106 protein-coding genes and 2 tRNA genes (1 of these 108 cut by a window edge) are annotated in these 113261 nt (G+C 69.1%); 43 read left to right on the forward strand and 65 right to left on the reverse strand.

Annotated elements, in window-relative coordinates; genetic code table 11:
- Positions 1-124: the 5' end (the start) of a hypothetical protein gene (locus HRL51_RS07665; protein WP_172191102.1), read on the reverse strand. 644 nt of this gene lie to the left of the window's left edge; the window shows 124 of its 768 coding nt (coding positions 1-124); the start codon lies at positions 122-124; the stop codon falls past the left edge of the window.
- Positions 125-632: 508 nt separating this feature from the next.
- Between HRL51_RS07665 and HRL51_RS07670 the strand changes: the two genes are divergently transcribed.
- A complete protein-coding gene (locus HRL51_RS07670; protein WP_172191104.1) occupies positions 633-860 on the forward strand; it encodes a hypothetical protein in 228 nt (75 codons plus the stop codon).
- Positions 861-1086: 226 nt separating this feature from the next.
- Here HRL51_RS07670 and HRL51_RS07675 read toward each other — a convergent pair whose 3' ends face one another.
- The 13 genes from HRL51_RS07675 to rpsB form a co-directional block, all read right to left on the reverse strand.
- Positions 1087-2046: a GNAT family N-acetyltransferase gene (locus HRL51_RS07675; protein ID WP_172191106.1), complete on the reverse strand. Its 960-nt coding sequence runs from the start codon at positions 2044-2046 to the stop codon at positions 1087-1089.
- A gap of 51 nt (positions 2047-2097) precedes the next feature.
- The gene (ispG, locus tag HRL51_RS07680; RefSeq protein WP_172191108.1) at positions 2098-3276 is read right to left on the reverse strand and encodes a flavodoxin-dependent (E)-4-hydroxy-3-methylbut-2-enyl-diphosphate synthase; all 1179 of its coding nucleotides are present in this window, start codon (positions 3274-3276) and stop codon (positions 2098-2100) included.
- 105 nt (positions 3277-3381) lie between these two features.
- Positions 3382-5400 (reverse strand): HNH endonuclease signature motif containing protein, encoded by a 2019-nt coding sequence (locus HRL51_RS07685; RefSeq protein WP_244960135.1) that lies wholly within the window; start codon positions 5398-5400, stop codon positions 3382-3384.
- A 161-nt stretch (positions 5401-5561) separates the two neighbouring features.
- A complete protein-coding gene (locus tag HRL51_RS07690; RefSeq protein WP_172191110.1) occupies positions 5562-6890 on the reverse strand; it encodes a M50 family metallopeptidase in 1329 nt (442 codons plus the stop codon).
- A gap of 22 nt (positions 6891-6912) precedes the next feature.
- Positions 6913-8214, reverse strand: a complete 1302-nt coding sequence (dxr, locus tag HRL51_RS07695; RefSeq protein ID WP_172120929.1) for a 1-deoxy-D-xylulose-5-phosphate reductoisomerase — start codon at positions 8212-8214, stop codon at positions 6913-6915.
- Positions 8211-8756 carry a DivIVA domain-containing protein gene (locus HRL51_RS07700; RefSeq protein WP_172120930.1) on the reverse strand — a complete coding sequence of 182 codons (546 nt, stop codon included), beginning with the start codon at positions 8754-8756 and terminating at the stop codon, positions 8211-8213. The genes dxr and HRL51_RS07700 overlap by 4 nt, the downstream gene beginning before the upstream one ends.
- Positions 8753-9931 carry a dual-specificity RNA methyltransferase RlmN gene (gene rlmN, locus HRL51_RS07705; RefSeq protein WP_425321754.1) on the reverse strand — a complete coding sequence of 393 codons (1179 nt, stop codon included), beginning with the start codon at positions 9929-9931 and terminating at the stop codon, positions 8753-8755. The genes HRL51_RS07700 and rlmN overlap by 4 nt, the downstream gene beginning before the upstream one ends.
- 214 nt (positions 9932-10145) lie before the next feature.
- Positions 10146-11087, reverse strand: coding sequence for a phosphatidate cytidylyltransferase (locus HRL51_RS07710; RefSeq protein ID WP_172120932.1), 942 nt, complete (start codon positions 11085-11087; stop codon positions 10146-10148).
- A gap of 52 nt (positions 11088-11139) precedes the next feature.
- Positions 11140-11697, reverse strand: a complete 558-nt coding sequence (frr, locus tag HRL51_RS07715; protein WP_172120933.1) for a ribosome recycling factor — start codon at positions 11695-11697, stop codon at positions 11140-11142.
- A 59-nt stretch (positions 11698-11756) separates the two neighbouring features.
- Positions 11757-12503: a UMP kinase gene (pyrH, locus tag HRL51_RS07720; RefSeq protein WP_172120934.1), complete on the reverse strand. Its 747-nt coding sequence runs from the start codon at positions 12501-12503 to the stop codon at positions 11757-11759.
- 205 nt (positions 12504-12708) lie between these two features.
- A complete protein-coding gene (locus HRL51_RS07725; RefSeq protein WP_172191114.1) occupies positions 12709-15321 on the reverse strand; it encodes an exo-alpha-sialidase in 2613 nt (870 codons plus the stop codon).
- 249 nt (positions 15322-15570) lie between these two features.
- The gene (gene tsf, locus HRL51_RS07730) at positions 15571-16410 is read right to left on the reverse strand and encodes a translation elongation factor Ts (RefSeq protein ID WP_172120936.1); all 840 of its coding nucleotides are present in this window, start codon (positions 16408-16410) and stop codon (positions 15571-15573) included.
- Positions 16411-16455: 45 nt separating this feature from the next.
- Positions 16456-17304 carry a 30S ribosomal protein S2 gene (gene rpsB / locus HRL51_RS07735; protein WP_172120937.1) on the reverse strand — a complete coding sequence of 283 codons (849 nt, stop codon included), beginning with the start codon at positions 17302-17304 and terminating at the stop codon, positions 16456-16458.
- Positions 17305-17752: 448 nt separating this feature from the next.
- On the opposite strand from rpsB, the gene HRL51_RS07740 reads away from it, so the two are divergent.
- Positions 17753-18400, forward strand: a complete 648-nt coding sequence (locus HRL51_RS07740) for a M23 family metallopeptidase (RefSeq protein ID WP_172191116.1) — start codon at positions 17753-17755, stop codon at positions 18398-18400.
- Here the strand turns inward: HRL51_RS07740 and HRL51_RS07745 are convergent.
- The 12 genes from HRL51_RS07745 to rpsP form a co-directional block, all read right to left on the reverse strand.
- On the reverse strand, positions 18397-19374 hold the full coding sequence (locus HRL51_RS07745; protein ID WP_172191118.1) for a tyrosine recombinase XerC: 978 nt from the start codon (positions 19372-19374) through the stop codon (positions 18397-18399). The two genes, HRL51_RS07740 and HRL51_RS07745, sit on opposite strands and share 4 nt — an antisense overlap.
- 69 nt (positions 19375-19443) lie before the next feature.
- Positions 19444-20790: a DNA-processing protein DprA gene (dprA, locus tag HRL51_RS07750; protein WP_172191127.1), complete on the reverse strand. Its 1347-nt coding sequence runs from the start codon at positions 20788-20790 to the stop codon at positions 19444-19446.
- The gene (locus HRL51_RS07755; protein WP_172191129.1) at positions 20787-22355 is read right to left on the reverse strand and encodes a YifB family Mg chelatase-like AAA ATPase; all 1569 of its coding nucleotides are present in this window, start codon (positions 22353-22355) and stop codon (positions 20787-20789) included. The genes dprA and HRL51_RS07755 overlap by 4 nt, the downstream gene beginning before the upstream one ends.
- The gene (locus tag HRL51_RS07760) at positions 22352-22792 is read right to left on the reverse strand and encodes a YraN family protein (protein ID WP_172191131.1); all 441 of its coding nucleotides are present in this window, start codon (positions 22790-22792) and stop codon (positions 22352-22354) included. The genes HRL51_RS07755 and HRL51_RS07760 overlap by 4 nt, the downstream gene beginning before the upstream one ends.
- A gap of 147 nt (positions 22793-22939) precedes the next feature.
- The gene (locus tag HRL51_RS07765) at positions 22940-23242 is read right to left on the reverse strand and encodes a DUF2469 domain-containing protein (RefSeq protein WP_172120943.1); all 303 of its coding nucleotides are present in this window, start codon (positions 23240-23242) and stop codon (positions 22940-22942) included.
- Between the two features lie 61 nt (positions 23243-23303).
- Positions 23304-24059: a ribonuclease HII gene (locus tag HRL51_RS07770; RefSeq protein WP_244960136.1), complete on the reverse strand. Its 756-nt coding sequence runs from the start codon at positions 24057-24059 to the stop codon at positions 23304-23306.
- A complete protein-coding gene (lepB, locus tag HRL51_RS07775) occupies positions 24056-24883 on the reverse strand; it encodes a signal peptidase I (RefSeq protein ID WP_172120944.1) in 828 nt (275 codons plus the stop codon). Before lepB ends, HRL51_RS07770 begins: the two co-directional genes overlap by 4 nt.
- A gap of 130 nt (positions 24884-25013) precedes the next feature.
- Positions 25014-25364, reverse strand: coding sequence for a 50S ribosomal protein L19 (gene rplS, locus HRL51_RS07780; protein WP_172120945.1), 351 nt, complete (start codon positions 25362-25364; stop codon positions 25014-25016).
- Positions 25365-25585: 221 nt separating this feature from the next.
- Positions 25586-27010 (reverse strand): tRNA (guanosine(37)-N1)-methyltransferase TrmD, encoded by a 1425-nt coding sequence (gene trmD / locus HRL51_RS07785; protein ID WP_172121004.1) that lies wholly within the window; start codon positions 27008-27010, stop codon positions 25586-25588.
- Positions 27011-27021: 11 nt separating this feature from the next.
- The gene (rimM, locus tag HRL51_RS07790) at positions 27022-27615 is read right to left on the reverse strand and encodes a ribosome maturation factor RimM (protein ID WP_172120946.1); all 594 of its coding nucleotides are present in this window, start codon (positions 27613-27615) and stop codon (positions 27022-27024) included.
- A 107-nt stretch (positions 27616-27722) separates the two neighbouring features.
- Complete coding sequence (locus tag HRL51_RS07795) at positions 27723-27959, reverse strand: RNA-binding protein (protein WP_003786440.1); 237 nt, start codon at positions 27957-27959, stop codon at positions 27723-27725.
- A gap of 1 nt (position 27960) precedes the next feature.
- Positions 27961-28440 (reverse strand): 30S ribosomal protein S16, encoded by a 480-nt coding sequence (rpsP, locus tag HRL51_RS07800; protein WP_172191133.1) that lies wholly within the window; start codon positions 28438-28440, stop codon positions 27961-27963.
- 282 nt (positions 28441-28722) lie between these two features.
- On the opposite strand from rpsP, the gene HRL51_RS07805 reads away from it, so the two are divergent.
- Genes HRL51_RS07805 through HRL51_RS07815 form a run of 3 tightly spaced genes read left to right on the forward strand, consistent with a single transcriptional unit; the run spans position 28723 to position 30730 of the window.
- Positions 28723-29145: a GntR family transcriptional regulator gene (locus HRL51_RS07805; RefSeq protein ID WP_172191135.1), complete on the forward strand. Its 423-nt coding sequence runs from the start codon at positions 28723-28725 to the stop codon at positions 29143-29145.
- Positions 29142-29969, forward strand: coding sequence for an ATP-binding cassette domain-containing protein (locus HRL51_RS07810; RefSeq protein ID WP_244960137.1), 828 nt, complete (start codon positions 29142-29144; stop codon positions 29967-29969). The genes HRL51_RS07805 and HRL51_RS07810 overlap by 4 nt, the downstream gene beginning before the upstream one ends.
- Complete coding sequence (locus tag HRL51_RS07815) at positions 29966-30730, forward strand: hypothetical protein (RefSeq protein WP_172191137.1); 765 nt, start codon at positions 29966-29968, stop codon at positions 30728-30730. Before HRL51_RS07810 ends, HRL51_RS07815 begins: the two co-directional genes overlap by 4 nt.
- Positions 30731-30740: 10 nt before the next feature.
- On the opposite strand, the gene HRL51_RS07820 is transcribed toward HRL51_RS07815, so the two are convergent.
- Positions 30741-32279: an alanine/glycine:cation symporter family protein gene (locus HRL51_RS07820; protein WP_172191139.1), complete on the reverse strand. Its 1539-nt coding sequence runs from the start codon at positions 32277-32279 to the stop codon at positions 30741-30743.
- A gap of 201 nt (positions 32280-32480) precedes the next feature.
- On the opposite strand from HRL51_RS07820, the gene HRL51_RS07825 reads away from it, so the two are divergent.
- Genes HRL51_RS07825 through HRL51_RS07840 form a run of 4 tightly spaced genes read left to right on the forward strand, consistent with a single transcriptional unit; the run spans position 32481 to position 36041 of the window.
- Positions 32481-33398: an ABC transporter ATP-binding protein gene (locus HRL51_RS07825; protein ID WP_172191141.1), complete on the forward strand. Its 918-nt coding sequence runs from the start codon at positions 32481-32483 to the stop codon at positions 33396-33398.
- Between the two features lie 14 nt (positions 33399-33412).
- Positions 33413-34243, forward strand: a complete 831-nt coding sequence (locus HRL51_RS07830; RefSeq protein ID WP_172191143.1) for an ABC transporter — start codon at positions 33413-33415, stop codon at positions 34241-34243.
- A complete protein-coding gene (locus tag HRL51_RS07835) occupies positions 34240-35379 on the forward strand; it encodes a sensor histidine kinase (protein WP_172191145.1) in 1140 nt (379 codons plus the stop codon). Before HRL51_RS07830 ends, HRL51_RS07835 begins: the two co-directional genes overlap by 4 nt.
- Positions 35376-36041, forward strand: a complete 666-nt coding sequence (locus tag HRL51_RS07840) for a response regulator transcription factor (protein WP_172191147.1) — start codon at positions 35376-35378, stop codon at positions 36039-36041. Before HRL51_RS07835 ends, HRL51_RS07840 begins: the two co-directional genes overlap by 4 nt.
- 66 nt (positions 36042-36107) lie before the next feature.
- On the opposite strand, the gene HRL51_RS07845 is transcribed toward HRL51_RS07840, so the two are convergent.
- The 7 genes from HRL51_RS07845 to HRL51_RS07875 form a co-directional block, all read right to left on the reverse strand.
- Positions 36108-36437, reverse strand: coding sequence for a HepT-like ribonuclease domain-containing protein (locus HRL51_RS07845; RefSeq protein ID WP_172191149.1), 330 nt, complete (start codon positions 36435-36437; stop codon positions 36108-36110).
- On the reverse strand, positions 36434-36907 hold the full coding sequence (locus tag HRL51_RS07850) for a nucleotidyltransferase family protein (protein ID WP_172120956.1): 474 nt from the start codon (positions 36905-36907) through the stop codon (positions 36434-36436). The genes HRL51_RS07845 and HRL51_RS07850 overlap by 4 nt, the downstream gene beginning before the upstream one ends.
- A gap of 66 nt (positions 36908-36973) precedes the next feature.
- Positions 36974-38608 (reverse strand): signal recognition particle protein, encoded by a 1635-nt coding sequence (gene ffh / locus HRL51_RS07855; protein WP_172191151.1) that lies wholly within the window; start codon positions 38606-38608, stop codon positions 36974-36976.
- 220 nt (positions 38609-38828) lie between these two features.
- A complete protein-coding gene (ftsY, locus tag HRL51_RS07860; protein ID WP_172191153.1) occupies positions 38829-40007 on the reverse strand; it encodes a signal recognition particle-docking protein FtsY in 1179 nt (392 codons plus the stop codon).
- 86 nt (positions 40008-40093) lie between these two features.
- Complete coding sequence (locus HRL51_RS07865) at positions 40094-40399, reverse strand: hypothetical protein (RefSeq protein WP_172120959.1); 306 nt, start codon at positions 40397-40399, stop codon at positions 40094-40096.
- Between the two features lie 109 nt (positions 40400-40508).
- The gene (smc, locus tag HRL51_RS07870) at positions 40509-44204 is read right to left on the reverse strand and encodes a chromosome segregation protein SMC (protein ID WP_172191155.1); all 3696 of its coding nucleotides are present in this window, start codon (positions 44202-44204) and stop codon (positions 40509-40511) included.
- Between the two features lie 51 nt (positions 44205-44255).
- The gene (locus HRL51_RS07875) at positions 44256-45539 is read right to left on the reverse strand and encodes an alpha/beta hydrolase fold domain-containing protein (protein WP_172191157.1); all 1284 of its coding nucleotides are present in this window, start codon (positions 45537-45539) and stop codon (positions 44256-44258) included.
- 169 nt (positions 45540-45708) lie between these two features.
- Between HRL51_RS07875 and HRL51_RS07880 the strand changes: the two genes are divergently transcribed.
- Together HRL51_RS07880 and HRL51_RS07885 are read left to right on the forward strand one after the other, a co-directional pair.
- Positions 45709-46683 carry an ABC transporter ATP-binding protein gene (locus HRL51_RS07880; protein WP_172120962.1) on the forward strand — a complete coding sequence of 325 codons (975 nt, stop codon included), beginning with the start codon at positions 45709-45711 and terminating at the stop codon, positions 46681-46683.
- Entirely contained in the window at positions 46680-47984 is a 1305-nt protein-coding gene (locus tag HRL51_RS07885; protein WP_172191159.1) for an ABC transporter permease, read from the forward strand. Before HRL51_RS07880 ends, HRL51_RS07885 begins: the two co-directional genes overlap by 4 nt.
- Positions 47985-48044: 60 nt before the next feature.
- On the opposite strand, the gene ndk is transcribed toward HRL51_RS07885, so the two are convergent.
- From ndk to HRL51_RS07900, 3 genes are all read right to left on the reverse strand, one after another.
- On the reverse strand, positions 48045-48479 hold the full coding sequence (ndk, locus tag HRL51_RS07890; protein ID WP_172120964.1) for a nucleoside-diphosphate kinase: 435 nt from the start codon (positions 48477-48479) through the stop codon (positions 48045-48047).
- 131 nt (positions 48480-48610) lie between these two features.
- Positions 48611-49273, reverse strand: a complete 663-nt coding sequence (gene dhaL / locus HRL51_RS07895; RefSeq protein WP_172191161.1) for a dihydroxyacetone kinase subunit DhaL — start codon at positions 49271-49273, stop codon at positions 48611-48613.
- A gap of 117 nt (positions 49274-49390) precedes the next feature.
- Positions 49391-51361, reverse strand: coding sequence for a bifunctional folylpolyglutamate synthase/dihydrofolate synthase (locus tag HRL51_RS07900; RefSeq protein ID WP_172191163.1), 1971 nt, complete (start codon positions 51359-51361; stop codon positions 49391-49393).
- 260 nt (positions 51362-51621) lie between these two features.
- Here HRL51_RS07900 and HRL51_RS07905 point away from each other — a divergent pair, with 260 nt between their 5' ends.
- Positions 51622-52446, forward strand: a complete 825-nt coding sequence (locus tag HRL51_RS07905; RefSeq protein ID WP_172120966.1) for an HAD-IIA family hydrolase — start codon at positions 51622-51624, stop codon at positions 52444-52446.
- 78 nt (positions 52447-52524) lie between these two features.
- Here the strand turns inward: HRL51_RS07905 and ileS are convergent, their stop codons facing one another.
- Together ileS and HRL51_RS07915 are read right to left on the reverse strand one after the other, a co-directional pair.
- The gene (gene ileS / locus HRL51_RS07910; protein WP_172120967.1) at positions 52525-55887 is read right to left on the reverse strand and encodes an isoleucine--tRNA ligase; all 3363 of its coding nucleotides are present in this window, start codon (positions 55885-55887) and stop codon (positions 52525-52527) included.
- 397 nt (positions 55888-56284) lie between these two features.
- Entirely contained in the window at positions 56285-57082 is a 798-nt protein-coding gene (locus HRL51_RS07915; protein WP_172120968.1) for an SDR family NAD(P)-dependent oxidoreductase, read from the reverse strand.
- Between the two features lie 47 nt (positions 57083-57129).
- Between HRL51_RS07915 and HRL51_RS07920 the strand changes: the two genes are divergently transcribed.
- Positions 57130-58614: an alpha-amylase family glycosyl hydrolase gene (locus tag HRL51_RS07920; protein ID WP_172120969.1), complete on the forward strand. Its 1485-nt coding sequence runs from the start codon at positions 57130-57132 to the stop codon at positions 58612-58614.
- A 124-nt stretch (positions 58615-58738) separates the two neighbouring features.
- Here HRL51_RS07920 and HRL51_RS07925 read toward each other — a convergent pair whose 3' ends face one another.
- Complete coding sequence (locus tag HRL51_RS07925; RefSeq protein WP_172191165.1) at positions 58739-59755, reverse strand: ornithine cyclodeaminase; 1017 nt, start codon at positions 59753-59755, stop codon at positions 58739-58741.
- A gap of 139 nt (positions 59756-59894) precedes the next feature.
- On the opposite strand from HRL51_RS07925, the gene proC reads away from it, so the two are divergent.
- From proC to HRL51_RS07965, 8 genes are all read left to right on the forward strand, one after another.
- Complete coding sequence (gene proC / locus HRL51_RS07930) at positions 59895-60740, forward strand: pyrroline-5-carboxylate reductase (RefSeq protein WP_172191167.1); 846 nt, start codon at positions 59895-59897, stop codon at positions 60738-60740.
- Between the two features lie 234 nt (positions 60741-60974).
- Positions 60975-63314: an ROK family protein gene (locus HRL51_RS11945; protein WP_172120972.1), complete on the forward strand. Its 2340-nt coding sequence runs from the start codon at positions 60975-60977 to the stop codon at positions 63312-63314.
- A gap of 42 nt (positions 63315-63356) precedes the next feature.
- The gene (locus tag HRL51_RS07940) at positions 63357-64661 is read left to right on the forward strand and encodes an extracellular solute-binding protein (RefSeq protein ID WP_172120973.1); all 1305 of its coding nucleotides are present in this window, start codon (positions 63357-63359) and stop codon (positions 64659-64661) included.
- Positions 64661-65632: a carbohydrate ABC transporter permease gene (locus HRL51_RS07945; protein ID WP_216666372.1), complete on the forward strand. Its 972-nt coding sequence runs from the start codon at positions 64661-64663 to the stop codon at positions 65630-65632. Before HRL51_RS07940 ends, HRL51_RS07945 begins: the two co-directional genes overlap by 1 nt.
- Positions 65625-66530 carry a carbohydrate ABC transporter permease gene (locus HRL51_RS07950; RefSeq protein WP_172120974.1) on the forward strand — a complete coding sequence of 302 codons (906 nt, stop codon included), beginning with the start codon at positions 65625-65627 and terminating at the stop codon, positions 66528-66530. The genes HRL51_RS07945 and HRL51_RS07950 overlap by 8 nt, the downstream gene beginning before the upstream one ends.
- 269 nt (positions 66531-66799) lie before the next feature.
- Complete coding sequence (locus HRL51_RS07955) at positions 66800-67522, forward strand: EamA/DMT transporter family protein (RefSeq protein WP_172191169.1); 723 nt, start codon at positions 66800-66802, stop codon at positions 67520-67522.
- Positions 67523-67555: 33 nt separating this feature from the next.
- The gene (locus HRL51_RS07960; RefSeq protein WP_172191171.1) at positions 67556-68770 is read left to right on the forward strand and encodes a Gfo/Idh/MocA family protein; all 1215 of its coding nucleotides are present in this window, start codon (positions 67556-67558) and stop codon (positions 68768-68770) included.
- A 210-nt stretch (positions 68771-68980) separates the two neighbouring features.
- Complete coding sequence (locus tag HRL51_RS07965; RefSeq protein ID WP_172191173.1) at positions 68981-70009, forward strand: hypothetical protein; 1029 nt, start codon at positions 68981-68983, stop codon at positions 70007-70009.
- Between the two features lie 126 nt (positions 70010-70135).
- Here the strand turns inward: HRL51_RS07965 and valS are convergent, their stop codons facing one another.
- Positions 70136-72955 (reverse strand): valine--tRNA ligase, encoded by a 2820-nt coding sequence (gene valS / locus HRL51_RS07970; protein WP_172191176.1) that lies wholly within the window; start codon positions 72953-72955, stop codon positions 70136-70138.
- A gap of 120 nt (positions 72956-73075) precedes the next feature.
- On the opposite strand from valS, the gene HRL51_RS07975 reads away from it, so the two are divergent.
- A complete protein-coding gene (locus tag HRL51_RS07975) occupies positions 73076-73774 on the forward strand; it encodes a DNA alkylation repair protein (RefSeq protein ID WP_172120979.1) in 699 nt (232 codons plus the stop codon).
- Positions 73775-73802: 28 nt separating this feature from the next.
- Here HRL51_RS07975 and HRL51_RS07980 read toward each other — a convergent pair whose 3' ends face one another.
- Together HRL51_RS07980 and HRL51_RS07985 are read right to left on the reverse strand one after the other, a co-directional pair.
- A complete protein-coding gene (locus tag HRL51_RS07980) occupies positions 73803-74108 on the reverse strand; it encodes a YhbY family RNA-binding protein (protein WP_172191178.1) in 306 nt (101 codons plus the stop codon).
- Between the two features lie 120 nt (positions 74109-74228).
- Complete coding sequence (locus HRL51_RS07985; RefSeq protein WP_172191180.1) at positions 74229-75377, reverse strand: hypothetical protein; 1149 nt, start codon at positions 75375-75377, stop codon at positions 74229-74231.
- Between the two features lie 203 nt (positions 75378-75580).
- Between HRL51_RS07985 and HRL51_RS07990 the strand changes: the two genes are divergently transcribed.
- Complete coding sequence (locus HRL51_RS07990; RefSeq protein ID WP_172120982.1) at positions 75581-77491, forward strand: AMP-dependent synthetase/ligase; 1911 nt, start codon at positions 75581-75583, stop codon at positions 77489-77491.
- Positions 77492-77646: 155 nt separating this feature from the next.
- Positions 77647-79560, forward strand: coding sequence for an AMP-dependent synthetase/ligase (locus HRL51_RS07995; RefSeq protein WP_172191182.1), 1914 nt, complete (start codon positions 77647-77649; stop codon positions 79558-79560).
- 28 nt (positions 79561-79588) lie between these two features.
- Here the strand turns inward: HRL51_RS07995 and HRL51_RS08000 are convergent, their stop codons facing one another.
- The 4 genes from HRL51_RS08000 to HRL51_RS08015 form a co-directional block, all read right to left on the reverse strand.
- Positions 79589-79933 (reverse strand): chorismate mutase, encoded by a 345-nt coding sequence (locus HRL51_RS08000; RefSeq protein WP_172120984.1) that lies wholly within the window; start codon positions 79931-79933, stop codon positions 79589-79591.
- Positions 79930-81222 carry an ATP-dependent Clp protease ATP-binding subunit ClpX gene (gene clpX, locus HRL51_RS08005; protein WP_172191184.1) on the reverse strand — a complete coding sequence of 431 codons (1293 nt, stop codon included), beginning with the start codon at positions 81220-81222 and terminating at the stop codon, positions 79930-79932. The genes HRL51_RS08000 and clpX overlap by 4 nt, the downstream gene beginning before the upstream one ends.
- Positions 81223-81373: 151 nt before the next feature.
- A complete protein-coding gene (locus HRL51_RS08010) occupies positions 81374-82069 on the reverse strand; it encodes an ATP-dependent Clp protease proteolytic subunit (RefSeq protein WP_280528693.1) in 696 nt (231 codons plus the stop codon).
- A 1-nt stretch (position 82070) separates the two neighbouring features.
- Positions 82071-82667, reverse strand: coding sequence for an ATP-dependent Clp protease proteolytic subunit (locus HRL51_RS08015; RefSeq protein WP_172121009.1), 597 nt, complete (start codon positions 82665-82667; stop codon positions 82071-82073).
- Positions 82668-83070: 403 nt separating this feature from the next.
- On the opposite strand from HRL51_RS08015, the gene HRL51_RS11765 reads away from it, so the two are divergent.
- Both HRL51_RS11765 and HRL51_RS08025 read left to right on the forward strand, forming a co-directional pair.
- Positions 83071-83247, forward strand: a complete 177-nt coding sequence (locus tag HRL51_RS11765) for a hypothetical protein (RefSeq protein WP_244960138.1) — start codon at positions 83071-83073, stop codon at positions 83245-83247.
- 140 nt (positions 83248-83387) lie between these two features.
- Positions 83388-83738 (forward strand): cupin domain-containing protein, encoded by a 351-nt coding sequence (locus tag HRL51_RS08025; protein WP_172120986.1) that lies wholly within the window; start codon positions 83388-83390, stop codon positions 83736-83738.
- An 80-nt stretch (positions 83739-83818) separates the two neighbouring features.
- Here HRL51_RS08025 and tig read toward each other — a convergent pair whose 3' ends face one another.
- The gene (gene tig / locus HRL51_RS08030; RefSeq protein ID WP_172120987.1) at positions 83819-85198 is read right to left on the reverse strand and encodes a trigger factor; all 1380 of its coding nucleotides are present in this window, start codon (positions 85196-85198) and stop codon (positions 83819-83821) included.
- A 127-nt stretch (positions 85199-85325) separates the two neighbouring features.
- Positions 85326-85616 carry an FMN-dependent dehydrogenase gene (locus HRL51_RS08035; protein WP_172191186.1) on the reverse strand — a complete coding sequence of 97 codons (291 nt, stop codon included), beginning with the start codon at positions 85614-85616 and terminating at the stop codon, positions 85326-85328.
- 170 nt (positions 85617-85786) lie between these two features.
- On the opposite strand from HRL51_RS08035, the gene HRL51_RS08040 reads away from it, so the two are divergent.
- The 4 genes from HRL51_RS08040 to HRL51_RS08055 all read left to right on the forward strand — a co-directional run bounded on the left by HRL51_RS08040 (position 85787) and on the right by HRL51_RS08055 (position 87996).
- Positions 85787-85860 (forward strand) — tRNA-Pro (locus HRL51_RS08040).
- 999 nt (positions 85861-86859) lie between these two features.
- Positions 86860-87174, forward strand: a complete 315-nt coding sequence (locus tag HRL51_RS08045; protein ID WP_172191188.1) for a tyrosine-type recombinase/integrase — start codon at positions 86860-86862, stop codon at positions 87172-87174.
- A 137-nt stretch (positions 87175-87311) separates the two neighbouring features.
- Positions 87312-87785, forward strand: a complete 474-nt coding sequence (locus HRL51_RS08050; protein WP_218957621.1) for a Panacea domain-containing protein — start codon at positions 87312-87314, stop codon at positions 87783-87785.
- Positions 87786-87852: 67 nt separating this feature from the next.
- Positions 87853-87996, forward strand: coding sequence for a hypothetical protein (locus tag HRL51_RS08055; protein WP_172120990.1), 144 nt, complete (start codon positions 87853-87855; stop codon positions 87994-87996).
- Positions 87997-88054: 58 nt separating this feature from the next.
- Here HRL51_RS08055 and HRL51_RS08060 read toward each other — a convergent pair whose 3' ends face one another.
- From HRL51_RS08060 to HRL51_RS08075, 4 genes are read right to left on the reverse strand one after another with little or no spacing between them, the layout of a single operon-like run.
- Positions 88055-88429 (reverse strand): helix-turn-helix domain-containing protein, encoded by a 375-nt coding sequence (locus HRL51_RS08060; RefSeq protein ID WP_172191190.1) that lies wholly within the window; start codon positions 88427-88429, stop codon positions 88055-88057.
- A gap of 2 nt (positions 88430-88431) precedes the next feature.
- A complete protein-coding gene (locus HRL51_RS08065) occupies positions 88432-88683 on the reverse strand; it encodes a hypothetical protein (protein WP_244960139.1) in 252 nt (83 codons plus the stop codon).
- A 37-nt stretch (positions 88684-88720) separates the two neighbouring features.
- Positions 88721-88921: a hypothetical protein gene (locus HRL51_RS08070; protein ID WP_172191192.1), complete on the reverse strand. Its 201-nt coding sequence runs from the start codon at positions 88919-88921 to the stop codon at positions 88721-88723.
- A gap of 15 nt (positions 88922-88936) precedes the next feature.
- On the reverse strand, positions 88937-89164 hold the full coding sequence (locus HRL51_RS08075) for a hypothetical protein (RefSeq protein WP_172191194.1): 228 nt from the start codon (positions 89162-89164) through the stop codon (positions 88937-88939).
- 101 nt (positions 89165-89265) lie between these two features.
- Between HRL51_RS08075 and HRL51_RS08080 the strand changes: the two genes are divergently transcribed.
- The 4 genes from HRL51_RS08080 (at position 89266) to HRL51_RS08095 (ending at position 91240) form a co-directional block, all read left to right on the forward strand.
- Positions 89266-90012 (forward strand): RelA/SpoT domain-containing protein, encoded by a 747-nt coding sequence (locus HRL51_RS08080; RefSeq protein ID WP_172191196.1) that lies wholly within the window; start codon positions 89266-89268, stop codon positions 90010-90012.
- Positions 90009-90293 carry a hypothetical protein gene (locus HRL51_RS08085; protein WP_172120204.1) on the forward strand — a complete coding sequence of 95 codons (285 nt, stop codon included), beginning with the start codon at positions 90009-90011 and terminating at the stop codon, positions 90291-90293. Before HRL51_RS08080 ends, HRL51_RS08085 begins: the two co-directional genes overlap by 4 nt.
- Before the next feature lie 163 nt (positions 90294-90456).
- The gene (locus HRL51_RS08090; protein ID WP_172191198.1) at positions 90457-90771 is read left to right on the forward strand and encodes a hypothetical protein; all 315 of its coding nucleotides are present in this window, start codon (positions 90457-90459) and stop codon (positions 90769-90771) included.
- Positions 90772-91048: 277 nt separating this feature from the next.
- Complete coding sequence (locus tag HRL51_RS08095) at positions 91049-91240, forward strand: hypothetical protein (RefSeq protein WP_172191200.1); 192 nt, start codon at positions 91049-91051, stop codon at positions 91238-91240.
- Between the two features lie 273 nt (positions 91241-91513).
- Here the strand turns inward: HRL51_RS08095 and HRL51_RS08100 are convergent, their stop codons facing one another.
- On the reverse strand, positions 91514-91642 hold the full coding sequence (locus HRL51_RS08100) for an LPXTG cell wall anchor domain-containing protein (protein WP_172120207.1): 129 nt from the start codon (positions 91640-91642) through the stop codon (positions 91514-91516).
- 91 nt (positions 91643-91733) lie between these two features.
- On the opposite strand from HRL51_RS08100, the gene HRL51_RS08105 reads away from it, so the two are divergent.
- Complete coding sequence (locus HRL51_RS08105) at positions 91734-92132, forward strand: hypothetical protein (protein WP_172191202.1); 399 nt, start codon at positions 91734-91736, stop codon at positions 92130-92132.
- Here HRL51_RS08105 and HRL51_RS08110 read toward each other — a convergent pair.
- The 4 genes from HRL51_RS08110 to rpmF all read right to left on the reverse strand — a co-directional run bounded on the left by HRL51_RS08110 (position 92098) and on the right by rpmF (position 94959).
- Positions 92098-92880: an MBL fold metallo-hydrolase gene (locus tag HRL51_RS08110; RefSeq protein ID WP_172191204.1), complete on the reverse strand. Its 783-nt coding sequence runs from the start codon at positions 92878-92880 to the stop codon at positions 92098-92100. The genes HRL51_RS08105 and HRL51_RS08110 overlap by 35 nt on opposite strands.
- A gap of 23 nt (positions 92881-92903) precedes the next feature.
- On the reverse strand, positions 92904-93926 hold the full coding sequence (locus HRL51_RS08115) for a nitronate monooxygenase (RefSeq protein WP_218957622.1): 1023 nt from the start codon (positions 93924-93926) through the stop codon (positions 92904-92906).
- A gap of 749 nt (positions 93927-94675) precedes the next feature.
- Positions 94676-94749 (reverse strand) — tRNA-Gly (locus HRL51_RS08120).
- Positions 94750-94794: 45 nt separating this feature from the next.
- Positions 94795-94959 (reverse strand): 50S ribosomal protein L32, encoded by a 165-nt coding sequence (gene rpmF, locus HRL51_RS08125; protein WP_006548624.1) that lies wholly within the window; start codon positions 94957-94959, stop codon positions 94795-94797.
- A 201-nt stretch (positions 94960-95160) separates the two neighbouring features.
- On the opposite strand from rpmF, the gene HRL51_RS08130 reads away from it, so the two are divergent.
- From HRL51_RS08130 to epsC, 3 genes are all read left to right on the forward strand, one after another.
- Positions 95161-95835, forward strand: coding sequence for an IMPACT family protein (locus tag HRL51_RS08130; RefSeq protein WP_172191207.1), 675 nt, complete (start codon positions 95161-95163; stop codon positions 95833-95835).
- Between the two features lie 358 nt (positions 95836-96193).
- Positions 96194-97117, forward strand: coding sequence for a cysteine synthase A (gene cysK, locus HRL51_RS08135; protein WP_172120211.1), 924 nt, complete (start codon positions 96194-96196; stop codon positions 97115-97117).
- Between the two features lie 140 nt (positions 97118-97257).
- Positions 97258-97833 (forward strand): serine O-acetyltransferase EpsC, encoded by a 576-nt coding sequence (epsC, locus tag HRL51_RS08140; RefSeq protein ID WP_172191209.1) that lies wholly within the window; start codon positions 97258-97260, stop codon positions 97831-97833.
- 111 nt (positions 97834-97944) lie between these two features.
- Here epsC and HRL51_RS08145 read toward each other — a convergent pair whose 3' ends face one another.
- The 3 genes from HRL51_RS08145 to HRL51_RS08155 all read right to left on the reverse strand — a co-directional run bounded on the left by HRL51_RS08145 (position 97945) and on the right by HRL51_RS08155 (position 100973).
- Positions 97945-99249, reverse strand: a complete 1305-nt coding sequence (locus HRL51_RS08145; protein WP_172191211.1) for an alpha/beta hydrolase — start codon at positions 99247-99249, stop codon at positions 97945-97947.
- A 65-nt stretch (positions 99250-99314) separates the two neighbouring features.
- Positions 99315-100349, reverse strand: a complete 1035-nt coding sequence (locus tag HRL51_RS08150) for an Fpg/Nei family DNA glycosylase (RefSeq protein ID WP_172191213.1) — start codon at positions 100347-100349, stop codon at positions 99315-99317.
- 165 nt (positions 100350-100514) lie between these two features.
- A complete protein-coding gene (locus HRL51_RS08155; RefSeq protein ID WP_172120215.1) occupies positions 100515-100973 on the reverse strand; it encodes a ribose-5-phosphate isomerase in 459 nt (152 codons plus the stop codon).
- Positions 100974-101058: 85 nt separating this feature from the next.
- Here HRL51_RS08155 and HRL51_RS08160 point away from each other — a divergent pair, with 85 nt between their 5' ends.
- Positions 101059-103140, forward strand: a complete 2082-nt coding sequence (locus HRL51_RS08160; protein WP_244960140.1) for a M13 family metallopeptidase — start codon at positions 101059-101061, stop codon at positions 103138-103140.
- A gap of 16 nt (positions 103141-103156) precedes the next feature.
- Here HRL51_RS08160 and HRL51_RS08165 read toward each other — a convergent pair whose 3' ends face one another.
- Positions 103157-104275 (reverse strand): glycerate kinase family protein, encoded by a 1119-nt coding sequence (locus HRL51_RS08165; RefSeq protein WP_172191215.1) that lies wholly within the window; start codon positions 104273-104275, stop codon positions 103157-103159.
- 184 nt (positions 104276-104459) lie between these two features.
- Here HRL51_RS08165 and pepN point away from each other — a divergent pair, with 184 nt between their 5' ends.
- The gene (gene pepN / locus HRL51_RS08170; RefSeq protein WP_172191217.1) at positions 104460-107027 is read left to right on the forward strand and encodes an aminopeptidase N; all 2568 of its coding nucleotides are present in this window, start codon (positions 104460-104462) and stop codon (positions 107025-107027) included.
- Positions 107028-107145: 118 nt separating this feature from the next.
- On the opposite strand, the gene HRL51_RS08175 is transcribed toward pepN, so the two are convergent.
- Positions 107146-108492: a PTS transporter subunit EIIC gene (locus HRL51_RS08175; RefSeq protein ID WP_172191952.1), complete on the reverse strand. Its 1347-nt coding sequence runs from the start codon at positions 108490-108492 to the stop codon at positions 107146-107148.
- A gap of 262 nt (positions 108493-108754) precedes the next feature.
- Here HRL51_RS08175 and HRL51_RS08180 point away from each other — a divergent pair, with 262 nt between their 5' ends.
- The 3 genes from HRL51_RS08180 to HRL51_RS08190 all read left to right on the forward strand — a co-directional run bounded on the left by HRL51_RS08180 (position 108755) and on the right by HRL51_RS08190 (position 110391).
- The gene (locus HRL51_RS08180) at positions 108755-109516 is read left to right on the forward strand and encodes a GntR family transcriptional regulator (RefSeq protein WP_172191219.1); all 762 of its coding nucleotides are present in this window, start codon (positions 108755-108757) and stop codon (positions 109514-109516) included.
- Between the two features lie 192 nt (positions 109517-109708).
- Positions 109709-109939 (forward strand): PTS sugar transporter subunit IIB, encoded by a 231-nt coding sequence (locus HRL51_RS08185; RefSeq protein WP_172120220.1) that lies wholly within the window; start codon positions 109709-109711, stop codon positions 109937-109939.
- Complete coding sequence (locus tag HRL51_RS08190; protein ID WP_172120221.1) at positions 109936-110391, forward strand: PTS sugar transporter subunit IIA; 456 nt, start codon at positions 109936-109938, stop codon at positions 110389-110391. Before HRL51_RS08185 ends, HRL51_RS08190 begins: the two co-directional genes overlap by 4 nt.
- A 112-nt stretch (positions 110392-110503) precedes the next feature.
- Here the strand turns inward: HRL51_RS08190 and malQ are convergent, their stop codons facing one another.
- Both malQ and HRL51_RS08200 read right to left on the reverse strand, forming a co-directional pair.
- The gene (gene malQ, locus HRL51_RS08195) at positions 110504-112678 is read right to left on the reverse strand and encodes a 4-alpha-glucanotransferase (protein WP_172120222.1); all 2175 of its coding nucleotides are present in this window, start codon (positions 112676-112678) and stop codon (positions 110504-110506) included.
- Between the two features lie 254 nt (positions 112679-112932).
- Positions 112933-113163: a PTS sugar transporter subunit IIB gene (locus tag HRL51_RS08200; RefSeq protein ID WP_172120223.1), complete on the reverse strand. Its 231-nt coding sequence runs from the start codon at positions 113161-113163 to the stop codon at positions 112933-112935.
- Between the last annotated feature and the right edge of the window lie 98 nt (positions 113164-113261).

Raw genomic sequence — 113261 nt, forward strand, 5'->3', positions numbered from 1 at the left:
TGCCCGGCAGGAGGACACAGGCCAGGGTCACCTCCGGCCAGCCACCCAGCACCGGGACGGCAGAGCCGCCAGCGTACCGACCACCTGGGGCCACCGGCCAGGGACTGATGATCACGTCGCTCACGGCAGTCATCCCGACTGCCTCACGGCTCAGGCCCGTGGGAATCGTGAAGGGACACACGTTCATTCTTTGCTGCTCTTCCCGCACGAGAACGATGCGCATATGCTTCATATGCGCTACATGTTTCATCTACAGTAGCGCTCAGTCGCATTCAACCAAAGGAGATTGACATGCGCCCCCCAGAATCGCCGCACTGATTGTCACGCTCTGCCTCGCCTTCCTCGCACCGCCGAGCCACGCTGCGACAGCCTTCGATGAGCACGCACTGCGAGACTGGTTGACCTCCTACGGGGTTCCAGCCGAGCTACAGCAGCACACAGCTGACAAGGTCCAAGCCGGCGAGCAGCTCGAGGCCGATCAGGAGTACAAGGGCTCACCCGATGAGACCCATTCAGCAAACACTAGTTTTCGAAAAGTGTCTGGATGCACGTACAAGAGTGCGGGCAGCGCCTGGGTCGGATACTGGACAAACTGCCGAGCTGAGCACGCCAACACGTACGGAAGCTTATTCGTGACCGTCAACTACGAGAACATCGCGGGGTCTGGTTCACGCATCACGAGCTACTGGGGCGCTGGCGGTCACGCCACCTACGGTGGAGGCTCCTTCCGCGCCCAGCGGATCTCCGCCAACAAGATTCTGGTCCTCGGGGACTTCCACAGCTACGGAGGGCAAGACACCGACACCAAGGGAATGTACGTGACGTCCTCCGGGCCGGGCCTCACGACATCGACCTACTAGTCACCTGCCACACCAAAGTAGAAAAGGACAATCAATTCCATGGAAACCTGGTTTGACTACTGGATCTTCAGCCAGCACCTCGCCATTTTCATTGGCGTGATCGTCAGCAGTTGCGCGCTTGTGAGCATCGCTCGATCACTGCGTCAAGTCGTCAATATCTTACGACGCGACAAGAATTCGCAGGAATAACACGAATTCACCGAGGCTGATATCAGATTGCTGATCGTTAGAGCAGCACCGTGGAAAAGGTGCCGACCCGCTCGAAGCCGAGCCCACGGTAGAGGGCCAGCGCGGGCGCGTTGAAGTCGTTGGCATACAGGCTCACCGTCCCGTCTGACCCCACGTGGTCCCGACGCACCGCGTCCACGGTCGCCGCCAGCGCCGCGCTCGCCACCCCCCTGCCTCGCAGGTCGGGGCGGGTCCACACGCCCGTCAGCTGGGCGACGCCCGGCTGCCCCGGCGGGCTCCACACCGCTCCGACGTCGGCCTTGAAGGCCACGGACCTCGGGCCACCGGGCAACGGAAGCCGTCCCTCGCCGTCGTCAATGACGACGTAGCTGCGCCCCACGGCCACCAGCCAGTCCACGTGCCGGGCGTAGGAGCCACCGGCGCTCATCGGGTCGTAGCCGAGCTCGGAGGTGAACATCGCGACCGAGGCAGGCAGGACCAGGGGCTCCTCCCCCGGCTGCGCGGCACGTAGTGCCGTGGCGACCCACTCCAGGCCCGGGCGACGTGCCAGCGCACGGTCCGTCAGCCCGCCTGCGACCGGGGGCGCCACGAGGAGAGGCTGGTTCCAGCGCTCCTCACGCGATCGGGTCCCGCCCTCAGCCAGGGCCCGCCACACGGGCTCGACGTCGCAGGCAGGGCCGAACACCGACCCTCGGTTGACCAGCCGACGACGTGCGTGGTCAGCCAGGGCCCGCACCTGGGCACGGCTCGCGCCGTCGTGTCCACGCTCGGTGCGGGCACCCAGCCCGAAGGGGATAACCGATCCGGTCGCCCAGCCTCCCCCGTCAGGATGGCCCACGCGCCCGGCCACGACGACGTCGCCGTGCCCCCAGCGGCTCCAGCGCAGCAGCTGGTGAGCCAGGTTCGCTCCGCCTACGGGGTCGAGAGCGCACAGCGCCAGCAGCCCGTCAACCTGGTCCCGGCCGACAGCGGTGACAGGGCGGTGGATGATCCTCATTGTCGTGATGTCAGGGGCAGGTCCTGCCCGCAACAGGCAGTGACAGCAGCCTCACGCAGTCACGACGGCGGGACTGGTGCCGGCCAGCGCCTCCTCGCCCAGCTCAGAACGCATCTGGTCAGCCATGTCCTGGGCGTGGCGCAGCAGGGTCTCGACGACCTGGTCCTCAGGCACGGTCTCCACGACCTTGCCGTGCACGAAGATCTGGCCCTTGCCGTTGCCCGAGGCGCACCCCAGGTCCGCCTCACGGGCCTCGCCCGGGCCGTTGACGACGCAGCCCATGACGGCCACTCGCAGCGGGGCCTGGACGTCCTTGAGCCCCTCCTCGACCTTCTCGGCGAGGTCCCACACGTCCACCTGGGCACGTCCGCACGAGGGGCAGGAGACGATCTCCAGCTTGCGCTCGCGCAGGCCCATGAACTCCAGGAGCTTGGTGCCGACCTTGACCTCCTCCACCGGAGGGGCGGACAGGGAGACGCGGATCGTGTCCCCGATGCCCTGGGCGAGCAGGGTGCCGAAGGCGGCGCAGGACTTGATGGTGCCCTGGAAGGCCGGCCCGGCCTCGGTCACGCCCAGGTGCAGGGGCCAGTCACCCTGCTCGGACAGGAGCTGGTAGGCCTGGACCATCGTGACGACGTCGTGGTGCTTGACAGAGATCTTGAAGTCGTGGAAGCCGCACTCCTCGAACAGGCCCGCCTCCCACACCGCCGACTCGACCAGGGCCTCAGGGGTGGCCTTGCCGTGCTTCTTGAGCAGACGAGGGTCCAGGGAACCGGCGTTGACGCCGATGCGCAGGGACACGCCGGCGTCGGCGGCCGCCTGGCAGATCTCCTTGACCTGGCCGTCGAACTTGCGGATGTTGCCGGGATTGACGCGCACGGCGCCACAGCCGGCGTCGATGGCCTGGAAGACGTACTTGGAGTTGAAGTGGATGTCCGCGATGACGGGGATGCGGGACTGCTTGGCGATGATCGGCAGCGCCTCGGCGTCCTTGTCCGTGGGGCAGGCGACGCGCACGATGTCGCAGCCCGCCGCCGTGAGCTCCGCGATCTGCTGGAGCGTGGCACCGATGTCGTGGGTCTTGGTGGTCGTCATGGACTGGACCGAGATGGGGGCGTCCCCCCCGACCTCGACGTCCCCGACCCGAATCTTGCGGGTAGGACGGCGTGGCGCCAGGACAGGGCGCTCCTCGCGCACGGTCGGGATACCAAGAGCGATCGCTTGAGTCACGTCGCCAGTATGGCACCACGACCCGCGGCCCTGGTTGAAGCCTGGCTCGCAGCGGTGTGGGATCCAGCGCACCGGCTCCCAGCACGCCAGGCCACGCGCCTGCCCCTAGAAGGGCACGACGGCGTCCAGCAGCTCGGCCAGCCCGAGCGTATGAAGCCCAGGCGGGTAGCCATGGGACTCAAAGGCACCTGCCCGCTGGCCAGGTCGGGGGCCGCGAGCCTCCAGGGAGGGCAGGTCTGAGGAGCCGGGACCTGACAGGCCCCGTTCCAGACGAGAGACGACCTCCTGCGTCACGGCACGCGCCAACGCCTGCGGAACCACCTTCTCGTCCTGAAGACGTTGCCGTGGACCGACCCGCAGGGGCATCAGGCGAGTGGTCCCGTCCGGATCCCGCCGGTAGCAGGCGCCCGAGGGTGTTCGCCACACCAGCGCCCCCTCGGAGGTCCGCGTGAGCGACCAGCCGGGAGAGTGCTTGAGGTAGTGGTGCGCCTGGCACAGGAGGGTGAGGTTGTCCGCCGAGGTGGTTCCTCCCTGAAACCAGGGGCGGACGTGGTCGAGGTCGCAGCGAGAGGCAGGAACCTCGCACCCCGGATGAGCACAGAAGACGTCCCGGGCACGCACCGCGTCCGCCAGGGCAGCAGGAGGGCGGTAACGGCGGCGGCCGACGTCAAGGACCACGCCGCTGACCGGGTCAGTGAGCAGACGACGCCAGGTACCCCTGGCTGCCAGCGCCACGGCGACAGCCGCAGGGACAGGGGCGTGACCACCTCCCACACGGAGGGCCGCGGAGCCGGTGCCCTCGTCAGCGAGCAGCGCCTGATCCGACGACGCTTCCTGGTACCTGGCCAGGACGTCCACCGGCACCGTGACGTCCACACGGATATCAAGGCCTTCAGGAAAGGGCACAGGCCCCACGCCCGACGGCGTCCACCACGGGCTGGTCGAGGAGACAAGAGCGCTTAAAGAGGACAGCAGCCGCTCAAGGGGCACGCCGTCCGGGCAGCGCCGCACCACGGGCGCTGACTGGTCTCCGAGTGACAACGCGCCAGACCCACGAGCATCCTGGTCCGCATCGCGCTGGCTACGCCGTATCACGCCCAGGCTCATCGAGACCAGGGCGTCAGCCCGTAGCTGTGCAAGCGTACGAGCGTCCCCCGCCGTCCTGGCCGAGGCCGCCACGGCCTCCAGGGTCGCGTCCAGGAGGAAGGCGTCCGGGGTCGGCAGGAGCAGGCGCATCTCGCTCGTGCCTACCCCGGCTGGCCGAGGTCGTGAGACGTACCGGCCAGCCACGTCGCGGCGTCGACGCCGTGAGACTCCCTCGGGATCCGAGGCCGCGAGCGCCCTGTCCAGGTCGCGTGCCAGCTGTGCGTGAGTCCGGTGCGCCGCCTGAGGGAGCACCTCGCCCTGCACCTGCTGACGCTGCTGGCTGCCGACCCCGTCCAGCCGTTGCTCCACCACCGAGAACTTGGCGGCGTCGATCACGCCTGCCCGGAACAGGCCAGCAGCGGGGCTCAGGTCCGGGTCGCACAAGGCCTGACCGCGCCTGAGAACCGCGGCGGCACGCCGTCGAGAGACCCCGAGCCGGCACGCGATCTCGTTCTCCGCGCTGATAGTCGCCTGCTCCAGGCTCATCAGCCGTGCTGGGCGTGCCGAGGACTCACACGAGTCCTCGTTCTCCATCTGCGCCAGACCACGCTCCAGCGCAGCCGCCATGAGCGCCTGCACCCAACCAGCCCAGGCCTCCAGGCGGGCGCAGGCTCCCACCAGCTCCCGGATCCAGGCGGGGTCCAGACGTGACAGCCCTTCCACCAGCCCCAGCGTCTCGCCCCGAGCCAGTCCTGACACCACCGGTGTCGCGGCATCGTCGTCGACCCGCTCACCGCGCCCGCCCGCCGGCTGCGAACCGGCCGCAAGCAGACGCTCGACGACTCCCGCCAGCGCCGCACCCGGCGCTATCGCCCCCAGGAGGTCCGCCACCGGGGCGTCACCACAGGCCTCATGACCACAGGCCTGGTCGCCCGCGCCAGTCATCAGCGCTGAGGCGTCAGCCAGCCCGCACGAGCCTTCCCGCCACGTCCCCGCACCGGGAACGTGACAGGACTCCAGACCTCCCGCGTCGAACACATGTACATACTAGTGGACAGCATCCCGGAAGGGAATACCAAACGACATGTGAGATCCTCAAAGACACCCACCCGATAAGATCCCCGCGCCCAGCGCTGAGCACACCAAGGCAGGCCCAGCAGGTACGGCTCCTCAGCGCAGCCCCCCCCCGCCGTCAGGACCTACAGAGGCGCGACGATGTCCACCCAGATGAGCACCAGGGCCATCACGACCAGCAGGACGAAGACCACCTGCCCCACCGGCAGCATGCGCGCGGTATCGACGTACCCGGGGTCCGGCCGCCCTCGCAACCGCGCCCAGGTGCGCCGCAGCCCTTCCCAGCAGGCGCCGGCCACGTGACCTCCGTCCAGCGGGAGCAGGGGAACGAGGTTGAAGGCGAAGAGCGCCAGGTTGAGCGAGCCCAGCAGCGAGAGCATGGAGTACAGCCTCACTGAGAAGGGGACCGCACCGGTCTCAGCCCCGGCGCTGGAGACCTCTCCCGCGATCCGCCCCATCCCGACCAGGCTGATCAGGCCCTGCGAGCTACGTTCCTCCAGCCCCAGTCCCGCAGCGACCGCGTGGTAGAGCCCGACCGGAATCGTCACGATCGCCTTGAGCGTCTGCCCGACGGCGGAGACCACCTGCCCGGTGACCTCGCCAGCCGGCACACGGATAGTCCCCAGCGCAGGTCCGATACCCACGTAGGGCCGCTCCTGGGTCACCACCTGGCCAGCCGCGTCCTTGGACGGCGTACCGTCGTCGGTATACACCACACGTGCGACCCTCACCGGCGTGACCTGAAGGCTGGTCCGGGCCCCGTCCCGCTCGACCACCACCGTGGCGGTCTGCGTACCGCCGTCGGCAATGGCCTGCTGGACCTGCGACCAGCGGGACACCGCCGCGCCGTTCCAGGAGACGATCTCGTCGCCAGGCTCCAGACCGGCCGCAGCGGCCGGCGAGGCAGGGTCGGCGTCGGTGCACTGCTGCGCCTGCGAACCGCGCACCCCGTCGACGTCAGCCGGCACGCAGGCCGATACCGAGGCGAGGGAGGAGGTGTCACCAGGTTGCCCGACCACGCCGAGCGCCACCGCGAGGAGCACGATGCCCAGCACGAGGTTGGTCAGGATGCCACCGGCCATCACCACCAGCTTGCGCGGCACGCTCAGCCGGTAGAAGGCCCGGTCCTGCTCCTCAGGCCCCAGCTCTGCCAGCGCCTCCTCACGCGCCTGCGCCACCGCTGACCCCGGCCTGTCCGGCCGTCCGGGCCTGGCCGGAGGCAGCATGCCCAGCAGCCGCACGTACCCGCCCAGCCACACGGCCTTGACGCCGTACTCGGTCTCACCGCGCCGAAAGGACCACAGACGCGGACCGAAGCCGATGAAGTACTCCGGGACCTTCACCCCGAAGCGCTTGGCCGGCACCATGTGCCCCAGCTCGTGCAGCGCGACCGAGGCCCCGATGCCGACGAGGAGGACGACGATTCCCAGGACGTAGGCAAGGGTCGCGTTCACAGGTAGGTTCCTTTCACACCCGTCATGCGATCCGGTGCTGGGCGATGAGCTGCTCGGCGCGCTCACGCGCCCAGGTCTCCGCCTCCAGCACGGCGTCGAGGGTAAGGCCGGCGGCAGGCGTGCCCTGGTGCTCCGCCACCACCGCCGCGTCGATGTCGACGATATCCGTCCACGCCAGGCGCCCGTCCAGGAAGGAAGCGACCGTCTGCTCGTTGGCAGCGTTCAGGACCGCCGGGTGGGTGGCTGAGGACGCCACCGCGTGACGAGCCAGGTCGACGGCGGGGAAGGTCTGGGCGTCCAGAGGCTCGAAGTCCCAGCGTGCGGGAGCCTGCCAGCTGTTGGGGACGACCAGCCCAGACAGGTCGGCGCGTGCCGGCCAGGTCAGCCCCAGCGCGATCGGTAGGCGCATGTCCGGGGGGGAGGCCTGGGCGATGGTGGCGCCGTCGACCAGCTCCACCATGGAGTGGATGACGGACTGTGGGTGGACCGCGACCGTGATGTCGGCCGGGTCGACGTCGAAGAGCAGGTGGGCCTCGATCAGCTCCAGGCCCTTGTTGACCAGCGTCGAGGAGTTGACGGTCACGACCGGGCCCATCGCCCAGGTCGGGTGGGCCAGGGCCTGGGCAGCCGTCACCTTGCTCAGCTCGCTGCGCCGTCGGCCTCGGAAGGGCCCGCCCGAGGCCGTGAGCACGAGGCGGCGGACCTCGCTGCGCCCGGTCAGGACGGGAGAGGTCAGCCCCTTCTCGTGCAGCCCGGAGCGCAGGCACTGTGCGATGGCCGAGTGCTCAGAGTCCACCGGCACGATCTGCCCGGGGCGGCGCACGGCCTGTCTCACCAGCGCACCACCGACGACGAGGGACTCCTTGTTCGCCAGCGCGAGCGTCGCGCCGCTGGCCAGGGCAGTCAGCGTCGGGACCAGGCCGACCGAGCCTGTCACGCCGTTGAGGACCGTGTCGTGCTCACCCAGCCCGGCCGCCTCGATGAGGTCGCTGGCCGCCGTCGGGCCGGTCAGGACCTTGCGGACAGGATCGGGCTGTCCCGCCTGCCGCGAGGCACGGTCAAGGTAGCCACGTAGCCGCGTCTCCGCCTCGGGATCCGTCGAGGCGACGGCGAGAAGCGGCACCTCGTAGGCCACCGCCTGCTCGGCGAGCAGCTCCAGGTGGCCTCCTCCGGCTGCCAGACCCGCTACCTGAGGGGCGGGCCCTTCGTGCCCCTGGGCCAGGCGCGAGACGACCTCAAGGGCCTGGGTCCCGATGGAGCCGGTTGAGCCCAGCAGGACCAGCCGACGTGCACCGCCCTGTGCCACCCCCACGACGCTGCTCACTCGACCGACAGCAGGACCTCGACCACGCGGGCGAGGTAACGGTCCACCGAGGCCTCGTCATAGGCCTTGGAGCGCCGTGCGGCGGCGAAGACGGTACCGCGGACCTGGCTGGAGGTCAGCGTCGTGGCGGAGTCGAAGTAGGCGGCGACCTGGTCCATCAGGGCGTCCACGTCCTGCTTGGCGTAGCCAGTGTGCTCAGCCGGGCTGAAGCGCTCCCCCGCAGGACGCAGCAGGCGCGGGTAGAGGGTCGTGGCCAGCTCAGCGACCTGGTCCATCCAGGCCTGGCGCCCGTGCTCGGCGACGAAGTCAGCACGACGACGCTGGAGGAAGGCTGCCTCCAGGCGGTCAAGCGCGGCGTCGACGGCGTCAGGCTGGTAGCCGCCACGCACGATGTCAAAGGCGACCGTGCGCACGCCCTCAGAGTCCATCTCCTCGACCTCGCCGGCGTCATAGATCTCGTGGGCGGTAGCGAAGTAGTGGTCGACCTGCTCTGCCCGGTAGCCCCGGCGCATCAGACCCGTCCTGGGGAACATGTCGCTCATCGCCTTGTCCTTGCCCTCTCCTGGTTGAGCACCTCCGTGGCCAGCTGGCCACAGGCGCCGTCGATGTCGCTGCCGCGGGTGTCACGCACCGTCGTGGTGATCCCCGCCCGCCGAAGTGTATCCACGAACCGCTCCTGAACGTCCGGCTCCGAGCAGGTCCAGATCGATCCGGGCGTCGGGTTGAGCGGGATGGGGTTGACGTGGGCCCAGCCACGGCCTCGGACGTTGAGCTCGTCCGCGAGCAGCTGCGCGCGCCAGGCGTGGTCGTTCATGTCCTTGATGAGGGCGTACTCGATAGACACCCGGCGACCAGTGGTCCTGTAGTAGTCGTAGGCAGCGTCGAGCAGCTCGCCCACCTTCCACCTGGAGTTGATCGGGATGAGCTCGTCGCGCAGCTCGTCGTCCGGGGCGTGCAGGGACACCGCCAGCGTCACCGGCATCCCCTCGGTGGCGAGCTTGCGGATCAGCGGGACGAGCCCGACCGTCGAGACCGTGATGCCACGGGCGGACATGCCGAATCCCTCAGGCGCCGGGGAGGTGAGCCGCCGCAGGGCAGCGACGACGTTCTTGTAGTTGATCATCGGCTCGCCCATGCCCATGAAGACGACGTTGGACAGGCGCGCCGGCCCTCCGGTGAGGTCCCCGCGCTCCGAGACCTGGGCGGCGTGACGCACCTGCTCGATGATCTCGCCAGCTGACAGGTTACGGGTCAGCCCCATCTGCCCGGTGGCGCAGAAGGGGCAGGCCATGCCGCAGCCGGCCTGGGAGGACACGCACAAGGTGGTGCGGTCCCTGTAGCGCATGAGGACCGACTCGACCCGGACGCCGTCGTGCAGCTCCCACAGGTGCTTGATCGTGCGCCCGCCGTCGGCCCGCAGGGCGCGCACCTCGTGGATGAGGTCAGGAAGGAGCTCGGCGGCCATCTGCTCACGCTGGGAGGCGGGCAGGTCGGTCATGTCCTGCGCGTCGCGGGTGAAGCGGGTGAAGTAGTGCCGTGAGAGCTGGTCGGCCCGGAACGCGGGCAGACCGGCGTCCTTGAGGACGGCCTTGCGGCCGGCCAGGTCGAGGTCGGCCAGGTGGCGCGGGGCCTTGCCCTTGGGAACCGGGACCGCGAAGGAAAGACGCGGCCGGGCGTCCGGCGTGGTCGCGCCCTCCGGGGCCTGGTCGGTGGGCATGACCTGGACCTGGCCGGCGGGGCGGGGACGACGGCGCAGCGCTACCGGCTGGGGCGCTCGACGGCGCGGGGAGTCCTGGCGGTCATTCACGGCTGATGAGATCCTCTCGACCTGGTGCCGCGCCCTCGCCTGCGGAGCGGTCCGCAGCGGGCGCGATGACGAGGCTACCTGCCAGCGGCCCTGTGCGCCGCAGCGCCGGTCACACCTTCCGGGCTCAGCCCAGCAGCAGGCTGGCGAGGTAGACCACCGGAGCGGCCACGAGGATGGAGTCGAGCCGGTCCATGATGCCTCCGTGCCCGGGAAGCAGGGTGCCCATGTCCTTCAGGCCCAGGTCCCGCTTGAGCAGGGACTCGCCTAGGTCCCCGAGCGTGGAGACGACCACGACGACGGCGCCGAGCACCGCCCCGGCCCAGACCGGCTCCCCCAGCAGCCACAGGCACAGGCAGCCTGCTCCCACCGCAGCCAGGAGCGAGCCGGCGAAACCCTCCCAGGACTTCTTCGGCGACACGCTCGGGGCCATCGGATGACGGCCGAAGGTGATGCCGGCCAGCCAGCCTCCGGTGTCGTTGGCAGCCGGCAGCGCGATAAGCGTCAGGACCTTGCCGACCCCGTGGTCCTGCGAGGCCAGCAGGACGGCGAAGCCTGCCAGCAGGGGCAGGTAGGTCGCGGCGAAGACGGCGGCACAGGCCGCCACGGAGCGTGAGCGCCGGACCGCGTCGTGAGCGGGGGTGCGAGGCACGCCGTCGTGGTCGCCCGCCTCAAGGTCGGTGCCGGTCTCAGCCTCGGCCTGGTCGAGGAAGCACCACAGCACGCACGCGCCTGCGGTAGCGATGTAGGCCCCGAGAGCGGCCTCAGCCCCGATGGTCCATGCGCACACGGCGACGCCCACCGTACCGATCCACAGCGGGGCCAGCGGCAGACGGATGTCCTTGCGCGCGAAGGCCCCGGCCAGCTCCCACAGGGCGCCGCACACGGCGATGACGACCAGCCCGACGAACAGGACCTTGTCCACCAGCAGGGACGCCAGAAGGACGCCGATGAGCACCGCCGCCACCCCGAGCGCAGCGGGCAGGTTGCGCCCTGCGCGCCCGGTGGCGGGCAGCGGTGCACGGTTACGGGTCGGCGGCGGGGTCAGCAGCGTGGACAGCACGGTCATAGGACGAGCCTGGGGCGGCGCAGGTTACGGGGACGTCGAGGCAGCCGGAGGGTCAGACCTCCAGCAGCTCAGCCTCCTTGACCGCCAGCGCGGCGTCGACGGCCTCGACGAAGCGCTTGGTCAGGGCGTCAAGCTCGCCCTCGGCGCGCTTGACCTCGTCCTCCCCGGCCTCGCCGTCCTTCTTGATGGCCTCCAGCTCCTTCTTCGACCTGCCACGGATGCCACGCACCTGGATGCGGGACTCCTCGGCGCGCGAGCGGGCAAGCTTGACGTAGTCCTTGCGGCGCTCCTCGGTCAGGGCCGGCAGGGTGACACGGATGACCGTGCCGTCGTCGGTGGGGTTGACACCCAGGTCCGACTCGCGGATCGCGGAGGTGATCTCCTTCATCGCTCCACGGTCGAAGGGGCTGACGATCACCGTACGGGCCTCGGGGATCGTGATCGAGGCCAGCTGCTGCAACGGAGTGGGGGCACCGTAGTAGTCGACCACGATCGAGCTGAACATAGAGGGGTTGGCTCGGCCGGTGCGGATGGAGGCGAGCTCACGCTTGGCGGCGTCCAGTGCCGCTTCCATCTTCTCTTCGGCCTCGAGCATGACGTCGTCGATCATAGGTCTTCCTTTGGTACGGGTCGGGTGGTCATGGTCAGTCAGTGATGGAGCCCGAGGGCTCACTCGGAGGTGGTCACCAGGGTGCCGATCTTCTCACCCAGCAGCGCCCGGGTGATGTTGCCGGCCTCGCCCATGCCGAACACGCGCATCGCCAGGTTGTTGTCGCGGCACAGGGCGAAGGCGGAGGCGTCGACGACCTGCAGGCCGTCCGCCAGGGCACGCTCGTAGGTCAGGTGCTCCAGGAGCCGGGCGTCAGGGTCCTGACGGGGGTCGGCGGTGTAGACGCCGTCGACACCGTTCTTTCCCACGAGCAGCTCGTCGCAGTGGCTCTCCAGCGCACGCTGGGCGGAGACGGTGTCGGTGGAGAAGTAGGGAAGGCCCGCGCCGGCGCCGAAGACGACCACGCGGCCCTTCTCCAGGTGGCGGATGGCTCGCAGCGGGATGTAGGGCTCGGCGACCTGCGTCATCGCGATGGCGGACTGGACGCGGGCGGGGACACCGGCCTTCTCAATGAAGTCCTGCAGGGCCAGGGCGTTCATGACGGTGCCGAGCATGCCCATGTAGTCAGCCCGGGCCCGGTCCAGGCCACGGCGGGAGAGCTCGGCGCCACGGAAGAAGTTGCCGCCACCGACGACGACGGCGACCTGCACGCCCTGGCGCACGGCCTCGGCGATCTGCCAGGCGGCGTCGGAGACGACGTCCGGGTCCAGGCCGACCGCGCCGCCGCCGAAGACCTCACCGGAGAGCTTGAGGAGGACCCGACGGGGGCGTTGTGCGGTGGCGTTCTCCTGATGCTGGGCGGTCATCAACTCTCTCCTGCTCTCGTATGTCCGACGGCTGGGATCTCGGCCTGCTTGCGTATCTGGGCCGAGCCTACCCGCAATGTCCACCGCCGTCCGTCGCCTGCAGGAGACGATGTCCCACTCTGTACCCAGGGCGACGCTGCCTGGCTGTCACGGTCCGTGACAGCCAGGCAGCGTCGCCCTTACTCATCAGGAAGGAGATGCCGTGTCAGGAGCGCCTTCCCTGACGGCGCATGAGCAGACCAGCACCACCAGCGCCCGCGGAGACCAGCAGCAGCGCTGTGAGTGCTGTCCCGGTACGGGCAAGGCTGGCACCGCGACTGGGCCGAGCAGTCTCCTTCGCCCGGCTTGTGGAGGCGCTAGCGGACGGCTCCGGCTGGGCCGATGGCTCATCCGACGACTCGGGCTGAGCAGAAGGCTCGTCCGACGGCTCGGGCTGGGCCGATGGCTCATCCGACGACTCGGGCTGAGCGGAAGGCTCATCCGAAGGCTCCGGCTGGGCCGATGGCTCGTCCGAAGGCTCCGGCTGGGCCGATGGCTCGTCCGACGGCTCAGGCACAGGTGCGATCTCACCAGGAAGGAGCATCAGCGTGAAGGAGGTGGATGCCTGTCGAGGCGCGAGCCCCGTACCATCGTCCTTCTCAGAGACGGTCACCGTCACCTGATAGGTCGTCTTCTCAGTGATGCCCGCCTGGGCACGGCCCGAGATCGTCGCGGTCTGGGCATCGTAGGACAACCCCTCAGGCAGACCGCTCACTGAGACGGTGCGCCCCAGAGCCGGGTCACCGCCACCGGAGACCACGGCAAGCGCCTTGATCTCCTCACCGTCAGTCTCCGTGACGTCATTGATGTCCTCAACCGTAAGCGCAGGCGCCTGACACAGGTTCGGAGCAATGTCACCGAGGGTGAACCGGAGGTAGCCGATGTCGTTGAAGATCCGGGGCTCATAGAGCAGCCCGATAGAGCCGTCAGGCTGGACCGTCATCGTCGTGTAGCCAGTACCACCAGGGATCAGCTCACGCTTGTGGCTCCAGGTCTTGCCATCGTCACACGAGGCCAGGACGGTGCCCTTGTCCCGCGCCCTCTGGTTGAAGGCACCGGAGTACAGCAGCACCTTGGCACGTGCCGAGCCTGCCGCGGCATTCGGGTAGGCGCGGATGATCTGGGCGTTGTTGCCAGAGTCCAGGAGCTGGGTCTCTGCGAAGGGCTCGCTCCAGGTGGCACCACCGTCCTCAGACAACGCCACGATCCGGTGCCCACCTCCCGGGGAGGCGTTGGTGGTACGGGAGTTGAGGATCAAACGACCGTCAGACAGCTCAGCAACCTTGTTCTCGTCAAAACGCCACGGTTGCTGACCCGGTCCACGGCTGACAGGCACATAGGCGCCAGTAGCCCAGGTCTGCCCGTGGTCGTCAGAGATCATGGACATTGCGACGATCTCACCGCTAGTGCGCACACAAGCGATCTGTTGGACCAGACGGCCGGCGAACGGGGCCTGCTTCTTCTGGATACCCGCTCCCGAGGTTGCGAAGCAGGAACGCAGATCGGTCTTGTCGTGCAGGGCCTGGGCCGTGACGACCCGCTGGGTCCAGGTGTGACCGTTGTCCGTGGATACGGACAACCCGAGGTTCATCGCGTGGCGGTCGGATTCGTCGATCCGACCGTCGCTACCGCGGTTGTAGGCCGGGTTATTGGCGAAGACCCCCGAGTCGAAGCTCTGGACGTGAAAGTTGAAGACTGTCCCGGTGGTGGCATCGACCACGTAGGAGGGGTCAGAGAAGCCCAGTCGGTTGCGCTGGCTGCTGTCTCCTTGTGCCACGACGGTCTCGCGCTGCCAGGTCTTGCCGTTGTCGGTCGAGCGGCGCTGAACGATCCAGTTGGCGTTCGGGGAGTCGCCACCACCTGTTCCACCGTCCAGCGGGCGGCGGTCGTAGGCGGCGAGCAGGTCCCCGTTGGGTGCGACGGCGATCGCAGGGATACGAATGTTGTAGGCCTTGTCCCGTGCTACCGCCAGGGTGAGGGGATCAGACACGCCCGGTGCCAGTGCGGGGTCGGCGTCAGGGCTCTTGAAGGCGCCCGCCGTGCTGAACTCGGTCGGGCCACCAACCTGGACGGTCTCACCCAGCGTTGGCTCGGCCGTTGTCAGGCTACCCTGGTAATTCGGGCTAGACGTTGACGCCCATGTCACACTCGGGGTGAAGCTGCCTGCCTCGACGTCGGAGGCCGTGATGGTGTGCGAGGCGAAGAAGCAGTCCAGAGGAACTCCTGCCGAGGCCCTTGACCAGCGGCAGTTCCAGGCATTGTCGAGGTTGGAGCTGCTCACGAGCAGCGATCGCTCAGCATTGGACGTGTTGGTCACCACGAGCCGGTAGTCAATGATCTGTCCCAGGGTGTACACACCGTCGGCTGGTGCAGGACTGAGCACCTCGATCGTTGATGACACCACCGGCGCATCCGGATCCTGCGGCTCCTGGTGCGCCTCAACTGGCACCGACGAGGAGCCCGTGCCAATCACCGTGGCCTCACCCGAGTAGTTGTCCTCGGAGTAGGCGCTGTATGTGATGGACAGGTCGAGCGTGCCGTCCTCCACATCAGTCTCGGTCACCACGTACTGCGCCCTTCCGGCGCAGGTCTGGGGCGATGCTGGAGCCATCCAGTGCCAGCGACAGGCCTCATAGTTCATCAGGGTCGACGCGCTTGGACGCAGTCCTAGATGACGGCCGGAGGTGTTGGTCACCGTGATATCTACGGGAACCGTCTCCCCAGCCGTCCACGACGTGCCGTTAGCGGGCACGCCCGTGACAGACAGCTCGATCGTCACCTGGTCAGTGGGAACGGGTTCGGCCGCAGAGGTGGGCGCATGAGTGACTGGCAGACACAGTGCAAGTGCTGCGAGCGAGGACAGTAGGGCATAGGTTCTTCGTTGAGCCATACCTGGATCGTCCGACATCTGATGTCGCGTGTCAACTCAGTCACAACAAGGCGGTGGGGGTGCGGACAGAACTGAGTCTGTCCGCACCCCCACCAGCCACTGACCCGCTAAGAGGTCATCCTGGCAGGCCTGAGTCGATCAGGCACCGACGCGGAAGCGGACGAAGCCGGTCAGCTCGCCGCCGGTAGCCTCGACGACTTTGCCGACCGTGGTCTTGGGGTCCTTGGCGTAGGCCTGCTCGAGGAGGCAGATCTCCTTGAAGAAGCCACCCAGACGGCCCTCGACGATCTTGGCGATCGCCTGCTCGGGCTTGCCCTCGGCGCGGGTGGTCTCCTCAGCGATCTTGCGCTCCTTCTCGACGACGTCGGCGGGGACGTCCTCGCGGCGCAGGTACTGCGGGGAGTAGGCAGCGATGTGCATCGCGACGTCGTGGGCCACCTCAGCAGCCTTGGCGTCGGTGCCGACGAGCACGGCCACCTGGGCCGGCAGGTCGGGGTTGGTGCGGTGCAGGTAGAGGTCAACCTTCTCGGCGGCCAGACGCGCGACGCGACGGACCACGATCTTCTCGCCGATGACGGCCTGCATGCCGTCGGTCATGGCCTGGACGGTCTCGCCGTCGACCGTAGCCTCAGCCAGGGCCTCGGCGCTCTCGGCGCCCGAGGCGACGGCGGCGGCCAGGACCTTGTCAGCGAAGTCGATGAACTTCTGGTTCTTGGCCACGAAGTCGGTCTCGGCGTTGATCTCGACCAGGACACCGACCTGACCGGCCTCACCGTCGACGACGGTAGCGGCGATCAGGCCCGCGGAGGCGGAACGGCCCTCGCGCTTGGCGATGCCCTTGAGCCCCTTGACGCGGATGATCTCGACGGCCTTGTCCAGGTCGCCGTCGGCCTCGTCCAGGGCCTTCTTGACGTCCATCATGCCGGCGCCGGTCTTCTCGCGCAGGTTCTTGATGTCAGCGGTGGTGTAGTTCGCCATGGATTCTCTCCTTGGAAGCTGGGTAGGAACGGGCGTGGACCAGGCTCAGGCCTGCTCGGTGCCGGCCTCGGCGGTCGGTGCAGCCTCAGCGGGAGCGGCCTCGCCGGCCTCGGCGCCAGCCAGGAGCTGAGCCTCCCACTCGGGCAGCGGCTCGGCGTCGGCGGTACCGGCCTCGGCCTCCTCACCGGTGCGGGCGCGGCCGGCCGAGCGAGCCATCAGGCCCTCGGCGGCGGCGTCGGCGACGACGCGCGTCAGCAGGGAGACGGCGCGGATGGCGTCGTCGTTGCCTGGGACACCGTAGGTGACCTCGTCAGGGTCGCAGTTGGTGTCCAGGATCGCGATAACCGGGATGTTGAGCTTCTGGGCCTCGGCGATGGCCAGGTGCTCCTTCTTGGTGTCCACGACCCAGATGGCCGCGGGGAGCTTGGACATGTCGCGGATACCGCCAAGGGTCTTGGTCAGCTTGTCCTTCTCGCGACGCATCATGAGCAGCTCCTTCTTCGTGCGGCCGGAGCCGGCCACGTCGTCGAAGTCGATCTGCTCGAGCTCCTTCATGCGGTCCAGGCGGGCGCGCACGGTGGAGAAGTTGGTCAGCATGCCGCCCAGCCAGCGCTGGTTGACGTAGGGCATGCCCACGCGCTGGGCCTGCTCGGCCACAGCGGCCTGAGCCTGCTTCTTGGTGCCGACGAAGAGGATGCTGCCGCCGCGGGCGACGGTCTCCTTGACGAAGTCGTAGGCGGTGTTGATGCCCTCGACGGTCTTGACCAGGTCGATGACGTAGATGCCGTTGCGCTCGGTGAGGATGAAGCGCTTCATCTTGGGGTTCCAGCGGCGGGTCTGGTGGCCGAAGTGGACGCCGGACTCCAGGAGCTGACGCATGGTAACGATGGCCATGACGGTCCTTTCGTTGGGGACGGAGAGGTTGCTCCGCACCCGTGTGTCGGGGGACGCGCGACGGAAGGGCACGTCCCGGTGGGTGGTTCTTCCCTGTGACCGCGTCCGGAGGGACTCGGCTCCGCCGGTGAGGACGGATAGGGCCTGGTGCCCGTGACCCACGACCACCCGCTCCCCTGAGGCAGCGGGACCACGGCCGCGGTATCCGAAAGGATGGGCACGCGAAGTCAGCCACTGAGCACCCGTGAAGGGCACGCAGACAGCCGCAGGCGAGACGCTACCACACGCCGAGGGCACCTTTCGGCGCCGAGACGGGAGAATCCCCTCCGTACGATGTCGTACGCGTCACCCTCCCCGGGGACACACAGGTGCTTGCCGCGACACCCTCCTCCACAGACCTCGGGCGGCCGCCTCGCTCTCGGCAGGGCCGCTACGCGAGCCTGGGGCCATGTCCTCGTCGCAGCCGGTCTCCGCGGCCCTCTCCCGTGAGCAACACGTTCCCTCGCGCCTCCGCCTCCGTCTTCTGGCGACGGCGGTCGTGACCGTTCTCGCCGCTCCCTCGTCCTGCCTGTCAGCACCTGCTCCCGCCCTGCCACCGGACGCGGCAGGTCCAGCCGCCGCCAGCACGCCCTGGGCGCTCACGACGGTCGTCCTGAGCACCGCCCCGCAGGCTCCCGGTGCGGGTCAGGTCCGCTACCGCTGGCCGACCGGGGCGCGGGCACCCGTCCTGCGGCCCTTCGACCCTCCCGCTGTGCGCTGGGGCCCCGGGCACCGCGGCGTCGACCTGGCGCTGACCGCAGGGTCTCCGGTACTGGCCGCCGGCGAGGGGACCGTCGCCTTCGCCGGCACCGTGGCGGGGCGGGCAGTGGTCTCGGTCGACCACGCTGACGGGATCCGCACCACCTATGAGCCTGTGGACCCGGTGGTCAGCGCCGGGGACCACGTGCGGGCCGGAGACTGTCTCGGCCACCTTGCCCCGGGCCACCGCGACGACGGCGCGGACGCGCTGCACTGGGGCGCCCGCACCAGCCGCGACGTCTATGTCAGCCCCCTGCGCCTGGTCCAGCCGGCGGTCATCCGGCTCAAGCCTCTCTAGGCGCGTGGGAAGGACTGCTCGTAGACCGCGCGCAGCCTCTCAGCGCTGACATGGGTGTAGCGCTGGGTCGTCGACAGCGAGGAGTGTCCCAGCAGCTCCTGGACACTGCGCAGGTCCGCCCCTCCGGACAGCACGTGCGTGGCGGCCGAGTGCCTGAGCCCGTGGGGTCCCAGGTCTGGGACCCCCGCCCGGGCGGCGAGGTCGTGGACGACCTGACGGACCGTCCGCGGGTCGACCCGTCCTCCTCGCGCGCCCAGGAACAGCGCCTGGCTGCTTCCTTGCCGCACCAGCCGGGGGCGCGTACCCAGCCAGCGCTCCAGCGCACGAGCCGCCGGGACGCCGTAGGGCACGACCCGCTCCTTGTTCCCCTTGCCCAGGACGCGGACCGTCCGCTCCCCGTGGTCAAGGTCATCGAGGTCCAGCGCGCACAGCTCCGAGACCCGCACCCCGGTGGCGTAGAGGAGCTCGGCCAGGGCCTGGTCACGGTGCGCCAGCGCCCGGCGTCCGGTGTCGTCACCTTCACCGTCGGCGTCTGCTTGCCGCGCCTCCTGGACCTGCTGGGCCGCCGCCTCCAGGAGCGCACCAGCCTGTGCGGGGGTCAGGACGGTAGGCAGACGGTTGTCGGCCCGCGGCGTGCGCAGCCGGGCCGCGACGTCGCCGGCCAGCAGACCCTGGCGCCAGGCCCACGTCGAGAAGCTGCGCAGCGCTGAGCCACGGCGGGCCAGCGTGGCGCGCGAGTGGCCGGTGGCTGACAGGTCAGCGAGCCACGCACGCAGGTCGGTCAGGTCCAGGCTCGCCAGGGCTGGCCCCACCGGTTCCTCGTCGGCGGCCCCGACGCCGAGAAAGGTGAGAAGGTCGTCAAGGTCGCCGGCATAGGCACGGACGGTGTGCTCCGAGCGGCCTCGTTGGAGGGTGAGGTACCGGCTCCAGGACTCACGCAGCTGGCCTCGGGTGGCGGGTCGGTCCTCGTTCATGCCCTTAAGGCTATGCGGCCCGCAGAACCTGTGAGGAGCAGCAGGGCCGCCAGGCGACGTCGTGCAGGCTCACCTGGTGACCCGTCTCCACCCGTCGTCCCCGCGTCGTACCTTCCCCGCCAGCTCCAGGAGCCCCAGGGCCGCGACGACCTCGTGCGGCGCCAGGCCCGCGCTGCGCGCCACAGCCTCCACCCCCGCCGCGCCACGCGCCGGCATGGCGTCAAGCACGGCGGCGCTCGGGCGGTCCAGCCCGTCCAGCAGCCCCGAGCCTGCCAGCGCAGGGTCGGCGTCCTTCTCCTGGTCCGGGTCGGTAGCACCCAGGGGGACGAGAAGCTCAAGGACCTCAGCGGCGTCGCTCACGCACACCGCTCCCTCGCGGAGGAGGCGGTGGCAGCCCGCCGACTCCATCGAGGTGACCGGACCGGGCACCGCACCAAGGGGACGACCCAGGTCGGCTGCGTGCCGCGCCGTGGACAGCGCCCCTGAGCGCCAGGCCGCCTCGACCACGACCGTGGCCTGGCTCATCGCTGCGATGAGGCGGTTGCGTGACAGGAAGCGGTGCCTGCCGGGCTGGCAGCCTGGTGGCACCTCGGCAACGAGCGCTCCGTGAGCCACGACCTCCTCCAGGAGGACGGCGTTGCCGGCAGGGTAGAGACGGTCAACTCCACCTGCCGACACCGCGATCGTGCGCCCAGAGCGCAGGGCGCCGCGGTGCGCTGCGGCATCGATCCCGTAGGCGCCTCCGGAGACCACCACCGCGCCCTGCCCCGCGACCTGGGAGGCGAGCTGGACCGCAACCGTCTCGCCGTACCTGGTGGAGGCTCGCGAACCCACCAGAGCGACGCTCGTGCCGGAGGCGACCCCGTCAGGAACCAGGTCCTCGCGGAAGCGGTCCGCCTGCGCAGACCTCGGTGCCGCACCCGCACCATCATCGCCGTCGTCGTCCCCGGCCTCATCCCGGTCCTTGCCCCCGTCCGGCACCGGTCTGGTGGCCAGCAGGGCCGGGTCGCCACGCACCCACAGGCACACAGGAGGCTGCGCCAGCTCGTCCGCCCCTGCTGGCCACCAGGCATCACCAGGTATCACGAGGCTGCCTCCCATCCGTTCCAGGACCTCCACCTCCCGGCGGATGTCCAGACCTGGCAGCCGGGGCGCCCACCGGGCGGCCGCCTTGCTCCAGGCGGCGCTCGCCCGGGCCTGGTCGCCACGAGCGGGCACCGGAGGAGCAGGTGCAGGCCGGGCCTGTCCCTCCTCGTCCAGCGCCGTCCCGAGCAGCCACGCCAGCGCCTGGCTCGCGCCCAGGTGCTTGACGAGGAGGGAGGCCGCACGGTCAGCCGGCTCGGCCAGGCGCGACCAGGTGGCGCGCGCGAGCACCGGGTCGGTGAGGTCGTAAGGCAGCGTGGGCCGCGGGGTCATGACCGTCCTCCCCGCGTGCGCAGCGCCAGGGCCGTCCCCATCTCGGCGCTTCCCGGCCCGTCGAGCCCGGCCAGGTCCGCCAGGGTCCACGCCAGGCGCAGCACCCGGTCGACGCCTCGTAGGGTGAGGTCCCCGCGGTCCAGCGCGTCCATGAGCATCCCGACCCCAGCCCGGTCCGTGCCAGAGCGTGGCGAGCGCAGCCACGATCCGGGGACCTGGCTCATGAGCCTCCACGGAGTGCCCTCCAGCCGCCGAGCGGCTCGCTCCCGCGCCGCGGCGACCCGCAAGGCCACGACGGCGCTGGGCTCCCCCGCGCCTGCGCCGGCCAGGTCGGCGGAGGAGACTGCCGCGACCTCGACCTGGATGTCGACCCGGTCCAGCAGCGGACCGGACAGCCGGGAGAAGTACCGGCGCCGCTGCAGGGACGTACAGGTGCAGTCCAGCCCACGGCCGCTGGCCCGGCCGCACGGGCAGGGATTGGCAGCCAGGACGAGCTGGAAGGCCGCCGGGTAGGTGGCACGCCCACCGGAGCGGTCGATCGTGACGTGCCCGGTCTCCAGGGGCTGGCGCAGGCAGTCCAGCACGCCCGCTGGGAACTCAGGCGCCTCGTCGAGGAAGAGGACGCCACAGTGCGCCAGGGAGACGTCGCCGGGTCGAGGTAGGCCCGAGCCGCCTCCGATCACCGCGGCACGGGTCGCCGTGTGGTGCGGGCAGCGCAGCGGAGGGGTGCGGATCAGCCCGGCCTCGGCGTCGAAGGTGCCAGCCACGGAGTGCAGGGAGGTGACGGTCACGGCGTCGCTCGTGGCCAGTGGCGGCAGGATCGAGGGCAGACGCTCAGCCATCATGGTCTTGCCCGCTCCCGGCGGCCCGACGAGGAGCAGGTGGTGCCCGCCGGCAGCGGCGACCTCCAGGGCGTGGCGAGCCTCGTGCTGCCCGACGACGTCGGTCAGGTCCGGCAACGGCGAGGGCTTGACCGCCCTCGCCGGCGGAGCCGGCCGTCCCTGGGACTGGCGGGCGGTGGCCAGGACGGCCTCGCTCACCGTCCCACCCAGGTGGGTGATGAGCTCGGCCAGGTGCGCGACCGGGTGGATCTGCACCCCGGGCACGAGCCGGGCCTCAGCCAGGCAGTCCTGAGGGACCACGACGTCGCGCACCCCTGCCTGGGCTGCGCAGGAGACGGCTGGCAGCACCCCGCGCACAGGCCTGACGGAGGCGTCCAGGCCGAGCTCGCCGATGAAGACCGTCCGGGCGATGACCTGGGTGGCAGACCGCGAGAGCTCGCCACGCGCTCCCAGGACCGCCAGCGCGAGACTGAGGTCAAAGCCCGTGCCGGTCTTGGGCAGGTCCGCCGGGGACAGGTTCGCGGTCACGCGTCGCTCTCCCCAGGCGACGCCACAGGTGGACAGGGCCGAGCGCACACGCTCGCGTGACTCCCGCACGGCGGCGTCAGGCAGTCCCACGAGGGTGAAGCCGGGCAGGCCTGAGGAGGCGTGGGCCTCGACCTCGACAAGGTGGCCCTGCAGGCCGGTGAGCGTCACCGCCAGGGTGCGGGCCAGCGCGCTCATGACCACACCCCGCGGTGGTGACGCAGCTGAGCAGGCTGTGAGCCCCGCAGCAGGACGGAGACGACGTCCAGACGCAGCCCACGGTGGTTGACCTCGTGCCGGGCCGCCCAGGCCGTGGCCAGCCGGGCCAGCCGCCGACGCTTGCCAGCGGTGACAGCCTGGGCTGGCTCACCTGCCGCCGTCGAGGTCCGGGTCTTGACCTCGACGACCACCAGCAGCGGTTCCTCGTCGTCGTGAGCCGGCTCGAGAGCCACGACGTCAAGCTCTCCTCGCAGGCCCGGCAGGCCTCGGGGCCTCCAGTTACGCTCCAGGACGGTCCACCCCTGGTCCAGGAGGTAGACCACGGCCAGGTCCTCGCCCTCGCGGCCCGTCTGACGCCGGTCGGTACCGCTGCCTGCCCGGAGCACACCTGGCCCCTGCTCGTCCGTGTGGGTCACGTCGACCACCTCCGCCACCACTGTGGCCCACCGTGAGCTCCCAGCGCGATGCCGGCTGATGAGGCCTGTGGAGGAGGGGGTCAGGAAAGGTCGCTGTGGAGCCCGGGCGAGTACCTCTGGGGTGGCAGAGACGTGTGAGGCGAGCGGCTAGGGCAGCTCCATCTCGGGCTTCGTCAGCTCCTCGACGTTGACGTCCTTGAAGGTGACCACGTGCACTGACTTCACGAAGCGCGAGGACCTGTAGACGTCCCAGACCCAGGCGTCCTCCAGGGCCAGCTCGAAGAACACCTCACCGCCGTTGGTGCGTACCTGCACGTCCACGGCGTTGGCGAGGTAGAAACGGCGCTCGGTCTCCACCACGTAGGAGAAGAGCGACACGACGTCGCGGTACTCGCGGTAGAGCTCTAGCTCCAGGTCGTTCTCGTAGGACTCGAGGTCGTCAGCACTCACCGTCCCATCATGCACGCCGACGCCCCGGGCGCGCACGGCCCCTCCGGGCGCGTCGACCTCCTCAGCCGGTGGCGAAGGCCTCCAGGCCCGGCAGGTGCCAGGAGCGCCGGTGCTGCTCGCAGGCCCCCAGACGACGCAGCCCCTCCACGTGGGCGGGAGAGGCGTAGCCCTTGTTCGCGGCCCAGCCGTAACCAGGGTCCTCCAGGTACGTCATGACCCGGTCCCGCTCGACCTTGGCCAGCACGCTGGCTGCGGCCACGACGGCACAGCGTGCGTCCGCCTTGACCTGCATGCGTACCGGCGGGGTCGTCAGGCCCAGGCGCCTCATCTGGTCGCCAAGCTCGGCTACCGCCGGGTGCCGGGGCTGGGACGCGCTCAGCCCGGAGAGCAGGTCGTCCGCCGGCTCGCTCAGCCAGTCGGCGACGCCGTCGAGGATGACGACCGCAGGCACAGGACCGCGTGAGGCGACCTCGACCAGGGCACGCAGACCAGCCAGCCGCAGCGCGCCCACGATGCCCAGCGCGTCGATCTCGGCGGGTGAGGCGTGCGCGACGGCGTGCCCCCTGGCCCAGCTGCGGCAGGGCTCGACCAGCGCCTCACGACGGGCAGGGCTCAGCTGCTTGGAGTCCGCCAGCCCCGGTGGGAGGTCCTGTGACGTGGAGGCGTCGACGACGGCCAGGCCGACGCTGACAGGCCCGGCCAGCGCCCCGCGACCGACCTCGTCCATGCCAGCCACCACCGGGTAGCGGCCAAGCAGCTCCGTCTCGAGCTCTCGGTCCGGGCGCAGGCGCGTGGAGGCCGGACGCCGTGGGCTCACGCGCCGTCCCCGGGCTCGCCGGCCAGCTGGTCTGCCTCAGGCACAGTGGTGAAGACGTCCTCTCCTCCGCCCAGGGACCCCCACCGTCCGGCTGGCCAGACGATGGCCTTGGCCACGCCCACGACGTCGTCCAGGGGGACGAAGCCGTGGTGCGCGTCGTCCTGGTGGTAGCGCGAGTCGGCGGAGTTGGAGCGGTTGTCCCCCATGACCCACACACAGCCCTCCGGCACCGTCACGTCGAAGGCGATGGTCGAGGCGGAGACGCCTTCCTTGAGATAGGGCTCGTCCAGCTCGACGCCGTTGACGCTCAGGGATCCCTGCCCGTCAGCCACGACGTGGTCACCCGGCATCCCGATCACGCGCTTGATGAGGTGGTGCCCAGAGTCCTCGGGAAGCAGACGGAGGAGCACGAGGGTGTCGCGGGCCAGACCTCGCAGGCCCGTAGGGTCGGTCACGGTCAGCCAGCTGTCAGGGTCCCGGAAGACGACGACGTCACCACGGGAGACGCTGGTGGAGTCGTACATCGTGACCGCCACGCGGTCCCCCACCGTCAGGGTGTCCTCCATCGACCCGGAGGGGATCTCGAACCACTGCAGGACAAAGCTCTTGAGTAGTGCCGCGGCTACCAGAGCCAGGACGAAGACGAGGAAGGTGGACCCGCGTTTTCTCTTTCGAGGAGCCTCAGGCTCCTCGTCGCTACGCTGCGGCAGTCGCGCAGGAGGGTAGGAAGGAGGCAGCTCCTCGGGCTCCGCGACCTCCTCGTGCGGATCAGCCGCTGTGGGCTGGTCCGGCTCAGGCAGCGCCTCGTGCGGGCTGAGAGTCATGTGGTCCTCTCGACGGCGCCACGGCGCCGCGGTCGTCGTCCTCGGCTGCGGAAAGAAGTGTGGGTAAGGCGTTGCCCGGAGCCCGGACGGGCTCCGGGCAACGCCGATGAGCGCGGGGAGAGCCAGGCTCTCAGTCCTCGCGACGCTCCTTGATCTTGGCGGCCTTGCCGTGCAGGTTGCGCAGGTAGTACAGCTTGGCGCGGCGGACGTCACCACGGGTGACGACCTCGATCTTGTCGATGCTAGGGGTGTGCAGCGGGAAGGTACGCTCCACGCCCACGCCGAAGGAGACCTTGCGGATGGTGAAGGTCTCGCCCACGCCAGAGCCCTGGCGACCGATGACGATGCCCTGGAAGACCTGGATACGGCTCCGGCTACCCTCGACGACCTTGACGTGCACCTTGAGGGTGTCACCGGCGCGGAAGGCGGGAACGTCGTCGCGCAGCGACGCGGCGTTGATCTCGTCGATCAGGTTGGTCATGCTCATTCTCCACGCTCGTGCCACTGGTCATGGGCGCTTGGTTCATGGTGCCGCGCGGACGCTCGGCTCACACCGAGGCCCGGGCTGCACCGGTACGTGCGCTCCCAGCTCCCCTCACGGCGGCCTCCCCAGTGGCAGAGCCTCGCCAGGGCCTGGAAGCGCGACCAGTCTGTCACACCTCGTGGCCAGGCGGCGAGGCGGTCCTGCGTGACCTTGGTGACCTACCCGGCCAGGGAGCGCGCCATGACCACGTCCCGGCAGCGGTGTCCGCCGACGTCGTAGGAACGCGTCCCGACCTTGGCGAAGCCTGCGCGCTTGTAGGACCTCTGGGCGCGCCTGTTTCCCTCGTGGGTGCCCAGCCACAAGAGCTCCACCCCCATGGTCCGGGCGTCACAGGCTGCCTCCTCCAGCAGCAGGGACGCCAGCCCGGAGCCACGCAGCCGGTTGTCGACGTAGACCTTGGACAGCTCGGCGACCAGGTCCTGGGACCCGCCCTCCTCGGGCAGGGCGACACAGGACGGTCGAGCGTCCAGGCCCGGAGGCAGGGCGCCGTCGTCGTCCGCGCTCTCGGCGATGACGACGCTGTAGCCCACCAGCTCCTCCCCGCGCACCGAGCCGTGCGGAAGATCGTCCTCCAGGTACGCGACGTTGACGACGACACGAGGATCAGCCACCCAGGTCGACAGGCGCTGCGGGCTCAGCGCCGTCGCGACGTGCTCGGCCACCTGGTCGGCGGAGAGGAAGGCCGGGCAGGCGTCAGGGAAGGTGCGCGCCGCCAGGGCGGCGAGCGCCGGTACGTCCTGCGCGAGCGCGGGACGCAGCACCACGCGCACCGGGTGCTCGGCCTCTGGCGGGACGACCCACCCGCACCGGGCCAGGGCGGCGTGGTCCGCGCTGTCGAGAGCGGAGGGGTCCAGGCGCTCGATCATGTCCGGGCGCCGCTGAGCGGTCCTGGCGATGGCCTGGTCCCGCCGCTGGCGCGCGATCAGGGCGTGGTTTCCTCCCAGCAGCTCCGGCCAGCTCTCGGCCAGGTCCAGGCCGCGCCAGGACACCGGCCGGGTGTAGACCGCGTACTCCAGCAGGCCGGCGCTGGAGTGGGACTCCTCGACAACCGAGTCAGGATTGCCCAGCACCCCGGGACGCAGACGGGTGACGGCCTCGATCATGACCAGGGAGGCGACCTCCCCGCCGTTGAGGACGTAGTCGCCTATGGACAGCTCTCGGACATCGAGGCCGGTCGAGCGATAGTGCTGGGCGACGCGGGCGTCGATCCCCTCGTAGCGTCCGCAGGCGAAGACGATCTGGTCGGCACCAGCCAGGTCCTCGGCTACCCGCTGGGTGAAGACCTCGCCGGAGGGTGTCGGGATGACGAGAACCTGGCGGGTCGGCCGCTCGGCCGGGGTCTGGCCGTCCTCGGGGCCGCCAAGCACCTCGTCCAGCGCCCTGCCCCACACGTCGGGCTTCATCACCATGCCTGCGCCGCCGCCCAGCGGAGTGTCGTCAACGGTGCGGTGGCGATCACGGGTCCAGGAGCGCAGGTCGTGCACCTTGAGGTCGAGCAGCCCCGTCTCCGCCGCCTTGCCGATCAGGGACAGGTCCAGCACGCGCAGGTAGTCGGGGAAGATCGTCAGCACGTCCAGGCGCAGGGTCTCAGCGCTCACTCGGCGTCCTCCCTCTGGGCGCCACGGCTGCCAGTCTCCTCAGTCTGCTCGGCCTGCCCGAGCCCGGGGAACAGGCCACCAGGCGGGTCGATCGTCACGGTCCCGGCACCGAGGTCGATCTCAGGCACGAGCTCCTCGACGAAGGGGACGGCCACACGCGCACCCTCCGGGGTACGCACGACGAGCCGGTCCTGGGCGACACCGGGCTCAAGGTCGATGACCTCACCGAGAACCATCTGGTCTCCGTCCTCGGCACCGTCCGGCACCTTCAGCGCCTGAAGGCCGACGAGCTCGTAGGCGTACCAGGACTCCTCGTCCTCGTCGCCCTCGTCCTCGTCGGTGTCCACCAGCAGGCGTACCCCGCGCAGCGCCTCGGCCGAGGTACGGTCCCGAACCTGCTCGAAGGCCGCGAACCAGCGCTGGCCGTCAAAGCGCAGACGGGAGACGGTCAGCGGCCCCACCTCTGACGGCTCGGTGGGCAGCGCCGTCCCCGGGGTGAGCCTGCCCTCCGGGTCGTCGGTTCGGATCTCAAGGCGGACCTCACCCTTGAGGGCGTGGGCGGGCCCGATGATGGCGACTGTCAGGAGCACGCGCTCAAGATACAGCGTCGCCCGGCCCCTGTGCGGGGCCGGGCGACGTGGGTGAGAGTCACCTGGCTGTGATCAGCCGGCTCGGTCGCGAGTCGTGCTCCGGGCTCTCAGCGCCGGTCGGTGTCGACGACGTCGACGCGGACGGGCGAGTCTGCCAACGCACCGACGACCGTGCGCAGCGCACGGGCGGTGCGGCCGGAGCGGCCGATGACGCGTCCGAGGTCCTCGGGGTTGACGCGCACCTCCAGCAGGTCGCCGCGTCGCAGCGAGCGGGAGGTGACGGTGACGTCGTCAGGGTTGTCGACGATGCCACGCACGAGGTGCTCGAGCGCGTCGGCCAGCATATCAGGCCTCCTCGGCCGGAGCCTCAGCGGACTCCTCGGAGGGCTCCTCAGCCTTGGCCTCGGCGGCGGCCGCCTCAGCAGCCTCCTTCTCAGCCTTGGCCTTGGCCTCGGCAGCCGCGGCCTTGCGCTTCTCAGCGTCGGCGGCAGCAGCCTTGACAGCCTCCTCCTTCGCCGCGGCGGCGGCGTCGGCGTCCTTGACCTTGAGCTTGCCCTCAGGGAGGGGCAGGCCCTTGAAGGCCTGGTAGTCGCCGGTGATCTTCAGCAGGTTGAAGACGGTGTCGGAGGGCTGGGCGCCCACGCCGAGCCAGTACTTCACGCGCTCCGAGTCGATGCGGATGAGCGAGGGCTCCTGCATCGGGTCGTAGACGCCGATCTCCTCGATGACACGGCCGTCCCGCTTCTTACGGCCGTCCAGGACGACGACGCGGTAGAAGGGCTGGAACTTCTTGCCCATGCGCTTGAGGCGAATCTTGACTGCCACTTGGTTGAACTCCTGGTTCTGGTTGGTTGGCGCGCGCTGGTCCCCGGTGGGGTCAAGCAACGGTTTCCGGCGGGTGCCGAGACTGGGGCGAGGAGAGGGAGAGGGGCCGCTCCACGTCCGAGTACAGCCGGTCATTCTGCCAGAGCGGATAGCCAGGGGGCCAGCCCGAGCGGGCGCCGCCATCGTCCTGTTCGTGCGAGATCGCCCACAGCATCCTCTTGACATCCCCCCACCTCTCCTGGTTCATTAGTTAGGTAACTAACCAACGAGGAGGTGACCGTCGTGCCCCGTTCCTTCGACGACGCCACCCCGATCTACCTCCAGATCGCTGAGGAGATCCGCCTCCAGATCCTCTCCGCCTCACTGGCGGACGGTGCCCGCCTGACCTCCACCACCGAGTACGCCACCCGCTACCGCATCAACCCCGCCACTGCGAACAAGGCTGTCGCACTACTTGTGGACGAGGGCCTTGTGGTCAAGCACCGCGGCATCGGCATGTTCGTCGCCGACGGCGCACGTGCGGCGCTACAGGCCACTCGCCGCCGTTCCTACACGGCCGAGGTCCTCGGGCCCGCACTCGCCACCGGCCAGGTTCTCGGCCTGACTGACGCCGAGATCCTTCAGGCTGCCCGCGACTACCTCGCCAGCGCTCGGCCCACCCGCCTGCCCCAGTCCACCACTGCCGGTTCCCAGGAGGAGATATGACCACCATCGACGCCGAGGACCTCTTGAGCTCTCGCCGGGTCCTGGAGCAGATGGGATGCGGTCCCGAGCTGCGCCTGGAGGGCGTGGGCCACGCCTACGGCTGGCTCGCCCGGCACCTGCCCCACCAGGAATGGCCCCTGCGGGAGCTGAGCGTGACCTTCCGCCCCGGCGTCATCACCGGGCTCCTGGGGCGCAACGGCACGGGCAAGTCCACGCTGTTGTCCGTGGCATCCGGCCTGCGTCGGCCTGTGACCGGACAGGTCACCCTCAACGGCCACCCCGTGTGGGACCATGCCGCACCACGAGCCGCGATCACGCTACTGGGGACCCGGCGCTCGCTGATGGAGAGCCACAGCCTCACCGCTTCCTTCCGCATCTGGGAGCTCACTCGCCCCCTGTGGCAGACCCGCGAGGCCGAGCGGTACCTGCACCTGCTTGGGGTCGATCCTGACTCCATCCCTGCCCGGTTGTCCCAGGGGCAGCGCTCGGCCGTGGACGCTGCCTTCGCCCTGGCCTCCCACTCCCCCGTCCTGCTTTTAGACGAGGTGCACCTGGGTATGGACGCCGTCATACGACGCCGTTTCTGGGACACGCTGCTGGAGCAGTACACCTACGAGCACCCCACCATCATCATCGCCTCCCACGAGGTCAGCGAGATCGAGAACCTGCTGGAGGACGTCGTCATTCTGGGCCGAGCCCAGGGTGGCAACCGGGTGGTCGCGTGCGGCGGAGCAGACGAGCTGCGTCAAGAGGTGACACCGCCAGGCATGCCACTGGCCAACCTCACCGACGTCCTGGAGCACGTGTCAAGGAGGACACCATGACGCTGATCCCCCGCATCCTGCCTGCACGCACACCGCGGGAGCAGACCTGGCCCCGGCCACTGGCCACCTGGAGCCAGGTCACCCGTGAGCTGTGCGGTCGGGAGCTCATCACGGCCGGCGTTGTCGAGCTTGTCCTGGTCCTCATCAGCCTGGGCCTGGCCGCTGCCCGGCACACCCCGATGGCGCAGACCCTGGTCGGCCTCTCGCACTGGCTGATGCTTCTCGGCTGCCTCCTGACCGGCAGGGCTGCCGGATTCTTGCGCACGGCCCTGGGCACGGGCCTGCCCCGCCGGACAGCGCTGGGCGCGGGCGCGGGCATCATCGTGTGCTACACGGTGGTGCAGCTGCCCTGGATCCTGCTGACCACGGTGACGGCACTGACCAGCCCAGGCACAGCTGACGCTGGCCCCCTGACACCGTGGTCCGTGCTTGGATGGGTCCTGGCCTGTGTGGGAGCCAATGCCTTTGTGCTGACCTTCATGATGCTCCACGGCGGAGTGCGCCATGCCTCCTGGTCCTGGGCCTTGCTGGGGCTGGTCATCCTCGTGGTCGCTGGCTCCATGCTCACCGGGCCCACTGAGCTTACCGTCGTTGGCCCGGGAGCCTCGACACGGGCTCTACTCGGCTTCCACACCTTCCTGCCCAGTCTCGCCCTCGTATTCGCCCCCTGGTCCGCCGGCCTGGTCAGCTGGGGCTGGTCCCTCCTGCTCGGCCCGTTACTGGCCTGGCGAGCCGTGCTGCGCTGGGAGCCACGCGGTTAGCTGCACCGCCTCAGCCCTCGTCCAGGGTCTGTACACGCTCACGCGCCCGCTGCGCGGTCCACACGTCCCCGGGCACGTCCCTGGGCAGCAACGGGTTACCCACGCCCACGAAGGCCGGTTCAGCCACGCCGCGGCGGCGCTGGTCGTCGTAGTCGCGCAGGGCGGCAAAGACCCAGCGCCCCAACCACAGCACGGCCACGAGGTTGAGGATCGTCATCAGGGCCAGGGCCACGTCCGCCAGCACCCAGGCCAGGTCCAGGGCCACCACCGCCCCTAGGCCCGTGGCCGCCGTCATCGCCAGACGCAGCGCTATACCGGCCCGGCTGCCACCACCGAGGTAGCCGACGTTGATCTCAGCGAAGCTGGAGTAGCCCAGCACCGAGGAGTAGGCGAAGGTGATGACGAGGAAGCTCATGAACCACACCACCCAGGCTCCCGGCAGCGCGTCGGCCAGCGCGTGCTGGACCAGCGTCGTCTCCGCCCAGTCCGGCTCCACCCCAGGGGTGTAGACCTGAGGCGAGGCCAGCAGGATCGTCAGGCCGGTAGCGGTACAGATGATGATGGTGTCGATGAAGACGCCGAGGGCCTGGATGAGCCCCTGGACCACCGGATGGGCGACGTCGGCAGTTGCGGCGCCGTTGGGCGAGGAGCCCTGACCGGCCTCGTTGGAGAACAGACCGCGCTTGACGCCGTTGAGGAAGGTGGCGAAGAGCCCTCCTCCGGTACCCGCCAGCCCCGCGCGCAGGTTGAGGGCACCAGCGACGACGTCGGCAAGCACGCCCGGCACGCGAGGGGCTGAGACGATGATGACCACGGCGACGACGGCGAGATAGGCCAGGGCCATGACCGGCACCAGCCACTCGGTCACCCTGGCGACCGCGCGCATGCCTGCCAGCAGGATCGGGGCCGTGACCGCCATGAGCACGAGCGCCGTGACCCAGGTAGCGACGCCGTGGGAGGACTGGACCGTCACGGCGATGGTGTTGGACTGCACCATAGGGAAGATGAGGCCGTAGGAGAACACCAGCATCGCGGCGAAGGTCAGGCCCGTCCAACGTCCCAGCCGCGCCAGGCCAGGCCTGCCGTAGAGGGCAAGTCCTCGTTCCATGTAGTAGGCCGGGCCTCCGCGAAAGATCCCGTCGGCCGCGCGCACCTTGAAGACCTGGGCCAGGGTGGACTCGGCGAAGGAGGTGGCCATGCCCAGCAGCGCCACCACCCACATCCACAGCAGGGCGCCCGGGCCACCGAGCGTCACCGCGAGCGCGACCCCGGCAATGTTGCCGGTCCCCACGCGCCCGCCCAGCCCGATCACGAAGGCCTGGAAGCTGGACAGGGAGCCGCGTTGACGACGTGAGCGGGCCACGAGCGCGACCGACCTGGCCAGCAGCCGCAGCTGGACCGCGCGCGTGCGGACAGTGAGGTATCCCCCGGTGGCGATCAGCAGCCAGATGAGGACCTTGCCGGAGACGAGGGACTCAAAGCCGGACAGCGAGTCGGTCAGGACCGAGGTCACGGAGGAGACGAGGAGGGTCGGCACGGTGGCGGGCACAGTGCTCCTCTCGGGGTCGGGAACCGGCAGGAGGACCGGTGGGGCGGCGGTGAGGATACCTGTTGGCGCAGGCTGCGCCGTCGCCCGGTCCACGGACAGGACCGATCCGCAAGGCTCCGAGCCCTGCCCATGACACCTGTCATGCGCAGGCAGTGACAGCCACCAGTACCGCTCTTCCTGCTCCTCACTGACTCTTGAGGCATGAGTACAACGACCGCCTCAGTACCCGCCATCGAGATCACGGACCTGCACAAGTCCTTCGGGCCGGTCCAGGCCGTGGACGGGCTGAGCCTGACCGTCCAGCCCGGTGAGGTCCTGGCCTTCCTCGGCCCCAACGGCGCCGGTAAGTCCACCACCCTCGACATCGTCATGGGCTTGACCCAGCCCACCTCCGGCAGCGTGCGTGTGCTCGGCACCTCGCCTGCCGAGGCTGTCAGGCGCGGCCAGGTGGGAGCCGTTCTCCAGGACGGTGGACTCCTGCCTGATCTGTCCGTGCGCCAGACCCTGCAGGTCGTCGCCTCGCTCCAGGCCAGGCGCCCAGACGTCAGCGCCGTCGTCGAGCGAACGCGGCTCGACCAGCTGCTGTCGCGCAAGGTCAGCAGGCTCTCGGGCGGTGAGCGTCAGCGCCTGCGCCTGGCGCTCGCCCTCCTGGCCAACCCTGAGCTGCTCATCCTCGACGAGCCCACCACCGGCATGGACGTCACGGCGCGCGCCGAGTTCTGGACCACCATGCGTCAGCAGACGCAGCAGCACAGTCTCTCCCTGGTCTTGGCCACCCACTACCTGGCAGAGGCCTCGGAATTCGCCGACCGGATCGTCATCATCGACCGTGGCCGCCTCGTGGCTGACGGCACCGTTGACGAGCTACGCGGCAGCGCACCAACCGCCACCGTGACGGCAACGTGGCCAGGCGCCACTGAGGCGCGCATCAAGGAGGCGCTGAGCGCTCTCGCCCAGACAGTCTCGTCCGTCGTCGTGCACGGCGAGCACGTCGAGATCCGCACGTCCTCCTCCGACGACGTCGCCCGCCTGCTGCTGACCTCGACGCCGGCTCAGCACCTGGGCGTCGAGACCGCCAGCCTCGACGACGTCTTTACCTCCCTCGTGTCCGCTCACTGACCAGGAGTCCCACCATGACCAGCACAGCCCCCGCCACAGATCCGGCCGTAGGGCCGGCCACCACAGCCACGATCCCGGCAACAGGCTTCCCCTGGACCTACGCGCGTATCGAGATCACGACTACCCTCAGGCGTCTGGACACGGTCTTCTTCACCATCATCATGCCGCTGGGTATGTACCTGCTGTTCGGGACGATCAACGCCTTCGAGTCAGCCTCCGTCGGTCACGGCAACATCACGGCCTCCGTCATGATCAACATGGCGGCGTACTCGGTGGCGATCAGCGCCACTGCCCTTACCGCCTCCTCCGCCGTCGAGATGGCCGAGGGATGGGGCAGGCAGGTCTCCCTCACCAGCGGTGGCCTGCGAGCCTACCTGCTCGCCAAGCTTACGAGTGCCGCCGTGATCTCGGTCCTGCCAGTGCTTCTCATTTTCGGCGCTGGCGCCGCGACGGGCGCGCAGGTCGACTCCGCCGGGCGCTGGTTGGCTTCACTTGCGCTCGCCATGCTGCCGGCTGTCCCCTTCTCTGTATTCGGGCTGGCTGCTGGGCTGTGGGTCCCGTCCAGGACCGCGGTTGGCGTCGCCAGCTCCTCAGTAGCCGTCTTCGCTTTTCTTGCGGGGATCTTCATGCCGCTGAGCGGCGTCCTGTTCACCATCGCTCACTACACCCCGCTCTACGGAGCAGGGACCCTCGCGACCTGGGCGCTGCAGGGCGACGTCGTCGCCACGATGGACGGCATCGTCCACGAGCCCGTCTGGTACACGCTCGCTAACCTGGTGGCGTGGACAGCTCTCTTCTCCCTGGTCTGCCTAGCAGCCCGCCGACGCACGGGAGCCCGGCGGTGAGAAGCCCGATGGCCCGCGACCACCGGGCAGAGGAGGACGCCAGGCCCTGGTATCGCCAGGTTAACTGGAGCGCCTCCTTGTGGGTCGTCTTCCTGCTGTTCCTTCTGGGGATGATCGTGGAGGCGGACACCTCCGTCGCTGTGCGGGCCACCACAGCCGGAGCCGTCGTCGCCTTCATCCTCCTCTACGGCTACACGGTCTCCACCATGCCCTCGTGGGACCTGCTGCCTCCCGAGACGAGCCCGGCACAACAGGTACGTCCGCTGCTGCGCTACCTGGCGCTCCTTGCTCTACCAGCTGCACTGTGCCTGCCGTTCCTGGGCTGGTGGTGCGTGTACTTCCTTCCCTACCTCTCGGCCGTCCTCCTCTTCGGAACCCGTCTGGCCACCGGCCTGAGCATCGTGACCACCCTGTGCGCCGGCAGCATCTTGGCAGCGGTGGCCTCCTCAGAGCCTCTGGAGACCACGTGGCTGGTGGCCGGCTGTAGCCTGTCGTGCCTCGTCGTCGTCATCGCCCGGATCGGAGACGAGACGACTGAGCGACGTCGGACTGCGGACCGTGAGCTCACGGCGGCCCGTGAACGTGAGGAGATCAGCCGGGACGTCCACGACATCCTCGGTCACTCGCTGACCGTCCTCACTCTCAAGGCTGAGGTCGCCCAGCGGCTCGTCAGCGTCGATCCTGCCGCCGCTCAGGTCGAGATGGATGAGATCGTGACGTTGTCCCGCACTGCCCTGGCTGATGTGCGCACCACGGTCACTCGCCTGCGTACCCCTGACCTGGCCAGCCAGTTAGAAGCCTCAGCCACCGCGTTCGCTGCGGCAGACATTGATGCTCAGATCCATGGGCGTGCTCGCGACATCCCGCTGCCTCAGCGTGAGGTGCTCTCCTGGGCGCTGCGGGAGGCGACGACGAACGTGCTGCGCCATGCCGGTGCGCGTCGCGTTGTCGTCAGGCTCGCGCCCGGTCGGCTCACGGTGGCCGATGACGGAGCGGGCCTGCGGGGTCACGGCCCCGGCAACGGCCTGAGCGGCCTGCGGGAGCGGGTGGAGGCCGTGGGTGGGCAGCTTCGGGTCGCCGGCCCAGGGCTGGCCGGCGGAACAGGTGAGGGAGCTACGGTGGAGGTCACGCTATGACCACGACGCATCCAGGCTCAGCCGAGCGCCTACCGAGACAGGGCAGCATCCGTCTGCTCGTGGCCGATGATCAGGCACTTGTGCGCGGGGCGCTGGCCACGCTGCTCGGTCTGGAGCACGACCTTGAGGTCGTGGCTCAGGTCGGCACGGGCCGTGAGGCTGTCGAGCGCGTGCGCTCGGGCGGGGTGGACGTGGCGCTGCTGGACATCGAGATGCCAGACGGCGACGGGCTATGGGCTGCCGAGCAGATCGCAGCGATGCGCAGCACTGGCTCCGTCCGCTGCCGCAGCATCATTGTCACGACCTTTGGTCGTCCTGGTTATCTCTCACGGGCGATTGAGGTGGGAGCGAGCGGTTTCCTTGTCAAGGACACTCCCCCGACCGAGCTCGCCGAGGCGGTGCGCAAGGTGCACGCAGGCCTGCGTGTCATCGACCCGATGCTGGCCCAGGAGTCGGTGCTGCTGGGCCCGAACCCCCTGACCGAGCGGGAGCGCGAGGTCCTGCGCCTGGCTGGGAAGGGTCTGGACGCACCCCACGTCGCGGTGCAGCTGAGCCTGGGTGAGGGCACGGTGCGCAACTACCTGTCCTCGGCCATCGCGAAGACAGGCTCACGCAACCGGGTCGAGGCAGCCCGCGCCGCAGAGTCCAACGGGTGGCTCTGACGCGAGACCGGAGGCGCCCCTCGCCTCAGGCCAGGCCCAGGCGACGGCGCAGGTCCTCGGGCGAGGTTACTGCGCGTGGTCCTGCATCCAGCAACGCACCTCGTGCTCGACCTGAGCAAGGTCCTGCTGGACGGTGACTGTGATCACTCGCGGGTCCACAGTCATGTAGCCATGGACAATCCTGTTCCTCATGCCCCAGATGTCGACCCACTCATCGCCGAAGCACTCCTGGCGGACCGAGTCCGGAAGCCGGTGAAGCACATCGATCATCGCCGCCATCCGCAGAGCGATGGCATCGACAACTACCGGATCTGACAGGTCCCGCTCAGTGTACCTACGCGCCCGCTCGCAATGAAGCAGCGCTTCCTGGCACAGCTGGTAGGCAGTCAGTCTCACAGCGGCACGGCCTCACGAAGGACTCTGTCCCTAAGGTCCGGACGCAGGGACTCCTCGAGGACGAGGTCGACCGGAAGGCCCACGCACTCGCTGAGGCGGCGCTCGATCCGCGCCTGCTCCAGCAGGCTGACAGCCCGAGCGCTGGTGACCAGCAGGTCGATGTCCGAGTCCTCACGGTCCTCACCGCGCGCGGTCGAACCAAAGACACGCGGCTTCAGGAGACCAGCCTGAGCCAGAATCTCCCGGACACGCGAACGGCTTCTTCTCAGCACACGGGCGTGCGGGCCCGTTCCGTGGAACCGGACCAGGCGGTTGACCTCAGACTGGCTACGTCCCACGCACTGAGCGATCTGCCGCTGCGTCAGGCCAGCCGCGTAGGCCTCGCGCACGGTCGACTCAAGCTCCCGCCGGCCGCGTGCGATGAGCTCGTCTGCGTGACGGGCTCTGCTCGCGAGGGTGGTGGCGTCCATGCATCCATGATCGCATATCAGATCATGGATGGAGCGGGATCCTGACGTCCTTGACCGGCAACAACGTCAGGCCAGGCCCAGGCGACGGCGCAGGTCCTCGGGCAGGGCGTTCATGGCGTCGGCGACCTCGTCACCGGAGGGCTGAGCCGTAGGCGCAGCACCACCCAGGCCGAAGGAGGACCCCGCTGCCGGAGCCGCAGGCAGGCTCGGGACCTCGCCCTGCTCACGGCGAGCCGCGACCTCACGCGCCTGGCGCGCCGCCTTGGCAGGGTTGCCGGACCTGCCCTTCTTACCACCCTTACCGCTCCTGGCCTTGGGCGCCTGGCGGGCCTTGGCACGCTTGCCCATGCCAGGCAGAGACCCCATGCCCGGCATACCGCCGCCCATACCGCCCAGGCCGCCGCCGGCACTCATGGCCTCCATCATCTTCTTAGCCTGCTCGAAGCGCTCGACCAGCTGGTTGACGGCCTGGACCGTGGTTCCCGACCCCTTGGCGATACGGGTACGCCGAGAGCCGTTGAGAATGGAGAGGTCACGGCGCTCCGCCGGAGTCATCGAGCACACGATCGCCTCGATGCGGTCGACCTCGCGCTCGTCAAAGGCCTCGATCGCCTCACGCATCTGGCCCATGCCGGGCATCATGCCCAGCAGCTTCTTCATCGAGCCCAGCTTGCGGATCTGGCGCAGCTGGTCGAGGAAGTCCTCCAGGGTGAAGGTACCCGAGGCCATCTTGGCCGCGGCGGCCTCAGCCTCCTTCTCGTCGAAGGTGCGCTGGGCCTGCTCGATGAGGGTGAGCAGGTCGCCCATGTCCAGGATACGGCTGGCCATGCGGTCGGCGTGGAAGCGCTCGAAGTCCTCCAGGCCCTCACCGGTGGAGGAGAACAGCACCGGGGCACCGGTGACGCCTCGTACGGACAGGGCCGCGCCACCACGGGCGTCGCCGTCGAGCTTGGACAGGACCACGCCGGTGAAGCCCACGCCGTCGCGGAAGGCGACGGAGGTGTTGACCGCGTCCTGACCGACCATGGCGTCCAGGACGAAGAGGATCTCGTGGGGGTGGACAGCGTCGCGGATGCGGATGGCCTGGTCCATCATCTCCGCGTCCACACCCAGACGTCCGGCGGTGTCGACGACCACGACGTCGTAGCCGTAGGTGCGCGCCTGCTCCACGCCGGACGCGGCCACGGCCACCGGGTCACCCACGCCGTTGCCTGGCTCGGGGGCCCACACGTCCACGCCTGCCCGCTCGGCCACGACGCTGAGCTGGGTCACGGCGTTGGGGCGCTGGAGGTCGCAGGCCACGAGCAGGACGCGCCTGCCCTCGCCCTTCAGCCAGTGCCCGAGCTTACCCGCCAGGGTCGTCTTACCGGCACCCTGGAGGCCGGCGAGCATGATGACGGTCGGACCGCGGTCGGCCCACCTCAGCTCGCGGGTGGTGCCTCCGAGGACCTCGACGAGCTCGTCGTTGACGATCTTGATGATCTGCTGGGCGGGGTTGAGCGCCTGGGACCGCGCGGCCTCCTTGGCCTTCTCGCGCACGGCGGAGATGAAGGAGCGCACCACCGGCAGAGCGACGTCAGCCTCGAGCAGGGCGCGGCGGATCTCGGAGACGGTGGTGTCGATATCGGCGTCGGTGAGGCGGCCCTTGCCGCGCAGGCCCTTGAAGGAGGCGGTCAGCCGGTCGGAGAGGTTGCCGAACACTCGGTGTCCTTCCTTGTACGCCGCAGGGGCGCGAGTTGCTGGGGCCCGGGAGGACGACGGCGGCGGCCTGCGTCCGGCCCTGGGCATGGCTAGGTCCAAGGATAGCGGAGGGCCCGCACCCTGCCCGGCTGGGAGGGTGCGGGCCCGGCTGGTGGCCGGTGCTCACCTGAGGTGAGCACCGGACGTCGCGCGGCTGTGCGTGCCAGCAGGTCCTCCTCCCTCAGGCCAGCAGGGCGTCGACGAACCCTTCGGGGTCGAAGGGTGCCAGGTCGTCCGCACCCTCACCGAGTCCGACGAGCTTGACCGGCACTCCCAGCTCCCGCTGGACCGTGACCACGATCCCTCCCTTGGCGGTCCCGTCGAGCTTGGTGAGCACGATCCCGGTCACGCCTACGGCCTCGGAGAAGACCTGCGCCTGACGCATGCCGTTCTGACCGGTGGTGGCGTCCAGGACCAGCAGAATCTCTCCCACTGGTGCGATCTTGCCCATGACACGCTTGATCTTGCCCAGCTCGTCCATGAGCCCGGACTTGTTCTGCAGCCGGCCCGCGGTGTCGACCAGGACCACGTCCACGCCCTGGGCGGCGGCCTGGCGCGCGGCGTCGAAGGCCACGGAGGCAGGGTCGGCGCCCTCACGCTCAGAGCGCACGACCTCCACGCCCACACGCTCGCCCCAGGTGCTCAGCTGCTCGGCCGCAGCCGCACGGAAGGTGTCAGCCGCGCCCATGAGGACGGTCCGGTCCTGGGCGACCAGGACACGGGCGAGCTTGCCGCAGGTCGTGGTCTTCCCCGTGCCGTTGACCCCCACCATGAGCACCGCTGCGGCCGGAGTCCCCTCACCGGTGAAGTCCTTGGAGGCCGGCGGGGCCGCGAGGTTGAGGGAGCGGTCCATCGTGGGGTCGACGAGCCGCAGCAGCTCCTCGCGCAGCACGCCACGGACCGCAGCGGGGTCAGAGGTGTCCAGGACCTTGGCCTGCGTGCGCAGGGTGTCCATGAGCGCCGTCGTCACCTCGATGCCCAGGTCCGAGGTCAGCAGGGTGTCCTCGATCTCCTCCCAGTCGGCCTCCGTGAGGTCGCCGCGGGAGAGCACGGACAGAACAGCCTTGCCGAAGCCTCCCGATCCCGCCAGACGCGCGCGCAGACGCTGCATGCGCCCGGGGATGGACTCAGGTGCCTCTACCCGGGACAGGACAGCACCAGGCTCGGCGAGCCCTGTGGCGCTGACGGGGGCCTCGCTGTCCTCGGCCGGCTCCTGCGACGTGGGCAGCTCGCGTTGGTCAGGGCGTGCGGGCAGCTGGCGCGAGCCGGAGCCACGCCGTCGTACGACGACGATACCTCCGACCACGGCGACGGCCGCGACCAGGGCGAGGACGAGAAGAAGGAGCGTGGTGGAGTCCATGCCCCTAATCATGGCCTATGACGGCGCAGGTGCGACCAAGCCCGCACCGTGTGACGTGACCGCGGCGCTGGGTGGGGCAGGGACGTTCAGCGTCGGCGCAGGCTCGCGGCGCGCGACTCGGCGCTGTCCATCGCCCGCTCGACGACGTCGACCAGCCCGGAGAAGCTCTCAGTGCCGGTGTAGACCGAGGACTCGTCATGTGTCATGAGGTCCTCCAGGCGTGCCTCCTGGGGCACCACACGCACCGGGTCGTTCTTCTCGGCGGCGATCTCACGCAGGCGCTGCAGCTGGTCCTTCCAGGTGGAGATCGGGTAGCGCTCGGCGATCACCATGCCGAGGACCAACAGAGCAGCGACAAGGACGACAAGGAGGGGAAGGATCATCGAGCTCATGGCCCCATGATGGCCCGCACCTCCAGCGGTCACCAGCGTGACTCGCGACGTCACCAAAACGTGATGCAGTCTTGGTCACGTCAGTCACCTCACAAGGTCGCGGCCGTGCTCAGTCCTCGGTCTTTCTGGCCAGCCGCTGGGAGACCACCTGGGTCACGCCCTCACGCATGGTGATGCCGTACAGGGCGTCAGCCACCTCCATGGTGCGCTTCTGGTGGGTGATGATGATGAGCTGGCTGTCGCGACGCAGCTCGGTGAAGATCTCCAGCAGCCGCCCCAGGTTCGTGTCGTCCAGGGCCGCCTCGACCTCGTCCATGACGTAGAAGGGCGAGGGACGCGCCTTGAAGATGGCGATCAGCAGGGCCACCGCCGCCAGCGAGCGCTCACCGCCGGAGAGCAGGGACAGCCGCGTGACCTTCTTGCCCGCCGGCCGCGCCTCGATCTCGATCCCCGTGGTCAGCATGTCCGAGGGGTCCGTCAGCACCAGGCGGCCCTGGCCACCGGGGAAGAGGCGGTCGAAGATGACCTCGAACTCACGTGCGGTGTCCTGCCAGGCGCTGGTGAAGACCTCCAGCACCCTGGCGTCGATCTCCTCGATGATGCGCAGCAGGTCCGCGCGCGAACGAGTCAGGTCCGCCAGCTGCTCGGCCAGGAACTGGTGACGCTGCTCCAGGGCCGCGTGCTCCTCCAGCGCCAGGGGGTTGACCTTGCCCAGCCGAGCCAGGTCCCGGCTGGCACGCGCCAGGCGCTTCTCCTGCTCGGCCCGCACGTAGGGGCGCGCTGCGCGCCTGTCCCCGCCCTCGCCGCTGGGTCCCTCCTGGCTGGCGTCCTGGCCGTCAGCGACGTCGTCGTCAGCCTGCACCGACAGGTCGGGCACGAGCATGTGAGGACCGTACTCCTCGACCAGGGGCTCCAGCCCCGTACCGAGCTCGCTCATCGCCCGGTCCGCCAGCGCCTGCAGACGCACCCGCTGCTCGGCGCGTGCCACCTCGTCGCGGTGGGCGGCGTCAGTCAGATGGGCGATCAGACGGGTCGCCTCGTCGATCTCCTCACGCGCCCGGGCGCTGGCCTCGGCCGAGCGCGCCCGCTCCTCCTCCAGGGCACGGCGCTCCTCCTGCGCCTGAGCGGCCCACGCTGAGGCCGCCTCGTGCGCAGCGCGCGCCTGGTCGCGCACGTGAGAGGCCAGGGCCGTCGCCGCGGCCCGACGACGCTGGGACCGCTCGGCGGCAGCCCGGGCCTCACGCTCGCGACGCGCCGCCGCCCGCAGGGACTCAGCCCGTCCTCGTCCCGAGCGCTCACGCTCCTCCGCGGTGCGCAGGGCGAGCCTCGCCTCGGTCTCGGCACCGCGCGCCTGACGGGCGTCCTGGGCCGCTTGCTCCCGCTGGTCACGGGCAGTGTGAAGACGGACACCCAGGTCCTCACCTGCGGCCTGGTCGCCCTCGACCTGGGCCAGAGCGGCGCTGGCTGCGGCCAGCTCGGCGGTGCGCTGCGTACTCTCCGCCTCAGCACGCTCCAGGACACGACGGGCTCGCCCGGTCTCCTCCTGCGCCGCGCGCACCGCCGAGGTCAGCCGTGCCAGGGTCTCGGCAGCCTTGGCTGCCTCGGCGTCGGCGGCGCGCAGGGCCGTCAGGGCCTGGCTCACCCGGCGGCGTGCCTCGTCCTCCGCGACGCGAGCCTGCTCCAGAGCCGCCTGCGCCTGCGCCTCCGCCTGTCCCGCCGCACGTGCCTCGGTGGCTGCCTCCTCGTGGGCCGCAGCGAGCTCCAGGACCGAGCTCGTTCCCCGTCCCACGGCGCTGGCACGACCCGGAGCCAGGACCTCGCCGTCGCGAGTGGCGACGACGGCACCCGGCACGCGCTTCCGCAGCCGTGCTGCGGCCTCCAGGTCCTCCGCGACCCACGCCCCGCCGAGCAGGTGACCGACCAGCGCCTCCAGGTCCGGACGGCGGACTCCTACCAGGCTCAGCGCCGTCACCGGTCCTGCGTCACGGTCCCTGGGGCGTGCGTCGTCGGGCTGCTGGGTACCGCGAGAGTCAGCCACCACGAGCCGGAGGCTGGTGGAGCCGGTCGTGCGCGCCTGGACCAGGGCACGGGTGGCGGCGTCGTCGTCTGTCATGAGGGCCGCGGTGGCCAGCTCTCCCAGCAGCGCCGCGACGGCGTTCTCCCACCCTCGCTCGACGCTCAGCTGGTCCGCCAGCGGCCCGATGACGCCGGGCAGGTCTGAGCCGGCCAGCTCAGAGGTCGAGTCCTGGGCGGACAGCGACAGGGCGAGGGTGTCGCGCCGCGCGGTCCAGGTCGCACGGTCGGAGGCCGCCTCACGTCGGGCGTCGTTGGCGGCGGCGACGGCGTCACGGGCGGCCGCGAGCGCGGCGCTGGCTGCCTCGTGGTCGGCCGCGGCCTGCTCCTGGGCCGAGCCGGAGGTGACGGTGTCGGCCTCGCCCGTACCGCTGCCCGCACCGCCGTCCTCAGCGTCACGCTGTCCGGTCGACCCAGCCTGCTCGACCCCGGCCTCCTCCCGCGCGGTCCTGGCGGCCTGCTCACGCTCGACAGCCTGAGCCAAGGAGGTACGTGCCTGCTCGCAGGCTACCGACGCAGCCTCGTGGCGGGCCCGGGCCGAGGCCACCGCTCCCCCGGCCCGGGCCAGCTTCTCGCGGCGGTCAGCCTGCTCGCGGGCCAGCGCCTCGACGGCCTGGGAGGCCGCGGCCTCGGCACGCTCGGCCTCTCCACGCTGGTCAGTAGCCACGGACAGCGCCGTACGCGCAGCCTCGACGGCGTCAACGAGCTCGGTCTCCTCCTCGGCGGCCGCCTGGGCACGACGCTCCAGCTCCTGCGGGTCAGTGCCCAGGGCCGGGCGCGGGGCGGCAGCGAGACCGCGCACACGCTCGGTGGCGACGTCAGCCAGGGCTGAGAAGGACTGAGCGGCTGCGACGAGCTCCTCCCAGGTGGTCGTGGCGCGCGCAAGGCGCTGCCCCAGGGTCGCCTCGGCCCCGGCGAGCTCAGCCGCACGGGCGCGGGCGACACGCTCGGCCTCCTCAGCCTCCGCGCGCCTGCGCGCCAGGGCCGCCTGATCGGCGTCCCCCGCCTCCAGCAGCGCCTGGGTCTGGACCACCTCGTCGGCCAGCAGCCGGGCCGTAGCGTCACGTACCTCGACCTGGATCGTGCGGGCCCGCCGGGCCACGGCTGCCTGCCGGGCCAGGGGACCGAGCTGACGGCGCAGCTCAGCGGTCAGGTCCGTCAGGCGCGCCAGGTCCGCCGCCATGGAGTCGAGCTTGCGCAGGGCGCGCTCCTTGCGGCGCCTGTGCTTGAGGACCCCGGCCGCCTCCTCGATGAAGCCCCGGCGCTCCTCCGGGGTCGCCGACAGCACCGCGTCCAGGCGTCCCTGGCCCACGATGACGTGCATCTGCCGGCCCAGGCCTGTGTCTGAGAGCAGATCCTGGACGTCGAGCAGGCGGCACGGTGTGCCGTTGATCTGGTACTCCGAGCCACCACCTCGGAAGAGCGTGCGGGTGACGGTGACCTCGGTGTAGTCGATCGGGAGCACGCCGTCAGCGTTGTCGATCGTCAGGCTCACCTCGGCTCGTCCCAGCGCCGGGCGGGACCCGGCACCGGCGAAGATGACGTCCGCCATGGACCCGCCTCGCAGGTTCTTGGCCCCCTGCTCGCCCATGACCCAGGTCAGGGCGTCCACGACGTTGGACTTGCCTGAGCCGTTAGGGCCCACCACGGCGGTGATGCCGGGTTCCAGGCGAAGCGTGGTTGACGAGGCGAAGGACTTGAATCCCTTGATCGTCAACGTCTTGAGGTGCACAGGCCCACGATACCGGGCCACAGCGTGCCCTGGTGGCCAGGCAGGCCCCGCTCACCTGCCGGCTGCTCTCACCCCTGCTCGGGAGAGGAGCTCGATGGTCAGGGTGCGCCAGGTCTGGGAGACGACAGAGCCTGGGTTCAGGTCAAAGACGTGGTCAGTCAGGGGCGCGATCACGGTCGTGTGCGGAGCGCCCGCCGCGCTCAGGGAGGCCTCCAGGCTGCGCGTGCCCTTCACCGGCACCACGTGGTCCCGCTCCCCGTGGACGATCAGGGTGGGCGGCAGGTCCGGCGCCAGGCCCCGGGCGGCAAGGGCCTCCAGCTTGCGGCGCGGGTCGATGGCCTCGTACCGCTCAGGGACCTGCTCAGGCGTGCCACCGGTGTAGCGCCGGGCCCGCTCGGAGACAAAGGGTGCCATGACGAGGTCCGGGTTGTTGTGGAAGCCGACCGGGTCCGCGATGGGGTAGGTGGTGGAGACGGCGTCGACGTCCGGCACCTGGTCGCCGCAGGCCTCCTCCAACGGGTCCAGCAGGCCCAGCGCCTGCCGGTAGGTGGTCTCCAGGGCGAGGTTGCCGCCGGCCGAGTCGCCCACCAGTGCCAGGTGCTGCGCGTCCCCTCCGTAGCGGGCCGCGTGGCTCGCCACCCACGCCAGGCCGCACGTCACCCGGGACTGCGCCAGCTGCCAGGTCGCCAGCCCCGGGGTGGACAACGGGTAGTCCAGGGCGATGGCGAGATAGCCCTGGGACGCCAGCCAGGCGGCCTGACCGCGGGTCATGGGGTTGAGCCGGTTGCCGTTGGACCACCCGCCTCCGTGCAGGAGGACGACGACGCCGGCCGCATCTCCTGAGCCGGCGCCCTGACGAGGCTGCCCGAGGCTCAGGAGGGAGCCGTCACGGTCGCGGGGCAGCCACACCCCGGCCTGCAGGAGCTGTCCGGTGTCGGTGTCGTCGAGCACCACCGGCTGCAGGTCGGGAGAGGCCCCACCCTGCCCGATCCCGGTCAGTGCCCACAGGTCCAGCCTCACGCCCTGGGACCGGGCGAAGTCCACCTGCCGCCAGCCCGTCCCCGCGGTGACCACCAGGCTGAGGACCAGCAGGAGCGCGGCAAGGCTCACCGCCCGGTCCCGATGGCGACGTCGGACCACGAGCACTACCAGGGTGAGCACCGCCAGGAGCACGAGCCAGTCGATCCCCCAGGTTCCCAGCATGAGGACGTAGGAGAGCCCAGGAACCTCGATCAGCTCAGCCAGGCTCGTCACGGCAGCCAGGACCGCCACGACGAGCAGGAGACAGGTGACCGTGCGCCTGCGGCGCGGTGGGCGGTCAGGGGCGTGCGGCACGGCCACACCCTACCCAGAGGCGTGAGCGCCTCAGCTCCACCACGGGACGTGCGCACGCCGGCCCCTCTCCTCCTTGAGGAGGACTCCGTCAGCATCCCCCCCCCGAGGAGGAGGCCGGCACACGAGCCGGTCGTTAGGATCGCCCCTACGACCGACACCAGGAGGCCCCGTGCTCCAGATCTCTCACCTGTCCAAACGCTTCGGGTCGCTGCAGGCCCTGGACGAGATGTCCTTCCACGTCGGCGACGACGAGCTGGTCGGCTTCGTCGGAGCCAACGGCGCCGGCAAGTCGACCACGATGCGCATCGCCATGGGGGTGCTGGAGGCCGACTCGGGCACCGTGACCTGGGACGGGCGGCCGGTGGACGCCGACCTGCGCCGCCGCATCGGCTACATGCCGGAGGAACGCGGCCTCTACCCCAAGATGAAGGTCGCGGCCCAGCTGACCTACCTTGCTCGTCTGCACGGCGTGAGCAAGGCCCGCGCGCAGGAGGCTGCCCTGGAGTGGACGCAGCGCCTGGGTATCGAGACCCGGCGCGGCGACGAGGTCCAGAAGCTCTCCCTCGGTAACCAGCAGCGTGTCCAGCTGGCTGCCGCCCTCGTGGCCGACCCGGCCCTGCTCATCCTGGACGAGCCCTTCTCAGGGCTCGACCCGGTGGCCGTGGACGTCATGAGCCAGGTCCTGCGCGAGCGGGCCGACGCCGGGGTCCCGACTCTCTTCTCCTCCCACCAGCTCGACGTCGTCGAGAGGCTGTGCGACCGGATCGTCATCATCCGCTCCGGGCGCCTTGTCGCGGACGGCACGATCGATCAGCTCGCTGCCACCGCCGCCCCGCGCTGGCGGGTCGTCGTCGACGACGGCGCCGCGGCCGCCGGGACACCGGATGCCACCAGCCAGACGACGCTGAGCCCCCACTTCCCCGCCCTGGCCGGCCTGCCGCAGGTCGAGGTCAGCCGGGACTCCCGCGGCCGCCTCGTCGTCACCGCGTCCGGCCAGGACGAGCAGGAGCTGCTGGCTGCGACCCGCCCCCTCGGCACCGTGCGCGAGCTGGGACCGGTGCGCAAGCCCCTGACCGAGATCTTCCGCGAGGCACTGACCGCTCCGGCTGACGACACCGACGACACCCAGGAGGCCCAGGCATGAGCACCGAGCCCACACGTACCTCCCACCCGGTTCCAGCGACAGGACACCAGCCATCTGCTGACTCCCAGGTCTCCGCCTGGGCCGAGATCCGACTCGTGGCCGGGCACGAGCTACGCACCCAGCTGCTCAAGAAGTCGGCGATCATCTCCCAGGTCATCATGATGGTGCTGGTCGTGGCCGGCATCGTCGCCTACGGCTACTTCTCTGGCGGGCAGGACGAGCCCTATCGGCTAGGCGTGGTCGGAGCCGAGGCCCAGCACGTTCAGGCCCTGGAGACGGAGGCAGATGGCGTCCTGGCCACCTCGGCCGGCCGCAGTGTGCAGGTGGTGGACCTGGGTGGTCAGGACGTGTCCGCCGCCCTGGCTGAGGACGGCCCCGAGGGCGCCCTCCACGTTGACATGGTCCTTGACCTGTCCGGTTCCCAGCCACAGCTGGTTGTCCGCGAGCAGGCGAACGACGCCGTCGTCGCCGCCCTGACTTCCCTGTTCCAGCGCCAGGCCCTGGCCGAGCAGGTCTCGCTCCTAGGCGGGGACCCGGCCTCGGTGAGCCAGGCCATGACGGACGCTGTGCCCACGCCCACCGTCCTGGACCCGCCCGACCCCCGGCCTGCGGACTCCGGGGTTCGCTACGCGGCCCTCATGATCGTCAACATCCTGCTGTTCATTGTCATCATGGGCGGAGGCCAGGTCATCGCCATGGGGGTGGTGGAAGAGAAGTCCAGCCGCATCGTCGAGATCCTGCTGGCCTGCGTGCGCCCCACCTCCTTGCTGGCGGGCAAGGTCATTGGCACGGGCCTGGCGGTCATCTCCTCCTACGCGCTCATCGCCGTCGTGGCCGCGGTGACGGCCAGCGGCATGGACGTCCTGCCCGACACGAACCTGCGCCTGGACTCCGTGGTGGCGGCGATGCTGGTGTGGATGGTGGTCGGTTTCGCCACCTTCGCGATCCTCTTTGGGGCAGCAGGCGCACTGGTCAGCCGCCAGGAGGACATGGGCAACGTCACCATGCCGATCATGATGCTGGCGATGGTGCCCTACATGATGTCCTTCTTCATGGTCGGCTCCCCACAGGCGGCCGTGTGGAAGGTGCTGGCCTACATCCCGCCCTTCTCTCCCTTCCTCATGCCGGCACGCCTGACCTTCGGCTACTCCTCCTGGGGTGAGCAGGCCGTGGCTCTTGCCATCGCCCTGGTGGCGCTGCCGCTGCTGGTCAAGGTCGCCGCCCGTGTCTACACCCGGGCCGTGACCAGGATGGGGGCACGTGTACCGCTCAAGGAGGTCCTGGGGCGCCGGGCCGCCTAGGCCTGACCCTGCGGGGCCGCTGACGCACTCGCTGCGTCAGCGGCCCCGCAGCACGTGAGGTCACTCAGCCAGCTCAGGGAACCAGATCGCGATCTCGCGCTCGGCGGACTCGTCCGAGTCCGAGCCGTGGATGAGGTTCTCGATCGCCTCAGTCCCCCAGTCACGCCCGAGGTCGCCACGGATCGTCCCGGGCGGCGCCGTCGTCGGGTCGGTCGGGCCGATGAGAGAGCGCAGCCCCTCCACCACGCGGTGCCCGCGAGCCACCACGGCCACGAGCGGGCCGGAGGTCATGTACTCCACGATCGAGGGGTAGAAGGGCTTGTCCACGTGCTCGGCGTAGTGGCGCCGGAGGATCTCAGGGGTGGCGATCTCACGGCGCAGCGCGATCAGGTCGTAGCCCTTGGCGTCGATGCGGCGCAGGATCTCGCCAGTGAGGTGACGCTGGACCGCGTCAGGCTTGATGAGGATGAGAATTCGGCCCGGGGCGTCAGCCATGGTACTCCTTCGGTATGCGGGTACTCACGCCCTGCTCCGGCCTTCCTCAGGGGAAGGGTCGAGCAAGGTCGTGCTGCACGCTACACGAGGGGCACAGGGGCTGGGTAGCACCCGCGCGTTCCTCCTGCAGGTCAGTGAGCCTGGTCAGAGGCGGCCAGCGCGGCGTCAGCCGCCGCCTGGATGATCAGCGCCGTCGAGCAGGCACCGGGGTCCAGGTGACCGCGCGAGCGCTCCCCCAGGAAGGAGGCGCGACCCTTGCGCGCCTTGAGCGGAAGGGTCTGACGCGCTCCTTCATGGGCTGCTGCCGCCGCCGCCTGGAGAACCTCGACGACGTCCCCGCCACGCTCGGCAGCCGCCTGAGCCGCCGCAGCGGCCGGCTGCCAGGCGTCCAGCATGGTCTTGTCCCCTGCCTCGGCGCGGCCGCGCAGCCTCACGGCGTCGGCCGCGGCCTGCAGCATCCGCACGACCTGGAGCTCGTCAGCCTGGGTCTGCTCCATCGTGTGGGAGGCGCGCAGCATCGCCGTGCCCAGCAGCGGACCCGCTGCTCCGCCCACCGTCGTGATGAGGGAGGAGGCCACGAGCTGGAGGACGGCACCGGGCGTCTGGGGGTCCTGTCCGGAGGCGACGGCCTCATCCAGACGCGCGACGGCTGCTGCGTACCCACGCTCCAGGTTCGTCCCGTGGTCACCGTCACCGATGGCTGTGTCCAGAGCGGTGAGCTCGTCACGGTGCTCACTCACTACGGCCGCGGTACGGCGCACCCACTGGGCTGCCCAGGCGGCGTCGAGGCTCATGCCGTCTCCTTCGTCGGTCCCGCTGAGGTCTCTCGGTGCCGGCACCCCAGGTACCGGCAGCCCTAGTGTCCCACGGCCTGGTGCCAGGTGCGAGGGCAGGCCCGGGCCGTCATGGGCTCAGGCCCTGCGGAACAGGGCACGCGCCTGCGCCACCAGCACCACCGAGCCCACGATGAGCACGCCCGAGGCCGCCATGGGAGCGTCAAAGCCCTCGGAGACGGAGACGGCCTGCTCGACCCCGGTCTCCAGGTCCTCCGCCACGATCACGCGGTCGCGGCCGTAGACCTCTCTGGCCACCTCGGCCAGGTCCTCCACGTCCATGGCACGCGGGGAGTCCATGGGCACCACCACGACGGCGTCCGTCGCCGGCTCCAGGACCGACAGGATCCCCTCCACGTCCTTGTCCGCCATCGCGCCGACGACGGCGACCAGGTGCTGGAAGCCGAAGGCCTCCTGAACGGCCGGCACCAGGGCCGCCACGCCGTGGGGGTTGTGCCCGGCGTCGACGATGACCGTCGGCGAGGAGCGCAGCACCTCCAGGCGCCCGGGAGAGGTGGCCGAGGCGAAGCCGTCCTGGACGATCGCGGCCGGGAGCGCGCGTCCGGCGAAGACCGCCTCCGCCGCGGCCAGGGCCAGCAGGGCGTTGTGGGCCTGGTACTCCCCGTGCAGGGGGATGAAGACGTCCTCGTAGGTGGCAGCCGCCGTTCTGAGGGTCACCATCTGACCGCCCACGGCCAGGGTGCGGTCCACGACCTGCAGCACCCCGGCTCCGGGGTCTGCCGGGTCCTCGTCCTGGCCCAGCTCACGCCTCCGTACCACGCCGTGCTCAGCGGCCGCGGCGGCGATGACCTCCTCAGCCTCACTGGGCTGGACGGCGGTGACGAGGGTAGCGCCGTCCTTGATGATGCCGGCCTTGTTGGAGGCGATCTCCTCGATGGTGTCCCCGAGCCAGGCCTGGTGGTCGCGACCGATGGGGGTGATGACCTCCACGGCGGAGTCCACCACGTTGGTCGAGTCCCAGGTGCCTCCCATACCGACCTCGATCACGGCCACGTCCACCGGATGGTCGGCGAAGACGGCCAGAGCCATGACGGTCAGGACCTCGAAGAAGGACATACGAGGGCCGCCGCTGGCCTGTGAGCGCTCGTCCACCATCGCGACGTACGGAGCCACGTCCTCCCACGCGGCGATGAAGCCCTCCTCACTGATGGGCTCGCCGTCCAGGCTGATGCGCTCACGGATCGTGGCCAGGTGAGGGCTGGTGAAGCGCCCGGTACGCATCCCGGTGGCTGCCAGCAGACGCTCGGTCATACGCGCCGTCGAGGTCTTGCCGTTGGTCCCGGTGACGTGAACCACCGTATAGGTGCGCTCGGGGTGTCCGATGATGTCGAGCACCGCCTCGACACGCTCCAGGGAGGGCTGGACCTTGTGCTCGGGAGCGCGCGAGAGGATCTCGGCCTCGACCTCACGCATACGCGCCGAGACCTCGACAGCCTGGGCCGCCGCCCGGAGACCCGCCTGGTGCTCGGCGATCTCGTCAGCCAGCTCCTCGCTCACGTCACGCGGGGAGTCAGGCAGCACCGGCTCCCACTCGTCCCAGTCGTCCGAGGAGTCCTCGTCGACCTCAGCCAGCAGGGCGTCGAGCTGCTCCAGGCCCGTCGTCCCCGCGCCTGCGAGCATGTTGCGCGCCACGAGCTCGCGCAGCGCCTCCAGGTCCTCTTCCTCCTGGGCGGCCTCACGCTCGGCCTGGGAGACGCCCGCCTCGCGTACCTCGGCCAGGGACAGGGACCCGTCGGGGCCGACCAGGGCCCCCCCGTCCTCCTGCACGGCGTCCAGGTAGGGCATGAGCCCGGGGTCGATCCCCTCGATGCCCGCGATACGGCCAGAGGCCTGCGCCGCCAGCTCCTCGCGCAGGGCGTCGAGCCCTGCGCGACGCACGCCGTCGCCGAAGACGGCGTCCACGACCTCCTCCCCGCTGGCCCCCTGCGGGATACCGAAGGCGGCCCCCGGGTGCTCGGAAGCAGGACCGTCCGGCCGGCCGGTGCCCTCGTCGGGACGGTCGACGACGTCGTCGTGCGTGGTGGACATGCTGCGCTCCCCTGCTCGTTGGCGGACCTGGGCCAGCCTAGCCACCGCGGCCCGCCCGGCGGGCCGGGTGCCGTCCGCTCACGGTGAGACGGGTGCGAGAGGGGTCACGCCGAGGACCGGCGGGAGGCTCTGGCCGTCTGCGCGGTCACGAGGCAGTCCGTATGATCGGACATGGACCACGTCACGCCCGGGCACCGTACCCAGTGCGTCACCCACCCGTCAGCGGCCCGCGAGACCGCACCAGGCACAAGGAGTCACCCATGGACACCAGCACCGCTCCCCTGACCGACCTTCCCCCCGTCGGGGCGTGGCTGAGCGACATGGACGGCGTGCTCGTACGGGAGCACCGCGCCCTTCCCGGGGCCCAGGAGTTCCTCGACGCGCTCAAGGAGCGGGGCCTGCCCTTCCTGGTGCTGACCAACAACTCGATCTTCACCAACCGCGACCTGTCCGCACGTCTGGAGCGCTCAGGCCTGGAGATCCCCGAGGACCGGATCTGGACCTCGGCCAACGCCACAGCGGCCTTCCTCTCCCAGCAGTCGCCCCGCTCCTCCGCCTTCGTCATCGGTGAGGCCGGCCTGACCACCGCCCTGCACAACGCGGGCTACATCATGACGGAGCAGGACCCGGAGTACGTGGTCCTGGGCGAGACCAGGAACTACTCCTTCAACGCGCTGACCCACGCCATCCGCCTCATCGAGCACGGCGCGAAGTTCATCGCCACCAACCCTGACGTCACCGGGCCCTCCGACGAGGGCACGCTGCCGGCCACCGGGAGCGTGGCAGCGATGATCAAGGCCGCCACCGGCCGCTCACCCTACTTCGTGGGCAAGCCGAACCCGGTCATGATCCGTGCAGGACTCAACGCCATCGGCGCCCACTCCACCACCGCCGCCATGGTCGGTGACCGTATGGACACTGACGTGCGTGCCGGTGTCGAGGCAGGCCTGCGCACCTACCTGGTCCTGTCCGGCTCGACCTCACGTGAGCAGGTCTCTCTCTACCCCTTCCGTCCCTACGCCATCCACGACGGCATCGGCGACCTCGTCGCCCACGTCGAGGCGGTGGACGAGCTCATCAGCTGACCGCCCTCAACGGACGACGGCGCCGCCACCTCCAGACGGAAGGTGGCGGCGCCGTCGTCCGTGCCCGGGCCAGGTGCCTCAGGCCGTGGCGACCTGCGCCGTCGGCTGGCTGCCCTCGGGCCCGGTGACGACGTCGATGGCCACACAGCTGGTCTCGGTCCTGATGAGGTCCAGATGGGCGCCGGTCCAGGCGTCCTTGTCCGCGGGGACGGTCAGTGTCAGGCGAGCCGGCGCACCGATCTCCAGGTCGGCGGCCTTACGCTCGTCCTGGACCAGGCGGATGAGGTCACGTGCCCAGCCCTCCGCCTCCAGCTGCTCGTCCAGGGCAGTGTCCAGGACGATGAAGGCGCCCGAGCCGAGCATCGTGGCCGACAGCGAGTCGTCCTCGACGTCGATCCGGTTGGCGAGGGTGAAGGCCGAGTCCTCGGCCTCCAGCACCACCGGGACCCCGTCAAGAACCACGGCGTCGAAACGCACGTCCCCGTCCTGGGTCAGCGTCCACTCCCCCGCCTTGACGGCAGCGAAGAGCCTGGAGGTGAGCCTGCGGACCTCAGGGGAGAAGGCACGCGGGTTGAGGGTCAGCACCTGCTCGACGTGGTAGCCGGCGTCGGCCGCGTCCACGACGCGCACCTCCTTGACGTTGACCTCCTCAGCGATGAGCGAGCGGAAGGGCGCCAGGCCCGCAGGCTCGGAGGTGGCGATAGTCAGGGTGCGCAGCGGCTGGCGTACGCGCAGCTTCTCGGCCTTGCGCAGGCTCAGCGCCGCCGAGACGGCGTCACGCGCCTCGTCCATGGCGGACACCAGCGCCTGGTCAGCCACGTGGGCGGGCAGGACGGGCCAGTCGGTCAGGTGCACCGAGCGTCCACCGGTCACCCCGCGCCAGATCTCCTCGCTCACCAGCGGCGTCAGCGGCGCCATGACCTCGGTGAGCACCCGCAGCACCGTGGCCAGGGTGTCAAAGGCCGGGCGCCAGACCTGCTCGTCAGCGTCAGAGAAGCGTGAGCGGGAGGTACGCAGGTACCAGTTGGTCAGCACGTCGATGAACTCGCGCACGCTGGCCGTGGCCCCGGTGACGTCGTAGGCGCTCATCTGGGTGCGCACCGTGTCCGCCAGGTCCTTGACCCGTGCCAGCACGTAGCGGTCCATGACGGCCAGGCTCCCGCGCGGGCCGAACAGGGTGGGGTCCTGAAGATCCAGGCCGCCGCTGACGTAGCCCCGGCCCCCATCAGCCTTGCCGGCGTAGAGGGCGAAGAAGTACCAGGCGTTCCACAGCGGCAGCAGCACCTGGCGCACCGTGTCACGGATCGCCTGGTCCGTCACCGCGAGGTTGCCACCACGGACCACGGGGCTGGACAGCAGGAACCAGCGCATGGCGTCGGCGCCGTCACGGTCGAAGACCATGGAGACGTCGGGGTAGTTGCGCAGGGACTTGCTCATCTTCTGCCCGTCCTGGCCCAGCAGGATGCCGTGGGAGACCACGGAGGTGAAGGCCGGACGGTCGAACAGCGCGGTAGCCAGGACGTGGAGGGTGTAGAACCACCCGCGGGTCTGGCCGATGTACTCCACGATGAAGTCACCGGGGTTGTGGGACTCGAACCAGTCGACGTTCTCGAAGGGGTAGTGCACCTGGGCGTAGGGCATTGAGCCGGACTCGAACCAGCAGTCCATGACGTCAGGGATGCGACGCATCATCGACCTGCCGGTCGGGTCGTCCGGGTTGGGACGCACCAGCTCGTCGATGGCCGGACGGTGCAGGTCCGTGACCTTGACGCCGAAGTCACGCTCGAGCTCGGCGAAGGAGCCGTAGACGTCGCGGCGCGGGTAGGCCGGGTCGTCGGACTCCCACACGGGGATCGGGGCGCCCCAGAAGCGGTTGCGCGAGATCGACCAGTCGCGTGCTCCCGCCAGCCAGTTGCCGAAGATGCCGTCCTTGATGTGGGACGGGGTCCAGGTGATCTGCTGGTTGAGCTCGACCATGCGGTCGCGGAACCTGGTCACGGCCACGAACCAGGAGGACACGGCCTTGTAGATCAGCGGCTTGCGGCAGCGCCAGCAGTGCGGGTAGCTGTGGACGTAGCTCTTCTGCTGGACCAGGACCGCACGCTTGGCCTCCTCACGCCGGGCCATGGGCCCCGAGGCGTCACGCAGGTCCACCGTGATCGGCTTGTTGGCCTCGAAGACCTGCAGACCCTGGTAGTCGTGGACCTCGGAGGTGAAGCAGCCGCCGTCATCTACCGGCAGGACAGGAGCGATCCCGGCCTCCTGGCACACGAGCATGTCGTCCTCACCGAAGGCCGGGGCGATGTGGACCAGGCCGGTACCGTCGTCAGTGGTGACGTAGTCGCCGGAGATGATCGTCCAGCCCCTGGGGCCGGGGGCCGCCCCCTCGGCGCGGTGCTCGGCGTCGTCGTAGTAGTCGAAGATCGGGTGGTAGCGCCGCCCCACCAGCTCGCTGCCCTTGAGGCGTGCGAGGACCTGGGGATCCTCCCCCAGCTCCTTGGCGTAGGCACCCAGCCGCGCCTCGCCGAGCACCACGTCCTGCCCGGCCACCGGGGAGTCGAGGTCCTCAGCGACGTGGACGATGACGTAGTCGATGTCCGGGCCAGCGGCCACAGCCTCGTTCGAGGGCAGGGTCCACGGCGTCGTCGTCCAGATCAGGGCGAGCTCGGGAGCCGTCGCGCCCTCGCGCAGCGGCTCCTCCAGGCGCAGGCCCACCGTGACCGTGTTGTCCTGGCGGTCCTGGTAGACGTCGTCGTCCATCTTGAGCTCGTGGTTGCTCAAGGGAGTGCGGTCGTGCCAGCAGTAGGGCAGGACGCGGTAGCCCTGGTAGGCCAGGCCCTTGTCGTAGAGGGTCTTGAATGCCCAGATGACCGACTCCATGTAGTCGGGGTTGAGGGTCTTGTAGTCGCCCTCAAAGTCGACCCAGCGCGCCTGGCGGGTGACGTAGTCCTCCCACTCGCGGGTGTAGCGCAGCACGGAGGAGCGGCAGGCCTCGTTGAAGGCCTTGATCCCGATGCCGCCGGGGCGGGTGATCTCCGAGACGTCGTCGATGCCGAGCTCGCGCTGGGCCTCCAGCTCGGCGGGCAGGCCGTGGGTGTCCCAGCCGAAGCGGCGCTCCACTCGCCTGCCCATCTGGGTCTGGAAGCGGCCGACGGCGTCCTTGACGTAGCCGGTCAGCAGGTGGCCGTAGTGGGGCAGCCCGTTGGCGAAGGGCGGTCCGTCGTAGAAGACGAACTCGTTGGAGTGGCCGTTGTCGTCGTAGGCGGGACGGAAGCTGACAGACTCCTTGAAGGTGCCGTCCTGCTTCCAGTAGGCCAGGACCTCCTCCTCCAGCGCCGGGAAGGAGGGAGAGGAGGCCACGCCTGCCCCCTCGCGGTGCAGGGGGTAGCCGGCGGGGTGGAAGGACTGCCCGGTACGGGCGGTGGGCTGGGTCTCGGCCATAGGGTGCCTCGTGTCGTGCTCGTGAACAACCGTGTCTGACGAGGACGACGCCGCTCCTCCCCCGTGCCCTGGTGGGGCCGAGGGCGGGCGGTACCGCGGTACCACCTCGCTTGCCGCGCACGAGGCGCGACCGCTCCTTGGGAGGCTGTACGGGCCTCACCCGCCCGGGTCTAGTGAGGCTGGCGGCGGCGCGTGCGCGACGTCGTCGGCCCGTTCTTCCGGGAGGCTCGCCGGTGATACCCGCAGGCCGTGAGGCTGCGGCCGGGTCAGTGCCTGGTTGGCGCCGAGTGTATCTGGGCCGGTGTCGCAGGCACCAGCCTGCTTGCCGCGCCGGCTGCGTCAGCCTCGCCACACCGCTGAGCCTGACCCGTGCGGCGCGCAGGCGCACAGGCCGGCGTCATGGCTCCTGGCGGGCCACCACCGTGTTGGAGGCCTGCGCGCGCGGGCGCACGATGAGGGAATCGATGTTGACATGGGACGGACGCTCCAAGGTCCACACTACGCACTCAGCCACGTCCTGGGCGCTCAACGGCGCCTCGACCCCGGCGTAGACCGCCTCCGCCCTGGCCTTGTCACCGTGAAAACGGTTGAGGGAGAACTCCTCGGTGGCCACCATGCCCGGGGCGACCTCGATCACGCGCACCGGCTCGCCCACCAGCTCCAGGCGCAGCGTGCTGGCGATGATGCGCTCAGCGTGCTTGGCCGCCACGTACCCGGCTCCTCCGGGGTAGGTGTCGTGGGCGGCGGTGGAGGTGAGGAACAAGACGTCTCCCCCACGCTCACGCAGGCCCGGGAGGAAGGCCTGGGTCACCGCGAGCGCGCCGAGCACGTTGCGCTCGTACATCGTGGCCCACTCCTCCGCCTTCCCCTCAGCCACCGGGTCGGTTCCCAGGGCCCCGCCGGCGTTGTTGACGACGGCGTCCACCGCTCCCCCGGCCAGGACCTCGCGCGCCAGGCGGGCGACGTCGTCGGGCTTCTGCAGGTCTGCCGCCACCCAGCCGCAGCCGGTCTCGTCAGCCAGCGCCTGGAGCCGCTCGGCCCGCCGGGCGGTAGCCACGACCTCCCACCCGTGGGAACGCAGGAGGCGAACCGTCGCCGCCCCGATGCCGGTGGAGGCGCCGGTGACGAGGGCGCGGCGGGCGCCAGTGGAGGAGGCGGAGGACACGGTGCGTGCTGTGGTCTCTGTGGTGCTCATGGAGGCATTCTCCTCGCTTCGACGGGCTGCGCGATACCGTGTGGGCCATGCACGCCGACGACGCCGCGATCGCCTCACCCGGACCAGCTCAGCCCGCTGCGGGACACAGTCTGCGTGAGCCGAGCTGGGTCCGGCACGCGATCGCCTGGCACGTCTACCCGCTGGGTGCTGTCGGCGCGCCGGCCCTGTGCCCTTCCGGTGACCCTGATGACCCTGCCTCACCCGCCGGCCGGGCCGCCAGTGAGCACCGTCTACTCCACCTCGTGCCGTGGCTGGACCACCTCATTGAGCTCGGAGCCAACGTCCTGCTGCTCGGCCCCGTCTTCCACGCGATGTCCCACGGTTACGACACGGTCGACTACTACCGTGTGGACCCCAGGCTGGGCACCAACGAGGACCTGACCCACCTCATCGACGAGGCGCACGCCCGCGGCGTCAAGGTGGTCCTCGACGGCGTCTTCAACCACACCGGGATCGCCCACCCGGGCTTTACCAGTCTGCCGCAGGCAGGCCCGGACTCTCCCCAGGCCCGCGGCTACCGCCTGACCTGGCCCGATGAGCCCTGGACCCCGGGGACCCCACCGAGCGACTACGCCCGCTTCGAGGGCCAGGACTGGCTGCCGGAGCTGAACCACGACTGCCCCGAGGTCGCGCAGATGACCGGCGACGTCATGGAGCACTGGTGCGAGGCAGGTGCCGACGGCTGGCGCCTGGACGCTGCCTACGCAGTCCCACCCTCCTTCTGGACGCGGGTCCTGCCACGCCTGCGTTCGCGTTTCCCTGAGGTCTACGTCTTTGGGGAGGTCATCCACGGTGACTACTCACAGATCGTCACGGACTCGGGCATGGACTCGGTGACCCAGTACGAGCTGTGGCAGGCTGCCTGGCACGCCCTGGCCGAGGCCAACTTCTATGAGCTCGACTGGTGCCTGGGGCGCCATGCGGCGATGCTGGAGACCTTCGTTCCCTGGACCTTCCTGGGCAACCATGACACCACGCGGATCGCCAGTGCGGTGGGAGGCGGCCGTGAGGGTGGAGACCGGCTGCCTCATGCCGTCGCGCTGCTCATGATGCTGCCGGGCACACCTGCCGTCTACTACGGCGACGAGGTGGGGCTTGAGGGGGTCAAGGAGGAGCGCCTGGGTGGTGACGAGGCGATCCGGCCCGAGCTACCGAGGCTGCCGCGGGGCCACGGAGCGCATGAGTCCCTTCCCTCTGGAGACCAGGCGACGCGGACCGCGCGCCTGTACCGTCAGCTCATCGCCTTGCGCCGGCGTCTGCCCTGGCTCCATGACGCCGAGGTCACCACCCTGCACCTGGACAACCGTCTGCTGAGCCTGCGTCTGTGCCCGCGCGGCCAGGACCGTGGAGCCAGCTCCGTCGTGCTCGCCCTGTCTCTGGAGGAGCATGAGGCCTGGCTGCCCACCGGCGGCGCCCACACGGTCCTGGCCACGGGCGAGGGAGCGTGTGGTCCACGGTCCGAGCGCGACGGCGTCGTCCTGCCGCCATGCGGCTGGGCAGTGCTGGGCTGACTGGTCCGGTTTGGCCGGCCGGGGCTGGTTGGGCTCAGCGGCCGGGGCTGCTGGATCGTTGGTCCAGCAGCCCCGGCCACCAGCGCGGTGTCAGGCCCGTCTCAGGCGGGCGCCGCCGTCGTCCTCAGTGCAGCAGTCCGAACAGGTCCTTGGGGTCGGAGGGAGCGGCGATGAGGTCGATCTCCTCGTAGAAGCGCTCACCACCGGGCTGCTCCAGGCAGCTCTCCAGAAAAGTCAGGCTCGTGAAGTCCTCGACCGCGAATCCGACGCCGTCGTAGACCGTCACCTGCTCGGCGCTGGTGCGGCCGGGCTTGGTGCCAGCCAGCACCTCCCACAGCTCGGTGACCGGGTAGTCGGCCGGCTTGGCCTGAATCTCGCCCTCAATACGGGTCTGCGGGGTGTGCTCGGTGAAGACCGGACCCATGTCCAAGATCGTGGGATCGAGCTCGGTCTTGCCCGGGCAGTCCCCGCCGATGGCGTTGACGTGGACGCCGGGGCGGATGTCTGAGCGGCGCAGCACGATCGCGTTGCGCTTGTCCGCAGTACAGGTGGTGATGATGTCCGCCTCGGCCACGGCCTGGGCCGGTGAGCTGGCGATCTCCACCTCGATCCCGTAGGGAGCCAGGTTGTCGCGCAGCTTCTGGCTCGCCGCCAGATCGACGTCGTAGACGCTCACCCGCTCAATGGGCCGCACCGCCCGGTTAGCCAGCACCTGGAACTCCGACTGTGAGCCCGCGCCGATCAGGCCCAGGTGACGGGCGTCCTCGCGCGCCAGCAGGCGGGTGACCATGCCAGAGGCGGCCGCGGTGCGCAGGGCGGTCAGCAGGGTCATCTCCACCAGCAGACGCGGGTAGCCGTTGTGCACGTCGGCCAGCACACCGAAGGCCGTGACGGTCTGGTAGCCGCGGGCGGGGTTGGAGGGGTGTCCGTTGACGAACTTGAAGGCGTAGGTCTGGCCATCTGAGGTGGGCATCAGCTCAATGACGCCGATCTCGCAGTGGGAGGCCACACGCGGGCGCAGCTCAAAGCTGTCCCAGCACCGGAAGTCCTTCTCCATCGCGTCGATCATGCCTGTCAGCAGGTCCTGGGGCCCGCTGTCCTTCATCCAACGAACCATGTGGGGAACGTCGACGAATCGCATCGTTACTCCTTGGAGCCACGGCCACCGCTGTCGCCCTTACCATCATTGATACAGGCGAGCTGACCGTCGTCACGACTGTACGGGCCGAACGACGACACTGGCAACGCGGTTGTCGGTCCCGATCTACTAGCCTGGCCGCATGACGACCTATGGCTTCATCGGCGCAGGCAACATGGCGGGGGCGATCGTGCGCGGGGCGGTGTCGGCGGGTCTGACACGCAGCAAGGGCGGCGCCGGGCACCAGCTCCTGGTGACCTCCGCCCACGGCTCGGCGGCCCAGCTCGCTGAGCAGACCGGAGCCGAGCACGTGCCGCAGGCCGCTGAGGTCGTACGGCGCAGCGACGTCATCATCCTGGCGGTCAAGCCTCATGTGATCCCGGGAGTCCTGGAGGAGCTTGAGCAGGACATCGCCGGTCACAACCCACTGGTGGTCTCCGTCGCCGCGGGCCTGAGCCTGGAGCGGCTGGAGTCGATGCTGCCAGCACGCACCCGCGTGGTGCGGGCGATGCCCAACATGGCGGCGGCGGTGGGCGAGTCGATGACGGCGCTGGCGGCCGGAAGCACCGCCGGCGACCAGGACGTGGCTGTCACCCAGGAGCTCATGGCGGCGGTGGGCCGCACCATCGTGCTCCCGGAGACAGACTTCTCCTCCTTCATCGGGTTGGCAGGTTCCTCCCCCGCCTTTGTCTTCACCTTCATCGACGCCCTCGCCCGCGCCGGCGTGCTCGGTGGGATCGCCAAGGAGCAGGCGGTGGCGATCGTGGCGCAGGCGGTGGCGGGGGCGGCTCGCACGGTGCAGGTTGAGGCGCAGGCCCGCGCGGCTGGGGAGGGTGGCCGTACCCCGGCGGACCTGGTGGACGCCGTGTGCTCACCGGGCGGGACCACGGTGGCCGGAGTGGTCGCTATGGAGCAGGCGGGCTTCTCCTCAGCCGTCATTGAGGCCTTCCGTGCCACGGTGGCCCGCGACCGCGAGCTCGGCGCCTAGCCCCCTCCCCCCCCCCTCCTCTCATCGCGGTTTTGCGTACGGGATCGGGGTATACGCGCTGTTGTATACCCCGATCCAGTACGCAAAACCGGGTGCCAGAAGAGGGAGCCTGCGTGACACCCCGGTTCCTGGATCCTGAAACGGGCTTGCTTTATGAAGAGCTATTGCTAAACTCTCCTTCATTACTCGTGTGACGCACCCCACCTCGTCACGACCGGCAGGAGAGGCTCAAGGATGAGCACAGCACGTTCCTCGTCCTCACGACGGGACCGACAGTCTCAGGACCGTTGCGACAAGGTCGACGCCGTCCTCGCCGTGCTGCGCCGCAACGACGCCGTCACCGTCTCCGCCCTGGCCAAAGAGACCGGCTACTCCCGTCCCACCGTCATCTCCATCCTTGAGGAGATGCGCGCCGTCGACCTCGCCCACGAGTCTGAGATCGCCGACCAGGGCGTCGGACGCCCAGCAGGTACCTGGGCGATCTCCCCTAGTGCCGGCATCGTCATCGGCCTGGACCTGCTGCCCACCTCCCTGCTCGCCGTCGCTGCCAGCCTGCGCGGCGAGGTCCTCACCGCCCGCCGTGCCCGCCTCGTTGCCGACGACGCCGAGGCCAGGCTCACACAGGCCGCCGACGTCGTGCGCACCCTGGCAGCCAGCCTCACCACTCACGGCCCGCTCCTCCACCTGGCCGTCTCTGCCACTGGACGGGTTGACGACGCCGGCACGATCCTCCTGTCCGACCTCGTCCCCGCCTGGAACGGCTTCCCCCTAGCCGACCGACTCCGCCAGGAGCTGGACGTGCCCACCACGGTGGAGAACGACATCAACATGGCAGCTCTCGGTGAGTTCGCCTCACGCCGCCAGGACGGGCGTATCAACGCCGACGGCGACCTCCTGTTCATCCAGCTTGCGCGCGGCCTGCACACCGGCTTGATCCTGGGTGGCGCAATCCACCGCGGACACGAGTGGAACGCTGGCGAGATCGCGGACCTGCTCGACCTGAGCCTGTCCGACCACGGCGAGATCACCGACGACTGGGTCCGGCGCGCCGCCCTGACCATTGCCTCAGTGTGCGCCGTCGTCGATCCCGACGCCATCGTCCTGCCCACGCCCTCGCCCACCGCACGCACCACCGTCGCCCGCGTCGCCGGCGCCGTCACGGCCCTGCGACGTCCCTCCACCCCGTCCTTCGCCACCGAGCTCAGCAACCTGGACTGGGCCGCCGGCGTCGTCGGAGCCCTCCACTGCGCCCTGGACGCGGCCGACCGTCAGATCACCGGCGTCACTCACCCACGCCCTACCGCCCTGAGCGGCATCAGCGTTATCCAGCACCACCTGAAGAAAGGCCAGCACTCCACCATGTCCACTGCCACCTCCCCGGCCAGCTCCGACACCCTGCGTGTCGGCGTCGTCGGCGTCGGAGCCCGGTCCCGTTTCACGCTGGCCGCCGAGCTTCCGGAGAACAACGGCCGTATCACCGCCGTATGCGACCCTCACCACCTGGTCCGCGAGCGCGTGCGCTCCCGCCTGGACCGCGAGCCCGACGACGTCGTCATCACCAGCAGAGTTGAGGACCTCATCGCCTCCGGGATCGACGTGGCCTTCGTGACCTCCCCTGACGACACCCATGCCGAGGTCACCTGCACCCTGCTCGAGGCCGGGATCCCGGTCTATCTCGAGAAGCCCCTGGCCATCAACCTGGAGGATGCCACCCGGGTGCTCCAGACCGCCTACCGCACCCAGACCCGGCTGTACGTGGGGCACAACATGCGCCACATGAATGTGGTCCGCTCCATGCGTGACATCATCCGCTCCGGCCGCATCGGTGAGGTCAAGGCCATCTGGTGTCGCCACTTCGTGGGTCATGGCGGCGACTACTACTTCAAGGACTGGCACGCCGAGCGCGAGCATGCCAACACCCTGCTGCTGCAGAAGGCCGCCCATGACATCGACGTCATGCACTGGCTGGCCGACTCTCACACCACCGACGTGGTCGCCATGGGCGGGCTGACGGTCTATGACAAGGTCACCAACCGGGCTGACAACTCCGACGACCTCATGAGCAACTGGTTCTCCACCAGCCACTGGCCTCCTCTGGCCCAGCAGCGCCTGAACCCCGTCATCGATGTCGAGGACCTGTCCATGATGCTCATGCGTATGGAGTCCGGGGTCTACGCCTCCTACCAGCAGTGCCACTACACCCCGGACTACTGGCGCAACTACACAGTCATCGGCACCGAGGGACGGATCGAGAACTTCGGCGACGGCGAGGGCGGGACCATTCGCTTGTGGGCCTCCCGCTCGGACTACTCCGCTGAAGGCGACGCCTCCTTCCCGATCCTGGGCGACGCCGGCGGCCACGGTGACGCCGATGTCCTCACGATCACCGAGTTCATGCGCTTCGCACGCCACGGTGTGCCCACTGACACCTCTCCGTTGGGTGCCTGGTACGCCGTCGCCGCCGGTATCCAGGCTGCTGACTCCCTGCGGCACGGCTCGCGCCCGGCACACGTGCCACAGCTGGAGCAGGAGATCGTCCGTTACTTCACCAACAACCAGAACCCCCAGGGCTGAGCCAGCGACGGCTCAGTTCAACAACACCCCAAGGAGAACACCATGTCCGCTACTCGCAGGTCCTTCCTGTCTGGCGCGGCGATGGTCGCCGTCGCCGCGACGCTCGCTGCCTGCTCCGACTCAGGGTCCGATTCCAAGGGCTCAGGATCCTCGGACGAGGCGCTCAGCCCCGACACCTCAGCCGAGCTGACCCTGGCCTACTGGGACAAGAACCAGACCCCCACGGTCGAGGCCAACATCAAGTCCTTCAACGAGAAGTACCCCAACATCAAGATCACCACCAGCCTTGCCTCCTACAAGGACTACTGGACCAAGCTGCGCACCCAGGCCGAGGGCGGGACAATGCCCGACGTGCTGTGGATGAACGGCCCCAACATCCAGCTCTACGCCACCAATGACATGCTCCTGCCCGTTGAGGACTCGTCAGTCGACTGGAGCATGTACCCGCAGGCACTGGTCGACCTCTACACCGTGGACGGAAAGCACTACGGGATCCCGAAGGACTTCGACACCATCGGCGTGTTCTACAACAAGAAGATCTTCGCTGACGCAGGGGTTGAGGAGCCCACGAGCGACTGGACCTGGGACGACTTCCACGCCAAGGCCAAGGCCATCTCTGAGTGGGGCAAGGACCAGGGGATCTGGGGATGCGCCACCACGGTCAACGGTGACGGGCAGGGCACCTACTACAACACCATGCTCCAGGCTGGTGGGTTCGTCATCAAGGACGGTAAGTCCGGCTTCGACGACCCCAAGTCGATTGAGGGCCTGCAGTGCTGGGCCGACTGGATCGCTGACGGGTCAGTGGCCCCGCCACAGGTGGTCACCGACACCAAGCCGCTGCCGATGTTCAACAACGGCAAGTCGGCGATGTTCTGGTCCGGTGACTGGACCTGCCCCGAGGTCATGGCAGACTTCGACGGTGACCCCAAGACAGACATCGGGGTCGTCGAGCTGCCGAAGAAGGACACGCAGGCCACCGTCATTCACGGCCTGAGCTGGGTGGCCTCCTCCCAGACCAAGAACGCTGCCGCCGCCCAGGCCCTGGTGGCGCACATGGCCTCCAAGGAGTCCCAGGAGACCGAGGCGAAGAACGGCACCGCCATCCCCGCCTACACCGGCACGCAGCAGCCGTGGATCGACACCTATCCCGACTGGGACGTCAAGATCTTCGTCGAGGCCGCCGAGACCTACGCAGTGTCCTACCCGGTGTCCAAGAACACCGACGTGTGGGCCAACGCAGAGGCGGACTACGTCATCCCGGCGTTCGAGGGCAAGACGGACGTGAAGCAGGCAGCCACGGAGCTCGCCGCCTTCATGAATAACGCCCTGTCCGAGGAGGGATGATGTCCCACGCCTCCATCTCGGTGGTCCCAGCCGACGGGGGTGGAAGCACGCTTCGGGAGGGACGCGCCACCGGCACACGCCGTGGGCGTGGTCCCTCCCGGGCGGGGGCGTGGCCAGTGCTGTTCATTGGTCCGCTCATGCTGGGCGTGGCAGTCTTCTACTACTGGCCGATCGTCACCAACCTCGTCGTGTCCATGCAGAAGACGGGCGCGTTCGGCAACAAGACCACATTCGTCGGTTTCGACAACTACATTGCCCTCTTCACCTCCCCCGACCTGGGCTCGGCCATCCGCAACACCCTCCTGTACACCGTGCTGGTACTGATGGGGATCCCACTGTCAGTGGGAATCGCGGCAATGATTGAGCTGCCAGGGCTGAGGCTCAAGAGCCTGTACCGCACGATGTACTTCATGCCCTACCTCGCCATGCCCATGGCTGTGGCACAGGTATGGAAGATCGTGTTCAACGGCGAGTTCGGCATCCTCAACCAGCTGCTTCGCTCACTGGGGATACAGCACACGCCGTACTGGCTGACGACCCCGGGCTGGGCGCTGCTGGCAGTGGCCCTGTTCGGCATCTGGGCCTCGATCGGGTTCAACGTCATCATCCTGTCCTCCGGGATCAAGGCGATCCCGCGTGAGCTGTATGAGGCGGCCTCTATTGACGGCGCCTCCGGGGTGAGGCAGTTCTTCTCGATCACGGTCCCGCTGCTGACTCCGCAGATCTTCTTCCTCAGCATCATGACCACGATCGGTGGCTTCCAGCTCTTTGACGCCCTGTACGCCATGGTCTCCCAGGGCAACCCTGCCGAGCCACACACCCGGTCCCTGGTCTCCCTGTTCTACAGGTACGCCTTCGTCAACTCCGACCAGGGCGCTGGCGCCGCCGTCGCCGTCGTCATCTTCGCCTTCGTGGCCGTGGTGACTCTTGTCCAGTTCATCGGGCAGAAGAGGTGGGTCCACTATGCCTAAGTCTCACTCATCGACGACGGCGAGCCCGAGGCCGGGCGCTCCAGGTTCCGCGCGGCCGTCCTCGCTGCGACGGGTCCTGCACTCCCAGCGGCCGTTTATCGGCGTGCACCTGGTGCTCCTGGCTGGTGGCATCATCATGGTCTTCCCCTTCGTGTACCAGATCCTCATGTCCGTGGCCACGGACCGGGAGGTCATGAGCGTCCCGCCCACCTTCATTCCCGAGGAATTCCACTTCGAGAACTACGCCGAGGTCTTCCGCAAGCTGCCGTTCCTGGCCCAGTTCTGGAACTCGGTCATCATCACGCTCGGACGCCTTGCTGGACAGGTCATCCTGTGCTCGCTAGGTGGCTATGCCTTCGCACGTATGCACTTCCGCGGGCGGGGACTGCTCTTCGGGCTCCTGCTGGCCATCCTCATGGTGCCTGGACAGTCCTACCTCATCGGGCAGTACCGGATCGTGCGTGACCTGGGGCTGCTGGAGACGCCGTGGGGCGTCATCGCACCCGGCCTGTTCTCTGCCTTCGGTGTCTTCCTCATGCGCCAGGCGTTCATGGGGCTGCCTGGTGAGCTCGAGGAGGCGGCACGCCTCGATGGCGCTAACCAGTGGCAGGTGTTCTGGAAGATCATGTTCCCTCTGGTACGTCCCACCCTGTTCGCGGTCATCATCACGACGATCCTGTGGTCGTGGAACGACCTGCTGTGGCCGCTGATCGTGACCAGCCGAGAGGAGAACATGCCGCTGAGCGTGGGAATCGCGACCTTGGCTGGTCAGCACTCCAGCGACTACACGCTCATGATGGCCGCCTCGGCGATGGCGATGGCCCCGATCTTCCTGCTCTTCTTCACGATGCAAAAGCGCGTTATCGAGGGACTGGCGTCCTCGGGGATCAAGGGATAAGGGTGTCCCGTTCCCGTCGGTACGCTGGTGGTCTCACAGGTGCTCTCACCTGTGAGACCACCAGCGCACTGGGACTCGTCCTGGGCCTGTCACTCACCTGGTTGGCTGTTCGGGTGGCCCTGGACGGGGCCAGTACCGGCATCGTGTCCGCTGGCCGGGTCGCCTTCACAGTCGCTGCGCTGTGGCTGCTCAGCCGCATTCCTCGACGCGGGGCCAGCGCTCCCCCTGGCGACAGCCCCCGCCGGTCTCCTCGGGCATCACACCCGGCGGTGATCAGGAGGCGTGACGCCGTCGTCCTGTCCCTCACAGGAGTCAGTGGCTACACGGCACTGTCCACCCTCGCAGTGAGCAACGGTGGCACCGTGCTTCCCTCACTCATTGTCTCCACCGGACCGCTATGGGTCCTGGCACTGACGTCGACGCTCGACCGTAGCCGACCTAGACGGCTGGCTCTGGTGGGGACCGTGGTGTCGGTGGCAGGCACGATCGGCTTCCTGCTGCTGGGCGGCAGCGGCTTGATGTCGGTGTCCTGGTTGGCTGCCGCCCTAGCGACGGCAGCCGTGGTGTCGATGGCCTGCTATAGCGTCCACTTCGCGCACCTGACCCGCACCTACCACGGCCCTATGGCGCCAGTGATCCTGCCCATCTACGGCTGGGGCCTCGTGCCTCTGTCAGTCTGGGCTGCGCTGGAGCTGGCCCGCGGTCACCGGCTGACGCTGCAGGCCTTCATCGTGCTCGCGGCCCTCGGTCTGCTGGTCTACCTCCCCGTCTATCTCATCCAGCACCGGCTTCTAGCCAGCGTTGGCGCCCACACCGTGAGCCTGCTCGGTCTGACAGTCACCCCACTGGTGGCCCTGGAGACCGGGCTGCTCCGCCTCGGGCCATGGCCTGGGGGCAGTCAGTGGCTCATGGTGGGACTCACGGTCCTTGGCATGGCGATGGTCATTGGGCCCCGACGCCGCCAGACCGATACTCAGTCACGTAGAGCCTAGGCGGCCAGTCCACCTGGATGCTTTGGAGGAGAGATGATGAAACCGCTGCGTACCGCCGTCGTCGGTGCAGGGCAACGCAGCCGGGAGTTGCTTGCTGCTGCACAGTCGGTGGCTGGGATGGAGATCGTGCTCGTCATCGACCCCTCGGCCACAGCCCGCGAGCGCGTGCAGGAGCAGCACCCGGGTATGGTTGCGGCCTCAGGGCTGGAGGCCGCACTGGCCGATCACTCTATTGAAGCCGCTCTCGTCCTCACTCCTGATGACACCCATGCCTCAATCGGTGCGGCGCTGCTGGAGGCAGGCAAGCACGTCATGGTGGACAAGCCCCTCGCCACCACGATCGAAGGGGCTGATGCGCTTCTGGCTGCCGCGGCGCGAGCGGACCGCCTGCTCTATCCTGGGCACAACATGCGTTTCATGCCCGTGGTCGAGATCCTGCGCCGCGTGGTGACTGAGGGGATGATCGGCACGCCGCAGGCGGTGTGGACCAGGCACTTCGTGGGCCGGGGCGGGGACTATTTCTTCCGTGACTGGCACAGTGAGTCGGCACGCTCAGGTGGTCTGCTGGTGCACAAGGCCTGTCATGACCTGGACGCCATGTGCTACGTACTGGGCACGCAGATCAGTGCCGTCCAGGCAATCGGCACCAACGCCGTCTACCACCGGTGCCCGCCGCGGGCGGTGGACGAGCCCGCGCCCGCCGTCGTCAATGACGTCAGGCACTGGCCTCCCACGGCCTTGCCGGAGGTGAACCCAGCGATGGACGTTGAGGACCTGTCCATGGTCAATATCGTCTTCGAGGGCGGGATCATGGGCTCCTACGCGCAGTGCCACTTCACGCCTGACTACTGGCGCAATTACTGCGTGATCGGGGACGCAGGCCGGGTGGAGAACATCGGCGACGAAGCCGGCGGCGGGGTCCTCGTATGGAGCCGGCGACGTCATGGTTTTGATCCGCAGCCGGATCTGCGTCTGCCGATTCAGGAGCTGTCCGCATCTGGTACCGCGAAGCCGGCAGGGAGCGCCTGGAGCACAGGGAATCGCGGGGGCGCGGGCCACGATGGATCCGACCGGCGGCTGCTGGAGGACTTCGTGAGCGCGGTGCGCACGGGCAGCCAGCCGCGCACGGACGCGCTGACGGCACGCAACGTCGTTGCCGCCGGAGTCATGGCCCGGCGCTCCCTGCGAGGCGACGGCCGCCTCCTGGAGGTCCCAGCACCCTTATCCTTCCCCGCACCTGCTCACTGACCATTCCGCGGTTTTGTGTACGGGATCGGGGTATACAACAGCACGTATACCCCGATCCCGTACACAAAACCGCGATTCTGGTCGGGCGGGGCGCGGTGGGGTACGGGTGAGGGCTGGCCCGGGCTCCACAGGCCGCCTCCACGGCAGGCCGCAATCCGTCTGTCCACAGGCCACCAGGACCGGACCTGTCCCGTCCCTCATGCTGAGGTCATGAACACGACGTCGCAGCCACCGGACCTTCCCCGCATGCGTTTTGCCTCCGAGACAACAGACATGCGCCGTCTGCTCACCGGCGAGGAGATCCGTGTGCTCCGGGGCGCCTACCTCCTGCCAGAACCTGGCCTGGTCGGCTGGCAACGGCGCCGGGAGGTCAGCCTGGCCCGCGCGGTAGCCGCTCTGCACTCCCACCCCTCAGCCATCTGCCTGACCCACGAGTCCGCGGCCCTCATCCACGGCTTTCCCGTGCTGCGCAGCGAGCCGGACATCCATCTCGCCATGCGTCGGCATCCTCGTGAGAGTGGACGCCGGCTCACGCCCGTGTCCTATGAGGAGCCCGGCGGGCCCGTCACTGGTCGCAGTGTGTGGATCCGCCGTCGTGTCCTTCCGCTCATGCCCGACGACGTCGAGGTCGTCTCCGGCCTCCCGGTCACCTCTCCCCTGCGCACCGCGATGGACTGTGCCTGTGATCTTCCTGCGCGCCAGTCCCTGCCCATCATTGACGCGGTCTTCATGAGTCTGTGTCAACCGGATCGGTATACCCGCCGCTGCGACGGCCTGGGTGAGGAGGAGCTGCGTCGCCGGTTGATGGAGGGTATTGAGGCCCAGGGTCGGCGTCATGGGATCCGACGCGCACGTGCCGTCGTCACGATCGCTAGCGCCTTCGCCGAGTCTCCTGGGGAGTCTGTGCTGCGGTGGACGGCCTGCGCCGCAGGTCTGCCGAGCCCCGTGGCCCAGGCGCACGCACCTGACGAGTACAGCAACCGGAGCTACTTCCTGGACCTGGGGTGGCCGCAGTGGCGTGTGGGCGCGGAGTTCGACGGCTACCTCAAGTATGACGAGCCGTCAGCGGGCCGGGCTGAAAAGCACCGGGAGATGCGGCTGCGTGAGGAGGGCTGGCGGATTGAACGATTCGACTGGAAGCACCTGGGCGAGCCTGAGCGGTGCATCGAGCGGCTGAGGACCCTGTTCCCCGCCGACGTCATCGCCCACACCCGTCCCGTCCGGGACCTGTGGCTGTAAGCCCCTGTGCAGCCCCGTCGGCGTCTCAACCGTGGTTTTGCGTACGGGACCGGGGTATACATGCTGTTGTATACCCCGGTCCCGTACGCAAAACCACGATTCTGATGGTGGGTTACTGGGTCATCGTCAGCGCTTGGCCGGTGGCTCCCCCAGCTCGACGGCGGTGACCACCACGGGCGCTGCGGCTACGGCAGTCTCCCCGCCCTGCGCCGTCGTCTCCTCACTGGCCGACGGCGCAGCCTCAGCTACCTCGAAGGTGCCAGTGACCTTGGCAGCCTCCAGCAGGTCAGCGCGAACGGACTCCACCGCCGCGACCAGCTCCGGGGCGGCTGCCAGGCTCACCGAGAGGATCGGGGTCTTCTGGCTGACCTTGGCCTCGGACTTCACCTTGCGCAGCGCCGCCAGCGCCACACCAGCGTGCGCCACGAGCTCGGCGTCCGCCTCGCCGGCACCCTGACGCAGTCCCTCGCTCGTCGGCCAGGAGGCACGGTGCACCGAGCCGGTGCGGTACCAGGACCACACCTCCTCGGTCACGAAGGGCAGGAAGGGAGCGAAGAGGCGCACAAAGGTGTCCACGGCGATCGCCAGGGTCGTGCGGGCCGAGGCCACTGCGGCTGCGTCGTGCGTGCCCTCGACGTCGTTGGCACGGTCCTTGACGAGCTCGATGTAGTCGTCGCAGAAGGTCCAGAAGAAGGACTCTGTCGCCTCCAGCGCGCGAGCGTGCTCGTAGCGGTCGAAGGCGGCCGTCGCGGTGTCGACCACACCGGCCAGAGCGGCCAGCACGGCACGGTCGATCGGCTCGGTCACCTGAGAAGCGTCCAGGCTCGGGGCCGGCACAGCAGCCAGCGTCGCCTCGTCAGCGTCCCACGGCACGCCCATGGACAGGGCGAACTTCGAGGCGTTGAGGACCTTGATCGCCAGGCGGCGTCCCACCTTGATCTGGGCCTCCTCAAAGGCCGGGTCCAGTCCCAGGCGGGCCGAGGCCGCCCAGTAGCGCACGGCGTCGGAGCCGTACTTGTCCAGCAGGCTCATGGGGGTCACCACGTTGCCCTTGGACTTGGACATCTTCTTGTGGTCAGAGTCCAGGATCCACCCGGAGATGCCCGCGTGCTTCCACGGCAGGGCACCAAACTCCAGGTCCGCGCGCACAACCGAGGAGAACAGCCAGGTGCGGATGATGTCCTGGCCCTGGGGGCGCAGGTCCATGGGGTAGACGCGGGCGAAGAGGTCCTCGTCCTCCAGCCAGCCCGACACCAGCTGCGGGGACAGGGAGGAGGTGGCCCAGGTGTCCATGATGTCGAGCTCGCCGACGAAGCCACCGGGCACCCCGCGCTGGTCCTCGGTGTAGCCGGGGGCCGGGTCAGAGGAGGGGTCCACAGGCAGGGCGGACTCGTCCGGGGTGATGATCGCGTCGTAGTCGACCTCACCGTCGGCGCCGACCTTGTACCACAGCGGGAAGGGCACGCCGAAGAAGCGCTGGCGGGAGATGAGCCAGTCATTGTTCAGGCCCTTGACCCAGTTCTCGTAGCGCACCCGCATGAAGTCGGGGTGGAAGTCGAGCTCTCCGCCGCGCTCCAGCAGCTCGGCGCTGAGGTCCTTGCCCGAGGCCGGGTTCGTCCAGGCCTTGCCGCCGTTGCGGATGTACCACTGGCGAGAGGTGACGATCTCCAGGGGCTTGTCGCCCTTCTCGAAGAAGTTCGTCTGGCGCACGGTCTTGGTGGGCTCACCGCGCATCTCACCGGTCGAGGTCAGCTCCTCCACCAGGACCTTGCGCGCGGTGAACGTGGTCTTGCCAGCCATGGCCTCATAGATCTCGCGCCCGTGGGCCTGTGTGATCCACTCCGGGGTCTCGGCCTCCAGGCGGCCGTCCTTGCGCAGGATCGCGCGTAGCGGCAGGTCCAGGTCACGCCACCAGTCGATGTCCGTGGTGTCACCAAAGGTGCAGCACATGGCGATACCAGCACCCTTGTCCATCTCCGCCTCGGGGTGGGGCAGGACGGGGACCTCGACCCCGAAGACCGGGGAGGCCACGGTGGTGCCGAACAGGGGCTTGAAGCGCTCGTCGTCGGGGTGGGCGATCAGCGCCACGCAAGCAGGCAGAAGCTCAGGGCGCGTGGTCTCGATGCAGATGTCGGCGGTGCCAGAGGGCCCCTCCTCGATCGGGGCACCGGCGTCCTTGGCGGCCTGGGCGGCAGCAGGGTCGACGACGTGGAAGGCCAGACGGTGGTAGAAGCCGGGGTACTCACGGCTCTCCAGCTCAGCCTGGGCGACGGCGGTCTGGAAGGTCACGTCCCACAGGCCAGGAGCGGCCGCCTGGTAGGCCTCGCCACGAGCGAGGTTGCGCAGGAAGGCGGCCTGAGCCACCTTGCGGGCGCGCACTCCGATGGTCTGGTAGTTCTGTCTCCAGTCCACGCTCAGGCCCAGGTGGCGCCACAGTGCCTCGAACTGGGCCTCGTCCTCGACGGTGAGGCGCTCGCACAGCTCCACGAAGTTACGGCGCGAGACCGGCACCTGGTCGGCCGCCTTGATCGACTTACCCTCACCGCCGGTGTGCGGGGGGACGAAGTCCGGGTCATAAGGCAGGGAGGGGTCGCAGCGCACGCCGAAGTAGTTCTGGACGCGGCGCTCGGTGGGCAGGCCGTTGTCGTCCCACCCCATGGGGTAGAAGACGGACTTGCCACGCATACGCTGGTAGCGGGCGACGGTGTCGGTGTGGGTGTAGGAGAAGACGTGGCCCACGTGCAGGGAGCCGGAGACCGTGGGGGGCGGGGTGTCGATGGAGTAGACCTCGTCACGCTCGGCGGATCGGTCGAAGGAGTAGGTGCCGTCCTCCTCCCAGCGCTTGCCCCAGGCAGCCTCCAGGCCTTCGGTACTGACCTTGGCAGGGACTCGGGGGCTGTGGAGCTCGGAGGGGAGGATCCGCGGAGAGGACTCAGTTCCAGACATGCCCCTGATTCTGTCATGGTCGCGCGGACCACCCCCAGACGGGCCACTCTCCCACCCTGTGAGGTGGGCTACGACGTCGGCCCTCGGGACACGCCGCCACGGATACGGCACGATGGGGCCGTGCTGAGCGTCACCCACCTCGCGGACCCCGACAACGCCACCTTTGTCGCCAGGCTGGTACCTGGTATCGACCCTGCCACCATCATCGGTGCACGAGTCCCTGCGCTACGCGCCTACGCCAAGGAGTCCTGGCGGGAGCGTCCCGAGGAGGTGCTCTCCTTCCTCACCCGCCTTCCCCACCGGCTCTTCGACGAGAACATGCTCCACGGCCTGCTGCTCAGCCAGGCCAAGGACCCCGGGCAGTTTCTCGACGGCGCCGAGGCCTTCCTCCCCTGTGTCGACAACTGGGCCGTGTGCGACTCGATGAGCGCCAAGCCCCTGCGCCGCGACCTGCCGACCCTGGAAGCCGCCGCCCGCCGGTGGATCGCGGCCGAGCACCTGTACACCCGTCGCTTCGGCATCGGCGTCCTCATGGAGTTCTTCCTGGGTGACGCCTTCCGCCCCGACCTCCTGGAGCTGGTGGTCTCGGTCCGGTCGCAGGAGTACTACCTGGAGATGATGGTCGCCTGGTACCTGGCCACCGCCGTCACCAGGCAGCCGGGCACCGCGCTGCCGTGGCTGGCACAGGAGGAGCTGGCTGACCGGCTCTCCGTGTCGGTTCGTCGCAAGGCGATCGCCAAGTGCCTGGACGCCACGAGGATCCCGCCCGAGACCAAGGACCTCCTGCGACAGGTACGTGCCGGGCTCCCCCGGCGCTGACCCAGCGGCTGCCCGGCCGGCTCCTCGCTCAGTCGCGCACGAGCTCCAGGGGCCTGACGTCGTCACGGCGGGTGCGCCGGTAGAGGAGGAAGCGGCCGCCGATGACCTGGACGACCTGCGCCCCCAGCTCGGCCGCGAGCGCAGGCGCCGCCTCCTTGGCCTCGACAGGACTGGACTCCAGCACCGAGCACTTGACGAGCTCACGCTGGTCGATCGTGGCCTCGGCCTGGGTGACCAGGGCCGGTGTCAGGCCGTTCTTGCCGATGATGACCTGCGGGTCGAGGTGGTGTCCCATCGACCGCAGCTGCTTGACCTGCTTCTTGGTCAGAGCCATGTCTGCTCTCCTTGGCTGGGGCGCCCGCTGGCGCGCGACGGGCTGGCAGCACGCGCAGCCCCTGGCTGGGCCTCAGCCTACCCAGGTGTCCCTGGGACGACGTCGCAGCCCCGGCCTCGCTCAGCGCGTCAGGACCGTCGCGGTGCCGGTCAGGCGCGGCTCCCCCAGCGGCAGGGAGGTGTCCGAGGGCCAGAAGGTCTGAGAGGCAGGGTGGGAGACCGAGATGTGCTGACCGTCGTACTGGCTCCACACCGAGGCCTGGTCCGCATAGCCCAGTAGCACCATGGAGGCGGTGCGCGAGGAGGTCCCCTGCCCGTCGCCGTTCGTCGCCACGACCTCCTGCGGCTGGTCGAGCACGAGCAGCGCGTAGGGGCCGGGAGAGTACTGGCCGGCCCCGGGATTCGGGTCCTGCTGGCCCTGCAGGGCCAGCACGCCGTCGTAGTCGGTCATGCGCACGGTGCCGGTGTAGACCGGGGAGCCGTCGGGGCTGGTCGCCGCCGGCTGGTCCTTGGTCAGCTTTCCGCCCTGTCCGAGCGGGGTGCCCTGGCCGGTCTCTGCCTGCCCACCGGTCTGCGAGGCCGATGCGGAGGCCCCCGTGGAGGCACCAGGCTCCCACTCCCCGTTCTCCAGCGCATCAAGCACCGAGGTATCTGAGGCGTCGGTCCAGGTGATCTCCTCACCCTGCTCACCGTCAGGGAGACAGCTCGTCTGCACGACCTGCCCCTCACACAGCTGCTCCTCCGTGAAGCCGTTGGCGTCCGCGGTGATCCTGGTGACCTCTCCCTCACCCGTGCCTGAGAGCCACCAGGTGTAGATCAGCCCCTCGCCCGTCGAGGAACGAGTCACCTGCCCCCGAAAACCGCCGGCGCTCGCCACGCCGACCATGTGGTCAGAGTCCAGGACCTCGACGTCCTCCCCCTGCGGCTGCACGCTGATGACGCGGAGGACTCCGAGGCTCTCCTGGTCCTGTCCCAGTCCCGTCGCCTGGAGCACGAGGCGAGGCGTGCTGGAGTCCCCGAGCGCGTCAAGGGCGTAGGAGACCTCCTGCGGGACCATACCGTCCTCAAGGCCAAGGTACTGGACCGGGTTCGCCAGGACCTGGCGGTAGACCTTGGCGGCCTTGACGAGTACCGGGTTGACAATCGGCTCGGCAGTGGCTGTCGGCGTGGCCTTGGTCAGGGCCACGGGCTCCTTGTCCGAGCACGCGCCCAGCGTCCCGGCCAGTGCCACGACGGCGACGGCGACGACGGTCAGAGGGGCTCTCCGCATAGCTGGTCCTTCAGCGGGGGGGACGGGGAGGAGCGCCAGGCCGAGCAGCCGCGGCAGCTGGGGCGCTGAGTTTATCACGCGCTCACTCTCCTCACGCCCGGCTCACAGGCCCCGCCCCTTTTGGGGGATCCCTACAGGTCAAGGCTCCCGATCTGTCAGTCGTCACGGCGCCCGCTGCCGCCAGATCCTGACATAATGCCGCGGTGAGCCCACGTACCCAGCAGATCGAGTCTCAAGCCACACCGTCGCTCTCCGGCTGCCCGTCACTGGTCGACGGCGTCGCGATCTCCCCGCTGACCAAGGAGCCAGAGCCGAGCTGGACGGTGCCCTGGCTGCTGGCCGACCGCATCGAGCGTCTGCCTGAGGCCACGCTCATTGAGCGCAAGTCCCGCCTGGGCAACACCTGGGTGCCGGTCAGTGCCCGCAGCTTCGGTGATGAGGTGGTCCGGGTCGCGGCTGGTCTGATTGCTCGGGGCCTGGAGCCCGGCCAGACCGTGGGCCTGATGGCCCACACCTCCTATGAGTGGACCCTGCTGGACATGGCGATCGCCCGGGCCGGCTTGGTCTCCGTGCCGATCTATGAGACAGACTCCGCCGAGCAGATCGAGTGGATCCTCACCGACGCCGAGCTGCGCCTGGTCATCACCGAGTCCGTGGCCCTGGCCGAGATCGTGCGCCAGGCCGTATCCGCCCGTCGCGAGGCAGATCCGCAAGCACCGGTAGCCGAGATCCTCAGCCTGGACCATGACGCCCTGACGGCACTGACCGTCGCCGGCGCCCAGGTTCCCCGTCAGGAGGTCGAAGCACGCACGGCGGCGCTGCACGGCGAGAACCTGTACTCCATCATCTACACCTCCGGTACCACGGGCCGACCCAAAGGCGTGGAGCTGACGCACAGGAGCGCGGCCGGGCTGGCGTGGAACGGCGTGCGCTGGATGCCCGACCTGCTGTGGACCGCCTCCGCCCGTCTCCTGCTCTTCCTGCCGCTGGCCCACGCCTATGCGCGATTCCTCCAGCTGCTGGCCATCGGCGGCCAGGGGGTGCTCGGCCATACCCCCGATGCCAAGACCCTCCTGCCGGACCTGCAGGGCTTTGCCCCCACCTACGTGCTGGCAGTGCCGCGCGTCATGGAGAAGATCTACAACGCCGCTGACGCTAAGGCTGGATCGGGGGCAAAGCTCAAGACCTTCCGCTGGGCCGCTAAGGTGGCCATCTCCTACTCCCGTGCCCTGGACACCGAGGCCGGTCCCTCTCCTGTCCTCAAAGCAGCCCACGCGCTGGCCGATCGCCTGGTCTACCACCAGCTGCGAGCGCTGCTGGGGCCCAACGCCCGTTACGCGATCTCTGGCGGCGGCCCGCTCGGCGATCGCCTGGGGCACTTTTACCGCGGGATCGGCCTGGTCATCCTTGAGGGCTACGGCCTGACCGAGACCATCGGTCCGGCCACGGTCAACCTCGACTCGCGCAACAAGATCGGCACCGTCGGCCCACCCGTGCCGGGGATGCACATCCGCGTGGCCGATGACGGCGAGCTGCAGGTGCGCGGGCTGTCGGTCTTCCCCCGCTACCACCACAACCCCACCGCCGACGCCGAGGCCTTCACCCCCGACGGATGGTTCCGCACCGGGGACATCGGCTCGATCGACTCCGACGGCTGGGTCCGGATCACCGGGCGCCGTAAGGAGCTCATCGTCACCGCCGGAGGCAAGAACGTCGCCCCCTCGATCCTGGAGGACCGTCTGCGCGGGCACCCACTGGTCAGCCAGGTCCTCGTGCTCGGCGACGGCGAACCCTTCATCTCGGCCCTCATCACCCTCGATGCCGAGATGCTGCCGCAGTGGCTGAGGAACCACGGCCTGCCGGAGATGGACGTCGTTAACGCCGCCACGAACCCCGAGGTCCTGGCGGCCCTGGACCGTGCCGTGGCCCGCACCAACCGTGCGGTCTCACGCGCCGAGTCGATCCGTACCTACCGGGTCCTCACCACGGACTTCACGGAGGCCAACGGGCTACTCACCCCCTCGCTCAAGGTCAAGCGCGCAGCCGTCATGACAGCGCACGCCGACGTCGTCGCGGACATCTACTCCACAACCAAGAAGGGCCCTCAGGACTAGGAGCACCTCCTCAGCACTCCTCCCCCTCCGGGGCGACGGCGGTGCTCGCCACCGCGCGAGTCCCGCCGTCGTCCTGTGGTTTCCACAAGACGACGGCTCCAACACTGACACTGTCAGCAGGTCGGCGCAGGCTGACGACGGTCCACACTGGCCGCATGAGCCTTGATGCCTCCTCCGTCACCCCCGGCCAGACCACGAGGGCCCGCGAGTACTCCACCGCCCTGACGACCCCGGTCCACGCTGGCATGACCACGCCCTGGGCCCTGGCCGAGCGCGTGCGCCGCAACCCAGACGGCGCCCTCATCGCGCGCAAGTCCTCAGTCGGCGGGCGCTGGCGGGACATGCCGGCACGCTCCTTCCGCGCCCACGTGCGCGAGGTAGCGGCCGGCCTGGTCGCCCAGGGGATGCAGGCCGGGGACGCCGTCGCCATCATGGCTCACACGTCCTACGAGTGGACCTTGCTGGACTTCGCTATCTGGGAGGCCGGCTGCGTCGTCGTCCCCGTCTACGAGACCTCCTCCGCCGAGCAGACCTCCTGGATCCTCACTGACGCCTCAGTACGTCTCATCGTCGTCGAGGACGAGGCGATGGAGGCCGTGGTGGTCTCGCTCAAGGCCCAGGACCCCGCGCTGGCCGACCTCCAGGTCCTCTGCCTGGCCAAGGAGGCGGTCACCGAGCTCATCGCCGCCGGTAAGGACGTGGACCACTGCACCCTGGACGAGCGCACCGCGGCGCTCACCAGCCAGTCCCTGGCCACGATCGTCTACACCTCGGGCACCACCGGACGCCCCAAGGGCGCCGAGCTCACCCACGGCAACCTGGTCCACCTCTCGCTGAGCACCTGCCACTACGTCCCTGAGGTCCTCGGCGGCACCGAGGTACGCACGCTGCTCTTCCTACCGCTGGCCCATGTCCTGGCCCGCTTCGTCGAGGTCACGATCGTATGCTCCGAGCACGGCGTGGTGGGCCACTCCCCAGACGTGAAGAACCTCGTGACCGACCTAGGTCTGTTCCGCCCCACCTTCGTCCTGGCGGTGCCACGCGTCTTTGAGAAGATCTACAACGCCGCCGACGCCCGGGCCACGGGAGCCAGGCAGAAGGTCTTCCGCATGGCCGCCAAGACCGCCATCGCCTACTCCCGGGCCCTGGACACCCCAGCCGGGCCGTCCCGTGCCCTGCGCGCCCAGCGAGCGACCTTCGACAAGCTCGTCTTCTCCACCCTGCGGTCCTTGCTGGGCGGGCGCGTCACCCACGTCATCTCCGGTGGCGGTCCTCTGGGCGAGCGCCTCGGTCACTTCTACCGCGGAGCCGGGGTGACGGTGCTGGAGGGCTACGGCCTGACCGAGACCGCGGCACCGTGCTCGGTCAACCTGCCCGGCGCCACCCGCATCGGTTCGGTCGGCCTGCCGCTTCCTGGCACCGCCATCAGGCTGGCCGACGACGGAGAGATCCTGGTCCGCGGCATCGGGGTCTTCCGTGGTTACCACAACAACCCGCAGGCCACGGCCGAGTGCTTCATGGCCGACGGCGCCGACGAGGCCTCCGCGCCCAACGAGCAGGAGCACCGCTGGCTCCGCACCGGGGACGTCGGCTCCTTCGACGAGGGCGGGTTCCTGCGCATCACAGGCCGCAAGAAGGAGATCATCGTGACCGCTGGCGGCAAGAACGTCGCTCCCGCGGTCCTGGAGGACCGTCTGCGCGGCCACCCGCTGGTCAGCCAGGTGCTCGTCGTCGGGGACAACCGGCCTTGTATCGGCGCGCTGGTCACACTGGACGCCGAGATGCTGCCGCTGTGGCTGTCCAGCCACGGGATCGAGGACATGGACCCTGTCGACGCCGCCAAGGACCCCCGCGTGCGGGCGGCGCTAGAGCGTGCCGTCACCCGTGCCAACGAGACGGTCTCACGGGCAGAGTCGATCCGGACCTTCACGGTGCTCCCTACCGACTTCACGATCGCCAACGGCCTGCTCACCCCCTCGCTCAAGGTGCGACGGGCTGAGACCATCGCCCGTTACGCCAGTGAGATCGACGCGCTGTACGCCAAGGTACCGGCCCGCCCTCAGGCCTAGGGCTGGGGGGCATCGCCCCTGGCCCGTCTCAGGCGCCGGCCTGCTCGGTACGGATCGCCTCGTGGTGGCGGATCACTTCCTCGACGATGAAGGCGAAGAACTTCTCCGCGAAGACCGGGTCAAGTCCTGAGTCCTCAGCCAGGGCCCGCAGCCGGGCCACCTGCCGGTCCTCGCGCGCCGGGTCCGAGGCGGGCAGGTTGAGACGGGCCTTGAGCAGCCCGACCTGCTGGGTGCAACGAAAACGCTCAGCCAGCAGGTGCACCAGCGCCGCGTCCAGGTTGTCGATCGTGGCCCGGTAGCCCGCCAGCTCCGGCGGAACACCCGGCTGCGAGGCCTCGACGGCCTCGGTCCGCGGTCCTGGTGCCCCGCTCATGCCGTCCGGCTCCGACCGCTGCGGCTGGTGGCGCTCAGCGTGCCTGAGCCCGCCTCGTAGCGCGGCCTGGCCGTGCCGCGCACGGCGTCGGCGTCGACGACGACGCGCCCGACCTCCGGCATCGAGGGCACCTCGAACATGGCGTCCCCCAGCACCTCCTCGACGATCGAGGTCAGACCGCGAGCACCGGTCTTGCGAGCCAGGGCCAGCTCGGCCACCGCCTCAACGGCCTCGTCGGTCATGACCAGCTCGACGCCGTCGAGGCTGAAGAGGTACTTGTACTGGGAGACCAGGGCGTTCCTCGGCTCGGTCATGACCCGCACCAGCTCGCTGACGCCGAGGTCCTGGACGGTGGCGATCACCGGCAGACGGCCGATGAACTCAGGGATGAGCCCGAACTTGTGCAGGTCCTCCGGCCGCACCCTGGTGGTGAAGACGTCCTCGGTCACCTCGCTCAGCGTGCCCCCGAAGCCGAGCGTCGTGGCCCCGGACTCCTTGCGCTGGCGCTGGCGCACGATGTCCTCGATGCCGGCGAAGGCGCCGGCCGCGATGAACAGGATGTTGGTGGTGTCGATCTCCAGGAACTCCTGGTGGGGGTGCTTGCGGCCACCGCCCGGCGGCACAGAGGCGGTGGTGCCCTCGATGATCTTGAGCAGGGCCTGCTGCACGCCCTCGCCGGAGACGTCACGGGTGATCGAGGGGTTCTCCGCCTTGCGACCGATCTTGTCGATCTCGTCGATGTAGATGATGCCCTTCTCCGCGCGCTTGACGTCACCGTCCGCGGCCTGGATGAGCTTGAGCAGGATGTTCTCCACGTCCTCACCCACGTAGCCGGCCTCGGTCAGGGCCGTGGCGTCGACGATGGCGAAGGGGACGTCGAGCAGCCGCGCCAGGGTACGGGCCAGGTGGGTCTTGCCGGTGCCGGTGGGCCCCAGCAGCAGGATGTTGGACTTGCCCAGCTCCAGGCCGTCGCCCTCAGCCACCGCACGCTCACGCACCTGGACGCGCTTGTAGTGGTTGTAGACAGCCACGCTCATGGCGCGCTTAGCGCTGTCCTGACCGATGACGTACTCGTTGAGGAAGTCGTAGATCTCCTGGGGCTTGGGCAGCTCCAGCGGGACGCCCGCGCCGGACTCGGCCAGCTCCTCGTCGACGATCTCGTTGCACAGCTCGATGCACTCGTCGCAGATGTAGACCCCAGGGCCCGCGATAAGCTTCCTGACCTGCTTCTGGCTCTTGCCACAGAAGGAGCACTTGAGAAGGTCGACGCTCTCAGCGCTTCGTGCCACCTGGTTCCCTCCTGGTTCCTCCGCCCCGCCAGCAGCGGGGCCTTCCTCAGCCTACGGTGCCCGGTCAGGGCTTTCACCAGGACGCGCCGGGGCCCGAGGGCGCAAGGCTGCTGCGCCGTCGGGCCCCGGTGACCACGGTCCTAGTGCCTGCTCACGCCGAGTGCGGCGAGCGAGGGGTCTTGCGCGAGGTGAGGACCTGGTCCACCATGCCGTACTCCAGGGCCGCCTGAGCGGTGAGGATCTTGTCACGCTCCAGGTCGGCGTGGACCTTCTCCACGCTCTGGCCGGTGTGCGCGGCCAGGGTCTCCTCAAGCCATGTACGCATGCGGTCCAGCTCGTTGGCGACGATCTCGATGTCCGAGGCCTGGCCCTGCATACCCTCCATCGCTGGCTGGTGGATGAGGATGCGGGCGTTGGGCAGCGCCAGGCGCTTGCCCTCGCTCCCGGCAGCCAGCAGCACCGCGGCCGCGGAGGCAGCCTGCCCCAGGCAGACGGTCTGGATCTGCGGCTTGACGTACTGCATCGTGTCGTAGATGGCCGTCAGCGCCGTGAAGGAGCCACCGGGGCTGTTGATGTACATCGTGATCAGGCCGTCAGGGTCCTGGGACTCCAGGACGAGGAGCTGGGCCATGACGTCGTCGGCGGAGGCGTCGTCTACCTGCACGCCGAGGAAGACGATCCGGTCCTCGAACAGCTTGGAGTAGGCGTCCTGACGCTTGAAGCCGTAGGCCGTGCGCTCCTCGAACTGCGGCATCACGTAGCGCGAGGTCGGCATGGCGGCCGGGTTGACCCCGGCGGCCTGGACCTGGCGCTCCACGGCGTCAAAGTAGGGGCGAGAGCTCGTCATGTCAGTTCTCTCCGTTCTGCTGGATCTCGCGCGAGGAGGAGATGATGTGGTCCACGAAGCCGTACTCCAGGGCCTCCTTGGCGGAGAACCAGTGGTCACGGTCCGAGTCAGCGATGATCTCCTCCACGGTGTGGCCAGTGTTGGCCGCCGTGATCTGCGCCAGCTCGTGCTTCATCTTGATGATGAGGTCGGCGTTGATGCGGATGTCCGTGGCCGAGCCTCCCGCGCCGCCCGAGGGCTGGTGCATGAGGACGCGCGCGTGGGGGGTGATGTAGCGCTTGCCCTTGGCACCCGCCGAGAGCAGGTGCTGCCCCATCGAGGCGGCCATGCCGGTGGCCACGGTGACGACGTCAGGCTCGATAAGCTGCATCGTGTCGTAGATGGCCATACCGGCGGTGACAGAACCGCCGGGACTGTTGATGTACAGGTAGATGTCCCGCTCCGGGTCCTCGGCGGCCAGCAGCAGCATCTGGGCGCAGATGGCGTTGGCGTTGTCATCGCGCACCTCAGAGCCGAGCCAGATGATGCGCTCCTTGAGGAGCCGGTTGTAGATGGAGTCGGTCAGGCCGAGTCCGCCGCCGTGGGAGTCGGCAGCCATGGGCGCGATGTGATCGCTCACGTCAGTCCTCTCGTGGTCGTTGATGCCAACGCTAACGCGCGACGACGGCGGCCCATGCCTCAGCCCCACCCCATTTCGCTTTGGGCCTCACCCGAGGCTGTCACGGCGATCTCGTCCAAGACCGGAGTGCCTGAGCCTGTCCCAGGACGCGCACACCGGCTCACGCCATTCCATCCTGCCGTGGTGGTGCGGGGTGTGGGACTAGTACTGGGCATCTGGGCCCTGGCCTCCTGCGGCAGCCCCGCGTACACCTTCCCCAGCCCGGCGGCAACCTGGCCAAGAGCCGTTGGTGGACCGTGCGCCGAGTGATCTGGCCCGCCGTCGGGCCCCCAGTGCTGGCAGCTGTGACAGTAGCGGTAGGCCAGTCGGTCCGCCTCCCGTCATGAGCGAGCTGCTGAGCACAACGACGGGGCCGGGTGCTGAGGTCCAGCAGGCCAGAACCAACCTGGAGACCGCCGACGTCTTCGCTCTGTCTGTCCTCATGGATGTCATGACGATGGCGCTAGAGCTGTGTCTCCTGGCGCCCGCACGCCGTCGTCTCTTACGCCCCTCGGTCTGAGGACCGGGGCGTGCAGCCCATTCCCGTCGGGGCGAGGGACACTGGAGCCCGTGAGCCCGGCGGCGCACCCTGCCGCCACGTGCCTTTGCCCACCGCCTCCTGGCGAGGGGCACAGATAGTTGTAGTGAAAGGAAAGCACCATGCCCTCCACCCCGGTCTCACAGTCACTGTTCGCGCTGGGCCTGAGCCAGGCCCTGCCCGTCAGTGAGGAGGCCACGACCTCGCGCGTGGTGGTCAATAACGACTTCCTACGCACCGTCATCTTCACTTTTGATGCTGGGCAGCTACTGACTGAGCACGCCTCACCCAAGGCAGTAGTGGTGACGCTGTTGTCAGGTGAGATGGACTTCTCCCTGGCAGACCGCACCGAGCGGCTGGTGGCGGGCGACGTCGTCTACCTAGCACCTGGGGAGCGCCATGCGCTGACCGCCGTGACAGCCTGCCGCCTCCAGCTCGTCATGGTCGAGGTCGATGGCAACCGCGCGGCCTGAGGCGGGCAGAGGAACGACGGCGGTGCGTCTCCACTGTAGGTGACGCACCGCCGTCGTCAGTGTCGCAGACCGGATGAGGCTCAGGCCTCCTCGGTCTCCTCCGCCTTGGCCTCCTCAGGCTTGTCCTCACCCTCGGCAGCGGCCTCAGACACCTGGTCCACCAGGTTCTGGGCGTCAAGCTCGTCAGAGCCAATGAACTCAGTCAGGTCCACGTCCTTGCCGTCTGAGTCCTTGACCGTGACCTGTCGCAGCCCCATGGCCAGGGACTTGTTGCGAGCGATCTCGGAGACGAAGGCCGGGATCTGGCCAGCCTGCTGGGCACCCTGCATGAACTGGCCGGGCTCCATACCGTACTGCTGGGCAGTCTGGATGAGGAACTCAATGAGCTCGTCCTGGGTCACGCCCACCTCAAGGCTCTCAGCCAGGACGTCCAGGATGATCTGGTCACGCACGCCGGTAGTGATGTCCTCACGGATCTCCTCAGCGTGCGGGTCGTCAGCGGCCTTGCCCTCAGCCTGCAAGTGCTGGGCGATCTCGTTGTCCACCAGACCCTCAGGCAGGTCGAACTCGATCTTCTCACGCAGCTGCTCCAGCAGGGCGTCACGGGCAGCCACAGCCTGGTCTCCAGCCTTGCGCTCGCTGGCCTGCTGACGCAGGTCCTCACGCAGCTCCTCAATGGTGTCGAACTCGGAGGCCATCTGGGCGAAGTCGTCATCAGCCTCGGGCAGCTCGCGCTGCTTGACGGCCTCAGCGGTGACGGTGACCTCGGCCTCCTCGCCCTCGTGGGGGCCGCCGGCCAGCGTGGTGGTGAAGGTGGCGGACTCGCCGGTCTTCAGGCCACGCAGGGCGGTGTCCAGACCCTTGAGCATGTTGCCCTTGCCGATCTCGTAGGACACGCCGGAGGCGGAGTCGACCTCCTCGTCGTCAATGACGGCCTTGAGGTCGATGGTGACGAAGTCACCGGTCTTCGCCTTGCGCTTGACAGACTTCAGCGAACCGAAACGGGCACGCAGGTTGTCCAGCTCGGTGTCCACGTCCTCGTCAGTGACCTCGACGGAGTCGACGGTGACCTCCAGCTCGCCCAGGTCCGGGAGCTCGATCTCGGGACGGACAGTGACCTCAGCGGTGAAGACCAGCTGGCCGCCCTGCTCACCAGTGACGTTGGGGAGCTCGGTGATCTCAATCTCAGGCTGGAGCATGGGGACGCGACCAGCCTCGGTCATCGCCTCACGGTAGAAGTCGCTCAGCTTGTTGTTGACGGCCTCCTGGATGACCGAGCCACGGCCCACGCGCTGGTCGATGACGCGGTTGGGGACGTGGCCGCGACGGAAGCCGGGGACCTGGATCTGAGAACCGATCTGCTTGTAGGCGTCGTCGAGGCTGGGCTTGAGCTCCTCGTAGGGGACCTCCACGGTCAGCTTGATGCGCGCGGGGTCAAGGTTCTCGACAGTGCTCTTCACGGGTGCTCCGGGTAGGTGCTAGCGGTACGCCAGGACGGACGTTCCTCCCGGCGGACGCCGGTGGCGTCAATCTGTGTCATCTTAAGGTACAGATGGGCTCTGACCCCAAATGAGGCTTGGCACATGACTACGCCACAGGGACGCTGCGGCCGGAAACCACCTGAGCAAGCACCGCCCGGGGAGCGTTCGCGACCTGCCTGACCGCAGCCGTGGTGCGCTCGTGGACCGAACGGGCCTCGCCGTCGTCGGCCCCGGTGAAGCGGATCGTCACGCGCGGCTCGCCGCGCACGACGTCAACCTGGAAGGACTCCAGGGTCGTGCTGGCCTCAACGGCCCGCCGTGCGGCCCGCTCGACGTCAAGCGGGCCGCGGCCGACGGCGAGGGCACCGATAGTCAGGATCGTGCGGTAAGAGGGCATGGGCACACGGTACGGTGGGAAGTCTCCTGTCCCAAGACGGGGCACGCGCCTGTGCAGCACACCCGGACCTAAGAACGGCTCTCAGGATGAGGGGCTCGACCACCAGATTGGGCGGCCGCCTCACCTCAGGTACACTACCGTTGCTCCTCCGCCCCAGGGCGGTTGAGTCACGGGGTATAGCGCAGCTTGGTAGCGCGCCTGCTTTGGGAGCAGGAGATCGTGGGTTCAAATCCCGCTACCCCGACCTCTGGAAACGTTGGAATTCCAACGTTTCCTCTGACGCACGAATTTTCGTCAGTGCTCCTCAGTACGCTCCGAATGGCATACGAAATGGCATACACGGAGCAGACGTGGCATACGGAGACGGAACCCGCCCCTACCGCAGGGGCGACGGACGCTGAGCGGCCAGCGTCGAGGACGGCTGGTACCCCAACGGCAAGCGCCGGCGACGCTAGGTCACGGCCACGACCGAGGCGGAGTGCAAGCGCCGCCTGCGCAACCTCAAGCGCGACGTCAGCGCGGGCCGCGCACTGTCGGTCGACCCCCGCACGACGGTGCGGACCTGGATCGAGAAGACCTGGAAGCCCGACTACAAGGCCCGCGCGCCCACGCACCTACACCTCGGACGTCAGCCTGATCGACCGGTAGGTCATCCCCACCATCGGCAACCGTCGCCTGTCCAACCTCACCGTCCAGGACCTGCGCGCCCTCGAGAGGGCCGCCGTCGTCGAGGGCTACGCCGTCCAGCGCCCGTCATGGCCGCGCCCCTGCCGAGGAAGGGCGGCTCGGACCGGGACGCGATCGCGCCGGTCGACTGCGGCCGCCTCCTGGACGCCGCAGCGGTGCGGGACCAGTGGACGGACCCTGTCGTGCCGGAGGGGGTGAGCGGGCGTGCCGCCCGCGAGATCAGGCGCCAGCACCACCGTGGCGCGGAGGTCCACCGCTCGCGCTGGCTCGCCGCCATCCTGCAGGGCATGCGTCAGGGCGAGGGCCTGGGGCTGACCTGGGACCGGGTCGACCTGGACCGTGGCCTGGTGCGGGTCGACAGGCAGATGGTCGAGCTCGGCAGGAACGACGACCCTCGCGCCTCGGGGCTCGGCTACGAGCGGGTGTCTGGCGGCTACTGGTGGGGGCCGCCCAAGTCTGAGGCGGGAGAGCGCGACATCCCGCTCGTCCCCGTCATGGTTGACGCCCTGTCGGAGTGGAGGCAGGTGCGCCCTACCCTCCCCCCCCCCACGGGCTGGTGTGGCCTCGCCCGTCGGGGGCGCCGTACTCCAAGAGCGACGACCGGGCCGCCTTCCGTGGGCTGCAGGACGCCGCCGGGGTCCACAAGGGCGGCAGGGGCACGCTGGACAGCCCCTGGGTCTACTACGTGGTGCACGAGGCGCGTCACTCCACCGCGACGCTGCTGATGGCGCTGGACGTGCCTGCCCCGGTGATCGTCTCGATCATGGGGCACTCGTCGATCGCGTCGACCCGCCGCTACCAGCACGCTGACGTCGACCAGGCCAGGAGGGCGTTGGAGGGTGTGGCGGGGCTGCTGCGGATCGAGGGCTAGCGCACCCGTCTCAGCCCGGTAGGCGGCTCGCGACGCTAGTGACAGCCACCGACAGGAATACCTGGGCGAGAACCCGCCTTGACACTTGTCGCACCCTGGAAGTGCCCGGTAAGGCGCGTGCGTGGGAGGAGGACGTCATGGCCTACAGCCCTACGATGGTCGCCAACAACGCCCTGATGCGAGCCTTCCAGGAGCGGCAGTACATCACGCCGATGAAGCTGCAGAAGATCCTCTACTTCGTAGCCAGCGAGTACGCCAAGCGAACCGGACGCCCCCTGCTCGCTGAGCGCTTCCAGACCTGGAGGTTCGGCCCCGTCTCCTACACCGTGTACGACGAGTTCCGCCCCTTCGCCAGGAAGGGCGTCAAGAAGTTCGCGCGTGACGCCTCCGGGAAGGCCCTCATCATCGACGGGGAGTCCGACAGCAACCTTCGTGACTGCCTGGACGAGGTGTGGGAGGCTGCCAAGCAGAAGACGGCCGTACAGCTGTCTGAGATCACCCACGCCCGAGGGTCTGCATGGTTCAAGGCGTACCAGGCGGACAGGGACGTCCTCGACCACCAGGACATGATCGACGACACGACCTATCTGGCCCCGCTAGGGCTCCGATGACCCCTGCGGCAGGAGAGAAGCCGGTCCCCAGGATCACTGGCGACGACGACCTCTGATCGGCTGGTGCGTGCTCGTCATCTTCATCATGGCGCTTTGTCAGCACTTCTGGCCGCGTGACGGTTCGCTGCTCGGTAGCGCGATGGACACCTTGAAGGTGATCGTGACTACCGCCCTCGGTTTCGTCTTCGGGCGCTCAACCGGCAGGAACTGACTACAGGAGAGGCCCCGCACCGTGATGGTGCGGGGGCTGCTGTCTCACCTGCCTGGGTCTAAGCGACCAGCTGGGAGACGCGCTGCGGCGAGATGCCCATGAGGGCGGCGACGTCCCGGCCTGTGAGACCTTGCGCCCGCAGGGCCGTGACAGCGGCACGCGAGGCGTCCCTAGCCGCGTCCTGTGCGCGGGCCAGGTCGGCTGCGGCGCGCTGGTAGTCATCGATGAGAGCGGCCCACCGTGGGTCTGCGGCGGTGATCGTGACGGTGTAGTCGGACGGGTCGCGGTCGGTCATGAGGGCGGCGGCGTCGGCTACCTGGGCGGCGACGTCCCCGAGACGGCGCGCCTGGGTGCCGTACTCGTGGCCGTCGACGGTGAAGTCGGCGACCCACCACCTGCCGTCCTGGGTGACGGTGGCGTTGATGGTGTCCATCGTTAGCTCTCCTCCTGGGCTTCCTGGCAGCGCCTGATGATCTTGCGGGCGAGCTTCTCGGCGATCTCGCGGTGGCGCGGGAGCGGCTCTCGCCATGTGCCGACGGTGGCGACGGCGTGGTTCCCGCCCTCCTTGAGGGTGAGAGCCAGGCCGTGCTCCTTGGCGATCCTCCGGGGGCCTTCTCCAGGTCCCTGCGCTTCAGAACAAGTAATCCACCCCCCTAGACGCAACTTGTCAAGGGGGGGGTAGACCATTTGGGTCGGCTCACTGCTCGTCCTCCGCGCGCTCGGCCTACTCCTCCAGGCGCTCGCGCAGGTAGCCGCGCTCTGCGTGGTTCAGGGACGCCAGGCGCACCCGTCTCAGCTCGGCCCGCCAGGCGGACACCACCCACCTGGGCAGCCCCATCTCGGCGGCGATAGCACCGCTCCCCCGCCCGCCGGTGAGGGCCTCGGCACGGGCGTAGTCCTCCTCCGTGATGAGCGTGCGGGCCACGCACCTGTCTATGGCCTACTCCACCGCCTGGGCCTGGTGTCCGTCGTCACCTCGCCGGGCGTGCTCCATCTCGTGCAGGAGGGTGGGCAGGGCGACGGCGTCCGCCATGTCCTCACGCAGGTAGATCGTCCTGGTCGGCAGGAAGAACGCGCCGCGCTGCGGGTGGGCCATCGGCACCCAGGTGACGAACAGGCCCGCCGCCTCGGCGGCGTCCAGGGCGCTGGTGAGGGTCGGTCTGGTCACGGCACGCGACGCTAGCGGCCACCACCGTTACGAATCCGGGCACGTCAACCGGCCCTTCACCTATCCTGGGTGCAGGTCGGCTAAGCCCGGAGGAGACGAAGGTGAGCACATGGGATCTGCCGTCTCCATCACGGATCAACAAGGCGGGGAGACGCGTGCGCCGTTGGCTTGAGGGCCAGGAGCTAGACCAGTCGACCATTCAGGCGGACCTGGACGTGATTGACGTGTTTCGCGCCAGCCACCAGAAGCCCATGAATGCCGCGAGCACGGGGCTGAGGTCTATCGTGCGAACGGTGGACTGTCGCAGCCCCGAGGTGTCCCAGCGCCTCAAGAGGTGGGGGTCCCTGACCAGCAAGCTACTCACTCAGCCAACGCTCGCCCTGTCCAGGATGCAGGATCTCGCGGGGTGCCGGGCCGTGCTTGACGACATGGACGAGATCTACCGGGTGCGGAAGCGCTTGGAGAAGAACCGTCCAGTCCTTGACGTCTCCGACTACATCACGCACCCCAAGCCGTCTGGCTACCGAGGGGTGCACGTCGTCGTCGAGTACGGAAGTGCTGACGGGAACTACCCGGCGAGGCCGGTCGAGATCCAGCTGCGCACGAGAGTGATGCACCAGTGGGCCATCTCCATCGAGGACATGAACGCTCGATTGACGGAGCAATTCCGGACACACGAGTTCGACCTCAAGCGTGGAATCGGCCCGGCTGAGGTGCTTGACGTGTTCAGTGTGACATCAGAGGTCATGGCGGCCGCGGAGAACCACCAGGCCCCTCCTGCGGATATGATTGGCCGACTGGAGGCCGCCCAGAAGGCCTTCACTGAGTACTTGAGGGGGATGTCATGACAAGCGGCAGCAATCTCGTGCACTTCATCCTCGTCTACGACCACCGTCGAGGCGATCTGCGCGAGGAGATCCCGTTCGGAAGCAACAGCAAGGCTGCTGTCGAGGCCTATACGTCGCTTGAGAGGCAGTACAAGGACGACAAGGGTATCGAGATCGTCCTTGTCGGTGCGGACTCGTTCGACACGATCCGTCAGACGCACGCGAACTACTTCGCGGACTCCCGCGAGGACCTCATTACCGAGCCGCTGCTGAAGGGGCTTCTTGACGCCGTCGGCTCCTGACGCCCGGCCGCTTCGTTAGCGGAACAGAGAGGCGCCCCGCCACCCGATAATGGGTGGCGGGGCGCCTCTCTTGTGCCAAGGGTTAGACGTTGGCGTTGTCGTCGTCCACGCTGTCGCCAACCTCGTGGGCTGCGAGGTCTTAGGTGGCGAGGATACGGGCGGTATGGCCGGGCTGGCCGCCCTGCTCGGCGCCCTGGCCACCCTGCGACGCAGGGACGCAAGGTACGCCGTCCTGGCCGAGGACGTCACCGCCGTGCGCGCACAGGTCGAACACAACCACGGCTCCTCCATCAAGGATGCGATCACACGGATAGAGTCACCCCAGTCGGTGATGCTGCGTGACCTGACCGACTCCTGCCAGGACCTGGCCGCGCTGCACCGCGACCTGGGAGCCACGCGCCAGGACCTGTCGGACGCCCGCCGCGACCACGACGAGCGCCTGCATGTGGTGGCGTCCGCCGCTGCTGACACTGTCTGAACTCGAAAAGCGCCCCCACCAGCCACACAACCGGTGGAGGCGCTTTTATCATGCCAAGCCTCTCCCCCACTTTGAAAGGACGAACTTCGGAAAAATGGCATACGAGATGGCATACACTCGCCATGAGCGCACGAGAGGCACTGGCCTAGCCATTGGGAAAACTCGGGATCATCGCGCCTGCTTTGGGCGCAGGAGATCGTGGGTTCAAATCCCGCTACCCCGACCGAGGAGGCGTCGGGACTCCAACGACTTCTGTCGCTGCACACGTGGAGCTGCTATGACGCGGACGCCTCCCCACCCCCTGGGCCTGGACCACGACCGGCTGTGGGACGGCTCAGCCCATGATCTGCTCGCGGCCTTTCGTGCCGCCCTGCGCCATCCACGTGCTCGCGAGGTGAGCGACGCGTTTCTGGACACGCTCACCCGTGACGCTCACGTCGTCGCCTCCGCCGCAAGCAAGGACCTCTAGGTCACGGGCGGTCGCGACCTGACGTCCCAGGTCACCGAGACGGGTCTGCTCGACGAGGCCTGGATCCAGTACGCACCGGCCGCGCTCGGTCCCGGACGGCCGCTGTTCACCAGGCCGCTGAAGCTGGAGCTCCTCAAGGTTGCCCGCAACCAGAACTCTGTCCGCACGCGCTACCGGGTGCGCCGGGCTGCGGCCTCAGATCGGGGCTAGACGAGGTGAGGCTGCCGTCCTCCTGCGGGGGGGGGCAGCCTCAGTCAGCAACGTTCAGGCTGCTCAGCGCCGGTCACGCAGACGACGCGCAGCAAGCGCGATACCGCCCGAGGCCAGGAGCGCGGCCCCGGCCAGGACAGCAGGCGCAGCCTGCGCACCGGTCCTGGCCAGGCCCTTGACCTTCTCCGGCACCGGCGTCAGCGTGGCAGGGGCCGACGGCGTGCCGCATGTCGCAGGGCGTAAACTTATGACCCTTTCCAACCGTCCCCCTCACCATCACCTCATGACCCCGAGATCCACCCCACAGCCATGGACCGTGGACTACGACTGGTTGTGGGACCCCTCGGTCCATGACCCGGTAGCCACTCTTCGCGCCACGTTGCACCACCCCCACGCCCAGGAGCTGAGCCAGGCCTTCTGCCAGGCCCTGCCACAGGACGTCCACGGCGTCGCCGGCGCCGGCGGGTGGGCCGTGTATCCCCAGCCGCACCACAGCAGCGACGTCGCTGTCCTCGACCTCACCGCTGGGGGCGAGGACCTGGCCGACGCCCTGCAGGACGCAGCGGACCGGCTCTACCAGGCGGTGCGGGCGGCGGACGGCCTGGAGATAGTCTGGGAGCAGCTCCCACTCACCGACGGCACCGCATCTAGATCAGGCTCCCCCACACGCCGGGCTCGCTAGGCGCAAGGACAGATCCCAGGCCGGCGGTCTCAAATGCCTCCCGTGTGTGCGCAGGACCTTGCGTGAAGTGCGCCCACTGCGTCTGGTGCGCCACGATGACGCGCTGGGCCGACAGCACTCGCGCCGCCGTCGCCGCCTGGCCAGCCGTCATGGACAAGGGACGGCCGGCGAACTTGGCGGGGACGCTCGCACGGCCCGCATGGAGCACCGCATAGTCCATCGGGCCAAAGCGCTCGACCACCGCTCTCACTGCCTCCAGCGAGGTGGTGTCGCCGCTGAGGAACATCTGTGTCGCGTGAGCCTGGAGCACAAAGCCGATGACCTCACAGTTGACGAAGCCCCGTGAATCTCGTTCGCCGTCCGCCGGACCGTGAACAGCCTCGACGGCGTGGATCGTGAGCTCACCGAGGGTGAGGCTCTCCCCCGCGGACAAGCCCCGCGCCACGCCGCCCATCCGCCGCGCTGCGGGATGCGTCGAGATGACCGCCCCGGCCTCTAGCGCCACCTGACGTCCTCGGTGGTCAAGGTTGTCCTTGTGGTCATCATGGCTTATCAGCGCGATATCGAGGTGCCCCAGTGCCTCGGGGCTCACCGCAGGTCCTTCGGTCTTGCGCAGCATCCCGTAGTCGGTCGGAGGGTCAAAGGTGGGGTCAGAGATGAAGCGAAGCCCGCCGAAGTCAAAGACGACCGTCGGCCCACCGACGACGACGTAACGGCCGTTCGACACGGCTGACCCAGAAGTATTCATGACTGCGTATCCTTCCGTCTCGCTCATAGGACAGTGGCAAGTCTGGCGACGGCGTCGCCCGCACTCTCGTGGCGGGCGCCACGCCATCCGGTGCCCGCCCACAGCGAGATCCGCTGCATGTCGCCCGCCCTGGCTGCTGCCCTGCGCAGGGGCAGCGTCAGACGGTTGACCGCCGGATAGGCGCTGGGAGCGTGAGGATGCCGCTGTGCAAATCCGTTGCACAAGGAGCGTGCCGGCCGCCCGCTGAACGCGCGTGTCACGATCGTGCGCGTGAAGGCCGGGTCCGCCAGGGCACGGCGATACGTCTCAGGGGTCCCCGCCTCGTCGGTGCGCAGCAGCAGCGTGCCGACAGCGACCATCTGCGCTCCGGCAGCCAGAATCGCCCGGACGTCCTCGCCGCCGCTCACTCCACCGGTACCGATGACGGGCAACGTGGTCGCCCCGCGTACCTCCTGAACCACTTCCGCCGTGGCCTGGCCACCGATCGTCCGAGAAGGGTCGAAGGTGGCGCTGTGACCACCAGCCCGCGGCCCCTGGACCACCAGCCCATCCACGCCAGCCTCGGCAGCGGCTACGGCTTCCTGCGCCGTCGTCACGGTCACCAGCACTGTGGTACCGACCGCGCGCAGGCGGCGGACGACGTCGTCCTCCGGAAGTCCGAAGGTGAAAGAGACCACCGGCACCGGGTCACTCACTAACAGGTCGAGCTTGGCCTGCCAGCTATCGTCATCATGGCCAGGCTGGACCCTCAGGTCCAGGTCGTAAGCCTGCGCCTCCGGGGCCAGCTCACGCGCGTAGGCCTGGAGCGCGGCGCCGTCGACCGGTGTGCGCGAGGGTACGAAGAGGTTGACGCCAAAGTCAGCGCCCAGCTGGCGGGCCTGACTGATCTGCTCAGCCAGCACCTCAACAGGCCGATAGCCACCCGCCAAGAAGGGGAAGGCACCTGCCCTGGCAACCGCACCGGCTAGCGCCACGGTGGAAGGGCCTCCTGCCATCGGCGCGGCAGCAAGGGGAAGCGAGGAGGCCAGCAGCGGGGTGGACGCCATGATGTCTCCTAGAAACGATAGACAGGATCCGCCCGTCAGGATAGAAAAGTGTCGCGTCCGAAGGGAAGTGCCTGTCAGTCCGCTACCCCCTGGCGGGAATACCCAGCGGCACAGTAGGCCGCTCAGCTGGCCAAGCGGTCCGCCCGTACACTCCGTCGCAGCAATGTCGCCAGAGCCCTGCCCCGATACCACCCCTCCCGGCCACCAGATCACGCCTGCCAATGGTGAAGACGCGTCTGTGGTGTGGGATCGAGCGCGTCAGACTCGATCCCACACCACAGACGCGATCACACGTCCCGCAGGTACGAAGCCAGGCCCTTGGCACGTCGTTTTCGCTCCTGAACAGTCGATTCCCATGCGCGCCGCAACGGAATCGAGTGTTCAGGAGCGAAAACGACGGCGGGCTAGCGCAACGACTGTGTGGCACGGAGCAACACGGCAGCGTGGTGGTGGAGCGACACGACGGTGTGGGTGCGCGCCGCAGCTCAGTGGTCGAGGTTCTCGTACAGAGGCAGTGCCCAAGGCCGACCGCTTGGCCCCGTCGGGGCCGGTGTACCGCACGCGGAAGCGGCCCAATGGCAGGCCGGTGACGGTGCCGAAGGCCAAGCGGGTGGCGCGGGCTGGCATGGGGGTCCTCTCCCGCAGCGCCCGGCGACTCCATTGGTCACGATTGGTCACGCGTGCACGTTTCCAGCGAGACGGCGCCGTCCCCTCGGCTGAGGAATCGGCGCCGTTTCAACGGAAAGTCATGGAGCGAGTGACGGGAATCGAACCCGCGTGTGCAGCTTGGAAGGCTGCCGTTCTACCATTGAACTACACTCGCCTGAGAACCGCGGAGCGGTCCAGGTCAAGGCTCAACCCTCAGAGCTCAGTGCTCCAGGAGGCCGGTCTTGTAGGCCTTCGCCAGGCGGCGGGGCACGGTGATCTCGCGGCCCGCGACGCGGATGGTGTTGAGCTCGGTGAGCTCAGCCTTCCACTGCGAGCGGCGGTTGCGGGTGTTGCTGCGGGACATCTTCCGCTTCGGCACTGCCATGAGCCCGCTCCTTCCAAAGTCTGGGGATCGCACGATCCATCGAAAACTGGACCGGGGGACACCATAACGACTTCCGCAGAGAACCTTCCACCCCGCTACCCTGCTTCGGCGTGTGAGATCAGTCCCTTGCTCTGGGACCAGGCCCTGTCCTGCGCGGAAGCCGTCCACACGCGCAGCACACGCATCTGGGAGGATCACGCCATGTCTTGCGCCTCCTCCCCCTCCATCCCTTCCCCGGTCCTGACACTGGCACGCCAACCTCACCCCGAGACCGACCTGGAGGTCAAGCGCTCTCACTTCCTCGCCCGCGCCGCACGCACCGACTCCGAGGAGGAGGCACGGGCCTTCATCGCCTCGGTGCGCGCGGCGCACCCTACCGCCCGGCACCACTGCTCAGCCTTCATCGTCTCGGTCCCCGGCGCGCTGCCCGTCGAACGCTCGTCAGACGACGGCGAGCCCTCCGGCACTGCCGGGCAGCCCATCCTGGAGGTGCTGCGAGGAACGGGGCTCACCAACACCACCGTCGTCGTGACCCGCTACTTCGGCGGCACCCTGCTGGGGACCGGCGGGCTCGTGCGCGCCTACTCCGACGCCGCCGCCCAGGGCCTGACCGCGGCCTCACGGGTCCGGCTCGTCACCCGCTACCTGTGGGACGTACGCGTTCCCGTCACTGACGCCGGCCGCCTGGAGGCGGATCTGCGTGCCCACCCAGACCTCAGTGTCGAGGAGACGATCTGGGGGCCGACCCACGCTGTCGTCCTGCTGGCCACGGACTCACCCGACCCTGCCTCCCTTGCAGATCTGCTCGCCTCCCTCACCCAGGGTGAGGCGGTTCCCGAGCCGGCCGGCAGCGCCGTCGTCGAGCTGCCCGTCTGAGTCCTGGCGTCTCGATCGTCGCAGGTCACCATGCGGACGTCTTGACGTCCTGCCCGCCGCAGGGACTATTGTCTCCTCAACCAGTCAGGCGCGGCCCCACACCGAGCCGCCACCCAGGAGAGGAGGACCCCACATGATGACCATCAGCATCATGTGTGCGATGTCCCTCTCCTGCTGCCAGTGTCGGTAGGGCGCCAGGCCACGAGCTTGGGTGCGCGCTCCCGCGTACCTGCCCGGCGCTCAGGGCACCTGCCCGCACCTGTACCAGCAGCGTCCTCCGCTGCGTACCCCTACCTGCACCTCTGACTGACACCTCCTCCGGGACATCAGTACCCGGGGTTCTCACAAGGAAGAAACCATGACCTACCTGTCCAACATCACCGAGGCCGTCGGCGGCACCCCCCTGGTCAAGATCAACCGCGTCGTCTCCGGCCCTGCCACCGTCCTGGCCAAGGTCGAGGCCTTCGAGCCCGCCAGCTCAGTCAAGGACCGCATCGCCCTGTCAATCGTGCGCGCTGCGGAGGAGTCCGGCGCCCTCAAGCCCGGCGGCACGATCGTCGAGGCCACCAGCGGCAACACCGGTGTCGGCCTGGCGATGGTCGGTGCGGCGCTCGGCTACCACGTCGTCATCACCATGCCCGAGACCATGAGCAAGGAGCGGCGCGCCATCATGCGCGCCTTCGGCGCCGAGCTGGTCCTCACCTCTGAGGGCGGGGTGGCCGGAGCCGTCAAGAAGGCGCAAGAGATCCAGGCAGCCACCGAGAACTCCATCCTCGCCTCCCAGTTCACCAACCCGGCCAATCCCAAGGTCCACCGCGAGACCACCGCGCTGGAGATCCTGGAGCAGGCCGGCAGCCTCGACGCCTTCGTCGCAGGCATCGGTACCGGCGGGACACTGACCGGCGTGGGCACGGTCCTGCGCGACAAGGTTCCCGGCATCAAGGTCTACGGCGTTGAGCCCGCCGAGTCCCCGCTGCTGAGCGAGGGCCACGCGGCCCCGCACAAGATCCAGGGGCTGGGCCCGAACGTGGTCCCCGAGATCCTGGACCAGGACATCTGGGACGAGCTGCTCCACATCACCTCCGAGGACGCCCTGACCTATGCCCGTCGCGCCGCGAGGGAGGAGGGCCTGCTGGTCGGGGTCTCCTCCGGCGCCGCCCTGGCAGCCGCGGACCTGCTCTCCCAGCGCCCGGAGCTGGAGGGCAAGACCATCGTCACGGTGCTTCCTGACACCGGCGAGCGCTACCTGTCGACGCCCCTGTACGCCGACTACCTCAACTGAGCACCACGCCCAAGGCGCGGTCCCTGCGGGTGAGTGTCCCTGAACCAATCCCGTGAGCCGACGGCGGCTCCCCCTGGGAACAGGGGAGCCGCCGTCGGCGTTCGCCTAGTGACCCGCTTCTTTCACCACCAGGACTACCCATGCGATCAACCCACCGCTCCCTGCTCCGTACGGCCAAGGAGGACCTGGCCGCCGCACGCCGCCAGGACCCTGCGGCACGCTCCAGCCTTGAGGTCGCTCTGCTCTACCCAGGTGTGCACGCGGTGTGGGCCTACCGCCTGGCTCACCACCTGTGGGGATCGGGGCATGCCTTCGCCGCACGGGCGATCTCCCAGACCGCCCGCAACCTCACCGGCATCGAGATCCACCCCGGTGCCACCATCGGCCAGCGCTTCTTCATCGACCACGGCATGGGCGTGGTCATTGGGGAGACCGCGCAGGTGGGCGACGACGTCCTCATGTACCACGGCGTAACCCTGGGCGGGGTCTCGACGAACCCCGGCAAGAGGCACCCCACGATCGGCAACAACGTCCAGATCGGGGCCGGCGCCAAGGTCCTCGGGCCCGTCACGGTCGAGGACGGCGCCAAGATCGGGGCGAACGCCGTGCTGGTGAAGAACCTGCCAGCAGATCACGTGGGAGTTGGCGTGCCAGCACGCGTGCGCGACCCGCGTACCGACCCCGAGCTCATGCTCGATCCGACGATCTACATCTGATAACGCTCCCTCTGCTGCCGATGGACAACCTTTTCGTTAGTCGGACAACCTAAAACCCTGTGTTTCGGTTGTCCGACTAACGAAAAGGTTGTCCATCGGGGGGCGGGCAGGTCAGCGCACGACGACGCCGCTGGCCAGGTCACGCAGGCGGCGGAAGACCTCTCCCCCGCTGGCGCGCGAGCCGTTGTGCTCGTACTCGCTGGTCACCCACGTGCGCAAGCCAGGCATGAGGGCCGCCGTGGCCAGGGAGGTCTCCATGGGCACGTACACGTCCCTCGCGTACACTGCCGCGGCTCCACGCACCCCACCGGCAGCCAGGCGTGACGGGTCGTAGAGCCCCGGCCACTCCTGCTGCGCCACGAGCTCGGCCACCTCACGCCACGGGCGCAGCGTCGCGTCCTCGCTGAAGAGCTCCGGACGGACGTGCTCCCCGGTCAGCAGCGTGGGGTCCTGGTCAAAGGCCGCCGGCCGCACGCGTGCCGCGGCCCAGTCGGTGACGCCGCCGTCGGCCCAGCAGGACTCGTGGATCACCGCGTACAGCGGGAAGCGCCCGCCGAAAGCCAGTAGCTGGCCAAGGTCGTAGCGGAAGGCCCAGCTGGACGGATCACGCTCCAGCAGGTAGTGCAGGGTATCTGTACCACCGCTGGCGCCCAGCAGCGATCCCAGCGAGCGCAGGCGCTCCGGCCCCACCGGCTCACCATTCGACGTCATCAGCCCGCCGCGCCCGGCCAGCTCGGCCAGGCGGGCCATCGTCTCCCGGTCACCGGGGTAACGCCGGTAGTGCTCCTCGGACTTGGCCTGCATGGCCTCGTAGGTCAGGGAGTAGACCTCGTCGATCGAGCGTCCCACAGCCGGCAGGCCGCCGGTGAGGTAGATGGTCTCCAGGCTGTCGGGGTGAGCACTGGCGTAGCGGATCGTGCAGAAGCCACCGAAGGACTGCCCCAGCAGGCTCCAGCGCTCGATCCCCAGCTCGCGGCGCAGGTCCTCACAGTCCTCAACGATCTCGTCGGCACGGAAGTGCGTGAGCAGGCGTGCTGTGCCCTGGGCGTCTCCCCCGGCGTCGGGATGGTCGATCGGCGTGGAGGCCCCCGTACCGCGCTGGTCGAGCAGGATGACACGGTAGTGCTCCAGCACCGCACCCAACCAGCCGGCTCCGCCGTCGCCGGCTGGACGCGGCGACTCGCAGCCCGGCCCGCCTTGGAGGAAGACGAGCGCCGGCAGGTCACTCGGGGCGCAGTCCCCGGCCTGGCGCCGGGCGACCTCACGGGCGTAGACCGTGATCTGCCTCGATCCGTCAGGAAGAGTGTCGGAGTCTCCCGAACGGTCCAGGGGCACCCGCAGGTGCAGGTCGCGGGAGAACAGCCCTGCGACCGAGGTGGTCCACGGGCTGGTGCGCAGGCGGGTCGAAGCACTCACAGGGCCACGCTACCCAGTGGCGGCCCGTGGCCACCGACGTCTGGTCGTCCATGTCCTTGCGGGCGTCAGCGCCGCTGGCACCCGGGGCACCAGAACAGGCGCCGCCCAGCCACCTCCTTCTCACTGACCGGCGTCCCGCAGCGCAGGCAGGGCCGCCCGGTTCGGTGGTAGACGTACCAGCGTGCCGCTTCCTCGTCCCCCGCCGGGACCGGCTCAGGCACGTCCTCGGGATCGACGGTGGTGATGAAGCCCGTGGCCACGCCGTACTCCATGAGCGGGACCAGGTCCTCCCACAGTCCTCGCAGTCGCTTCTCACTCACCCGGTTGCCGGCCACGAAGGGACTGACCCCGCCTCGCAGCAGCGTCTCCGCACGGTAGATGTTGCCGACTCCGGAGATCACTGACTGGTCCATCAGCAGCTCGCCGACCGCCTTACGACGACGGCGCACGGCATCCACAAAGACCCGCGCGTCGCCGTCGGGCCTCAGTGGATCGGGGCCGAGACGACGGCGCACGGCAACCACCCCAGAGGCGTCCAGGACCTCGCAGGCCGCCGGTCCGGTCAGGTCGGCCACTCCGTGCTCGCTCTCTAGCCGCAGGCGCACCGCGCCGCGGGGCCCAGGCGCCCGCCACTGACCAGGCGAGGGAGCCGGAGACAGGCCTGCGGCGTCGTCCCCACCAGACAGGCCCGACAGGGCTGAGCCGCCGCCGTGAGCCAGGGCGTGCTCACCACGCTCACCCACTCGCCGGCGGGGTGCCCCGATGGCGTGGGGCGCGGTAAAGGTGGAGTCACCGTCGAAGGTCCACGAGCCGTACAGCCCTAGGTGGACGCGCAGCCAGGTCACCGGGGCAGAGGCGTCGTCATCCGCCTCCCCAACCGTGCAGGCCCCTCCTGGCAGCCGGAAGGGGACATCGGCCTCGGGAGCGAAGGCCACGAAGAGGTGCTTGCCGTGGGCCTCGGCTCCCAGCAGCACCTGGCCGTCCAGGCTCTCAGCGCCAGCGGCAAAGCGCCCCTGCGGGGAGGACACGTGCAGGCGCCGGCCTCCGAAGAGCTCGCTGAGGGCAGCGGCGAGCCGGTGGATCGTGTGTCCTTCAGGCATGGGACAGACCGTAGCCCACTGAGTCACCGTTGCTCATCAGACACGTGGTTGTGCGTGCGGGACCGGCGTCTGCACGTGACGAGGCTACCGGTCCCGCACGCAACACCACGTTCTCGCCGTCAGTCTCCGACGTCATTGCTCTCAGGCCTGGTGGTGGGCGCGCTCTCAGGCCTGGTGGTGGGCGCGCTCGTAGTCCAGGACCTGGTCGATGCGTCCCTGGTGGCGCTCCTCGCCGGAGAAGGGCTCAGCCACGAAGGCGTCGAGGATCTCGATCGCCTCCTCGGTCGAGTGCTGACGGGCGCCGAGACCAGCAACGTTGGCGTCGTTGTGCTGACGGGCGAGCCTGGCGGTCTCGACGTTCCAGACCAGCGCCGCGCGCACGCCGTCCACCTTGTTGGCCGCGATCTGCTCACCGTTGCCCGAGCCTCCCAGCACGATGCCGAGCGAGCCGGGGTCGGCCACTACCGCCTCGGCGGCGGCGAAGCAGAACTCCGGGTAGTCATCGAGACGGTCGTAGACGTAGCAGCCGTGGTCCACGACCTCGTGGCCCTGCTCGGTAAGGTGGCTGACGAGCACGCCCTTGAGCTCGAATCCAGCATGGTCCGTTCCGATGTGAATACGCATGGCCGCAATTGTGCCTCACGCGAACAGCGCACGCCGACCGTGGACGCGATCCGGAACATCCGACGACGGCCACTAGGTTGTCACCATGACTGAGACCACAGCGACTCACGCCGCCCCTGTCCTGGCCGGAGTGCTGGACACCGCTGCCGCTGACACCAGCGTCCGGGTCCAGGACGACCTCTTCCGCCACGTCAACGGAACATGGCTGTCCACCGCCCCGATCCCGGCGGACCGCCCCAGCGCCGGCTCCTTCTACGACCTCCGTGACGCCTCTGAGGAGGCCTGCCACACGATCCTGGAGGAGCTGGCTGCCTCCCAGCCCGACCTTTCGACGCCGTCCGGCAAGATCGCTGGCCTGTACGCCGCCTTCATGGACGCCGAGCACATCGACTCCCTCGGCGCCCAGCCCCTTCAGGCTGAGCTCTCCCCGGTCCTGGCTGCCCCTACCAAGGAGGCCCTGGCTCGGCTGCTCGGCGCCATGATCGCCACAGGCTTCACCGGCGTGGTCGGTGTGGACGTGGAGAACGACCTCAACGACCCCGAGCGCTACACCACCTGGGTCGGCCAGGCCGGTATCGGACTGCCCGACGAGTCCTACTACCGCGAGGACGCCCAGGCCGAGGTCCGCCAGGCCTACGTCTCGCACGTTGCCACGATGCTGCGCCTGGCCGGGGTCGCGTCCGACGACGCAACCGCCTCCCAGGCGGCGGAACGTGTCATGTCCGTGGAGACCGCCCTGGCCAAGGGCCACTGGGACCGGGTGGCCTGCCGTGACATCGAGAAGATGAACAACCCCCGTAGCTGGGAGGAGATCGTTGCCGCCGGTCCAGGCTTCCCGTGGGGCTCCTGGCGCGAGGGTATCGAGTCGGCCGCCGCCGCAGCGGGCGCCGAGGCGGGTGACTTCCTCGTTCACACGATCGTCGAGCAGCCTGACTACCTCGCCCACGCCGCCAGCGTGTGGCGCTCCACGGACCTGGAAGACCTCAGGCTGTGGGCGGCGTGGCACCTGGTCCACGGCCGGGCGACGCTCCTGTCCTCCGACTTCGTCAACGAGAACTTCGCCTTCTACTCCCAGCGCCTGCAGGGTGTCGACGAGCTGCGCCCGCGGTGGAAGCGTGGCGTGGGCCTGGTGGAGGCGTGCCTGGGAGAGGCACTGGGCGAGATCTACGTCGAGCGCCACTTCCCGCCCTCGCACAAGGAGGCGATGGAGACCCTGGTCGCAGACCTCATCGAGGCCTACCGCCAGTCCATCTCGTCGCTGGAGTGGATGGGCCCAGCCACGCGCGAGCGGGCGCTGGACAAGCTGGCCCAGTTCACCCCGAAGATCGGTTACCCGACCACCTGGCGCGACTACTCCGCCGTCGTCATCACGCCTGGGGACCTGCTGGCGAGCGTGCGCAGCGTCGAGGCCTTCGACCTCGCCCGCGCGCTGCGCAAGCTCGCCGAGCCGGTGGACCGCGACGAGTGGCACATGACCCCGCAGACGGTCAACGCCTACTACAACCCGACGATGAACGAGATCGTCTTCCCGGCTGCCATCCTCCAGCCGCCCTTCTTCGACCCTCAGGCTGACGCCGCCGTCAACTACGCCGGCATCGGCGCGGTGATCGGTCACGAGATCGGGCACGGCTTCGACGACCAGGGCTCAACCTTCGACGGCACCGGCAAGGTCGTAGACTGGTGGACCGACGAGGACCGCAAGGCCTTCACCGAGCGCACCAAGGCACTCATCGCCCAGTACGACGCCTTCCAGCCCGCCTCGCTCATGGCCAGGGCCGAGCGTGAAGGCACCCCGCTGACCGAGGTGCCGCACGTCAACGGCGCACTGACCATCGGGGAGAACATCGGGGACCTGGGCGGGCTGGGGATCGCGCTCAAGGCCTACCGCCTGGCGCTGGCTCGCGAGGGTGTCAGCTCGGTGGCCCAGGCGCCTGTCATCGACGGGCTCAGCGCGCTGGAGCGCTTCTTCTACTCCTGGGCCCGGATCTGGAGGGGCAAGAACCGGGACGAGCAGGCCGAGCTGCTGCTGACGATCGACCCCCACTCACCTGCGGAGTTCCGCTGCAACGGGATCGTGCGCAACGTCGATGCCTTCTACGAGGCCTTCGACGTGGCCCCGGGTGACGGCCTGTGGCTGGCGCCCGAGGAGCGGGTGAGCATCTGGTGAGCCACGGCGTTGCCTCCTACCTGTCAGCCCTGAGCGCCTCCAGGTACCGCGCCACGGCCCGCGCGAGGTTCTCCGGCCCCTCTCTCAGCGCCTGCTCCACCGCGACCGTCTCGTCCACGATCGGTACCAGACGCGCCCCCATCTCCTCCAGGGCGCCGGCCCCTGGACGGATCCTGCCTGCGAAGACCACGCACGGCACGCCGGCGGCACGTGCCACCTGCGCCACTCCCGCCGGGGTCTTGCCCGCAGCCGTCTGCGCGTCCACCGAGCCCTCGCCGGTAAGGACGAGGTCCGCGCCGCGTACCGCCTCCTCCAGGCCGACGGCGCGAGCCACGAGCTCGGTCCCCGGCACCAGGCGCGCCCCCAGAAACGCTCGCAGCGCGAAGCCTAGACCACCCGCCGCGCCTGCCCCGGCCTCCCGGGCAACCTGCTGCTGCCCGGTGACCTCGGCCAGGTGCCCCAGCACGGCGTCCAGCTCAGCGACCTGCGCCTCACGCACACCCTTCTGCGGTCCGAAGACAGCCGTGGCTCCGCACGGACCGGTCAACGGGTTGGTCACGTCGCAGGCCGCCTCGATCTGAGTACCCGCGAGCGCCGGGTCCAGCCCGGACAGGTCGCTGCTGTCCACCGCGCCCAGCAGCGAGGGGCAGGCGGGAGCCACCTCCCGCCCCTGTGAGTCCAGCAACCGCGCTCCCAGCGCCGTCAGCATGCCCATCCCGCAGTCATTGGTGGCGGAGCCGCCGATCCCCAGGAGGATGCGTCGCACGCCGCGGGACAGAGCGTCACGGACCAGGAGCCCGAGCCCGGCGGTCGTCGATGCCATGACGTCCCGGTCGTCCGGCGCCACGAGCTCAAGCCCGGCACAGCTGGCCACGTCCATCACCGCGCGCTCCCCGGCCAGGCCGTAGCGCGCCCGGACCGGGCGTCCCAGGGCGTCGGTCGAGCTGGCCTCGACCGTCCTGGCTCCCCAGGCAGAGGTGACCGCGTCGACAAAGCCCTCACCACCGTCGGACATCGGGACGCAGCAGACCTGCGCCCGTGGCAGCGCCGTGTGCACTCCCCGCTCCATCGCCAGTGCCGCCTGGCGCGCGGTCATCGACTCCTTGAACGAGTCCGGTGCTGCCACGACTCTCATGACTGCTCCTCCCGCTGTCCGCTCCCACCGAGGCTAGCCGAGGCCCGGACGCTGTGCGCCTTGGGTCACGCACCAGGCGGTGAGAGGATGGCAGGCGGTGCCGCTCCGCCGTCGGGCCCGCCTGCGGCGGGACGCGTCGGTCGCGAGCCGTGCACCGCCAGCCGACCCAGACGAAGGAGACCCCATGCCCGGTCAGAACCTGACCCGCGAGGAGGCGGCCAAGCGCGCCGAGCTCCTCACCGTCGCCAGCTACGACATCGCCCTGGACCTGACCCGCGGCGAGGAGACCTTCCGCTCCGCCACCACCGTGCGCTTCAGCGCGACGCCGGGTGCCGCTACCTTCATCGACCTCATCGCCCCCACCGTCCACTCGATCGTCCTCAACGGCAAGGACCTGGACCCGGCCGAGGCCTACGTAGACTCGCGCGTCGCCCTAGACGATCTCCAGGACGACAACGAGCTGACCGTCGTCGCGGACTGCGCCTACATGCACACCGGCGAGGGCCTGCACCGCTTCACCGACCCGGCCGACGGCGAGACCTACCTCTACTCCCAGTTCGAGGTGCCGGACTCACGTCGCGTCTTCGCCGTCTTCGAGCAGCCTGACCTCAAGGCCTCCTTCACCTTCACCGTCACCGCCCCGGCAGGGTGGACGGTCTTCTCCAACTCGCCCACCCCGGAGCCCGTCGCCGGCGAGAAGGACGGTTCCCAGGTCTTCTCCTTCGCTCCTACCGAGCGCATCAGCTCCTACATCACCGCGATCGTGGCAGGTCCCTACCAGGGCGTGACCAGCTCCTACACCAGCGTTGACGGCCGCGAGATCCCGCTGGGCACCTACTGCCGCGCCTCGCTGGCCGAGCACATGGACTCCGAGGAGATCCTGGACATCACCAAGCGGGGCTTCGCCTTCTACGAGGAGCTGTTCGCCACCCCCTACGCCTTCACCAAGTACGACCAGGTCTTCGTGCCCGAGTTCAACGCCGGTGCCATGGAGAACGCCGGGTGCGTGACCCACCGCGACGACTACATCTTCCGCTCCCGGCCCGTCGAGGCTCGCGTGGAGCGCCGCGCCGTCACCATCCTCCATGAGCTGGCCCATATGTGGTTCGGGGACATGGTGACGATGACCTGGTGGAACGACCTGTGGCTCAACGAGTCCTTCGCCGAGTACACCTCGACCCTGGCCACCGCCGAGACCACCCGCTTCACCGACGCCTGGACCACCTTCCAGGCGCTGGAGAAGACCTGGGCCTACAACCAGGACCAGCTCTCCTCCACCCACCCCATCGCAGCCGAGATCAAGGACCTGCACGACGTCGAGGTCAACTTCGACGGCATCACCTACGCCAAGGGCGCCTCGGTGCTCACGGCGCTGGTGGCCTACGTGGGCCGCGAGTCCTTCTTCAAGGGCATCGCCTCCTACCTCGCCTCCCACGCCTACGCCAACGCCACGCTGGCTGACCTGCTGGCCGAGCTGGAGAAGACCTCCGGACGCGACCTGGGTGCGTGGACGAGGGTCTGGCTCCAGGAGGCCGGGGTCACCACCCTGCGCACGGAGCTGGTCACCGACGCCGACGGCGTCATCACCTCCGCCGCCGTCCTCCAGGAGATCCCGCAGGGCTCTCCGGCGAGCCTGCGCCCCCACCGTGTGGCGATCGGCAGCTACGACCTGGTCGACGGGGTGCTGACCCGTACCGGCCGGGTCGAGCTGGACGTGGACGGTGCCCGCACCGAGGTTCCCGAGCTTGTGGGGACAGCTCGCGCTGACGTGCTCGTCCTCAACGACGACGACCTCACCTATGCCAAGGTGCGTCTGGACGACGCCTCGCTGCAGGCCGGCCTGGCTGGCATCGCCTCCTTCACTGACTCCCTGCCTCGCTCGATCGTGCTCGCCTCGGCATGGGACATGGTGCGCGACGCCGAGATGCCGGCCTCGCGGTTCCTGGCCGCGGCCCTGGAGGCGCTTGAGGTCGAGACCCACTCCTCGGTGGTCCAGGGCCTGCTGGCCCGGGTCACGACCTGCCTGTCCTTCTACCTGCCGCCGGCCGCCCGCAAGGCAGCAGCTCCGGGCGCCGCACAGTCGCTGCTGGAGCTGGCTCGCGCCGCCGAGCCGGACAGCGACAAGCAGCTGCAGCTGGTGCGTGCCGTGGCCGCCCACGCCGTCACTGACGAGCAGACCGCGACCGTGTCCGCCTGGCTCGACGGCTCCGAGACCCTGGAGGGTCTGAGCGTGGACCAGGACCTGCGCTGGGAGCTGCTTACCGGACTCGTGGCCGCTGGCAGGGCCGGTGAGGAGGAGATCGCTGCCGAGGAGCAGCGCGACCGCACGACCACGGGCCGCGAGCGCGCTGCCCAGGCCCGGGCGACTCTGCCCGTGCCCGAGGCCAAGGCTGCGACCTGGCGTGCGCTGGTGGACAGCTCCTCGATGCCCAACGAGACCCAGGTCAGGACGCTGCTGGGCTTCGCCTCCGTGGAGCGTCACCCTGAGCTGCTCGTGCCCTTCGTGAGCGAGTACGTGCGCGAGGCGGACGCCATCTGGGCCTCTCGAACCTTCCACATGGCTGAGAACCTCCTGTCCGGCCTGTGGTCGGTGTCCACGGTGGGCCTGGAGGGCGCCGACCCGGTGGGGGCGCTGGAGGGCTGGATGACCTCGCACGAGGACGCTCCTGCCGCCTTGCGCCGTATCGTGAGCGAGAACCTGGACGACACCCGCCGCGTGGCCGCCGTCCAGACGCGCGAGCTGCAGGGCTGAGCGCGGGCAGGCGGGAGCGCGCGCCCGGGCCGGTCCCGCCTGCTGGCTGGCCGACTGGCGACGGCGCCCCTGACCACTGCGGTCAGGGGCGCCGTCGTCGTCTCTTGCGGATGTCGGCTCAGGCCTTGCGAGCAGCCTCAGCGTTCTTGCCAGTGGACTCAGCCGCAGCCTTCTGTGCGGCCGTGAAGGAGTCGGTCTCGTCCTCCTCGCGACCCGGCGTGGCGAAGCCAAGCTTGATGATGAGGAAACGGAAGAGGAAGTAGTAGATGACGGCGTAGACCAGGCCGATGACTGCCAGCAGGATCGGGCCGCCCACCGCGCCACCGGACAGCTCGGCCGACTTGCCGAAGTTCAGCACGTAGTCGATCGCACCGGCGGAGAAGGAGAAGCCGTCCTTGATGCCCAGGGCGTTGACCAGGGCCAGCGAGGTGCCCGTGAGTACGGCGTGCACCGCGTAGATCGGGAAGGCCACGTAGGCGAAGGCGTACTCCAGGGGCTCGGTGATACCCGTGATGAAGGCGGTCAGGGCGACCGAGACCATGAGGGCACCGGTGGCCTTGCGCTTGGCAGGCTTGGCGGTGTGCCAGATCGCCAGGGCGGCAGCCGGCAGCGCGAACATCATGATTGGGAAGAAGCCGGTCATGAACGAGCCCGTCCAGGCGTTGGTGCCGTCGACACCTGAGAAGAAGCAGGTGAGGTCACCGTGCGCCACGCTGCCGTCAGCGGTCTCGCACTGTCCCAGCTGGAACCACGGGATGGAGTTGAGCAGGTGGTGCAGGCCGAACGGGATGAGCAGACGGTTCGCGGTGCCGAAGACGAAGGCCGCCAGCGCCGCGGCGATACCGCCCTCGGTGCCAGCGTTCATGAGCCAGCCACCCAGCTGCTCGTTGATGAGCCAGTTGAAGGCCGGGTAGATCAGGCCCATGACGAGGGCGATGACGACGGCGGCGGCCGAGGTCACGATCGGGACGAAGCGGCGCCCGCCGAAGAAGGCCAGCCAGTCGGGCAGCTTGGTGCGGTAGTACTTCTGCCACAGCAGAGCGGCGACGATCCCCATGACGATACCGCCCAGGACGCCGTAATTGATCGTGTTCTCCTCAGGCGTCTGCCCGCCGGCGCCCCAGTAAGGCGCCAGGGCGCCGAGCACGCCGGAGAAGACGAGGTAGCCGATGAGGCCGGCCACGCCGGTGGATCCGTCAGACTTGCGGGCAAAACCAACAGCAACGCCGACGGCGAAGATGAGAGGCAGGTTGCTGAAGACAGCGTTGCCGGCGGCGCCCAGGACATCGGCGACCGGCTGCATCCAGCTCAGGTGCTGAGCGAGCCCGTCGGCCCCCAGCATGTCAGCCTGTCCCAGGCGCAGGAGGAGACCTGCGGCAGGCAGCGTGGCGATCGGGAGCATCAGGGAGCGCCCAAGTCGCTGGGCGACGGCGAAGACGCCACCCGATTTCTTCTTGTCAGACACGTTGTTCTCCAGTGTTCGGGAGGGAGCGGCGGCGGTGCCGCAGGGGTGCTGCCCACAGGGACAGTCATGGTCCGGCTGGGCGACGACGCACAGGTCTGGACCAGTGATACCAGCAAAGACCACGTGCCGGCCGATGTCAAGCACCTCGTTCTCCCGGTCGCCGTCAGGACGCAGAGCCGACCGCGTCAGAGGTTTTCCCACACGGGACGAGACGGGGCACAATGACCTTGTCAACCCCGCCGCCACGAGTCACGAGCCGCCCATGTCTCCACTCACTCCCCCGGGCCCCGCAAGGACGCGAGTCAAGCACGTCGCCGTGCGCGAGTACCTCCTCACCCTCATCGCCGACGGCCTGGGTACCGGGGACGCGATCCCCTCCGAGCGTGAGCTGTGCGAGGTCTTCAAGGTCTCCCGCATGACGGTGCGACAGGCGGTTGACACCCTCGTGGCCGACGGCGTCCTGGAACGCCATCAGGGCAAAGGCACCTTCGTGGCCCCGCCCAAGATGGACCTCCAGCTGCGCCTGACCTCCTTCCGTGAGGAGATGCAGCGGCGCGGCATGACCCCGGGGGCGGTCTTCCTCACGGCACAGACGGTCTCCGCCCCCACCCCGGTAGCCAAGGCCCTTGAGCTGGAGCCGGGAGCGCAGGTCCACCACCTACGCAGGCTGCTGACAGCAGACGCCTCCCCGATGGCGATCGAGGAGAACTGGATCCCGGCCACCATCCTCCCTGACCTGCTCCGCGGCCCCCTGACGTTCTCGGTGTACAACGAGCTGGCCAAGGTCGGTACACCACCCCAATGGGGCGAGGACGTCATCGAGGGCCACACCGTCACCTCCGAGGAGGCGGCCCTGCTGGGCGTGCCCGAGCGGTCCCCCGCGCTCGACATCACACGCCGGGCCTTCCACGAGCACCTGGCGGTGGACTACTCCAGGTCCCTGTACCGGGCTGACAGATACACACTGTGGGTGCCGGTCGCAGCCCCGGGACCCAGGCGCCGGCGTCCCGACCACGCTGGTTAAGCCACACACGCCCACGAGGCTATCCTTGGTGCCGTCCTCGACGCTTCCCGGCGCAGGGATGGACAAGCGCACAGCAGCCGGTACCATGGGCAACTGGTATGGACCACTCGTCCGGTACCGGGCGATGATGCCCGGACCGCACGCGCGCCCCACCGCATCTACCCGTGACGGCACCAATCTCAGGAGGACCCCATGTCCCAGGCCCAGAAGATCGTTGACGCTCTTGGAGGATTCGACAACATCGTCGAGATCGAGCCATGTATCACCCGCCTGCGCTGCGAGCTGGAGGACGGCTCGTTGGTCGACGAGCCCCTGCTCAAGCAGGCCGGCGCCCACGGCGTGGTCATGATGGGAGACATCGTGCAGGTCGTCGTCGGCCCCAACGCTGACACCATCGCCGAGGACATCGAGGACCTGCGATGAGCCTGGCCGTGCGGGCGCCGCTGGCCGGCACCGTCGTCGCGGTGGAGCAGGTCCCCGACCCGGTCTTCGCCGGCAAGTTCGTGGGGCCGGGGGTAGCCATTGACCCCTGCCGCGTCGGCGACGTCACCGCGGTTGCGCCGATCGACGGCACGGTGGCGAAAGTCCACCCGCACGCCTTCATCGTGGTAGGCGCTGACGGTCGCGGTGTTCTGACCCACCTGGGCCTGGACACCGTCGGCCTGGCCGGAGCCGGGTTCGTCGTGCACGTGGAAGAGGGGGACACGGTGCGTGCCGGGGACCCGATCGTCACGTGGAACCCGGGCGAGGTCGAGGCCGGTGGGCTCAACCCCATCGTCCCGGTCATCGCGCTGGAGGCCGACGAGGCCGCCCTCGCCCTGGCTGAGGCGGGGACGGAGCTGGCCGCGGGACAGACGGTTCTCGACTGGTCCTGAGCCTCACGGTCCCCTACCCCGCGGGGTGGTCGACGACGGCGGACAGCGGGTTGCGCCGTCGTCGACCACCGTCAGCCGCCGGTCCCGCGCTCCGCTGCCGGCCTGTAGCCGCTCAGTGACTGCCAGGCCGCTCCTGCCCCACGCTCTGGCGCACGCAGGCCAGCAGGCTGGCCAGACGCGCGTTACCCGGAAGGTCGTCGACGAGCACGATGTCGCCTGCGCCGTCGACCAGCGGCTGCTTCCAGTTGGGGTACTCCTGGTCCGTCCCTGGCTGGTTCTGGGCGCGACGGTCACCTACGCCGTCGACCAGCGCCACTGCCATGAGGGCGGCGGGCGTGCGCGCGACGTAGCGGTGCAGGGCCTCCACGACCTCCCGCTCCGACGGCTCCTGGCCGAGCAGGTCGTGCTCACGCAGGCGCGCCAGCATGCGTTCGCGCTCCAGACGAGCCTCAGCACGGACCTGCTCCACGGGCTCGGTGAGCAGTCCCAGGCTCTGGCGCAGGGCCACGTGCTCGTCCGCCAGGTAGCCGGCGGTCGGAGGCAGGTCATGGGTGGTGACGGTCGCCAGGGACAGGTGCCGGTAGGCCTCAGGCTGCTTGGGCCAGCCGTCGTCCTGCTTCTCGAACCACAGCACCGCCGTGCCCAGGATGCCGCGGCTGGCCAGGTAGTCACGCACCCACGGCTCGACCGTGCCCAGGTCCTCACCAATGATGACCGCGCCGGCCAGGTAGGCCTCGAGCATGACGATGCCGACCATCGCCTCGTGGTCGTATCGCACGTAGGCGCCCTGGTCCGCGCCCATGCCCTCGGGGATCCACCACAGGCGGAACAGCCCGATGATGTGGTCCACCCGCAGCGCGCCCGCGTGGCGCAGCACCGTGCGCGCCATGTCCCGCAGCGGCTGGTAGGCGTGCTCAGCCAGGTACACCGGGCTCCACGGCGGCTGGGACCAGTTCTGTCCCAGCTGGTTGTACATGTCCGGCGGGGCGCCCACGGCCATGCCTGGCGCAAAGGCCTGAGGAGTCGTCCACACGTCCGCCCCTCGCGGGTGGACTCCGACGGCCAGGTCCTCCATGATCCCCAGCGCCATGCCCGAGGCCTTGGCCTCTGCCTGTGCCCGGCACAGCTGCTCGTCAAGCACCCACTGCAGCCAGGCGAAGAAGTCGATGCGCTCGGTCAGCGTACGTGCCTCGTTGGCTACGAAGGCGGAGTCGGCCTCGCGCAGCCGCTCCGGCCACTGTGCCATCGGACCGTACTTCTCCGTCAGCGCGCTCCACAGGGCGAAGCGCTCCAGCCCCTGGCCCTGCTCGGCGCGGAACCGCTCGAAGTCACGCTGGCGCGCACGTGAGCGCCCGGCCGCGAAGATGACCTCCAGAGCCTCGACCTTGGCCTTCCAGGCGGCGTCCCGGTCGATCGGCGCCGTTGAGAGGTTCGTGGGCTGCACCTCCTCAGCAGCCCACTGGACCAGGGAGCGTCGCGGCCCGGAGAGCCTGGAGACCTCCAGGATGTTCTCCGGGCGGATGTAGATCGGGTTGACGAAGCGGCGGGTGACCGGAAGGTAGGGCGACGGCGTCATCGGCACAGTCGGCTCAGCCGCGTGCAGGGGGTTGACGAGGAGGAAGTCCGCCCCCTCGTCCCCGAGGAAGCTCAGGATCTCCGTCAGGTCGTCCAGGTCGCCGACTCCCCATGAGCCCCGTGAGCGCGTGGAGTACAGCTGTGCCATGGCGCCCCAGCCACGGCTGCCCAGCGCAGCGGGCAGCTCCAGGCGATCGGGAGTGACAGCGAGCGCCGCGGTCACGGTCCTGGCAGGTCCGGCCCAGCTGTCGCCGACGTGCACCACGATCTCGTGCCAGCCCAGCGGCAGGTCCGCGGGAACGATGACGGTAGCCTGCCCGGTCATGACGCCGTCGACCTCGCGGGCCGGCGTCCAGTCCTCAGCCTGGCTGAGGTCGCGCACCTGCCCGTCAGACAGGCGCACCTCCACCCGGAGCGGTGCGCCGTCGGGCAGGTGGACGGCGACGGGCCTGTCAGCGCCCGCACGGGCCACGACCGTGGCTGGCAGGACCTGGCGCCAGGGAGCGAGCTCGGCCTCACGGAGAGCGGCCTCGACCTCCTCCTCGGTCGAGGCGGCCACCCCCAGGGCCGCCAGCACGGCGACCAGGGTCTGGCTGGAGGGAGCGGCGGGGTTGCCGCGGAAGTCCCAGTGCTGGGTCGTCACCCCGTGAGCCTCGGCGAGCTGCCGGAGCCGCTCGGTGGCGGGGGCAGGAGCGGGGGAAGTGTCGGTCATGACGGAACTGCCTTGTGCTCAGGCGCCGACGGCGCAGGTGGACCAGGAGGGCGAGGGAGCCTGGGTGCCCGAGAGCCGGTTGATCGGTGCCCCGGTGCACCGTCGGGAAGGCTTCCTTGCACCTTGCTGCAAGCGTTTCACACACTGTAGCGCCGCGCCAACCTCAATGGTGGCGCGGCGCTCAGGAAATACGGATCCCAGGACACCTCTCCAGCCGTACCGCGTGGGAGGCACCCTGACGGCCAGGGCAGCCCTCAGTCGAGCGTGGCGATCTCAGCGGCCAGGTCGTCCGCGGTCGGGCCGACGACGACCTGAACCACCCGGCCCGAGCGCACCACACCGAAGGCGCCGGTCGCCCGCAGGGCCTCCTCATCGACCTTGTCCTGGTCCACGACCTCCACGCGCAGGCGCGTGATGCACGGCTCCAGGTCCGTGATGTTCTCGCGTCCGCCCAGCCCCTCGACGATCTGCCTCGCGTTACTCATACCGTTCCCCTTTCACTGCGTCGTGTCCGTTCTCACCTTATCTCAGATCCGCCCTCCACTATTCACCCGATGGCGGAATGGCGCACTCGGCCCTCGCA

Origin of the sequence: Actinomyces faecalis, assembly GCF_013184985.2 — a bacterium.
Classification (GTDB): domain Bacteria; phylum Actinomycetota; class Actinomycetes; order Actinomycetales; family Actinomycetaceae; genus Actinomyces; species Actinomyces faecalis.

Bases quoted from the DNA above. Each gene is read 5' to 3' on its own strand.
- HRL51_RS07675 (WP_172191106.1), bottom strand. From the start codon at position 2,046: ATGAGGATCATCCACCGCCCTGTCACCGCTGTCGGCCGGGACCAGGTT.
- HRL51_RS07700 (WP_172120930.1), bottom strand. From the start codon at position 8,756: ATGAGCGACATGTTCCCCAGGACGGGTCTGATGCGCCGGGGCTACCGG.
- rlmN (WP_425321754.1), bottom strand. From the start codon at position 9,931: ATGCCCACCGACCAGGCCCCGGAGGGCGCGACCACGCCGGACGCCCGG.
- HRL51_RS07710 (WP_172120932.1), bottom strand. From the start codon at position 11,087: ATGACCGTGCTGTCCACGCTGCTGACCCCGCCGCCGACCCGTAACCGT.
- frr (WP_172120933.1), bottom strand. From the start codon at position 11,697: ATGATCGACGACGTCATGCTCGAGGCCGAAGAGAAGATGGAAGCGGCA.
- pyrH (WP_172120934.1), bottom strand. From the start codon at position 12,503: ATGACCGCCCAGCATCAGGAGAACGCCACCGCACAACGCCCCCGTCGG.
- tsf (WP_172120936.1), bottom strand. From the start codon at position 16,410: ATGGCGAACTACACCACCGCTGACATCAAGAACCTGCGCGAGAAGACC.
- rpsB (WP_172120937.1), bottom strand. From the start codon at position 17,304: ATGGCCATCGTTACCATGCGTCAGCTCCTGGAGTCCGGCGTCCACTTC.
- HRL51_RS07740 (WP_172191116.1), top strand. From the start codon at position 17,753: ATGTCCTCGTCGCAGCCGGTCTCCGCGGCCCTCTCCCGTGAGCAACAC.
- HRL51_RS07745 (WP_172191118.1), bottom strand. From the start codon at position 19,374: ATGAACGAGGACCGACCCGCCACCCGAGGCCAGCTGCGTGAGTCCTGG.
- dprA (WP_172191127.1), bottom strand. From the start codon at position 20,790: ATGACCCCGCGGCCCACGCTGCCTTACGACCTCACCGACCCGGTGCTC.
- HRL51_RS07755 (WP_172191129.1), bottom strand. From the start codon at position 22,355: ATGAGCGCGCTGGCCCGCACCCTGGCGGTGACGCTCACCGGCCTGCAG.
- lepB (WP_172120944.1), bottom strand. From the start codon at position 24,883: ATGACTCTCAGCCCGCACGAGGCGCTGCCTGAGCCGGACCAGCCCACA.
- rplS (WP_172120945.1), bottom strand. From the start codon at position 25,364: ATGACCAACCTGATCGACGAGATCAACGCCGCGTCGCTGCGCGACGAC.
- HRL51_RS07795 (WP_003786440.1), bottom strand. From the start codon at position 27,959: ATGCTGGCCGACGCGCTCGAGCACCTCGTGCGTGGCATCGTCGACAAC.
- HRL51_RS07810 (WP_244960137.1), top strand. From the start codon at position 29,142: ATGACCACCATCGACGCCGAGGACCTCTTGAGCTCTCGCCGGGTCCTG.
- HRL51_RS07815 (WP_172191137.1), top strand. From the start codon at position 29,966: ATGACGCTGATCCCCCGCATCCTGCCTGCACGCACACCGCGGGAGCAG.
- HRL51_RS07825 (WP_172191141.1), top strand. From the start codon at position 32,481: ATGAGTACAACGACCGCCTCAGTACCCGCCATCGAGATCACGGACCTG.
- HRL51_RS07830 (WP_172191143.1), top strand. From the start codon at position 33,413: ATGACCAGCACAGCCCCCGCCACAGATCCGGCCGTAGGGCCGGCCACC.
- HRL51_RS07840 (WP_172191147.1), top strand. From the start codon at position 35,376: ATGACCACGACGCATCCAGGCTCAGCCGAGCGCCTACCGAGACAGGGC.
- HRL51_RS07850 (WP_172120956.1), bottom strand. From the start codon at position 36,907: ATGGACGCCACCACCCTCGCGAGCAGAGCCCGTCACGCAGACGAGCTC.
- ftsY (WP_172191153.1), bottom strand. From the start codon at position 40,007: ATGGACTCCACCACGCTCCTTCTTCTCGTCCTCGCCCTGGTCGCGGCC.
- HRL51_RS07865 (WP_172120959.1), bottom strand. From the start codon at position 40,399: ATGAGCTCGATGATCCTTCCCCTCCTTGTCGTCCTTGTCGCTGCTCTG.
- HRL51_RS07885 (WP_172191159.1), top strand. From the start codon at position 46,680: ATGAGCACCGAGCCCACACGTACCTCCCACCCGGTTCCAGCGACAGGA.
- ndk (WP_172120964.1), bottom strand. From the start codon at position 48,479: ATGGCTGACGCCCCGGGCCGAATTCTCATCCTCATCAAGCCTGACGCG.
- dhaL (WP_172191161.1), bottom strand. From the start codon at position 49,273: ATGAGCCTCGACGCCGCCTGGGCAGCCCAGTGGGTGCGCCGTACCGCG.
- HRL51_RS07900 (WP_172191163.1), bottom strand. From the start codon at position 51,361: ATGTCCACCACGCACGACGACGTCGTCGACCGTCCCGACGAGGGCACC.
- HRL51_RS07905 (WP_172120966.1), top strand. From the start codon at position 51,622: ATGGACACCAGCACCGCTCCCCTGACCGACCTTCCCCCCGTCGGGGCG.
- ileS (WP_172120967.1), bottom strand. From the start codon at position 55,887: ATGGCCGAGACCCAGCCCACCGCCCGTACCGGGCAGTCCTTCCACCCC.
- HRL51_RS07915 (WP_172120968.1), bottom strand. From the start codon at position 57,082: ATGAGCACCACAGAGACCACAGCACGCACCGTGTCCTCCGCCTCCTCC.
- HRL51_RS07920 (WP_172120969.1), top strand. From the start codon at position 57,130: ATGCACGCCGACGACGCCGCGATCGCCTCACCCGGACCAGCTCAGCCC.
- HRL51_RS07925 (WP_172191165.1), bottom strand. From the start codon at position 59,755: ATGCGATTCGTCGACGTTCCCCACATGGTTCGTTGGATGAAGGACAGC.
- proC (WP_172191167.1), top strand. From the start codon at position 59,895: ATGACGACCTATGGCTTCATCGGCGCAGGCAACATGGCGGGGGCGATC.
- HRL51_RS11945 (WP_172120972.1), top strand. From the start codon at position 60,975: ATGAGCACAGCACGTTCCTCGTCCTCACGACGGGACCGACAGTCTCAG.
- HRL51_RS07940 (WP_172120973.1), top strand. From the start codon at position 63,357: ATGTCCGCTACTCGCAGGTCCTTCCTGTCTGGCGCGGCGATGGTCGCC.
- HRL51_RS07945 (WP_216666372.1), top strand. From the start codon at position 64,661: ATGTCCCACGCCTCCATCTCGGTGGTCCCAGCCGACGGGGGTGGAAGC.
- HRL51_RS07950 (WP_172120974.1), top strand. From the start codon at position 65,625: ATGCCTAAGTCTCACTCATCGACGACGGCGAGCCCGAGGCCGGGCGCT.
- HRL51_RS07960 (WP_172191171.1), top strand. From the start codon at position 67,556: ATGATGAAACCGCTGCGTACCGCCGTCGTCGGTGCAGGGCAACGCAGC.
- HRL51_RS07965 (WP_172191173.1), top strand. From the start codon at position 68,981: ATGAACACGACGTCGCAGCCACCGGACCTTCCCCGCATGCGTTTTGCC.
- valS (WP_172191176.1), bottom strand. From the start codon at position 72,955: ATGTCTGGAACTGAGTCCTCTCCGCGGATCCTCCCCTCCGAGCTCCAC.
- HRL51_RS07980 (WP_172191178.1), bottom strand. From the start codon at position 74,108: ATGGCTCTGACCAAGAAGCAGGTCAAGCAGCTGCGGTCGATGGGACAC.
- HRL51_RS07985 (WP_172191180.1), bottom strand. From the start codon at position 75,377: ATGCGGAGAGCCCCTCTGACCGTCGTCGCCGTCGCCGTCGTGGCACTG.
- HRL51_RS07995 (WP_172191182.1), top strand. From the start codon at position 77,647: ATGAGCCTTGATGCCTCCTCCGTCACCCCCGGCCAGACCACGAGGGCC.
- HRL51_RS08000 (WP_172120984.1), bottom strand. From the start codon at position 79,933: ATGAGCGGGGCACCAGGACCGCGGACCGAGGCCGTCGAGGCCTCGCAG.
- HRL51_RS08010 (WP_280528693.1), bottom strand. From the start codon at position 82,069: ATGACGAGCTCTCGCCCCTACTTTGACGCCGTGGAGCGCCAGGTCCAG.
- HRL51_RS08015 (WP_172121009.1), bottom strand. From the start codon at position 82,667: ATGGCTGCCGACTCCCACGGCGGCGGACTCGGCCTGACCGACTCCATC.
- HRL51_RS11765 (WP_244960138.1), top strand. From the start codon at position 83,071: ATGAGCGAGCTGCTGAGCACAACGACGGGGCCGGGTGCTGAGGTCCAG.
- HRL51_RS08025 (WP_172120986.1), top strand. From the start codon at position 83,388: ATGCCCTCCACCCCGGTCTCACAGTCACTGTTCGCGCTGGGCCTGAGC.
- HRL51_RS08035 (WP_172191186.1), bottom strand. From the start codon at position 85,616: ATGCCCTCTTACCGCACGATCCTGACTATCGGTGCCCTCGCCGTCGGC.
- HRL51_RS08050 (WP_218957621.1), top strand. From the start codon at position 87,312: ATGGCCTACAGCCCTACGATGGTCGCCAACAACGCCCTGATGCGAGCC.
- HRL51_RS08060 (WP_172191190.1), bottom strand. From the start codon at position 88,429: ATGGACACCATCAACGCCACCGTCACCCAGGACGGCAGGTGGTGGGTC.
- HRL51_RS08065 (WP_244960139.1), bottom strand. From the start codon at position 88,683: ATGGTCTACCCCCCCCTTGACAAGTTGCGTCTAGGGGGGTGGATTACT.
- HRL51_RS08085 (WP_172120204.1), top strand. From the start codon at position 90,009: ATGACAAGCGGCAGCAATCTCGTGCACTTCATCCTCGTCTACGACCAC.
- HRL51_RS08090 (WP_172191198.1), top strand. From the start codon at position 90,457: ATGGCCGGGCTGGCCGCCCTGCTCGGCGCCCTGGCCACCCTGCGACGC.
- HRL51_RS08095 (WP_172191200.1), top strand. From the start codon at position 91,049: ATGACGCGGACGCCTCCCCACCCCCTGGGCCTGGACCACGACCGGCTG.
- HRL51_RS08105 (WP_172191202.1), top strand. From the start codon at position 91,734: ATGACCCCGAGATCCACCCCACAGCCATGGACCGTGGACTACGACTGG.
- HRL51_RS08110 (WP_172191204.1), bottom strand. From the start codon at position 92,880: ATGAATACTTCTGGGTCAGCCGTGTCGAACGGCCGTTACGTCGTCGTC.
- HRL51_RS08115 (WP_218957622.1), bottom strand. From the start codon at position 93,926: ATGGCGTCCACCCCGCTGCTGGCCTCCTCGCTTCCCCTTGCTGCCGCG.
- rpmF (WP_006548624.1), bottom strand. From the start codon at position 94,959: ATGGCAGTGCCGAAGCGGAAGATGTCCCGCAGCAACACCCGCAACCGC.
- HRL51_RS08130 (WP_172191207.1), top strand. From the start codon at position 95,161: ATGTCTTGCGCCTCCTCCCCCTCCATCCCTTCCCCGGTCCTGACACTG.
- cysK (WP_172120211.1), top strand. From the start codon at position 96,194: ATGACCTACCTGTCCAACATCACCGAGGCCGTCGGCGGCACCCCCCTG.
- epsC (WP_172191209.1), top strand. From the start codon at position 97,258: ATGCGATCAACCCACCGCTCCCTGCTCCGTACGGCCAAGGAGGACCTG.
- HRL51_RS08150 (WP_172191213.1), bottom strand. From the start codon at position 100,349: ATGCCTGAAGGACACACGATCCACCGGCTCGCCGCTGCCCTCAGCGAG.
- HRL51_RS08155 (WP_172120215.1), bottom strand. From the start codon at position 100,973: ATGCGTATTCACATCGGAACGGACCATGCTGGATTCGAGCTCAAGGGC.
- HRL51_RS08160 (WP_244960140.1), top strand. From the start codon at position 101,059: ATGACTGAGACCACAGCGACTCACGCCGCCCCTGTCCTGGCCGGAGTG.
- HRL51_RS08165 (WP_172191215.1), bottom strand. From the start codon at position 104,275: ATGAGAGTCGTGGCAGCACCGGACTCGTTCAAGGAGTCGATGACCGCG.
- pepN (WP_172191217.1), top strand. From the start codon at position 104,460: ATGCCCGGTCAGAACCTGACCCGCGAGGAGGCGGCCAAGCGCGCCGAG.
- HRL51_RS08180 (WP_172191219.1), top strand. From the start codon at position 108,755: ATGTCTCCACTCACTCCCCCGGGCCCCGCAAGGACGCGAGTCAAGCAC.
- HRL51_RS08185 (WP_172120220.1), top strand. From the start codon at position 109,709: ATGTCCCAGGCCCAGAAGATCGTTGACGCTCTTGGAGGATTCGACAAC.
- HRL51_RS08190 (WP_172120221.1), top strand. From the start codon at position 109,936: ATGAGCCTGGCCGTGCGGGCGCCGCTGGCCGGCACCGTCGTCGCGGTG.
- malQ (WP_172120222.1), bottom strand. From the start codon at position 112,678: ATGACCGACACTTCCCCCGCTCCTGCCCCCGCCACCGAGCGGCTCCGG.
- HRL51_RS08200 (WP_172120223.1), bottom strand. From the start codon at position 113,163: ATGAGTAACGCGAGGCAGATCGTCGAGGGGCTGGGCGGACGCGAGAAC.